The organism is Lacticaseibacillus yichunensis, from assembly GCF_003946405.1.
GTDB classification, from domain to species: domain Bacteria; phylum Bacillota; class Bacilli; order Lactobacillales; family Lactobacillaceae; genus Lacticaseibacillus; species Lacticaseibacillus yichunensis.
This window is the reverse complement of record NZ_RHOG01000005.1, coordinates 1-99,626: the sequence shown is the minus strand read 5'-3', so window position 1 is coordinate 99,626 and position 99,626 is coordinate 1. Positions and strand designations below refer to the sequence as shown.

General features: G+C 55.3%; 72 protein-coding genes, 1 pseudogene, 1 riboswitch and 1 other annotated feature. Of the genes and pseudogenes, 60 read left to right on the top strand and 13 right to left on the bottom strand.

What is annotated here, in order from left to right; genetic code table 11:
• Positions 1-144: 144 nt before the first annotated feature.
• From EKM95_RS02955 to EKM95_RS02945, 3 genes are all read left to right on the top strand, one after another.
• On the top strand, positions 145-2,964 hold the full coding sequence (locus EKM95_RS02955) for a mucin-binding protein (RefSeq protein WP_125696348.1): 2,820 nt from the start codon (positions 145-147) through the stop codon (positions 2,962-2,964).
• Positions 2,965-3,136: 172 nt separating this feature from the next.
• Positions 3,137-4,591 carry a 6-phospho-beta-glucosidase gene (locus EKM95_RS02950; protein ID WP_125696347.1) on the top strand — a complete coding sequence of 485 codons (1,455 nt, stop codon included), beginning with the start codon at positions 3,137-3,139 and terminating at the stop codon, positions 4,589-4,591.
• Between the two features lie 763 nt (positions 4,592-5,354).
• Entirely contained in the window at positions 5,355-5,879 is a 525-nt protein-coding gene (locus tag EKM95_RS02945; RefSeq protein WP_125696346.1) for a ClbS/DfsB family four-helix bundle protein, read from the top strand.
• 69 nt (positions 5,880-5,948) lie between these two features.
• On the opposite strand, the gene EKM95_RS02940 is transcribed toward EKM95_RS02945, so the two are convergent.
• Together EKM95_RS02940 and EKM95_RS02935 are read right to left on the bottom strand one after the other, a co-directional pair.
• Complete coding sequence (locus tag EKM95_RS02940) at positions 5,949-6,530, bottom strand: uracil-DNA glycosylase family protein (protein WP_125696345.1); 582 nt, start codon at positions 6,528-6,530, stop codon at positions 5,949-5,951.
• Positions 6,531-6,620: 90 nt separating this feature from the next.
• Positions 6,621-9,452 (bottom strand): cation-translocating P-type ATPase, encoded by a 2,832-nt coding sequence (locus tag EKM95_RS02935; protein ID WP_125696344.1) that lies wholly within the window; start codon positions 9,450-9,452, stop codon positions 6,621-6,623.
• A gap of 46 nt (positions 9,453-9,498) precedes the next feature.
• Positions 9,499-9,542 (bottom strand) — a sequence feature (sodium ion sensor (DUF1646 type); this cis-regulatory element may regulate processes involved in with the transportation of sodium ions).
• Positions 9,543-9,920: 378 nt separating this feature from the next.
• Between EKM95_RS02935 and pyk the strand changes: the two genes are divergently transcribed.
• From pyk to EKM95_RS02900, 7 genes are all read left to right on the top strand, one after another.
• A complete protein-coding gene (pyk, locus tag EKM95_RS02930) occupies positions 9,921-11,354 on the top strand; it encodes a pyruvate kinase (protein ID WP_125696343.1) in 1,434 nt (477 codons plus the stop codon).
• 5 nt (positions 11,355-11,359) lie between these two features.
• Complete coding sequence (locus tag EKM95_RS02925; protein ID WP_225423146.1) at positions 11,360-11,866, top strand: GNAT family N-acetyltransferase; 507 nt, start codon at positions 11,360-11,362, stop codon at positions 11,864-11,866.
• A 187-nt stretch (positions 11,867-12,053) separates the two neighbouring features.
• Complete coding sequence (locus EKM95_RS02920; RefSeq protein ID WP_125696342.1) at positions 12,054-13,367, top strand: NCS2 family permease; 1,314 nt, start codon at positions 12,054-12,056, stop codon at positions 13,365-13,367.
• A 133-nt stretch (positions 13,368-13,500) separates the two neighbouring features.
• Entirely contained in the window at positions 13,501-14,379 is an 879-nt protein-coding gene (locus EKM95_RS02915; protein ID WP_125696341.1) for a MurR/RpiR family transcriptional regulator, read from the top strand.
• A 279-nt stretch (positions 14,380-14,658) separates the two neighbouring features.
• Positions 14,659-15,708, top strand: a complete 1,050-nt coding sequence (locus EKM95_RS02910; protein WP_125696340.1) for a DUF871 domain-containing protein — start codon at positions 14,659-14,661, stop codon at positions 15,706-15,708.
• A gap of 16 nt (positions 15,709-15,724) precedes the next feature.
• Positions 15,725-16,633 (top strand): N-acetylmuramic acid 6-phosphate etherase, encoded by a 909-nt coding sequence (gene murQ, locus EKM95_RS02905; RefSeq protein ID WP_164510064.1) that lies wholly within the window; start codon positions 15,725-15,727, stop codon positions 16,631-16,633.
• On the top strand, positions 16,633-18,651 hold the full coding sequence (locus EKM95_RS02900) for a glucose PTS transporter subunit IIA (protein ID WP_125696338.1): 2,019 nt from the start codon (positions 16,633-16,635) through the stop codon (positions 18,649-18,651). Before murQ ends, EKM95_RS02900 begins: the two co-directional genes overlap by 1 nt.
• A 541-nt stretch (positions 18,652-19,192) precedes the next feature.
• Here the strand turns inward: EKM95_RS02900 and EKM95_RS02895 are convergent.
• From EKM95_RS02895 to EKM95_RS02880, 4 genes are all read right to left on the bottom strand, one after another.
• Entirely contained in the window at positions 19,193-19,945 is a 753-nt protein-coding gene (locus tag EKM95_RS02895; protein ID WP_125696337.1) for an amino acid ABC transporter ATP-binding protein, read from the bottom strand.
• Positions 19,946-19,958: 13 nt separating this feature from the next.
• Complete coding sequence (locus EKM95_RS02890; RefSeq protein ID WP_125696336.1) at positions 19,959-21,551, bottom strand: ABC transporter permease subunit; 1,593 nt, start codon at positions 21,549-21,551, stop codon at positions 19,959-19,961.
• 118 nt (positions 21,552-21,669) lie between these two features.
• Positions 21,670-21,840, bottom strand: a riboswitch (Lysine riboswitch).
• 111 nt (positions 21,841-21,951) lie between these two features.
• The gene (locus tag EKM95_RS02885; RefSeq protein WP_125696335.1) at positions 21,952-22,815 is read right to left on the bottom strand and encodes a CPBP family intramembrane glutamic endopeptidase; all 864 of its coding nucleotides are present in this window, start codon (positions 22,813-22,815) and stop codon (positions 21,952-21,954) included.
• Between the two features lie 127 nt (positions 22,816-22,942).
• The gene (locus EKM95_RS02880; protein ID WP_125696334.1) at positions 22,943-23,461 is read right to left on the bottom strand and encodes a helix-turn-helix domain-containing protein; all 519 of its coding nucleotides are present in this window, start codon (positions 23,459-23,461) and stop codon (positions 22,943-22,945) included.
• Between the two features lie 454 nt (positions 23,462-23,915).
• Between EKM95_RS02880 and EKM95_RS02875 the strand changes: the two genes are divergently transcribed.
• The 13 genes from EKM95_RS02875 (at position 23,916) to EKM95_RS02815 (ending at position 36,737) form a co-directional block, all read left to right on the top strand.
• Entirely contained in the window at positions 23,916-24,905 is a 990-nt protein-coding gene (locus tag EKM95_RS02875; RefSeq protein WP_125696333.1) for a mannose/fructose/sorbose PTS transporter subunit IIA, read from the top strand.
• 113 nt (positions 24,906-25,018) lie between these two features.
• On the top strand, positions 25,019-25,828 hold the full coding sequence (locus tag EKM95_RS02870; protein WP_125696332.1) for a PTS mannose/fructose/sorbose transporter subunit IIC: 810 nt from the start codon (positions 25,019-25,021) through the stop codon (positions 25,826-25,828).
• Between the two features lie 13 nt (positions 25,829-25,841).
• Positions 25,842-26,774: a PTS system mannose/fructose/sorbose family transporter subunit IID gene (locus EKM95_RS02865; protein WP_125696331.1), complete on the top strand. Its 933-nt coding sequence runs from the start codon at positions 25,842-25,844 to the stop codon at positions 26,772-26,774.
• 74 nt (positions 26,775-26,848) lie between these two features.
• Entirely contained in the window at positions 26,849-27,244 is a 396-nt protein-coding gene (locus EKM95_RS02860; RefSeq protein ID WP_125696330.1) for a DUF956 family protein, read from the top strand.
• Between the two features lie 207 nt (positions 27,245-27,451).
• Positions 27,452-28,135: a response regulator transcription factor gene (locus tag EKM95_RS02855; protein WP_125696329.1), complete on the top strand. Its 684-nt coding sequence runs from the start codon at positions 27,452-27,454 to the stop codon at positions 28,133-28,135.
• Positions 28,132-29,589, top strand: coding sequence for a sensor histidine kinase (locus tag EKM95_RS02850; RefSeq protein ID WP_125696328.1), 1,458 nt, complete (start codon positions 28,132-28,134; stop codon positions 29,587-29,589). Before EKM95_RS02855 ends, EKM95_RS02850 begins: the two co-directional genes overlap by 4 nt.
• 104 nt (positions 29,590-29,693) lie before the next feature.
• The gene (locus EKM95_RS02845; RefSeq protein ID WP_125696327.1) at positions 29,694-30,458 is read left to right on the top strand and encodes a glycosyltransferase; all 765 of its coding nucleotides are present in this window, start codon (positions 29,694-29,696) and stop codon (positions 30,456-30,458) included.
• A gap of 321 nt (positions 30,459-30,779) precedes the next feature.
• On the top strand, positions 30,780-30,929 hold the full coding sequence (locus tag EKM95_RS02840; RefSeq protein WP_125696326.1) for a teichoic acid D-Ala incorporation-associated protein DltX: 150 nt from the start codon (positions 30,780-30,782) through the stop codon (positions 30,927-30,929).
• Between the two features lie 10 nt (positions 30,930-30,939).
• On the top strand, positions 30,940-32,451 hold the full coding sequence (gene dltA / locus EKM95_RS02835) for a D-alanine--poly(phosphoribitol) ligase subunit DltA (RefSeq protein ID WP_125696325.1): 1,512 nt from the start codon (positions 30,940-30,942) through the stop codon (positions 32,449-32,451).
• A complete protein-coding gene (gene dltB / locus EKM95_RS02830; RefSeq protein WP_125696324.1) occupies positions 32,448-33,680 on the top strand; it encodes a D-alanyl-lipoteichoic acid biosynthesis protein DltB in 1,233 nt (410 codons plus the stop codon). Before dltA ends, dltB begins: the two co-directional genes overlap by 4 nt.
• 330 nt (positions 33,681-34,010) lie before the next feature.
• Complete coding sequence (gene dltC, locus EKM95_RS02825) at positions 34,011-34,250, top strand: D-alanine--poly(phosphoribitol) ligase subunit DltC (protein WP_125696323.1); 240 nt, start codon at positions 34,011-34,013, stop codon at positions 34,248-34,250.
• On the top strand, positions 34,247-35,503 hold the full coding sequence (gene dltD / locus EKM95_RS02820) for a D-alanyl-lipoteichoic acid biosynthesis protein DltD (RefSeq protein WP_125696322.1): 1,257 nt from the start codon (positions 34,247-34,249) through the stop codon (positions 35,501-35,503). The genes dltC and dltD overlap by 4 nt, the downstream gene beginning before the upstream one ends.
• Positions 35,504-35,507: 4 nt before the next feature.
• A complete protein-coding gene (locus EKM95_RS02815) occupies positions 35,508-36,737 on the top strand; it encodes a serine hydrolase domain-containing protein (protein ID WP_164510063.1) in 1,230 nt (409 codons plus the stop codon).
• 624 nt (positions 36,738-37,361) lie between these two features.
• Here EKM95_RS02815 and EKM95_RS02810 read toward each other — a convergent pair.
• Positions 37,362-38,033, bottom strand: coding sequence for an alpha/beta fold hydrolase (locus tag EKM95_RS02810; RefSeq protein ID WP_125696320.1), 672 nt, complete (start codon positions 38,031-38,033; stop codon positions 37,362-37,364).
• A 656-nt stretch (positions 38,034-38,689) separates the two neighbouring features.
• Positions 38,690-39,499: a hypothetical protein gene (locus EKM95_RS02805; RefSeq protein WP_125696319.1), complete on the bottom strand. Its 810-nt coding sequence runs from the start codon at positions 39,497-39,499 to the stop codon at positions 38,690-38,692.
• Between the two features lie 306 nt (positions 39,500-39,805).
• Between EKM95_RS02805 and yycF the strand changes: the two genes are divergently transcribed.
• The 20 genes and pseudogenes from yycF (at position 39,806) to EKM95_RS02700 (ending at position 72,745) form a co-directional block, all read left to right on the top strand.
• Positions 39,806-40,516 (top strand): response regulator YycF, encoded by a 711-nt coding sequence (yycF, locus tag EKM95_RS02800; RefSeq protein ID WP_125696318.1) that lies wholly within the window; start codon positions 39,806-39,808, stop codon positions 40,514-40,516.
• 94 nt (positions 40,517-40,610) lie between these two features.
• Positions 40,611-42,515, top strand: coding sequence for a cell wall metabolism sensor histidine kinase WalK (gene walK / locus EKM95_RS02795; protein WP_125696317.1), 1,905 nt, complete (start codon positions 40,611-40,613; stop codon positions 42,513-42,515).
• Complete coding sequence (locus tag EKM95_RS02790) at positions 42,505-43,860, top strand: YycH family regulatory protein (protein ID WP_125696316.1); 1,356 nt, start codon at positions 42,505-42,507, stop codon at positions 43,858-43,860. The genes walK and EKM95_RS02790 overlap by 11 nt, the downstream gene beginning before the upstream one ends.
• A gap of 11 nt (positions 43,861-43,871) precedes the next feature.
• The gene (locus EKM95_RS02785) at positions 43,872-44,678 is read left to right on the top strand and encodes a two-component system regulatory protein YycI (RefSeq protein WP_125696315.1); all 807 of its coding nucleotides are present in this window, start codon (positions 43,872-43,874) and stop codon (positions 44,676-44,678) included.
• A 287-nt stretch (positions 44,679-44,965) separates the two neighbouring features.
• Entirely contained in the window at positions 44,966-45,781 is an 816-nt protein-coding gene (locus EKM95_RS02780) for an MBL fold metallo-hydrolase (protein WP_125696314.1), read from the top strand.
• Positions 45,782-46,838: 1,057 nt separating this feature from the next.
• On the top strand, positions 46,839-48,293 hold the full coding sequence (locus EKM95_RS02770) for a S1C family serine protease (protein ID WP_125696313.1): 1,455 nt from the start codon (positions 46,839-46,841) through the stop codon (positions 48,291-48,293).
• A gap of 673 nt (positions 48,294-48,966) precedes the next feature.
• On the top strand, positions 48,967-49,371 hold the full coding sequence (locus EKM95_RS02760) for an iron-sulfur cluster biosynthesis family protein (protein WP_125696311.1): 405 nt from the start codon (positions 48,967-48,969) through the stop codon (positions 49,369-49,371).
• A gap of 639 nt (positions 49,372-50,010) precedes the next feature.
• Positions 50,011-50,808 carry a S8/S53 family peptidase gene (locus EKM95_RS02755; RefSeq protein ID WP_164510062.1) on the top strand — a complete coding sequence of 266 codons (798 nt, stop codon included), beginning with the start codon at positions 50,011-50,013 and terminating at the stop codon, positions 50,806-50,808.
• A 42-nt stretch (positions 50,809-50,850) separates the two neighbouring features.
• Positions 50,851-51,414 (top strand): annotated as a pseudogene (locus tag EKM95_RS11970) (S8 family serine peptidase); the annotation flags it as partial.
• Positions 51,400-55,854, top strand: coding sequence for an Fn3-like domain-containing protein (locus EKM95_RS02750; RefSeq protein ID WP_379897199.1), 4,455 nt, complete (start codon positions 51,400-51,402; stop codon positions 55,852-55,854). The pseudogene EKM95_RS11970 and the gene EKM95_RS02750, both read left to right, overlap by 15 nt.
• Positions 55,841-61,291 carry a leucine-rich repeat domain-containing protein gene (locus tag EKM95_RS02745; RefSeq protein ID WP_125696308.1) on the top strand — a complete coding sequence of 1,817 codons (5,451 nt, stop codon included), beginning with the start codon at positions 55,841-55,843 and terminating at the stop codon, positions 61,289-61,291. Before EKM95_RS02750 ends, EKM95_RS02745 begins: the two co-directional genes overlap by 14 nt.
• Positions 61,292-61,492: 201 nt before the next feature.
• On the top strand, positions 61,493-61,915 hold the full coding sequence (locus EKM95_RS02740) for an Hsp20 family protein (RefSeq protein ID WP_164510061.1): 423 nt from the start codon (positions 61,493-61,495) through the stop codon (positions 61,913-61,915).
• Positions 61,916-62,047: 132 nt separating this feature from the next.
• Positions 62,048-62,470 carry an Hsp20/alpha crystallin family protein gene (locus tag EKM95_RS02735; RefSeq protein WP_125696306.1) on the top strand — a complete coding sequence of 141 codons (423 nt, stop codon included), beginning with the start codon at positions 62,048-62,050 and terminating at the stop codon, positions 62,468-62,470.
• A gap of 406 nt (positions 62,471-62,876) precedes the next feature.
• A complete protein-coding gene (locus EKM95_RS02730; protein ID WP_125696305.1) occupies positions 62,877-64,520 on the top strand; it encodes a peptide ABC transporter substrate-binding protein in 1,644 nt (547 codons plus the stop codon).
• 71 nt (positions 64,521-64,591) lie between these two features.
• The gene (gene opp3b, locus EKM95_RS02725; RefSeq protein WP_125696304.1) at positions 64,592-65,521 is read left to right on the top strand and encodes an oligopeptide ABC transporter permease; all 930 of its coding nucleotides are present in this window, start codon (positions 64,592-64,594) and stop codon (positions 65,519-65,521) included.
• 34 nt (positions 65,522-65,555) lie between these two features.
• Positions 65,556-66,554: an ABC transporter permease gene (locus tag EKM95_RS02720; RefSeq protein WP_125696350.1), complete on the top strand. Its 999-nt coding sequence runs from the start codon at positions 65,556-65,558 to the stop codon at positions 66,552-66,554.
• 14 nt (positions 66,555-66,568) lie between these two features.
• Positions 66,569-67,621, top strand: coding sequence for an ABC transporter ATP-binding protein (locus EKM95_RS02715; protein ID WP_125696303.1), 1,053 nt, complete (start codon positions 66,569-66,571; stop codon positions 67,619-67,621).
• Complete coding sequence (locus tag EKM95_RS02710) at positions 67,618-68,580, top strand: ABC transporter ATP-binding protein (protein WP_125696302.1); 963 nt, start codon at positions 67,618-67,620, stop codon at positions 68,578-68,580. The genes EKM95_RS02715 and EKM95_RS02710 overlap by 4 nt, the downstream gene beginning before the upstream one ends.
• Positions 68,581-69,246: 666 nt before the next feature.
• Complete coding sequence (locus tag EKM95_RS02705) at positions 69,247-70,449, top strand: DUF998 domain-containing protein (RefSeq protein ID WP_125696301.1); 1,203 nt, start codon at positions 69,247-69,249, stop codon at positions 70,447-70,449.
• A gap of 478 nt (positions 70,450-70,927) precedes the next feature.
• A complete protein-coding gene (locus EKM95_RS02700) occupies positions 70,928-72,745 on the top strand; it encodes a heavy metal translocating P-type ATPase (protein WP_125696300.1) in 1,818 nt (605 codons plus the stop codon).
• 82 nt (positions 72,746-72,827) lie between these two features.
• On the opposite strand, the gene EKM95_RS02695 is transcribed toward EKM95_RS02700, so the two are convergent.
• Entirely contained in the window at positions 72,828-73,109 is a 282-nt protein-coding gene (locus tag EKM95_RS02695) for a type II toxin-antitoxin system Phd/YefM family antitoxin (protein ID WP_125696299.1), read from the bottom strand.
• A 127-nt stretch (positions 73,110-73,236) separates the two neighbouring features.
• Here EKM95_RS02695 and EKM95_RS02690 point away from each other — a divergent pair, with 127 nt between their 5' ends.
• On the top strand, positions 73,237-73,920 hold the full coding sequence (locus EKM95_RS02690) for an SGNH/GDSL hydrolase family protein (RefSeq protein WP_125696298.1): 684 nt from the start codon (positions 73,237-73,239) through the stop codon (positions 73,918-73,920).
• 97 nt (positions 73,921-74,017) lie between these two features.
• On the opposite strand, the gene EKM95_RS02685 is transcribed toward EKM95_RS02690, so the two are convergent.
• Positions 74,018-75,391, bottom strand: a complete 1,374-nt coding sequence (locus tag EKM95_RS02685; RefSeq protein WP_125696297.1) for a glycoside hydrolase family 1 protein — start codon at positions 75,389-75,391, stop codon at positions 74,018-74,020.
• Positions 75,392-75,738: 347 nt separating this feature from the next.
• Between EKM95_RS02685 and EKM95_RS02680 the strand changes: the two genes are divergently transcribed.
• Both EKM95_RS02680 and EKM95_RS02675 read left to right on the top strand, forming a co-directional pair.
• On the top strand, positions 75,739-76,452 hold the full coding sequence (locus tag EKM95_RS02680; RefSeq protein WP_125696296.1) for a GntR family transcriptional regulator: 714 nt from the start codon (positions 75,739-75,741) through the stop codon (positions 76,450-76,452).
• A gap of 21 nt (positions 76,453-76,473) precedes the next feature.
• Positions 76,474-78,225, top strand: coding sequence for a glycoside hydrolase family 2 protein (locus EKM95_RS02675; protein WP_125696295.1), 1,752 nt, complete (start codon positions 76,474-76,476; stop codon positions 78,223-78,225).
• A 1,141-nt stretch (positions 78,226-79,366) separates the two neighbouring features.
• On the opposite strand, the gene EKM95_RS02670 is transcribed toward EKM95_RS02675, so the two are convergent.
• A complete protein-coding gene (locus EKM95_RS02670; RefSeq protein ID WP_125696294.1) occupies positions 79,367-80,074 on the bottom strand; it encodes a GntR family transcriptional regulator in 708 nt (235 codons plus the stop codon).
• A gap of 130 nt (positions 80,075-80,204) precedes the next feature.
• Between EKM95_RS02670 and EKM95_RS02665 the strand changes: the two genes are divergently transcribed.
• The 4 genes from EKM95_RS02665 to EKM95_RS02650 all read left to right on the top strand — a co-directional run bounded on the left by EKM95_RS02665 (position 80,205) and on the right by EKM95_RS02650 (position 83,411).
• A complete protein-coding gene (locus tag EKM95_RS02665; RefSeq protein ID WP_125696293.1) occupies positions 80,205-80,528 on the top strand; it encodes a PTS sugar transporter subunit IIB in 324 nt (107 codons plus the stop codon).
• A 38-nt stretch (positions 80,529-80,566) separates the two neighbouring features.
• Positions 80,567-80,905, top strand: coding sequence for a PTS lactose/cellobiose transporter subunit IIA (locus EKM95_RS02660; RefSeq protein WP_125696292.1), 339 nt, complete (start codon positions 80,567-80,569; stop codon positions 80,903-80,905).
• A gap of 247 nt (positions 80,906-81,152) precedes the next feature.
• Entirely contained in the window at positions 81,153-82,592 is a 1,440-nt protein-coding gene (locus EKM95_RS02655; RefSeq protein WP_125696291.1) for a 6-phospho-beta-glucosidase, read from the top strand.
• Positions 82,593-82,700: 108 nt separating this feature from the next.
• Complete coding sequence (locus EKM95_RS02650) at positions 82,701-83,411, top strand: TIGR00266 family protein (RefSeq protein WP_125696290.1); 711 nt, start codon at positions 82,701-82,703, stop codon at positions 83,409-83,411.
• 71 nt (positions 83,412-83,482) lie between these two features.
• On the opposite strand, the gene EKM95_RS02645 is transcribed toward EKM95_RS02650, so the two are convergent.
• Together EKM95_RS02645 and EKM95_RS02640 are read right to left on the bottom strand one after the other, a co-directional pair.
• A complete protein-coding gene (locus EKM95_RS02645) occupies positions 83,483-84,316 on the bottom strand; it encodes an SDR family NAD(P)-dependent oxidoreductase (protein WP_125696289.1) in 834 nt (277 codons plus the stop codon).
• Positions 84,317-84,381: 65 nt separating this feature from the next.
• Positions 84,382-84,936, bottom strand: coding sequence for a TetR/AcrR family transcriptional regulator (locus EKM95_RS02640; protein ID WP_164510060.1), 555 nt, complete (start codon positions 84,934-84,936; stop codon positions 84,382-84,384).
• Positions 84,937-86,385: 1,449 nt separating this feature from the next.
• Here EKM95_RS02640 and EKM95_RS02635 point away from each other — a divergent pair.
• The 10 genes from EKM95_RS02635 to EKM95_RS02590 all read left to right on the top strand — a co-directional run bounded on the left by EKM95_RS02635 (position 86,386) and on the right by EKM95_RS02590 (position 98,909).
• Positions 86,386-87,789: a sulfatase-like hydrolase/transferase gene (locus tag EKM95_RS02635; protein WP_125696287.1), complete on the top strand. Its 1,404-nt coding sequence runs from the start codon at positions 86,386-86,388 to the stop codon at positions 87,787-87,789.
• Positions 87,789-88,604 carry an endonuclease/exonuclease/phosphatase family protein gene (locus EKM95_RS02630; protein WP_125696286.1) on the top strand — a complete coding sequence of 272 codons (816 nt, stop codon included), beginning with the start codon at positions 87,789-87,791 and terminating at the stop codon, positions 88,602-88,604. Before EKM95_RS02635 ends, EKM95_RS02630 begins: the two co-directional genes overlap by 1 nt.
• A gap of 275 nt (positions 88,605-88,879) precedes the next feature.
• A complete protein-coding gene (locus tag EKM95_RS02625) occupies positions 88,880-90,424 on the top strand; it encodes a sulfatase-like hydrolase/transferase (RefSeq protein WP_125696349.1) in 1,545 nt (514 codons plus the stop codon).
• A gap of 381 nt (positions 90,425-90,805) precedes the next feature.
• On the top strand, positions 90,806-91,933 hold the full coding sequence (locus EKM95_RS02620) for a radical SAM/SPASM domain-containing protein (RefSeq protein WP_125696285.1): 1,128 nt from the start codon (positions 90,806-90,808) through the stop codon (positions 91,931-91,933).
• A 199-nt stretch (positions 91,934-92,132) separates the two neighbouring features.
• On the top strand, positions 92,133-92,570 hold the full coding sequence (locus EKM95_RS02615) for a LytTR family DNA-binding domain-containing protein (protein ID WP_125696284.1): 438 nt from the start codon (positions 92,133-92,135) through the stop codon (positions 92,568-92,570).
• Positions 92,567-93,016 (top strand): DUF3021 domain-containing protein, encoded by a 450-nt coding sequence (locus tag EKM95_RS02610; RefSeq protein ID WP_125696283.1) that lies wholly within the window; start codon positions 92,567-92,569, stop codon positions 93,014-93,016. The genes EKM95_RS02615 and EKM95_RS02610 overlap by 4 nt, the downstream gene beginning before the upstream one ends.
• A gap of 143 nt (positions 93,017-93,159) precedes the next feature.
• Entirely contained in the window at positions 93,160-93,765 is a 606-nt protein-coding gene (locus EKM95_RS02605) for a hypothetical protein (protein WP_164510059.1), read from the top strand.
• 824 nt (positions 93,766-94,589) lie between these two features.
• Positions 94,590-94,868 carry a KxYKxGKxW signal peptide domain-containing protein gene (locus tag EKM95_RS02600; protein ID WP_125696281.1) on the top strand — a complete coding sequence of 93 codons (279 nt, stop codon included), beginning with the start codon at positions 94,590-94,592 and terminating at the stop codon, positions 94,866-94,868.
• A gap of 30 nt (positions 94,869-94,898) precedes the next feature.
• Positions 94,899-96,371: an LPXTG cell wall anchor domain-containing protein gene (locus tag EKM95_RS02595; RefSeq protein WP_164510058.1), complete on the top strand. Its 1,473-nt coding sequence runs from the start codon at positions 94,899-94,901 to the stop codon at positions 96,369-96,371.
• 594 nt (positions 96,372-96,965) lie between these two features.
• The gene (locus tag EKM95_RS02590) at positions 96,966-98,909 is read left to right on the top strand and encodes an LPXTG cell wall anchor domain-containing protein (RefSeq protein ID WP_125696279.1); all 1,944 of its coding nucleotides are present in this window, start codon (positions 96,966-96,968) and stop codon (positions 98,907-98,909) included.
• The last annotated feature ends 717 nt before the right edge of the window (positions 98,910-99,626 follow it).

The following is a 99,626-nucleotide window of genomic DNA, read 5'->3' as shown; positions in this document are numbered from 1 at the left end:
AGCCGGCAAAACATATCAAATTAACTATAAAGTCATCACTGAACGGTCAAAGTCAGCAGCCTAGTTCAGTACTGACTACCTAACGCTGTCGTCAACTATGAAGACAGTTTTTCTGGCGGTATTGCCAGCCTTGGAATTGGTGAAGTGACTCCACCTGTTGTCGAGGACGATACGGCCAACATCATCTTTGTGGATGACGATGACAACGAAAACCAGGTCGGACCCGCAATCCCTGTCACTGGTGTGGTTGGAAAGCCAGCGAATTACGATGTGACGGATCAGATTCCAGCCGACTACGAGGTTGTCAAAGGTGATCCGAAAGGTAACATCACCTTCACACCTGGTGATGATGATGTCCAGATTCACCTGAAGCACAAGCATGAGATCAAAGAAGATGTCCCGGTAGACTTCACGGTGCATTATGAAGGCGCTGGAAAGAATACCCCGAAAGACAATGTTCAGCATGGCACCACGACAAAAGATACGGATCTGGTCAGCAACACGAGCACGTATACGCCAGTTGAGTTCAATGATGTTCCAACGCCGACCGTTCCCGGCTACGAGCCCGACGATGCTGTTGTCGATGGCCCAACAATCACAGATGGTCAGTCTAAAACAGTGACGGTCAACTATACCGCAAGCCAAGACTCGGCTAAGATCACCTTCGTCGATGACGACGCCAATGGCAAACAAGTTGGCAAGGTCACAACTATTGAAGGCCACACTGACGCATCAAAGCCATTTGATGTGACCAAGGATATCCCAGACGGCTACGAATTAGTCCCTGGTAACAAGACCACCGGAACGATCACCTTCACGCCGGGCAACGATGATGTCCAGATTCACCTGAAGCACAAGCATGAGATCAAAGAAGATGTCCCGGTAGACTTCACGGTGCATTATGAAGGCGCTGGAAAGAATACCCCGAAAGACAATGTTCAGCATGGCACCACGACAAAAGATACGGATCTGGTCAGCAACACGAGCACGTATACGCCAGCTGAGTTCAAGGATGTTCCAACGCCGACCGTTCCCGGCTACACCACAAAAACGCCGTCTATCGAGGGGCCTACAATCACAGATGGTAAGTCTCAAAAAGTGACGGTCCACTATACTGCTGAAGAAGACTCGGCAAAAGTTACCTTCGTCGATGACGACGCCAATGGTAAGCAAGTTGGGAAAGAAACAACTATTGAAGGCCACACTGACGAATCCAAGCCCTTTGATGTGACCAAGGATATCCCAGCCGGCTACGAACTCGTCCCTGGTAACAAGACCACCGGAACGATCACCTTCACGCCAGGCAACGATGATGTCCAGATTCACCTGAAGCACAAGCACGTGATCAAAGAAGACATCTCAGTCAACTTCACGGTCCACTACCAGAACGGCGGCAAGAATACCCCGAAGGACAACATCCAACACGGCACCACAACATCGGATACTGACCAGGTCACGCATAAAACGACTTACACACCGGTCGCCTTCAAAGATGTGAAGACCCCCGACGTTCCTGGCTACAACTACGATAAGGCCGCTATTGATGGGCCGACGATCACAGATGGCAAATCGCAAGAAGCAACGGTGACATACACCGCGAAAGACGACCAAGCCACGATCACCTTCATCGATGATGTCACCGGCAAACAGGTCGGCGACGCCACAACGGTCACCGGTAAGACGGATGAAACCAAGTCCTACAATGTGACAAACAAGCTCCCGGCTGGCTACGAACTCGCCCCAGGCAACAAGACAACCGGCGAGATCACCTTCACGCCTGGCAACGATGACGTCCAGATTCACCTGACGCACGGCACCGAAACTGTCACAACAGGCGTCGACGGGCTGACCCGGGATGTCACGCGGACCATCCATTACATCAATGGTCGCGATCAAAGCGCGATGCGGCCAAATGTGACCCAGCGCGTGTCCTTCAAGCGTTCGGCCCTGATCGATAAGGTCACCGGTGAAGTCATCAAATACAACGCTTGGCAGCCAGTTTCCACTGCGCATTTTGCCCAACAGGACAGTCCGCTGATCGCGGGCTACACTGCCGATAAAAAGACGATAGCACAGCAGGCAGCCGATTCGAGCGTCCTTCATGCGGATGTGACGGTCACCTACACCGCCGACGAGCAGGCGGGGACCGTGACCTATATTGATGACACCACGGGCAAAATACTGCGCGTGGATCACCTCAAGGGGCAAACGGATGCGTCTGTGAACTACCCGGCAGCCGCCTTGCTGAAGGGCTATATCAACGCAGGCTACACGATCGCGGCCAGCGATCTGCCGGCGGACGGTGTGATCGTCTTTTCCGCAGCGGGGGCCAATGCGTACACGGTTCATCTGACACATGCGACGAAGCACATCACACCGACTGATCCGGGCAAGCCTGGGACGCCGGTCGACCCGACGAATCCGACTGGTCCGAAGTGGCCGGCCGACTCGAGTAAGGATCAGCTGGTCAAGACGATCACGGAGACCGTGACCTACGTCTATGCCGATGGGCGCGAGGCTGCCAAGCCAAGCCGCGACACGGTGACCTTCACACGTGAAGGCACGGTCGATCTGGTCACGGGTGAGGTCACCTTCACCGCGTGGGTGGCCCAAGACGGCGACGACACGTTTGATGCGAAAAATAGTCCGCAGCTGGCAGGGTATACCGCGTCTCAGAATCGTATCGAGGCGATCGCCCATATGACTGCCGACGCCGCGGATCAAGTCTTTAAGGTCGTCTACACGAAAGATCCTGCACCAAAGAAGGCACCTACGCCGGAAACGCCGCAGAAGCCGCAAACGCCGGCTGCGCCGAAAGCGACGCCACGCCCGGCCCCAAAGGCAGCTAACAACGTCCTGCCAAAGACCGGGGACGAAACGGCCACTGGCATCGGATATGTGGGCCTGTTTTTAGCCTCACTGAGCGCGCTGCTGATGGTCGGCGGCAAGAAACGCCGCGACTGATTCAATTTTTTGCCTCACCACTGCTCCCCCCATGAGCAAAAAGATCACGCCTCGCAAACGTCATGCGGGGCGTGATTTTTTGTGTCTGCGGCCGGGCAGTTGGGCGAGGTGCGACTTTGTTTTCCCATAAGAAAACGGTATCATTAAGACAAACGACAAAGGAGCTGAGAATTTGGCTGGATTACGCAAAGATTTTCTCTGGGGCGGCGCGGTTGCCGCGAACCAACTCGAAGGTGGCTTTCAAGATGGCGGCAAGGGTCTGTCTGTCGCGGATGTGATGGCGGCCGGCGCAAATGGTGTTGAGCGCGAGATCACAGACGGTATCGTGGCTGGCAAAAACTATCCCAACCACGAGGCAATCGATTTTTACCACCGTTATAAGGATGATGTGAAACTGTTCGCGGATCTTGGCCTCAATTGCTTCCGCACCTCGATCGCCTGGACACGTATTTTTCCCAATGGCGACGAGACTGAGCCGAACGAAGCGGGGCTGCAGTTCTACGATGACCTGTTCGACGAGCTCCATAAATACGGTATCGAGCCGGTGATCACGCTGTCTCACTTCGAGATGCCGTACCACCTGGTGAAAACATATGGCGGTTGGCGCAGCCGCAAGCTGATCGATTTTTACGTGCGTTATGCGACCACGGTGTTCAAGCGCTTCAAGGGCAAGGTTCACTACTGGATGACCTTCAACGAGATCAACAATCAGACCGGCTTGAACAAATTCGCGCTGTTCACCAATTCGGGCATTCTTGTGCGGCCTGACGAAGATGCCGCCGAGGTGATGTATCAGGCGGGGCATTATGAAGTCGTCGCGAGTGCGCTGGCGGTTCAGATCGGCCATGAGATCGACCCCACCAACCAGATCGGCTGCATGGTCGCCATGGGCCCAACCTATCCGGCCACGACCGACCCCAAGGATGCGTTGAAGGCGATGCGCGAGATGCAGCGCAACTACTGGTTCGCCGATGTGCAGGTCAAGGGCAAGTACCCGAGCTGGCTGGTCCAGTATCAAAAGGCTCACTTCAACTTGGATATCACGCTGGAAGACCTCGACGTCTTGAAGCAAGGCACCGTCGACTACATCGGTTTTTCCTACTATGCCTCGCACGTGGTCAAGGCCAGCGAAAATGAGCCGGTCAGCTATGTTGATCCGTTGCACACAAAGGGTGTCGCCAACGACAAACTCGAGCGCTCGGATTGGGGCTGGGAGATCGACCCAATCGGCCTGCGCGTGGCGCTCAACTGGTTTGCGGAGCGTTATGACAAGCCGATGTTCATCGTCGAAAACGGGCTGGGTGCGATCGACACGCCAGACGCGGCCGGCCATGTGCACGATCCATACCGCATCGACTATCTGAAAAAGCACATCGAGCAGATGAAACTTGCGGTGGAAGTCGATGGCGTTGATCTGATGGGCTATACGCCTTGGGGCTTCATCGATCTTGTCTCCGCCGGCACCGGCCAGATGGACAAGCGCTACGGCATGATCTACGTCGACAAAAACGACGCCGGAGAAGGCAGCCTTGAGCGCAGCAAGAAGGATTCCTTCTACTGGTATCGCAATGTGATCAAGACCAATGGCGAGGAGCTTGGCGATGTGACGCCAGACTACGAAGCGTAATTGAAGCACGCAGCACAGAGCTGGGGCAAAATTGTCCCAGTTTTTTTTTACGCAAAAAAACGCCAACCGACAAATTTCGTCAGTTGGCGCCTCAGGACACACTAAAGAGGCCTCGAGAGGCCCCATTTTTGAAATTTTCAGTTACGAACGTGCCGCTGTCTGCGCGGGAGTCGGTGCCGCGCCCTATGTACCGTGTGCTACCCGCTGTGATGGCACACGGTGATCCATCCGACCCATTTTGAACACCAGATGAAAATGGCATCCGTTGTTAACGCTTATACCCGAATCGCCGAACACGCGCCAGCGCCGGTGAGACAGGCCCCATGAGACTCAAGGGAAAGCTACGATCGTTCGGCAACCGGACTCGGCCGGCAGGACCACCGAAGGAATTGGACAGGAGAGCAGTGGGTTAGCAAGGCCCACACCTGCAATCGAGTTAACAAGATTAGTATAGTCAGGCACTTACTTTTTGTCAACGATTTTAATTCGCGCGGAATCGCTGTTATGGCGGCGTTGTGAACGCTTACGAAAAACTTAATAATTTCATTTTTCTGTGTGTCTGGGGCCTGATTTTCCGAGACCTGGAATATATTTGCTTCGCCCACACAAAAAATGACATTAACTGGCCGAACCGCCTCTCTCCGTCATGCTTGCGGCAATCTGGGGATGACGCCCCCTTGAAAAGAGTTAAGTCTTGAACGAAAATAGACAGCGGAAGGTGGTTTTAGGTTTCCCAAAAATTCGGATACGGAGGGATGTGAGCATGATGAGACCACAAACAAGACAGGATCTGCTCTACGCGGCACGGACAGAGTATGATCGGTTTGAGGCGTTGCTGGGGGAATTGCCATACGAGGGCAAGCGCACGGTATTGTCCACCGAGGGGCACGGGATGAACATGCGCGACGTGTTGGTGCGGCTGGCTGCTTGGCAAAAGTGCTACCTTGATTGGACCAAAGCGAATTTTGCTGATGAACAGCGAGGCTTTTTCCCGCAACCCTTCAACTGGCAGAGCGTCCCGCGGTTCAATCGGGCCGTCTGGGCGGCCAACCAAAAGACCTCATTTGCGGCGGCGAAGCGGGCATTTGAAACACAGCACGTGATGATCGTTCAGCAAGTCGAAGACATGATCAAAGAGCAATTGTTTGTGCCAGGATTTTACCCATGGACAGGCAAACGGCCGCTGGCGGATTACACCTTCGAGGCGACGATTGCCCGCTACCAGTGGGCCAACCGGCAGCTGGCGAAGTATGAGAAAGCGACCAAGCAGCCTCAGGAATCTCGTTGAGGCGATGCAAGTGATGCAAAGAAACGGAGAGACGTGCACGTTCCATACGACGTGCCGGCTCTCCGTTTTTCAGTCTAGAATCGCCGCGACTTGGGTCTGCAGGGCCGGTACCACGTCGCTTGCAAACCACGGATTAGTCCGCATCCAGCGATAATTCAAGGGCGAAGGATGCACCAGGGGAAAATACTGCGGTAGGTAATCCTGATAATGCCGGACTGTTTCTGTGAGGGTCCGCTGCCGCCGCGCCCCAAGATAATAATTTTGCGCATAGGCGCCGATGAGCAGGGACAGTCGGACTTTTGGCATCAATTCGAGTAACGGCGCATGCCATTTTTCCGCAAAGCCCTTGCGCGGTGGCAGGTCGCCGGATTTGTCTTTTCCCGGGAAATAAAAATCCAGTGGTAGGACGGCCAATTTCCCTGAGTTGTAAAAAGTCTCGCGGGACATGCCCAACCACGTCCGCAAGCGGTCGCCGCTGGGGTCGTTCCAAAAGGTCATGCTGGATTGGGCCAAGCGGCTAGGCGCCTGGCTGATCAGTAGGAGCTCCGCGTCAGGCGAGATTGAAAATAGCGGGCGGTCGCCGCGAGCGGTGAAATCCGCATTGGCGGGGTCGGCCATGATGGCGTCGGTGATCTGTGCGAGTGTGTCCATATTGCACCTCCAGTGACAGGATACCGCCAACTTGGCCAGCAAAAAAGCCCTTCACGTGGAAGGACTTTTGGCAGGCAGATGGTGCAAGACTCAGACCTCTTTTGCCGGCTTGATCTGCGGAACGCTTTGCGGCGCCTTGCTTGGGCGGAGGCGCCAGTACAGTTCCTTGAGCCCGGACAAGACGAAGGTCGGAATGGCGGGCAGGAAGACCACCGCAAGATACAGCGGGGTGGTCAGCGGCGCCGTGCCGATCACGGTGTTGAAAAATGGCATTACGGTGACTAGCAATGAGGCGACTGCGGCAAATGCCACGGCCATCAGCAGGCGCGGGTTCGAAAATGGGTTGCGACGGAACAGGGTCCGCGTCGAGCGCGCATCAAACACATGCCATAGCTGGCCGAACACAAGGGTCAAGAAGCCAAGCGTTTGCGCTTCTGCGACGCTCATGCCGTTGCTGGCGGCCCAGATGAAGGCGACATAGACGAGGCCACCCATCACGATGCCGCGGAGGAAAATGCGGCCCAGCATGCCCGACAGAATCGGTGCCTTTACATTTCGCGGCGGCAGCTTCATCAGGTCGGCTTCTGGAACGTCATAACCCAAGGCAAAACTCGGCAGGGCATCTGACACCATGTTGACCCACAATACCATAAGCGCCGTCAGGGTCGGCGCGGTGGCGGGCACGTTCCCGATCTGATGCGTCATCAGAATCACGCCGAACAGTAGGGCCAGCACTTCAGCAACGTTGGTGGTCAATTCGTGGCGCATGAAGTTCTTGATGTTGCCAAAAATGGTCCGGCCGGCTTTGACGGAGTTTTCGATCGTCGTGAACTTGTCATCCAGCAAAATCAGATCGGCGGCATCCTTAGTGACTTCGGTGCCATTGATGCCCATGGCGATACCGATGTCGGCGGCCCGCAGCGCAGGCGCGTCGTTGATACCATCGCCGGTCATTGCGACGACCTCACCGTGTTTTTGCAGTGCATGGACGATGCGCTGCTTATGCTCCGGCGACACGCGCGCATAGACTCGGACTTGTGGCACGATGTTGAACAGGGCCTGATCGTCCATGCCCTCGAGCGTTTTGCCTTCGACGACCTGAGCGTTCGGGTCCGATACGATACCCAAGCGCAAGGCGATCGCACGGGCTGTTGCCGCGTGGTCGCCAGTGATCATCACGACTTGAACGCCGGCCTGGTGCAGTTCGGCGACACTGGTCTTGACCTCTGGACGCGGTGGATCGATGATGCCCGCGATGCCAAGTAGCGTGAGGTGCTGTTCCAGGTCGGCGGCGGATCCATGTTTGGCCAGTTGTTCGTCGATGTCTCGTAGCGACACGGCGATCGTGCGCAGGGCGTCTTCGGCAAAATTCAACACGACCTCATCGACTTTGGCACGGCCCTCTGCGACCGGCAGGAGTTGATCATGGTCTTGAATCAGATCCGTCTTTTCCAGCAGGACATCCGGCGCGCCTTTGGTCAGGACCTGATAGTGATCCTTGTCCTTGATCACGACGCTCATCATTTTGCGTTCGCTGTCAAACGGCAGGACGCGGACGAGGTCGATATCCAGGGCATTATTTTTATCCAAAACGGTATCGCGGTCGACGCCTGTCTTGTGGCCCATGACGACTAACGCCACATCGGTCGGATTGCCAAAGGGTTGACTGCGGCCATTTTCATCCTGCTCGATCGCGGCCTCGTTGTTGAGAACGCTGGCGAGCATGAAACGGGAAAAACCGGGGGTGTCGGCATCGTCGTCGGCAATGATCTCGCCGACGGGTTCATAGCCATCGCCTTCCACTTGATAGCGGGCGCCATTGGCAAAAAAGCGGGTGACCGTCATCTGATTTTTCGTCAACGTGCCGGTCTTATCCGAGGCGATGTAACTCGTGGCACCCAACGTTTCCACGCTGTTCAATGACTTGATCAAGCCATTATTTTTCGCCAGCATCGTCGCCCCGATCGTGAGCACGATCGACAAGACCGCTGGCAGCGCGTCCGGAATCGCGGCAACGGCAAGTGCGATCGCGGTTGATAGGCTCTCGGCGATCGCCGCAAAGGACAGCGCGCCGGTCGCCTGGTAGGCCTTGAACAGTTCCAGGCCAAGCGTGAAGGCAACGATCGCCATGGCGACAAGCATCAACTTCTTGGTCAACGCGTTGATGGTCAGTTCGATCGGGGTCTTCTTAGTTTTGACCTGGGTGAGCAGAGTAGCAATCTTGCCGAGTTCGGTGTCCATGCCGGTGGCCACCACGAGGCCGAGGCCATTGCCGTGGGTGACCATCGCGCCGGAATAGCCCATATTCGTGCGATCGCCGAGTTGCGCGTCTTCGTCCAGCGCGTGGGTCTGTTTGCGCACGGGTTCCGCTTCGCCGGTGAGATGCGCCTCGTTCACCTGCAGTTCCGCGACATGAAGCCAGCGGACATCCGCCTCGATGAAATCACCCGTCTTGACGGAGACAATGTCACCAGGGACAAGGGACTCCGCCGGGACGGTCTGCCATTCGCCGGCGCGTAGGACATTCGCGTGATGATCGGCCATGGTCTTCAGGGCGGTCAAGGACTTCTCGGATTTTTCCGCCTGCCAAAACGACAGACCGGAGTTGACGCCGATCAGCAGCAAGATCGCAATGCTTTCATAGATCGCGGCGCTGGCGTGGCTGACGTCGCCGATCACGAACACGTCATAGGCAGCACTGGCCCAGGCCAGCAAGACTGCCACAAATAAAATGATGACTAGCGGCTCTTTCAAGGTGTTCAAAAATTGGCGCCAGCGCGGCAGGCGCGGGGCCTCGGCCAACGCATTGGGGCCATATTGGGTGAGGCGGCGCTGGGCCTCATCCGGGGTTAGCCCATGGGTGCGATCGCTTTGCAGCGCGTCGAGCACATCCTGTTTGTGGGCGCGAAAACTGTCTTTCATTGGAAGCCTCCTTATCGGGAACCAAAAAAAGCGTACGTTCAACCGAGTCTTCCTCCCCAGGAAGACAAGTCTTGAAGCGTACGCCCAACCGATGTCTTTAGTGTTTTGTTATTTACATTGTAAATTATCGCTAATATTTGTGTCAAGATTATTCGAATCGCGATCTTGTGCGCGTCTCTGCCGATGTCCTAAAGAAATCCCATTTCAATGGTAGAAAATGGCACCCAAGGGAAAGGCCTGATCTGGAAAATTCAGCGGGTCCGCTGCTCACAATCGACTCGATAGACTATCGGGTGAACGGAAATTCACTGGCAGTGTCGCTCGGGGGACCTGTTTTGTCCCGCCCGGCCGCATTGTGGTGCGTCGATATTGTATTTTCGCCATGATTTCTCTACAATGCTAATTGTGATGGCAATCACGGACAAGCAGGCGACGGCGTCTGCGGACAACATATGGAGGGCAATAATTATGCGCAAAACGAAGATCGTTTCGACGCTGGGTCCAGCTTCGAACAATCTGGAAACGATCACGGCACTGATCAATGCTGGTGCCAACATTTTCCGGTTCAACTTCTCACACGGCGATCATCCTGAACATCTCGGCCGGATCAACTTGGCCAAGCAAGCAATGAAGGATACCGGCAAAAAAGTCGGTCTGATGCTTGATACCAAGGGCGCCGAGATCCGCTCTGGTGAAAACACCGACGACGCTGTTTTCGAATACGAGACCGGCGACAAGATCACCCTGACCATGAACACCGGCCTTGATAACACCAAGGACGTTGTCGATGTCAGCTACGCGAACCTGTACGACGACGTGACGGTTGGCGGCCATGTGCTGTTCGATGATGGGATCTTGGATACCAAGATCATCAGCAAGGACGAAAAGAAGCGCGAATTGACCGTTGAGGTGCAAAACCCAGCCGAACTCGGCTCTAAGAAGGGTGTCAATGCGCCAGGCGTGACCCTGCAGTTGAAGGGTATCACCGAAAAAGACAAGGACGATATCCGTTTTGGGATCAAGCAGGGGATCAACTACATCTCCGCTTCCTTCGTGCGTAAAGTCTCCGATGTCCAGGATCTTCGTCGTCTGCTCAAAGAGGAAGACGCTGAAGATGTCATGATCATCCCAAAGATCGAAAGCCAAGAAGGTATCGACAACGCCAAGGACATCATCGAAGCCGCTGATGGCGTGATGGTTGCTCGTGGCGACATGGGTGTTGAGATTCCTTATGAAGAAGTTGTTGCCGTTGAGCAGGACCTCATTCATTTGGCAAACCTGATGGGCAAGCCGGTCATCACCGCAACCCAGATGCTTGATTCCATGCAGGAGAACCCGCGCCCGACCCGTGCTGAAGTAACTGACGTGGCCTTTGCTGTTTTGCAGGGCACCGATGCGACCATGCTGTCCGGCGAATCCGCCAATGGGGACTACCCGATTCAGTCCGTTCACACGATGGCTGTTATCGACGAACGTGCCGATCGCATGCGCCCGAGTCACTCCCCAGTTCTTGAAGAACTGAAGACCTCTGGCTCGATCACCACAACCACCGCGATCGCCGCTGTTACCGCTGCAGAGCGCGTGAACGCCAAGGCAATCATCACCCTGACCTCAAGTGGTTACACCGCACGTCAGATCAGCCGCTTCAAGCCGCTGGCCCCGATCATCGCGGTGACCTATGACGAACGCACAGCGGAATCTCTGTTCCTGTCCTGGAACGTGACCCCGATCGTGATCGAAAAGAAGGGCGCAACGCTTGAAGCGCTGACCCAAGAAGCTGAAAAGAAGCTCATCGAGAACGGTTCTGCCGCAGAAGGCGATGTTGTCGTTGTTGTCGCTGGCTTGCCGCTTTACGAAGCAGGCAGCACCAACAATGTCATGATTCGTCGTATCGGCGACTAATTTTCATGACGCAAATACGTTTGATGCAGGCCGCAGATGTCGCGGCGATCGATGCGGGCTTTCGGGCCCAAAATTGGCCGCCGCGCACTGCGGTTTTGCAGTCTTATTGGCAGGACCAGCAGGCGGGGCGCCGCCAAGTCTTTGTCGTCGAGCAACACGGGGTCGTTGCAGGCTATCTCACCTTAGTGTCCCTTGCCGCCCATGGGCCATTTGCGGGAAAATTGCCAGAGGTGACCGACTTCAACGTGTTCAGCGCTTTTCGCCAACAGGGCATCGGCACGGCACTGCTCGATGCAGTGGAAAATGCGGCCCGAACTGCTGGCGCCACGGTGATCAGCCTGGGGGTCGGGTTGCATGCAGGGTATGGCCCGGCTCAGCGACTGTACGTCCGGCGCGGCTATGTGCCGGATGGCTCGGGTGTGTGGTACCAGGATCGACCGCTGCCCCAGGACGCGAGCAGCCGAAACGATGATGCGCTGGTACTTTATCTCAGTAAGCCCCTTTTCAGTTGAAGAAATGCCCAGGAACCGGCCGCCGCAGTAGATGTGGTGGCCGGTTCTTTTCGTGATTGCTGAAAAATCGTTCGGATTCTAACGAATATGCGAAAATTATTTGATTTATCTTTCGGAACAGGATAAGATGATTGTCGTTCGTTTCGGCTATCATTCGGAAAACGTTCGGGTTTTGGAGGAAAATCATATGCTGAATAAGATCTCGACTTACTTTGAGCTTGATAAACTGGGCACGACTTGGAAGCGTGAAGTGCTTGCGGGCTTTACCACCTTTATTTCGATGGCTTACATTCTGTTCGTCAATCCGTCTGTGTTGGGCGCGGCGAATATGGATAAGGGTGCGGTGTTCACCGCGACTGCCTTGGCGAGTGCCCTGGGCTGTTTGTTGATGGGTATCCTTGCGAAGTATCCAATCGCGACGGCACCGGCGCTGGGCATCAATGCATTTTTCGCCTATTCCGTTGTGATCGGCATGAAGGTCCCTTGGCAGACGGCCTTGGCCGGGGTGTTCATCGCCTCGTTGATCTTCATCGTCATCACGATCTTCAAACTACGCGAGCTGATCATCGACGCGATTCCTTCTGATCTTAAATACGCGATCTCTGGCGGCATCGGGTTGTTCATTGCCTTCCTGGGCCTGTCTGACGGCGGGTTGATCGTGGCAAACAAGTCCACGATGATTGGACTTGGCTCACTGTCCGAGCCGACCACCTGGCTGACGATCTTTGGGTTGATCGTGACGGCCATCTTGATGGTGCGCAAGGTGCCTGGCGCGATCTTCGTCGGGATGGTTCTGACCACGATCTTGGGGCTTGCGACAAAATTGATCGCGATGCCGACTGCCTTGGTCTCGGCCGCCCCGAGTCTCAAGCCAACATTTTTGGTCGCACTCAAACACGTTGGTGACATCAACACCTTACAGCTGGCAGTGGTGGTGCTGACGTTCCTGCTGGTCACATTTTTCGATACGGCGGGCACATTGGTCGGGTTGGCGAATCAGGCCGGCTTCATGAAAGACAATAAGATGCCACGTGTCGGCAAGGCGCTTGCCTCCGATTCGACAGCGATGCTGGTGGGCTCATTGCTCGGGACATCGCCAGTCGGGGCCTATGTTGAATCTTCCGCCGGAATCGCAGTCGGCGGGCGCTCTGGGTTGACCGCCGTGACGACCGGTGTGCTGTTCCTGTTTGGCCTGTTCTTCTCGCCACTGCTGGCGGTCGTTTCCACGCAAGTCACCGCGCCGGCCTTGATCATTGTCGGGGTGCTGATGGCGCAGTCGCTTCGCCAGATCAATTGGGATCAATTGGAGATCGCGATTCCGTCCTTCCTGATCTTGATCGGGATGCCGCTGACTTACAGTATTTCCGATGGCATCGCGCTGGGCTTCATCGTTTATCCGATCACCATGATCGCCGCCAAGCGCGGTAAGGAAGTCTCGCCGATCATGTACGCGTTGTTCTTTGTCTTTGTTGGGTTCATGTGGATCTTGAACGTCGGCTGACCCGCGTGTCATGAGCGTGAGCGCCGCAATTTTTATTGGGAAACAGGCCAAGGCATGCACGCGGCCTGTTTCTTTTTGCTTCCATTCGCCCCAACGATTATGATAGAAGTTATTAACAGGGAGGCGTGTCAGCGTGACAGTTCAGGGCAATATCGAAAGTGCAAAGGCACATCTTTCAAGCGCCGAGATGCGGGTGGCGGCTTACATTCTCGCGCATCCCGATGACGTGATCTCCATGAGCGTGCATGCGCTGGCTGAGGCGGCGGAAACCAGCCCGGCCACGATCTCGCGGCTGGCTCGCAGTCTTAATTTCCCGGGTTATCGTGAGTTGAAACTGCAATTGTCCTCTGACCAAAGCCGGGCGCTGGCGGCGCAGACCGACGATCAGATCTATCCCAATGAGCCGATCGACTCGATCAAGTTCAAGCTCCTGACCAATGCCAAGAATTCGCTCGAAGAAACGGTCGACCAGATGCAAGAAGCGCCCCTTCAAGACGCAGTCGCTGCGCTGAAAAATGCCTCCCAGGTCGTCTGTTTTGGCGTGGGCGCCTCCTATTTGGCGGCGCTGGATATTTCGCAAAAATGGGCGCGGCTGGGCATTCCGACGCTGGCCAGCAGTGATGTGCATGAACTCTTGCCACTGACCAGCGGCGAAATGGCGACGAAAAAAGTGTTCTGGGTCGTTTCAAATTCGGGAGAGACCCCCGAGGCGGTGCTCGTCGCGTCCCTGGCCAAGGAAAATGGGGCCACCGTGATCACCATGAGCCGAGTTGGCCAAAATTCGCTGACCAAAGCCGGCAGCATCGCACTTCAGACCAGCCAACCCAGGGAAGGGGCGATTCGGTTCGCCGCCACCCAGTCGTTGCATGCCCAATTTATGATGGTCGACATCGTTTATTACAGCTATGTCAGCCAAAACTATGAGCAGGCGAGTCGACTGGTCCGCGATTCTCGAGAGCAGCTGGATGATTACAAGCAGCAGCTTCACCATGTTCTCAAGAAAAATGACTGAGGTTGAGCCGGCCCGGTTATTGAACGCCGCATGACTGGTGTTTCCCTCAACGATATAACCGCAGGACCAAAAGCGGCCACCCGCAAAACACTCGGGTGGCCGCTTTTTGTGTCGATTTTTTCGATGACACACGTTGCCTGTCGTTGTGTACTACAACAGAAATTATATTTCATAAATTATCAATAACCCTTGAAACTTAATTTCTAACGTGCTATTCTAGTGCCGTTGGTGAAAGTGCTTACACCGCCCGACCCAGCGGCGGCGCAAAGGGGGCTTTTGATGATCGGATCTTCCATTTATTTGACCGAACCACTCACTGAACGGGATCACCAGGAACTTAAGCAACTCGCCCAGGCAGGTTTTAGTGGGGTCTTCACCTCGCTGCACATCCCGGAAGATGACGCCGCGGCCTTACTGCCACGGCTTCGTCAACTGGCAACCTGGTGCCAAGAGACCAAGCAGACATTGACCGCCGATATCTCAGCGGATTTTGTCGCCAAGCTTGGCTGGGACCTTGCTCGACCCGAGTCGATCTTGGCCGCTGGCGTCACGGCGTTGCGCTTGGATTTTGGGGTCGATCTGCCGACCATTGCCCGGCTCTCGCAGGCAATGCCGGTGGCGCTGAACGCAAGCACGCTCGATGAACCGGATCTGAACCAGCTGGCCGAGGCCGGCGCGGACTTTTCTCATATTGAAGCATGGCATAATTTTTATCCGCGTCCCGAAACTGGCTTGGCTCGTGATTGGTTTGCGGCGAAAAATCGGCTGTTTCATCGCCACGGCTTGAAGACACAAGCCTTTATCCCGGGCGATGGGGTGTTGCGCGGGCCCCTATTCAAGGGTCTGCCAACGCTAGAAGATCATCGCAACTGGGCGCCACTGGCCGCAATGTTGGACTTGCAGACGCTGGGGACGGATCTCATCTATGTCGGCGATAATGCACTCAGTGAGGCCAGTTTGCGGGCCATCGCCGCAAACCGCCAAGACGGGGCCGTGACCTTGCGTGTTGCAGGACTGCCGGATACGCTAGCGCAGACCTGGCACAACCGGCCCGATGCCGCGCGTGATGTGATTCGAATCGAAGAGAGTCGCTTCGCCTTGCCGCTGGATCGACCGGCGCCAAGCGCCACGCAGACTCGGCCGCTGGGCACCCTGACCGTGGACAACACGGCATATGGGCGGTACGCCGGCGAGGTTCAACTCACGACCCGCGATCTGTCGGCTGATGAGGCGGTCAACGTGCTTGGACGCGTCATCGAACCGGATCGCCCACTGCTTGATTTTATCGGCGGCGGGCAGGCACTGACGCTTGTGCCAGCACCGAAGTAAAAGAGAGGATGTTGTCATTTTGAATCTGTCGGAACTTACAACGGAAACGCGTAATCAAAAAACAATGCACCTGGATACCATGAGTGTCCATGAGTTTGCCACAACCATGAACGCCGAGGACCAAACCGTCGCCGTCAGCGTTGCCAAGGCCTTGCCGCAGATCGAGCAAGCAATCGAAACAATCACTGCGCGGTTCAATCGCGGCGGCCGCCTGTTTTACATGGGCGCTGGCACCAGCGGGCGGCTGGGCGTCTTGGACGCGGCTGAGTGCGTGCCGACCTTTGGCACCGAACCGGAAATGGTGCAGGGGCTCATTGCAGGCGGCATGTCCGCCATGACCGTCGCCGTTGAAGGGGCGGAAGACAATGTGCAACTGGGCGCCGATGATCTGAAAAATGCCAACCTCACCGCCAATGACACCGTGGTCGGCATCGCTGCCAGCGGCCGGACGCCATATGTGGTCGGCGGGCTGGATTACGCCAAAACAGTTGGGGCTGCGACCATCGCTTTGTCCTGCAACAAGGACAGCGTGATCTCGGCGCATGCGGCCCTGGCGATCGAAGTCCCGGTCGGCCCCGAAGTCTTGACGGGGTCCACGCGACTCAAAGCTGGTACAGCTCAAAAAATGGTCTTGAATATGTTGTCCACCGGCGCTATGGTGGGCATTGGTAAGGCTTATGGCAACTTAATGGTCGATGTGCGGCCGACAAATGAAAAATTGGTCGAGCGCAGTAAACGCATCATTCAGGAAGCCACTGACTGTGATGCCGACACCGCGGCAGCGATGTTTGAGGCAGCCGATCACGACGTCAAACTCGCGATCGTCATGACCTTGACGAACCTGCCAAAAGCCGACGCAGAGGCGCGCCTGAAAGCAGGCAACGGCTTTATTGCGAAAGCAATTTCCAAGGAGGGTGAAAAGTAATGGCTGAAGACAAATATCAGGTTCTTGCCAAGGAGATCTATGATCACATTGGCGGCCCTGACAACGTGCAAAAAGTGATTCACTGTATGACCCGCGTGCGGATCACCTTGAAAGATGATTCCAAAGCGGATACCGAGGGTCTGAAAAAGGTACCCGGTGTTCTGGGTGTTGCAAACGAGGATACCTACCAAGTCATCGTCGGCCCTGGCGTTGTGAACAAGGTCGCCGCGGACATGGTCGCCCAAGTTGGCGTAGGCCTCGGCGAGCCGTTCCCAACAGCCGCTGGTGGTGCCATGGCATCAGCTGCCACGGACTATCAGTCAGGCAAGGCGGCCGTTGAAGCAAAGGCCGCTGAGGTTCATGCCGCACATAAGGCTGCCCAAAAGCAGACCTGGTGGCGAGCTGCACTGAAGCATATTTCCGGCATTTTCATTCCACTGATTCCAGCCTTTGTTGGCGCTGGGTTGATCTCTGGTATCGCAGGGATCTTGAGCAACTTGATGACCGTCGGCACGCTCGGCGGCGGTTGGGCGCAATTCATCCTGGTCCTTAAAGTTATCAACGGCGGGCTGTTCACTTATCTGAACATCTACGTCGGCATCAACGCCGCCAAGGAATTCGGCGCAACTGAAGGCCTCGGCGGGATCATGGGTGGCCTTGTACTGTTGCCTGGCGTTGTCGCCGGCACCGCTGCGACCACCATCACCAACATTTTCACCGGCCAGGCACTGACGGCTGGTTCTGGTGGGATCATCGGGGTCCTGTTCTCCGTTTGGATCCTGTCTTATGTTGAAAAATTCTTCCACAAGCACATTCCGGATTCTGTTGACATTATTTTCACGCCATTTTTGACATTGCTCATCATGGGCGTGTTCACCATCTTCCTGGTCATGCCTGCTGCGGGTTGGCTCTCCAACTCCTTGGTCGGCGGCATCAACTGGATCTTGAACGTCGGCGGGGCCTTCTCCGGCTTCATCCTCGGCTTGGTCTTCCTGCCGATGGTGATGTTGGGGCTGCACCAGATTCTGACGCCAATTCATCTGTCTATGATCGCCAAGCTGCACAATACGCCGCTTCTGCCGATCTTGGCCATGGCTGGCGGCGGCCAGGTCGGCGCGGCGATCGCGCTGTGGATCCGTTGCCGCAAGAATAAGCAACTGACAAACATGATCAAAGGGGCGTTGCCTGTCGGTATTCTCGGCGTTGGCGAGCCACTGATCTATGGTGTTTCCCTGCCACTTGGTCGGCCGTTCATCACCGCATGTATCGGTGGTGGGATCGGTGGTGCCGTTATTGGCGGCATCGGGAACATCGGGGCGATCACCATCGGCCCCTCTGGCATCGCGCTTATTCCATTGATCTATCAAAATCGTTGGTTCGGTTATGTTCTTGGCCTGCTGGCAGCTTATGTTGGTGGGTTCATCGCTACTTACTTCTTCGGTGTGCCGAAGTCCGCGATGGTCGCCAAGGATGAAATGGGCAACCTGCTGACCGCAGATGGCGTTGTCGCAGACGCCTCTGTTGCCGCTGACGAACCTGTTGAAGCACCAGTCGTTGCGGGTGCCAGTCAATTTGTTGCAACTGCTGCTGGTCAATTGAAGCACCTCGATCAAGTCAATGACTCTGTTTTTTCCACCAAGATGGTTGGGGATGGGTATGCCATTGATCCAACCATGGAAACAATCGTCGCCCCAGTGACTGGGACGATCGCAAATATCCAAGACACCAAGCACGCCTTCATGATGACGACCGAGACCGGACTTGAAGTGATGGTCCACATGGGTCTTGATACCGTTGAAATGAAGGGTGCCCCCTTCACCATTGAGATGAAGGAAGGCCAGCATGTCACTGCCGGCCAGCAAGTTGCCATGATGGATCTGGCGGCTGTGAAAGCGGCCGGCCATGACACCACGATCATCACTGTGGTCACCAATATGGATCACGTCGATAACATTCAGGACTTCCAGGATGGCAAAGTCGATGTGGGCGATAAAGTCGCCATGATCACAAGCAAGTAACACATTTGGTCCACAGCCTTGTTTGCGGCACACGCAGGCAAAACGCTGTGACTCCCCCCAAATGTGAAAGCGCCGCTCACCTGTTAAAAGACAGGAGGGCGGCGCTTTTTTGCGTCTGATGGGGATTGGAACACATCATCGTCTAGGCCGAGCTACCTGCCCACCCCTAAACGCACGGCTCCGCACCCTTTTCCTAGTAAGGCTCCGCGCGGCAGGTCTGAGGCATCTAACTGGGTCCGGCACTCGGGGCTAGGAGCGGCCCCAAGCACCAGACCCTGTTAGCTGCTCAGACCTGAACGCCGCGCCGCGCACCCTTTTATAGTCGGGCTCCGGTGCGCATGGTCGGGACGTCTAACCGTCTCGTGCACTCGATGGCGAAGTGCGCCATCAAGCACCCGAGCCAAGTTAGCCCCCCCGACCATCCCGCGCACCTCCGCACCCTTTTCCTAGTAAGGCTCCGCACCCTTCAAAAAAACGGCGGCATCGGCGCGCTACTGCTGCGCTTCGGTGTCGCCGTTCGTATTAGGGGGTGTTGCAAAGATCAGGCGCGGGTCAGGTAACGCCGCAGGAACTCCTGGGTGCGCGCTTCTTGCGGATGCTCGAAGATCTGCTCCGCGGTGCCACTTTCGGCAATGACGCCTTCGTCCATGAAGAATACGCGGTCCGACACATCTTGAGCGAACGCCATTTCGTGAGTGACAACGATCATCGTTAGGCCAGTGTGGGCCAAGGCGGTCATCGCGTTGAGGACATCATCGACCATTTCCGGATCCAGGGCAGAAGTTGGCTCATCGAACAGCAAGACTTCCGGATCCATCGCTTCAGCGCGGGCGATCGCCACACGCTGCTGCTGGCCACCGGAAAGCTGGCCCGGCTTCGCGTTGATGAACGGCTCCATGCCGACTTGCTTCAGCAGGTCCAGCGCATGGGCCTTGGCTTCGGCGGCGTCGCGCTTCAACACGGTTTCCTGAGGGACGACGACATTGTCGAGCACGGTCAGGTTATGAAAAAGGTTGAAGCTCTGGAATACCATGCCAACATGGGCGCGGTATTGGCGCAGGTCGAAATTGTCAGCCAAAATACTTTGGCCGTGGAACAGGATGTCGCCATCGGTTGGCTCCTCAAGCAGATTGATGTTGCGCAAAAGCGTCGACTTGCCAGAGCCGGACTTCCCGATCACGGAGATCACTTCGCCGCGATTAACGGAAAAACTGATGTCCTTGAGCACTTCATGGTCGCCAAAAGCTTTTTTGAGGTCCTTGACCTCGAGAATCGTTTCGTTTGAATCAGTCATGTTGTGCTCCTTTCTAGCCGATCTTCGGGGTCTCGACTTGCATCTGATTAGTCATGACGTTGTAGTTCTTTGGCCCATCCATGTGTTTTTCAACAATGCGGAACAGGCGGCTGATGGTGAAGGTCAAGATGAGGTAAATGGCCGAGACCACCAGGTAGGTGTGGAAGAACTGGAAGTTTTGTCCAGCGACAGTCTCCGCGGAGAAGAACAATTCGGAAACGGAGATGACGGACAGAACGGACGTATCCTTGATGTTGACGATAAATTCGTTGGTGACAGCCGGCAAACTGTTGCGAATCGCTTGCGGCAAGATCACCTTGATCATGGTCTGCAGATGGGTCATGCCCAGTGCGTGGGCGGCTTCGAACTGGCCAGGGTCGACCGAGGTGATGCCCCCACGAATGATCTCGGAAATGTAGGCACCGGTGTTGATCGAAACGATCAGCAAGGCGGCGGCCGTCCGGTCCATGTTCAAGTGGAAGGCCTGAGCGGCGCCATAGTACAGCACGGCGGCCTGGACGATCATTGGGGTGCCACGGAAGACTTCAATATAAACGGCGAGCAGCCAGTTGCCAATCGCACGCAGGCCGCGCTTGCCCTTGCTCTTTGGTACTGGGGTGGTGCGGGCGATGCCGACCAGCAAGCCGATCAGGAAGCCGACGACGGTCCCAATCAAGGAGATCAGCAGGGTCATGCCGGTGCCGCGCAGCAACATCGGGCCGTATTGCTTGAGCAAAGCGACCAGCCAGTTGCTGGTGCTATCGCTGGATGGCTGGTTTGCGACCGCTTCGTTCATCAGGCGATCACGCGTCTTTTGTGGGATCTTGGCGAGCTCGGCATTGATCTTGGCCTTATCCGGATCATTTTTCCGCAGGCCGATTGCCAGGTCAACGTCTTCGGGATTGGTCTTGAATCCGTTGGCCTTGTCGAAGCGCAGGTAGGTGAGGTCCGGGTTCGCATCTTCAGCGGTGATGCCTTCTGGAACTTCGGAGACATAGCCGTCGATGGTGCCGGATTCAAGGGCGACACGCATCGCCGGAAAATCGTTCATCGCCGGCTCCTTGATTGCGCCTTTGAGCTGATTGATCGCCTCATAATGGAAGGTGTTCAGCTGGGCTGTGATCTTGGCGCCGTTGAAATCCTTGATACTGGTGGCCTTGGCATACTTACTGTCACGCCGGACCACGACCGTCAACTTGCTGGCGTAATAGGTGCTGGAAAAATCGATCGCCTTGCGCCGTTCAGCAGTCGGAGACATGCCGGCGATGATCGCGTCGATTTTGCCCGAGGTCAAGGCTGGCTGCAGGCCATCCCAAGAGGTCTTCACAACGACGACCTTTTTGCCCAGCGCCTTGGCGACCTTTTTTGCCATCTGCACATCGTAGCCGTTCGCCCATTCAGACGAGCCTTCGATCTTGACCGCTCCGTTGGCACTGGTGCTTTGCGTCCAGTTGAACGGTGCGTAGCCGGCTTCCATGCCGACCTTGAATGTCCCATCATCTGCCGCTTGCGTCGACTGCGGGGCCAAACTGCCTGCCGCCAGCGCAAGTGCTGCCGCAAGCCCGGCCGCTAAGCCAAGCGCGCGTCGCCAAATCCTGTTCTTCATGTAAAAACTCTCCCTTCGTGTGGTGACAAACCAAACCGCCGGGGGAAATAGAGCAAACTTAAAGGGGCTGACCTCTAGATAAATAAAAGGTCAGCCCCTGCTGCTTCTGTCGTTAGACAAGAATCATAGCGCTCCGCATTGCTGCGACAGTCCAAGCGATATTGTCGCTTGGCCCAACCTTGTGTTCCTCTGAGAGAACGCAAGATTTCGGCGGTGGATGCTTACGGCTGATTCAACGTGCTCAGGCACTCCTCAGTGTTCGTCAGGCCCCGCGACCTCTATTTCTTGGTGTTATTCGAATGTCTGAAGCCCACACTAAAGGACTCGGCCGGCCTTGTCAACCCCTCCTAGCCAAAAAAGTGGCGAAAAGATGAATTTTTGGTGAGAGACAAAAGGACGGCTACAGGTTTCGTTTCTTTGCGTGCAGGGGTGCCTCACTTGCCTCGTTCGGGGCGTCGGTTGCATTCGGCCCCGCTACGATCTGTGTCGTCGGCGCGCCTATTGCCCGGGAAATAAGCGCCGAATGCGGCAAGGTTCCCATCAATGCAAGCCCGATCACGAGACAGCCGCCGGTGAGTGCTGCAAAACTCAGCCAGCCCCACCAGCTGCCGCCCATGCTGGACGTGCCATTCAGGTCAAAATAATACGCAATCGTGTCAAATATGGTGTGCGCTAAGATCGGCACCAGTAGATTGTGCGTTATGAGGTACAGTGCGGCCATCGCCAATCCAAAGGCCATCGTATAGAGGACCTGCAGGACGGTTTGCCACAGACTTTGCGAGCCCCCAGCGTTTAACAGGTGCAGCAGCCCGAAAATGACCGCCGACACTACTGCCGCAAACCAGCTGCTAGAAACGGCGCTCGGGGCATGTTTGGCCAGAATAAACAATAGCGGGCCCCGACATAGAATCTCTTCCATTACCCCGGCGGCCAAGCCCAGTAGTAGCGCATCACCAAGGCGCCACCAGGACCAGCCCGGAAAGCGGCCGAGGTCCAAGCAGTTTAATGCGATGATCACGCCGGCCGCGCTCATGGCAGGGACGAGGTGCGCTGGCCTATCAAATAGTGGCAACCGCAACCAGCTCACAGACAGACCCACCATCATCAGGCCAACGATCAATTGGACCAGGGCCACGCGGGCGTTCTCGTCTAACGGCCCGTGGCGAAACAGAAAGGCAAATAAGATCAATGAAAGCAAACTGATGCCAAGAACTGCGAGCGATTTTAATTCGAGGTGCTTGGGTAAAGCAGAAAGATCTGTCATGGTTAGACCACCTTCGTATTTGAGTTGGGGTTATCCCCATCTCAAAGCCTAACCCGGGCAATACCGCCAAACGAGCACCGCCTGGTTGCACCGCCGCCGCAACCGGCAGGCGCGGGCGGGCGCGTCGCTAGTGGCGCCCCAGCCCGACCAAGAAGCCGCCCAGGCCGTTGATCAAGATTGGGAGCCAACACAGGGCGAGGGCCACCCATAGCGACCATTTCAGTCCGCGTGCCAGTTGAGACCACAGCGGCTGGCGCTGGAGGCGGCTCATTGCCCACAGAAAAAGGGCCGCACCGGCAAGCGCCAACAGGTCCGGTAGCCAGCTGGTGCCTGCGGTATTCGTCAGAACTAGCGGCAAGGTCAGCAGCAAGGCGGCCAGGGGTAGCCCGAGCCAAAATACGCGCCGTTCTTTTTGCTGGTCCTGCTGGCGCAGGGCTGCAAGCAGCGTTAAGTCCGCCCGCAACAAGTCATCCAGGCTGATGCCGAACTGATCACTGAGACTGACAATATTGTCAAAACTGGGCTGGGCACTGCCCGTTTCCCACTTGGACACGGATTGACGGGAAATATGCAGCTGGTCGGCAAGGGCCTGCTGCGATAAATGATGCTCGAGTCGGATGCTTCGAATCTGATCGCCGATCGCCATTTTGGGGCCTCCTTCATCATGCTTTCCTATTGATGATGCGCCTCTTTTGATGTGACTGGCGCGCAGGGTGCAGATCTGCACTACCCGTGATCGGCTTGCAACAAAAAAATGAGCGCTTTCAGAAATTGTCAATCAGAATACATAAATATAGTTTGTAAATAATTGAACTTACTTCGTGCAACCGGTTTCGGTTTCTGAAATTAGTTATCAAAATTGGGCTGGTGGCCGTGTGCGGCGGCTCATGGGGGTCATCGGGGTCAAAAATGGGAGCGGTTCCGCGAAAAAAAGTTGCCACGAGAATGTTATCAACGCAACTCTTTCATGAAAACGCCTTATTTTTCGAGCCGTTTTGATTGCATTCAATGAAAGCAATGTTTAGACTGTTTTCTGGAGCTGATGGGCGCCTATTTTGCCATGGGCTGGTCCATCTTATCTTTTACTAGGAGGCGACATTATGGTCGGTATCATTCTTGCCAGTCACGGCGAATTCGCGGCTGGCATCAAACAATCCGGGCAGATGATCTTCGGCGAGCAAGAAGACGTCGAAGTCGTGACCTTCATGCCCAATGAAGGTCCGGACGATCTGCACCAACACCTGGAAGACGCGATCGCCAAACTCTCCGACCAGGAACAAGTGCTGTTCCTGATCGATCTGTGGAGCGGCTCACCGTTCAACCAGGCCAATCTCATCTTGGCGGATCACGAAGACAAATGGGCGATGGTCACAGGGCTCAATTTGCCGATGCTGATCGAAGCCTATGGATCACGGCTGTCGATGGATTCGGCGCAGGACATTGCGGCGCATATCGTCGAAGCCGGACGTGACGGGGTCAAAGTCAAGCCGGAAAGTCTGGAACCACAAGCAGCCGAAGCACCTGCCGCAGCGGCTGCGCCGGCGCAGGCCGCTGGCGCATTGCCAGAAGGAACGGTGCTGGGCGATGGCAAGATCAAGATCGGGCTCGCTCGTATCGATTCGCGTCTGCTTCATGGTCAGGTCGCAACGGCTTGGACCAAATCCGTACAGCCGACGCGCATCATCGTCGTGTCCGACAATGTCGCACATGACAACCTGCGCAAGACCTTGATCACTGAGGCCGCGCCGCCTGGTGTCAAAGCCAACGTGATTCCGATTCAGAAAATGATCGACATTTTCAAGGACCCACGCTTTGGCACGACCAAGGCACTGCTACTCTTTGAAAATCCGGAAGACGTTGTGCGCGTGGTGGATGGCGGGGTCGAACTGCCAGAAGTCAACGTTGGCTCGATGGCCCATTCGGAAGGCAAAGTGATGATCAACAACGTGCTGTCCGTCAATCAGGAAGACGTTGATGCCTTCAAGCACCTCGAATCAAAAGGGGTCAAGTTCAACGTGCAAAAGGTTCCAACGGATAGCAAAGCCAATTTGGACGACCTGCTGAAAAAGTCGGGTCTCAAGGGCGTTTGATCAGGGAATAGACAAGTGGCGCTTTGATGCGGTGTTTTTCGCGGTCATTTCGCGTGGCACGCAAACGCACCGCTGCCTCGCTACTTGTCTCACTACATATTAGGAGGAGAACAATGTCTGCAATTACCATTATTCTCGTACTCATCGTTGCGTTTTTTGCCGGGATGGAAGGCATTCTTGATGAGTTCGAATTCCATCAGCCGATCATCGCCTGTGCGTTGATCGGGCTGGTGACCGGGCATCCAGTTGAAGGGCTACTGCTCGGCGGCCAGCTGCAACTGATCGCCCTTGGCTGGATGAACGTCGGCGCTGCGGTTGCACCGGATGCCGCCTTGGCTTCTGTTGCGGCCGCGATCTTGGTCACCATGAAGGGTAGCGACGTGGATACCGCCGTTGCTTTGGCAATGCCGCTGGCTGTTGCCGGTCTGGTGCTGACCATTTTCGTTCGTTCCATCACCGTTGGGTTGGCGCATGGCGCTGACAACCAGGCGAAAAAAGGCTCGTTCCGCGGCGTCGAAGCGTATCATTTAACGGCGCTGATGCTGCAGGGCCTGCGTATCGTCATTCCTGCCGCGCTGGTCATCGCCATTCCGGCGGAGACCGTGCAAGGCGTTCTGAACGCGATTCCGGAAGTGATCAAGTTCGGGCTGCAGGCTGGCGGTGGCATGATCGTCGCCGTTGGTTACGCGATGGTCATCAACATGATGGCCACGCCTGCTTTGTGGCCGTGGTTCTTCATCGGTTTTGCCATGTCCGCCGTTTCCGAGATCTCGCTGATCGGGATGGGGATCATCGGCGTCTGCCTGGCACTTGTCTACCTGCAGCTGTCGCCTAAATTCAATGGCGGCGGTGGCAACAGTGGTGGCAATGCTGGCGGTGCCGGGGGCGACCCACTCGACGACATCTTGAACGATTACGAGTAAGGAGGAATCGACAATGGCTGATGAACAAATTCAATTGACCAAAAAGGACCGCCTGCATGTTTGGTGGCGCAGTCAGTTTCTCCAAGCGTCCTGGAACTACGAACGGATGCAAAACGTTGGCTGGGCATATTCCATGATTCCGGCCCTGAAGAAACTGTACAAGACCGAAGACGACCGGGCGGCTGCTCTCAAGCGCCACCTGGAATTCTTCAACACACACCCATACCTGGCATCACCGGTCCTTGGGGTCGAAATGTCCCTTGAGGAAAAACGCGCAAACGGCGCCGCAATCGACGACAAAGCGATTCAGGGGGTCAAAATTGGGATGATGGGCCCGCTGGCTGGTGTCGGCGACCCGATCTTCTGGGGGACCATGCGTCCTGTTATCGGGGCGTTTGCGGCTTCCCTTGCACTGAAGTCCAGCTGGCTTGGCCCGATCTTCTTCTTCGTTGTGTGGAACGTGATGCGGATGGCCTTCCTGTGGTACACCCAGGAACTCGGGTATCGCCAAGGCGAAAACATTACGCAGGATCTGTCCGGCGGCTTCATGCAGAAGCTGACCACAGGCGCGTCGATCTTAGGGATGTTCATCATGGGCGTCCTGGTGCCACGATGGACCACGATGAAGTTCCCGATGATCACCAGTACGATTGCCAACGACAAGAAGAGTTTGGTCGATTTCTCCGCGATCAACGGGACTGGCGCACACAAGGCCGAGGATTGGCGGAACGTGATCGACCAGATCCGCAACGGCAGCAACGTTGACGTCAACAAGGTCACGACCTTGCAGGCAACGTTTGACCAGTTGATCTACGGCTTGATGCCACTTCTCTTAACGCTGGTCTGCGTCTGGCTCTTACGCAAAAAAGTCAGTCCAATCATCATCATCTTCGCGCTGTTTGGCCTGGGGATTCTGGGCTACTGGAGCGGCGTGCTCGGTGCCTAAAGATAAGCCAAAAGACGGGGTCAACGCCTCGTCTTTTTTGTTAAAATAAGGTATTCAGAAAGGCGGCGACAGGCATGGTCGAATCACTCAATCACGAGGTCGAATACGCGATCAAGGTCAACGCGATGCTCAATCCTAATTCCCCGCGGCCCGGCGTGATGGCGTTTGGCGACAAGGGAATGGAATACCGGGCCAACAGCGGCGCGGGCTTCGTTCAGATTCCATGGGAAAATGTGGCGCTGATTCGAGCTCAAGTCGTCGGCAAAAAACACATCCGGGGCATTTACATCGACCTCGATGACGGCCGCACGATGAACTTCGTCGTTTCAGATGCCATTCCGGCGCTGCGCGTGGCCCGCAAATATCTGGGTTCGGAAAAATTGGTCCGGGCCAAGACGATGAGCGGTCAAGTGAAGAAATGGTTCCGCAAGCATTTTGGCAAAAAGACAGGCGATCGCGCAGCGAAATAGCGGTGTGTCAGTCATATGAATCGTACTTCTGACAAGGCGCAGGGCATCTTTCCTGGCGCCTTGTTTGTTTGCCGAAAATTTTTCCTTCTATTATATTGTGCAACCGGTTTCGCCGGCTAAGATGACAAAACTGTTACCGCTAGTCGCTCAGTTGACGTGGTACGCTGTGCACATAACATGGCGGATGGTCCGGAAAGGCGGCAGCTGATGAACGAAACGATACTTTTGGTCGAGGATGAGGATGGCTTGGTGACATACCTGCGCTCGGAGCTAGGCTTTGAGGGGTATCGGGTGGTGGTGGCGCAAGATGGCCAGACTGCCTGGGAGACCTATCAGGCGCAGGCAGAGCATATCGATCTCATTTTGCTGGACTGGATGTTGCCGCGGCTGGACGGCCTGGAAGTGATGCGCCGCATTCGAAAATTGTCCCAGGTGCCGATCATCATGATGACCGCCCGCGATTACGTGGGGGACAAGGTGGCGGGCCTGGATAATGGGGCCGACGATTACATTACCAAGCCCTTTGAGATCGAGGAACTGCTCGCCCGTATCCGGGTCAATCTGCGGCATCACGATGCGCCCACGAAAAAACAGCTCAGCTGTGGCGACACGATTCTGGACACAAAAGCCCATCAGGTGACCCGCAATGGCGAGATCACCCAGCTGACACAACGCGAATTTGACCTGCTTCAAACGCTGATGCAACACGCCGGCCAGCCCATGACCCGCGATGAATTGCTGGATCAGGTCTGGGGGCCGGAATTTGACGGCCAGGTCAACATTGTGGATGTGTACATTCGCTACCTGCGCAATAAGATCGAGCGCCCAAGCCTCCCACCGCTCATCCAGACGGTGCGCGGCGTTGGGTATGAGATCGGAGGCAAGGCATGAGCCAAGCACCAGAGAAGCGAGCTGCCGAGGCCACCGCATCGCCCCACAAGCCGCGCCGCAAGCGGCAACGCACCAGCGCCAGTCGCATGACCTGGACGTATATTTGGTTATTAGCCGTGATCATGGTGGTCACCAGCTTTGCGACGATCGGCCTCGTCGGGTATCACCTGATTCGCAGCAAGCGCGATGACAGCATTTTGATGATGAGCACGCTGAAAAGCGCGACCTCAACCAACGAACCGGATTGGCAGAAGTGGCATAACAGCACGCCGGCCAATACCCGCCGTGCCTTTGTCAAAGTCACGATGACGGATGATGCCGGCGAGGAGACCTATTTTTCCCGTGGCACGCAGCATTTTTTGAAAAATGATCTGGATGAGTGGCCACTGTCGTCGCATGTCCAATATGAACCGGACCAGGGACTGTACTATCACAGCGAAGCCACCGAGCGGCGCGGCACCGTCACCATTCACTATCAGATCTGGCAGTCGCTTAATCCGATGGTCAATCTTCTGCGCCTGCTGGTCACCACGATTTTAGGCATCACATTGATCGGGTTGGTGCTGGGTATCTGGCTGATTGGGCTGCTCGCGCGGCGTCTCAACCAGCCACTGGTTCAGCTCACCGAGGCGGCCAACAGCATTGATTCTGCCAAGGATGTCACGTACCACGAAACGCTGCCGGTGCCCGATAACCCCGTGGAAGTCCACGCACTGAGCATCGAGTTCAACCGCCTGCTGAATTCGCTCAATCGCCAGGTGATCCGCGACCATCAATTCGTGTCGGATGCCAGCCACGAGTTGCGCACGCCGCTCACGGCGATCAGGGGGCATCTGTCCTTAATTCGGCGCCACGGTGAGGCCCATCCGGAGTTGGTGCCACAATCGCTTGAAGTGATCGACACTGAGTCGCTGCGCATGCAGCACCTGATCGAGAGCTTGCTCCAGCTGTCGCGCATGGATCACGCCACCCTCACGCTCGCCTTATTTGATGTCACCCGCTTGATGCAGGGGCTGGTCGTCGCCCAGCCACCTGCTGGTCAGCGCGTGACCTTCCAGGGAGATCCAGGCGTGATCGCGTATGCCAACGCGGACACGGTTGAGCAGATTGTGTCGGCGCTGATCTCGAACGCCCGCAAGTATTCACCGGAAGACAGCACGATCGAGGTGTTGTTGCAGGAATCCGGCCAGCACGTGTTCATCACCGTGACGGATACCGGCGAAGGTGTTCCCGAAGCGGAGAAAAAACGGATCTTCGACCGTTTTTACCGCGTGGACGCGGCCCGCTCCAAGGAAGTGGCTGGCACCGGGCTTGGCCTGGCGATCGCCAACCGGATGACCGCCCTTAATCACGGTCAGTTGACGGTCTCGGATAACCAACCCCGCGGTAGCCGGTTCACCCTGACGTTGCCGGCAGGGAAGCCGCTTTCTGAGAAAAACTCAGATAATATATAGAAAATATAAGGGGAAGCCACCGTTATATTTTCCTACACTAGACACCGTTGAGTCAGAATGAAAAATTCTGACGACGGTGTTTTTTTGTGCGAGGGGGAATCGATATGCCGACAGCGGCGTTGATCATGCCAAGCTGGCAACAGACAGCCATCACGGAAACAGTGATCCGCTTTCGGGCGGCACTAGATGAAAGCGCACGGCTTTGGCCGGGGCTTGTTGTTGATTATTGGTTGATCGACGACGGCGCCAATAACGAGGTCTTGACGAGCATTGAGACGCTTCGCGCAAAAGACCCAGCACACATCCATTACATCAGTTTATCTCGTCACTTTGGTTTTGACGCCGCGGTGCAGGCGGGGTTGGCCAACATTACGGCGGATCTTTACTTGATCGCCGATCTGGATCAGCCGCATGAAGATCTACTGCCGCAACTTTTGTCCAACCATTTCGATGCGGGGGCGGAAGTGGTCGGGGTGACGATGCCGGGGCAGGACCACGCCCTGCGGCTGAGTCCGCCGGTGCATTGGTATCATTACGCCTTGCTGACAGCGGCCGCCCGAAGCGCCTTGCTGAAAGTGGCCACCAAAGAGGGCTTTTCCCTTGAGCTGATCGACTGGATCGGGTTTCGTCAGCGGTACCTCGTCTGGCCGGCCACGCCTACTGCGGGGATGCCGGTCCCATGGCGGCACTGGTTGCGCATCGGCGCATTGACCCTTGCCATTTTCGGCATCGTCGCGCTGGCGATGGGCCAGCTGGTGCTTGGCCTGCTGCTATTGAACCTCGCGCAACTGCTCGTATGGCTGAGCGGCGTCCACAGAAGAGGCCGCCCGCGCCCCGTCATGTACGTCGTGAGGGGAATATTTAGATAGGATGCGCAGCCGCGCGGGAGGGGGGAACGACTAACTTGGCGGGAGTGCTTGGCGGCAAGACCGCCGAGCGCGAGGGTCAGTTAGACGTTTCACCCCTGCACGGCGGAGCTCAACTACAGGATGCGCAGGCCTGCGGGATGGTGGGACAGCTAGGTCGGCTCAAGCGCTTGAGGGCGCTCTTACCCTCGAGTGCTTGAGTTGCCTAGATGTTCCCACCATGCGGGCCGGAGCTCAACTACAGGATGTGCAGCCGTGCGGGAGGGGTGGGCGGCCAACTTGGCTGTTCCAACCCCCGCACAGCAACTCAAGGAGGTAAACGCAATGACAGCGCGTTTTTTGACCTGGTGGCATAAGCCGGTCGTTCAATTCATCGGCCGCACGCTGCTTTACGCGATCATCATCATGATCTTGGTTTATTTATACAGTTATCGCGGCGTGACGAATAGCCGCTTCATCTACAACGAATTCTAGGAGGTCCATTATGATCAAAAACATCATTGACACCATTGACTCGATCGCTCAGGCCGATCCGGACCGACCTGCTTATAACGTGCTCGGCGAGATCAACACGTATGGGGAATTGAAACAGGCATCCGATGGCGTGGCGGCCACGTTGGCAGAGAAAAACATTCCAGCTGGCCCAATCATGATCTACTGCGATCAAAGTTTTGCGACGATCGCCGCGATGCTGGGCGCCGTCAAAAGTGGCCACGCCTACATTCCCGTTGACACCCATTCGCCTAACGATCGGCTCGCAATGATCGAAGAGATCGCCCAGCCCGTTTATGTCCTTGCGCTTGCGGATCTGCCGATCGCGATGCACACGCCGGTCATGACGCCGGCTGAAGTGACGACGGCAATCGCTAGTGGCAAGCAAGCGGCAGGCCTGCAGCCTGTGCAGGGGGATGAGAATTTCTACATTCTTTTCACCTCGGGCACAACTGGTCAGCCAAAAGGGGTTCAGATCTCCCATCGCAATTTGGTCAGCTTCGTCAACTGGATGCACACCTTCGCCTTGCCGATGCATCCGAAAATGCTGAGTCAGGCGCCATATTCCTTTGATCTGTCTGTGATGGACCTGTATGTCGGCTTGGCGGCTGGTGGGTGCATCGAGGTGATGCCAAAATCCGTCACCGACAATCTGATGCAACTGTTTGCGACCCTGCCTCGGCTGGACCTTCAGGTGTGGGTCTCCACCCCATCATTTTTAGACATCGCCTTGCTGGAGCCGACCTTCGATGCGGCGCATTATCCGGACCTTGAGATGATTCTGCTGTGCGGTGAGGAATTGACCCATGCCACGGCGGCCAAAGTGCTCGAGCGTTTTCCACAGATTCGACTGTACAACACGTATGGGCCGACTGAGACGACCGTCGCCGTTTCCGCCGTTCAAATCACGCAGCAGGTCCTGGCTGATCATGCCCGCCTGCCGATCGGGATCATGCAGCCGGAAGACACGGTCAGCTTGAAGGACGCGCGCGAACAAGACGGCCATCAAGTCGGCGAGCTTGTGATCAGCGGCGAAAGCGTCTCGAAAGGTTACATCAATCGACCGGAAAAAACGGCGGCGGTCTTCAGCACGGCTGCCGATGGGACGCAAAGCTATGCAACCGGCGACCTTGGGTACATCGATGATGACGGCATGATCTTTTATCTCGGCCGGACCGATTTTCAGATCAAGCTCAATGGGTTCCGCATCGAGCTTGAAGAGGTCAACCATTTTCTCAGTGATGCACCGATGATCCGGCAAGGGGTCGCGGTGCCAAAATACAACGCGGACCATAAAGTCGCCCAGCTTCTCGCCTTCGTGGTGCCGGAAGCCAATGACTATGAAAGCAACCTGGCGCTGACCAAGGCCATCAAGAGCTACCTGGGCGGCGTAATGATGCCGTACATGATTCCGCAGCGCTTCATCTATCGCGACAGCTTGCCGCAGACGCAAAATAACAAGGTCGCGATCAAGGCCTTGATCGCGGAGGTCAACGATCAATGATCAATTTGCAGCCATACGCCAACCCGATGTATTTTGTCTATCTGCTCATCGCCTTGGTCCCGCTCATGATCGGTCTCACATTTGGCCGGCGGTTCAAGATCTATGAAACGATCGTCTCGTTTCTGTTCTTGTTTCTGATCTTTGATGCTGACAAGTGGCAACAAGGCGTCGCGCTGATCGGTTATGTGGTGTTTGAAGCCGCGCTGGTGTGGGGGTATCACCGCTATCGCAGTCGGCAAAATCAGACCTGGATGTTTGTGCTCGCCGTGATTGCCAGCATTATGCCACTGGTGGTCGTGAAAATGACCCCGGTCTTCTCGCCGCATCCCTCGCTGATCGGGTTCTTAGGCATTTCCTACCTGACGTTTAAATCGGTTCAGATGATCATGGAAATGCGCGACGGCACGATAAAGAACTTCTCGCTGTGGGCATTCATTCGCTTCCTGCTTTTCTTCCCGACGATCTCCAGCGGCCCGATCGACCGTTTTCGCCGGTTCGAGCAGGATTATGAAAAAATTCCTGACCGGGATGCTTATATCGACATGGTCGGCAAAGGCGTCCATTACATCTTCATCGGCTTTCTGTATAAATATATTCTCGGCTATCTGTTTGGCACCGTTGCACTGCCCCAGGTGGCGCGCGGGGCGATGGGGATGCGCGATGCATTCTTCGGCACCGGCCTGTCGCTGGAGCTGGTCAAGTACATGTACACGTACTCGATGTATCTGTTCTTCGACTTCGCAGGCTATTCGCTGTTTGCCGTTGGGGTGTCTTACCTGATGGGCATCGCCACTCCGATGAATTTCAACAAGCCATTCATCGCCGGCAATATCAAGGATTTTTGGCAACGTTGGCACATGACCCTGTCGTTTTGGTTCCGCGATTTCATCTTCATGCGCGTCACGTTTTTCATCATGAAGCACAAGCTGGTGAAAAATCGCATCCGCGTGTCCCAGGTCGCGTACCTGATCAACTTCCTGGTGATGGGCTTCTGGCACGGCGTCACCTGGTACTACATCGTCTACGGGCTGTTCCATGCCGCGGCGATCATCATCAATGACATCTGGCTTCGGTTTAAGAAAAAACATCGCAAGTCACTGCCGCACAACAAGTGGACCCAGGCCTTGGCGATCTTCATCACCTTCAACGTGGTCTGCTTCTCATTCCTGATCTTCTCGGGCTTCCTGAACCAACTCTGGTTCGCACCAATGCCACATATCTCGCGGTAGGGTGCGGAGGCCCGCGGGATGGCGGAACAGCTAGGCCGGCTCAGGTGCTTGGTGGCGCACCTTGCCACCGAGTGCATGAGACGCCTAGAGGTCTCCGCCATGCGGGCCGAAGCCCAACTGGAAAGGGTGCGAAGCCGAGCGTTCAGGGGTGAGCAGCTAACTTGGGCCTGGCGCTTGGGGCGCTCTTAGCCCCGAGTGACGGGACCAGTTAGATGCCTCACCCCTGCCCCGCGAAGCCCAACTGGAAAGGGTGCGAAGCCGAGCGTTTAAGTCTGAGCAGCTAACTTCACCCACAATCAATTCTATCAACAATCAAAAGGAGAAATTATCATGGCTGAAAACATCAAAGAAACGGTATTGAACATTTTGCAGGACCTGACTGGCGAAGACCTGGCCAACAATTTGGATGATAACTTGTTTGACAACGCCCTGCTGGATTCGATGGACACCGTTCAGTTGTTGCTTGAACTGCAGGACCAGCTCGGCGTGACCGTTCCTGTTTCTGAGTTCGACCGCAGCCAGTGGGATACGGCTGCGAAGATCATCAAAAAGGTGGCAGACGCCCAATGAAAAAGAAGCTCTGGCAGATCTTCGGACCGATTGCGGTCGCCTTTGCGCTAGTCGCGGTGATCTTGGTCGCGCCGCTTCCGCTGGGGAATCTGAACCGTGGCACGATCGAACGCGCTGCGGTCTCCTTGTCACCAGACGTGCTTGCGGGTCAGCGCATCAAGCATCAGGCGGTCCAAGACGGCTACGTGCCGTTTTTCGGCTCAAGTGAATTGTCCCGGATGGACGCGTTTCATCCCTCTGTTTTGGCGGCCAAATACGATCGCAATTACCGCCCGCTGCTCCTCGGTGCGCCGGGGACCCAGTCGCTGACGCATTTCATCGCCGATCAGACGATGATTCAGCAGTTGGCCGGGAAAAAGGCGGTCGTTATCTTATCCCTGCAGTGGTTCACCAAAATGGGCCAGATGCCGGATGCCTTCGCCTATTATTTTTCGCCAATGCAGACGATCGAATGGCTGCGCTCGGCGGAGCCAAAACGTGCGGCCGATGTCTATGCGGCGCACCGTTTGCTGAAAATGCCGGTGATCCGTGACAACGCGACGCTTTATGACGCCACCAAGGACATCGCCGCCGGACAACCGATCTCCAGTGCCACGATGTCGCTGCTGGATCTTCGCGCGCGGCTGTTGAACAACGAAGACGCCCTGTTTTCCCGCTATGGGTTCAAGGCCAATAACTTGCCGAAGATCGAGAAGGCGGAAAAGCAGTTGCCGGCCGCCGCGACTTATCCGGAGCTGAACGCGCTGGCCGACAAGATCGCGGCCAAGGCGACGTCGAACAATGACCTGGGCATCGACAATCATTTCTATTCGACCCGACTTGCTGGCGGGAAGATCGATGGGCTGAAAAATAGTCAGGTGCGCTTCGATTATTGCCGCTCGCCCGAATACGGCGACTTGGAGCTACTGCTGGAGCAATTCGCGCGCTACCATGTCGACGTCCAGTTCGTCATTCCGCCGATCAACCAAAAATGGGCCGCCTACACCGGGCTGTCGCAGTCGATGATCAAAACGGCTGCCAGCAAGGTGAAGCACCAATTGACCAGCCAAGGCTTTGACCGCGTTCAGGATCTCACCCAGGACGGCAAAGAGAAGTACTTTATGCAAGACACCATTCACCTGGGTTGGCGCGGCTGGGTGAAGGTCGATGAGACTGTCGCCCCGTTCCTGGAAGAGAAGCAGGAAAAGCCAGTTTACCACATCAACCACCATTACTATTCCGCCGCGTGGGCCAACGCGACAAGCTGGAAGTGAGTCCATGCAAACACGCAAACAGCGGCGTGAGCAGTCCGCCCACGCCAAACGACCAGCGCATGTGCTCGCGGCCATTCTCGCCCTTGCAATGGTGGCGCTGGCCGCGATGGGCGGCGCCTATGTTTGGCACCGCCACCAAGCCAACGCGGTGGCCCAAAAGGCGAAGTCGAGTCTCGTCACGATGACACGGACGGTCTCTGAGCCCACCGTTACCAGTTCTAGCAGTGTCTCGAAGACGCCCTCGACGGTGGACCCGACCATCCAGGCTGTTTTGCAGGGTCGCCTTGCCCCGCTTCACTTCAACGGGACGGCAATCATCGTGCGGGGCGGGAAACTGGTCGCCAGTTACGCTAGCGGTATCGCAAACGCCGGCACGGGCCAGAAAAATAGTTTGGGGACGCTGTACGAGATCAACTCGATTCAAAAAAGCCTGACTGCTGCATTGATCATGAAGCAGATCTCGGCGGGTAAGCTCGCGATGACGACCAAACTGAGCCAATTTTTCCCACAGTTTCCGGCGGCCAGCCAGGTCACGGTTCAGGAATTGTTGACCATGACCTCGGGGTATCGCCCTGGCCAAGGATATGGGCCACGCCCGTACGTCAACGACCAGCAAGCCGTCGCGAACATGGCGACCATGGTGCAGTTTGACCCGGCGCAGCACCGCAGTTTCTTCTACGCCGGGCTGAACTACAACATTCTCTGCGGCATCTTGGCGAAGGTCAGCGGTAAACAGTATCCGCAAAACTTGCACGAGCTGATCCTCGATCCCCTCAAGTTGAACGCGGCGACATTTGCCTATGACCCGCTCCCACAAACGGCCGCCCTGGGATACCGCTGGCCGCCGAAAGCCGCGCTCGCGGATTTCAGTGCCGCCTATACCACCAGCGCAACGCAGGCTCATTTCGAGCTGGGCACCGGGCAGCTCTACATGAACTGCATGGAACTGTATCACGCGGAAAAAGCGTTGCAGGATGGCACGATTTTGACGCCGGCGGAGAAAAAGACGTTGTACACCCGGTTAGCTGGCACGAATAGCAGTTACGCCGGGGGCCTGTATCAATCGGTGGCGACCCAGCGTCGCGCGCAAGGCTACGGCTACGGCTTCACCGGGTTCATGCGCATCAGTCGAGACGGTCAAAACGCCGTGATCTTCTTGACCAACACAACCAAGGCGCCGGACAAGTATCCGTTCCTGAAGATCGCCGACGCGCTGGCCAAACAATATATTTGATCGATCAGTCGAGCCTTGCAAAATGGGCTCGGCTTTTTTCGCGTGCGTAAACCAAACATTAAGTTTTTCGTAAGCGCTCACAACACCGCTGTAACAGCGATTCCACGCAGATTGAAAACGTTGACAAAAAGTAAGCACCCGACTATACTGATTTCGTTAACTCGATTGCAGGTGTGAGCCTTGCAAACTCACTGAACTCCTGTCCAATTCCTTCGGTGGTCCTGCCGGCCGAGTCCGGTTGCCGAACGATCGTAGCTTTCCCTTGAGTCTCATGGGGCCTGTCTCACCGGCGCTGGCGCGTGTTCGGCGATTCGGGTATAAGCGTTAACAACGGATGCCATTTTCATCTGGTGTTCAAAATGGGTCGGATGGATCACCGTGTGCCATCACAGCGGGTAGCACACGGTACATAGGGCGCGGCACCGACTCCCGCGCAGACAGCGGCACGTTCGTAACTGAAAATTTCAAAAATGGGGCCTCTCGAGGCCTCTTTAGTGTGTCCTGAGGCGCCAACTGACGAAATTTGTCGGTTGGCGTTTTTTTGCGCAAAAAAAGCGCGCGACGTTTTGTCGCAGCGCTTGATTGGACTTCACTTTCAATTAGCCTTGTCAGGCGAGCGACGAATCATGCTTCTGGCGTCGGACTGACAAACGCGCGAATCAGCGGGTAAAATCGGCCGGCGTCTTTGACATAATCGCTGTGCTCGGCGTTTGGGACGATCTGCAAGATACTGCCCGGAATACCGCTGGCGATCGCGATACTCTCTTTGCGGGTGATGACATCTTTCGCCCCAGTCAACACAAGTGTCTGGGCCGTGATCGCCCGCAACTGTTTTTGACTGATGTGCGGGCCGTGCAGCATCAGACCCAACAGCGGATCGCGGTGCTTGAGATAGGCAAGTCGCACCCCGGTTCGTGCCGCCCACCGCACGCCGCGTGGGGTGAGATTACCACCGGCTAGCACTAATTTATGAATCCGCCTTGGCGAGGCACTGGCGACCAGCATCGCGGTGATCGCGCCGTCTGAGAACCCGATCAGCGTTACCTTCATCAGATTCAGCTCACGCAAAAAGGCACGCACGTCCTCTGCCATCAGTTCATACGTCAACGCGACGCCGCGCTCGCTTTGGCCGTGGTCTCGGCTGTCCAAGGCATAAACGGTGTGCGTCTTTGCCAAAAGTGGCGTCAGATCGTCGAAAAGGTGCAGATCTTCCCCGTTGCCGTGAAGCAGTAAAAGGGGGGCGCCGCTTCCGTGCTTTTCATAATTGATGCGAATGTGATTGACCGTGATCTCCATGTGATCACCTCCACGCTCAGTTTACCTGACCGAGGCAGGGAGGGAAAGCGGCGGATGGCATGCAGGTCGAAGTTCAATGCCATTAGATGGTCGTATCGCAATTGATCAACTCTATTTGGATTGTTGACCTGGATTGTTAGGACACGTGACGGCGGAGGGTTGCTACAAAGCATCGATTACTTACTAGTCGAAAAGGTGTGATAGAGTGTAGCGACTGCGTGGCCGCTCTTTTCTGGATAGATATTAAGTGTGACCCTGTGTAGGCCTGGGCGCGCTAGCCGAGCAGTTGAGTCTGAAGGGTCGTCTGCAAGCGTGATCGTTGTGGTGTCGGGTCCAGCAATGCCAATGTCGACGCCATCTAAGAGAATCTGTCCAGTGTAGCTTTTTGGAAAATCGCTAATGATAATGCTCAGCTCTGATCCAGATTGTCGTGTCAATGTTGCCCCTGCCTGAACAATGTGTGCACCATATTTGATCTGTAAGGATGGCTCCTGATAGAGTCTGGCAGATTTTGATACAGTCGTTTGATGCGCGGCCAAAGAGGAGGTACTGGAAGGAGAATGAGACGCTACTGAGCAGCCAGCTAGTAATGTGCATATGGCAATTGCTTCGAGAAGTATGGGCCGCATGTAAAATCCTCTTTTCACTTTTGAACGTTATCCGCCGATAGAATGAACCAAATCAGCAGGGTTGGGCATATTACCAAAATCAACTGCTTGGACTTCAAATGATTCGGATATTGTTGAGCTATCAACATGGCTTAGGTCAAATTGAGTGTTTGCTCCCACTACTGATAATGGGGCGTTAGAAGCCGCATAGAATTGAATCTGTTCAGTTGGTGCGGATAGACTATAGTTCGTGCCACTCTTTGGGTTTGTAACGGATTTTCCGTCTGTGTATTCCCCCGCGAACATCATACGTGAGCCGTCTTCATTATATCCATTTCCATCTTGACCTAAAATCATATACATGGTACGGCAGAGCATACGGCTATCATGGCTCTCATACTTACTCGTCATCCCACTAATTTTAGCACATGTTATGCCTTCGAAAATACGTTCATCGTAGCGTACGGTTGTTGAACCTGTAATCGACATCGATTGGTCCTCACCTGTTCTGGTCAGCGTGCCAACGGTTAAGACGGCTCGTGGCGAAGCGAATAAAGTCGCCGCTCGTACTTCTGGCCCTGCTGGCATATCAACAGAAAACTGACTAAGTGTGTAGTCGCCAAGATGCTTCGTCTGAACTGAAACGCGGTATCCCGGCCAGGTGACCTTTCCGTTGAGGTTGAATTCATCGATAGCTTGCTGAGCTCGGTTTTCGATCTGTGTGTTGCTTAATTCTAAGAGTAGATTGGAATTGTTGGCTGAGGATGTTGAGGTAGGAGAGCTTGCTGAGACGGGATGAATAGTAGTGAAGAGGACGCTAGCAACAAGGCTAATGAGAGAGATACAAGTTTTTTTCATGGCGTATCACCCCTTTCTTTTTTTGATACCATAATTGTAGCTGGGGGGTTAGTGAAACACAACCATAAACACTTGAGGGTGTTAACTTTCTTCTGACGTCCTAGGAACAGCAAATATTGAGTGTCACAAGGTTGTCTGAGCCTGGGGCGATCGGTTATCGTCGTACATGGCTGCTGGCATCTGAGGGTAAACATTGGTAGAGCAGTCAATACAGACAGTCCCCAGGAATTCAGCGCACCCTGAATTTTTGCCCCTGTTGTGACAAACCGTTATAATGGAGGCAGAACACACCAAGGAGGGCCGACTATGGCGAAGAAGATCTTGGTCGTTGATGACGAGAAACCGATCTCGGACATCGTGAAATTTAACCTGACAAAAGAAGGCTACGACGTTGTCACCGCATTTGATGGTGAAGAAGCGTTGGCCAAAGTGAACGAAGAAGATCCTGATCTGATCTTACTTGATCTGATGTTACCGAAGATCGATGGGCTCGAAGTGGCACGCCAGGTGCGCAAAGACCACGATACCCCAATTATTATGCTGACGGCAAAGGACTCGGAGATCGATAAGGTCCTGGGGCTGGAGCTCGGCGCGGATGATTATGTCACCAAACCATTTTCCAATCGGGAACTGGTGGCGCGGGTCAAGGCAAACCTGCGCCGCAGTGGGACGCAAAGCGCGCAGCCCGAAGCGGAAGATGAGAACAAGGAGCTGAGCATCGGCGATTTGACCATTCATCCGGATGCCTACACGGTGACCAAGCGCGGCGAGAAGATCGAGCTGACGCACCGTGAATTTGAGTTGCTGCATTATTTGGCGCGGCATATCGGCCAGGTGATGACGCGAGAGCATTTGCTTCAAACGGTCTGGGGCTACGACTACTTCGGGGATGTGCGCACCGTCGATGTGACGATGCGGCGCCTACGTGAAAAAGTCGAGGATAATCCGTCGCATCCGGATTGGCTGATCACCCGTCGCGGCGTGGGCTACTACCTGCGCAACCCGGAAGCTGAGTAAGTCGGCTTTCTGACCTGATCATCTCTAAGGACGGCGTTTTTCGGCCTGCCCGAATCACGCCGTTGCCACCTATCTCCATGGAGCGACGGCTGTTATGAATAAGAAGATTCGCTTTTTCCAATCGATTCATTTCAAGATCGCGCTAGTGTTTATCCTGTTACTGCTGGTAACTGTGGAAATCATTGGCGCGTATTTTGTGCGCTCGCTTGAAAGCCAGAACATCGAGACATTCAAGACGGCGGTCAATATCGATCCGTACATTCAAGATAAACTCGCCACGGATCTGTTGCGCAAGGATACCGGCGACGCCAACAAGGACATGAAGACGACCATCAGCCAGGCGGAGATCGCCAATTCCGCTGAGATTCAGGTTGTCGATGCCAAGGGGACCGTGCGCGCGAATTCTAACATCAACGCGCAAAGCGCCATCGGGCAAAAAAGCGCGGCGAGCAATGTGAAATCCGTGCTCTATAACGGCCAGATCTTTGAGGGCTTCGAGTACGAAAATGGCAGCGGCGCCAGTTATACCAAGATCATTCCGGTGAAAAATCCCAACGCGACCGGCGACACCAACACCGTTGTCGGCGCCATTGCCATCACCGCGAGCATGGAATCTGTATATGGCAATATCAACAAGATCGTCCGTATTTTCCTCATCGCATCGCTGGTCGCAGGCCTCTTGGGCATCGCGATCTCCATTGTCATCTCCCGGGCCATCACGCGGCCAATCGACGAGATGAAAAAACAGGCGATTCGAATGGCGCGCGGGGATTACTCCGGGCAAGTCCGCATCTACGGTCAAGATGAGTTGGGCCAGCTGGCGGTTGCGGTCAATAACCTGTCTGTCCGCGTCGAAGAGGCCCAGGAAGCCAGTGAGGCGGAGCGGCGGCGGCTGGATTCGGTACTGGCCCACATGACCGATGGGGTGATCGCCACCGATCGCCGGGGCAATGTGATCATCATCAATCAGACGGCGCTGGATTTTCTCGAGACGAAAAACGAAGACGTGATCGGCGTGTCGATCTTGCGCCTGCTCAACATCGAAAAGGACTACACACTGCGCGACCTGCTGGAAAATCAAAAGGAGTTGCTGCTGGACTTCACGGAACAGCTCAACCGCGAGCTGATCTTGCGCGTGGACTTTAGCCTGATCCAGCGGGAGACCGGCTTCATCTCCGGCCTGGTTGCTGTGTTGCATGACGTCACTGAGCAACAAAAAAGCGATCGTGAACGGCGGGAATTCGTGTCGAATGTCTCACACGAATTGCGGACGCCGCTCACGTCTATGCGCAGCTACATCGAGGCGCTGAACGAAGGGGCCTGGCAGGATCCGAAGATCGCACCGCAATTTCTCAAGGTGACGCAGGAAGAGACCGACCGGATGATCCGGATGATCAATGACCTGCTCAGTTTGTCGCGGCTTGATTCGGGCACCAGCAAGATCGAGCTTGAGACCATCAACCTCAACGAATTTTTCAACTACATCCTCGATCGCTTCGACATGATGCTCAAGACGCAAAATGAGCATGCGTCCAGCGACAACAACCAGCACATCGAAGTTGCGACCACGAAAAAGACGTACACGATTCGCCGTGAGATCACCAAGCGCGATCTGTGGGTCGAGATCGACCAGGATAAGTTCATGCAGGTGATCGACAACATCATGAACAATGCGATCAAATACAGTCCGGATGGCGGCGTGATCACCGCGCGGCTGCTTGAGACGCACAACCATGTGATTCTGTCGATCTCCGACCAAGGCCTGGGCATTCCGCGCCAGGACCTCGGCAAAGTCTTTGACCGCTTCTATCGCGTGGACAAGGCCCGCTCCCGCAAACAAGGCGGCACCGGGCTTGGCCTGGCGATCTCCAAGGAAGTGGTGGAGGCGCTGAACGGCCGTATCTGGGTCGATTCCGAGGAAGGTAAGGGCTCCACATTCTATATTTCGCTGCCGTATCAGCCGATCGAAGACGAAGGAGGCGATTGGGATGAAGCTTAGTGGCTGGATCTTACGCGTCAGCCTCATCGCGATGATCGCGCTGAGTCTTGTTTTCACCTGGTTGATCTGGCAGAATCCGTCACGCTTGGGCCGCGAAGAAACCACCGCGGTCGTGCAGACGAAAAAAGATCCCAATATCGCCAAACTCAAGTCCACCGTCATGGCGCCGACTGCGGTCTATTACCAGCAGAACGGGCAAAAGTGGCAGCTGTTTGAGGCGGACAATGATGCCGCACAAACGGTCCGCCTGGCGATGGCCAAGTGGCGCCTGGGCACGGTCGGCACCGCGGTCCGGCTCAGCGCGGATGACTTCACGAAGCTCTTGGCCAGCCAGGACACCGTGCAACTGCATTACAGCGGGATGATCACCTATCGCACATTCAACAGCGGCTTTTTCAATAAAAAAGCGACCGCGACCAACGGCGATTTTCAGTTTGATCGACTGCTGTTTGATTTTGCCCATCCGGACCGGCTGGCCTTCATCAACGACGAGACGCGCCAGGTGCGCTATGGCAATTTGACCAACGCGAAGACGGCGGCGCTGCGCCAGACGGTGGATGACACGTTGCCAAATGCCTTCGCAATCAGCGAGATGCGCCTCGGCACGCGGCAGGTGGCGGTGTATCGCGACCAGATTCAGGTGCAGCCGTATGCCTATCTGCTCGATCAGCAAAGCGCCAACCATTACGTGGCACTTCTGATGCCGGCCCAGCAAGCCAGCGCAATCGACTCGCGGGAGATTGGGGCGGAGACGGTCTACACGGTCGGCACGAATTATCGCCTGACCCTCACGCCATCCAGCGGCTTGATGGAATTTGAAAATGCCGCGTCCGCCAACCGCAAAAAGGATCTCCAGACCGCCTTGACCAAGGCGTACAGTGGATTGGGGAACCTCAATCTGTTGGGCCTCAATGCGGTGCGCTATTTTTCCTATGACCGCACCAGCCAGGAGACCACCTTCCGCGCATTTGCCCAGGGCCTGCCGATCTTTAACGGCGAGGACAACGGCAAGGTCACGGTGGCGAGCACGAGCTCGGGCCTGCAGATCGATTTTTCCACCAATAATCTGATCGTGCCGATTCCCACGCAGCAGGCGAAAACAACGCTGCCGACCACGGCGACGGTGCTGGCTCAGCTGAAAAAAGATGGCTACGCGACAACGGGCATTCAGGATATCGTCCTCGGTTATTATTGGCATACGCAGGCGGCAGACAGCCAGGTCGTGGCACTCACGCCGACGTATTTTGTCGAGATCAATGGCGAATACCGGCGCTACACGCAATGGCTCGCCAGCGGCATGCTCGATGACGACAGCAACGCCAACCCGGCACAACCGCTTGAATAGGAGGTGAGCACATGGATTTTCGGCGGATCGAATGGATCTTCTTGATGGTCTTCATCGGCCTGAATATCTTCCTGGGCATCAGTTTTTTCCAGTCACAGCAAGTTGACCTTGCGACCAGCACCACGGACACCGCGGATCTGCTCGCCGACATGGGGCGTGACGGCATCAAGCTGCCGAAACTGGCGACCACCACGCCGACTGGGGGGTATCTGGCCAGCCAGCCGAACACGGCGCTCAGCCAGCGCAAGGACCAGCTGATCGGCCAGTATACCACCGTCAGCGGCACGGCGCCTGAGACGCTGCACAGCACGCTGCGCGGCGACGTCGTGATCAAGGAGAAGGACGCGGCCACCCAGCTGAAGAAATGGCTCGCCAGCGGGGAAAATGCGATCGATGGCGACGAGTATGTGTACGCGGAAGGCCTGTCGAGCAAGGACACTTACATTTTTGTCCAAAAACGCGACGGGGATGAACTCTACGATCGGCGCGCGGAGATCGTTTGCACGGTCAAAAATGAGCGGCTCATCAGTTACACACAGACGTACATCGACAAGCTGACCGTCCTGCGCAGTGATGTGGCCCTGGCCTCGGCACAAGATGCCGTGATCACCCTGTATCGCGACAATGAGCTGGCCAACAACGCGACTGTCACCTGGACGAAGCTCGCGTACACCTACATGCTCGACGCAAAGGGCAGCACGGTCTTCGTGCCGGCCTGGTTCGTCGGTGTCGAGACCCAAGGCGCCAAGTCGCTCACGGTGAAAAAAGTCAACGCGATCTCCAAGACGGTGATCACGACCCGGACTGAGGAACAATAGGCAACAGTAGGGGGCGGCGATCTGCTAAATAGGGTCGCCGCCCCCGTTTTGGTTGTCGCATGGGGGCGCGCGCTGTGAGGTGGGCGGCGCCGCTCCGGTGAGGGTGACCGCCGTCTTATGGGCTGGCTGCTGTGGCATGGGGAGGCCAGCTGTCATGTGGGCCGTTCACTGGCTGTTTGGGGGCCAGGTCCAGCGCCGGGTCTGGGCCGGCCGCCAATTGTTTTCCCGATGCGAACAGGGTACAATTGGGCGTGCACTATACAAAAGGAAGAAAGTAGCGATCTAAAATGAGCGAGGATTTTGGCATGCGCGTTTCGGTGCTCGCCAGCAGCAGCTCCGGCAACGCGACTTATATTGAGACACCCGAACATAAGGTGCTGGTCGACGCCGGTTTTTCCGGGAAGCGGCTGGCGGCGATGATGGCCAGCATTGGCCGCGATCTCAGCGACGTGGACAGTCTTTTCATCACCCACGAACATAGCGACCACTGCCGCGGCGTGGGCGTGCTCGCGAGGCGCTACCCGAAGCTGGCAGTCTACGCCAATGCCCCGACACTTGCGGCCCTGCCAACGAGCCTGGGAAAACTGCCAGCGGACCAACTCCATGTTTTTGACCGTGGGGCGACCTTGAGCCTGGGCGATCTGGATGTCGAGAGCTTTGGCGTCTCCCACGACTCGGCGGCGGCTCAATTTTACCAGTTTCATCACGATGACCATGCGTTTGCGATCGTCACCGATACCGGCTATGTCTCGGACACGGTGGCGGGCACGATTCGCGACGCGGACGCGTATGTGATGGAATGCAACCATGATATCGACATGTTGCGGCAAGGACCGTATCCGTGGCCACTTCAGCAGCGAATCTTATCCGACACGGGCCATTTGTCGAATGAGGATGGGGCAGATGCAATCATGGATGTGATCGGGTTGCGCACCAAGCGCGTTTACTTGGGGCATTTGTCGCCGCACAACAACTTCAAGTCGCTGGCCCATGCGACTGTGGCCGATCTGTTGATGCAGCAGGGCCTCGGTGTGGGCCACGATTTTGAGCTGTACGATACCGATCCGGAAGTGCCGGATCCGCTGTTCACCGTTGGGGCGTAGACGTCGCGGGCAGCGGTTAATGATGTGTGAGGGTGTTCAGCCTGGGACGTTGGTGCGTCCTGGGCTTTTTATTAGGAGGGAAAATTCATGCAGAATAAAGTTCTACTTTTCCGGTCATCTTTCAGGAAAATAATGATGACGGCCATTATATTACCGTGACCAGCCCCAATATCCCGGGGATGGTCACGCAAGGGGATGACCACGTGCACGCCGCGATCGAGGCCGCGGACGCCATCGCGAGGACTATCCTGCTGTCCAAGACCACTCAAAATGGCATCTTGAAGCGAATGAGACCGTTGCATACATCGCTGTGACTATGACCGGGCGGTATCGCGAAAAGGCCAAGAAGGATAGCTGACCTAGGCACTCGGGGCGAAGTGCGCCCCAAGCACCTAGGCCAAGCTAACTGCCCACCCCTAAACGCGAGCCTCCGCACCCTTTTCAGTCGGGCTCCGCGCGGCAGGTCTGAGGCATCTAACTGTCCCCGTCACTCGGGGCTAAGAGCGGCCCAAGCACCTAGGCCAAGCTAACTGCCCACCCCTAAACGCGAGCCTCCGCACCCTTTTTCAGTCGGGCTCCGGCTCGCAGGGGTGGGACATTTAGCTGACCTAGGCACTCGGGGCTAAGAGCGGCCCCAAGCACCTAGGCCAAGCTAACTGCCCACCCCTAAACGCGAGCCTCCGCACCCTTTTTCAGTCGGGCTCCGCGCGGCAGGTCTGAGGCATCTAACTGTCCCCGTCACTCGGGGCGAAGTGCGCCCCAAGCGCCAGGGCCAAGTTAGCTGCTCAGACCTAAACGCCGCGCTGCGCACCCTTTTTGTAGTCGGGCTCCGGTGCGCATGGTGGGGTCATCTAATTGTCTCGAGCACTCGATAGCCAAGTGCGCTATCAAGCGCTCAAGCCAAATTAGTTGCCCCACCATCCCGCGCACCTGCGCACCCTTTTTCAAATGTCACACAATTGAAAGAAAGTGCAATCCTTCTTCATAAATTCATCACAGACACCCGTTAATATATGTCTTGTAGAAACGGAGCAGATCACCGAGGAGGGACTTCGTAATGGATAATCAAAATAACGATCAAGAAAAGAAATTCGATCCAATCACAGGCGCACCATTGTCACAGTCGCGTCAAGCACTCAATGCGGCGGCACCGCAGCCGAAGAAACGGCGCAGCGGGCTCAAGTCGACCGCGCTCGTTGCCGTTGTTGCCGCGCTGATCGGCGGTGGCGTCGGCGGTGGGGCTGCGTACTACGGCTTCACCAAGACCGCTCAAGGCCAAGACCTGGGCGTCACCTCGACCACGCAAAAGGCGGGCACGACACAAGTCTCCAATGTGTCGGTCAATGAAAGCTCGGCTTCGCAAACGGCTTTTGCAAAAGTTGAAAAAGCGGTCGTTTCCGTCGTCAACATGCAAAAGGCCCAAAGCACGAGCAGCGGCCTCGATTCATTTGGCGATATCTTCGGCAACGGCTGGGGTTCCAGTAGCGATGGCTCAGGCTCCAGCGACAGTTACGGCTCGGGCTCTTCCGACGATTCTGATAGCAACTCTTCCAGCTCCGATTCTGGATCGCTTGAGGAATACGGCGAAGGCTCTGGCGTCATTTATGAAAAGAAAGACGGTAAGGCCTACATCGTCACCAACTACCACGTGGTCGAAGGCAGCGACGCCCTTGAAGTCATCATGAGCGACGGTAGCAAAGTGACCGCCAAGCTCGTCGGCACCGATGAAGACACCGATCTTGCAGTGCTCAGCATCGACGGTAGCAAAGTCACCACCGTTGCAAGCTTTGGCGACTCCAGCAAGATCGCCGCTGGGCAGACTGTGCTCGCAATCGGCTCGCCGCTGGGCTCTCAGTACGCGACGTCCGTGACCCAGGGCATCATTTCGGCTACCAGCCGGACCGTTGACACCACCGATGAGACCACCGGCCAGACAACCGGCCAAGCGACCGTCATCCAGACCGATGCCGCGATCAACTCCGGTAATTCTGGCGGCCCACTGATCAATTTGTCGGGCCAGGTCATCGGAATCAACTCGATGAAGCTGTCTGGTACCAGCAATTCCAACGCCACGATCGAAGGGATGGGCTTTGCCATTCCGTCTAACGAAGTCGTTTCGATCATCAATCAGCTTGTCGCAAACGGCAAGGTCGTTCGCCCGGCGCTTGGCGTTACGGTCCGCGATCTGTCCAGTGTGACCTCTGATCAGCAGGAGAGCCTGCTCAAGTTGCCAAGCAGCATCACGGCTGGCGTGGTGGTCGCCGGGTTCACCGACACCTCGATCGCAAAGAAGGCTGGCCTGCAGCAATATGACGTGATCACGGCCATCGACGGCACCGCGGTTTCGTCCGTCGCGGAGCTGCACACCGCCCTGTACAAGCACAGCGTTGGCGACACCGTGAAGATCACGTATTATCACCAAAGCACCAAGAAGACGATCAGCCTCAAGCTGACTCAGACCACTGAGCAGCTGAGCACCTCGTCCACGGATAGTCAGAGCTCAAGCAACTGATCATCCCGTCAATAGGCCACCAGGTTGGGGAAAATTCCTAACCGGTGGCCTATTTGTGTGCGTTTTGCAGGCCGGCCAGCGGAAAATTCGGAACAGACGAATTTTATTGGCCAATACCTGATGAAGTTGGACAACCGCTGGCCAATTATGGATGTTCTGAGACGATCTCGAAAAATCGTTCAGTTTTCAGTTGTCAAGTGTGAATTCGCCCCGGGGATAACCACAAGGCCGACCTGTGGATAACTCTGTGGATACTGTTCATAACTCAGTTTAGCGGGTGTGAATAGATTTTCCCACAACATGTGCACAACCTGTGGACAAAAAAAGTTTGCACGGCAATGAACAAGCGTTCGGCCAGTTTTATCAACGGGTTCACCGTTTTCACAAAAGTAAATCGAACGATCAGACGGTGTGGATAAGTGTTGATTATAAAAAAAAAACTTGATTTTTTCCGGCGCAAAAAGTGGTGTCAAAAGATCAGCTGACCACCAGTGATAGCGTCTCGGGTTTTGCACATGTGGATAAATGCTGGGGACAATCCGTGCATCATGTGGATGAAGTCGGTTATACTGAATTTAAGTAAGTTGTTGTTGACCGCGGACGCAGATCGGGTATAATAGAAACTGTAAAAAGGTTGTGCACAATCTAAAGCCCCGACGAAAGGATGATCATCATGCAAATCAATATCAAACCAGCAGCAATGGAGTACTTACAAGATAAAGTCGCCAAGGACCAGCATTTGTTCCTTGCGCTTGATGATGGTAGTAGCAAGTTCTCGAAACTCGGTGGCTCCTGTGCGATCGGCAACAAGTTCCAGCTGGTCCGCAGCGCTCACGCCGACAGCGATTACGATGTTGTGATCGACAACAATGCGGGGCTCAACTTGACCACCGCGATGCCTGAAACGATGTACCTCGGCCACGGCCTTGCGCTGGATCACAAGCTCGGCGCGCTGGTCCTTAGCGATGACAGCGGCATGCTCGACGGCGCGGTCACACTTGAAGACGCACCAGAGGCCCCGCAAGACGATGATGCGAAACGCAAGGAAATGGAGACCCTCGGCGGCAAGATCTGCTAAGGTCTCAGCCATCACGAATTGAATAGCATGACAAAACCAGGACAAGCTGAAAAAAGTTTGCCCTGGTTTTTTTGTTGCGAAAAAATTTGACGTTATTTTTTGGCTGAGCATCCGGTTTCGAACCGGCCGTAACATTAGAGATAAATTAGAAACTCCACGATTTTTACACAAATGTATGAGGCGGGCAAAACCTGGTTCGTAAAATTCACATTCCCATTCGATTATTCATTTACTTCGTGTTATTTACCAACATTGCGGTTGCCAAAGCAAGGCGTCGAAAATCCGCGTTAAAATGCGTCGTTTAGTAGTGTAATGGTTATGTTTCGCAAAAACTTGAACACCAGGTTAATTAATATTAATAAATATTTAATTCAGTCGTTGATTCGAGCCTTTGCTGAGGATATACTTTGCAAACATCAGATAAAATTAATGTAAATCTAATTTTCTCGTTGGTTTGCACTCATTTATTGTAGACATCAAATAGCCGGCGTTTCGTTATCTGGGCAGAAACACCGACCGTGGCGGGCCGTCATCGCAGCAGTGTGGGGCAGATGACGACCGCATGGACAAAGGGTTTTTGCGGAATCAGGGATGGTCAGCGAAAATGCGGCGGTTTGCTGTTGGAGGGGGTTCGTTTTGATGAAGAAACACCGGTCATCACATTTTAATCGGCGCGCGGGGCTGATCCTGCTGTCCACCATCGTGTTGGGCACAGCCACCACCATCGCGACCGATGTTCAAGCGGTCCAGGCGGCAGTCGCCTCGACCGTGAGCTTCACGCCGGCGAAAACGGCGGAGGGGACAGGACAGACTGCCGAGGAAAAGGCCGCGGCACTTGTCCGCAGTACTGACAGCAGCACCCAAAAGACGCTGCAGTCGACCTACCTCAAGGGGGTCAAGGCCCAGCTCGAAGCAAAAGGACTGAATACGAAGGACCTCACCTTGGAAAAAGCCTCCGAGGAGACCGTTCGTGTCATCGTAATGGTCAACGGCGAATCCGCATTGGCCAAAAACGATGACCAGCGCCAAAGCACAGCGGCCGCAAACGCTGCGGAAGACAAGGTGCTGGACAAACAGGAGACTGTGCAGGATAAGGTCGAAAAACTGACAGGCAATAAGGTCGCCGAAGAATTTGGCTACTTGCTGAATGGTTTTTCCATCGATGCACAAGTCGGACAGCTGGCGGATATCGAGGCAATCAAGGGCGTCAAGTCCGTTGAAGTCGCCGATGTCACGCAGAAACAGGATGTGTTCGCGGACACTTCAGTCCAAGGACAGGCGGCCTGGGAGAAATATTCTCTGACTGGCCAAGGCATGGTCATCGCGATCATCGATAGTGGGATCGATCCGACCCATAAGGATCTTCGGTTGACGGATCCATCGACCGCGAAGATCACCAAGTCCGCGGCAGAATCTAAGATCAAAGAACTTGGCTAAGGGGTCTATTCCAGCGCCAAGGTACCTTTTGCCCATAACTACGGCGAAGGGAGCGACACGCAGATCTATGATTCCTCAGAAGATATGCATGGGATGCACGTTGCTGGGATCGCGGCCGCTAATGGCGAAAATCCAGACAACACGGATTCTGTTGTCGGGGTCGCACCAGAGGCCCAGCTGCTGGATATGAAGGTCTTTCCAAACACCAACACGGTCGGCCCGCTGTCTGATGTGATCATCGAAGCAATCGAAGACTCGGTCAAGCTCGATGCCGATGTCATCAACATGTCCCTTGGCTCGATCAGTACTGGGGCCTCAAGTATTTCGGCGGAAGTTGAAGCGTTGGACCGCGCGGCTGAAGCAGGCGTCATTCCTGTTGTCGCAGCGGGCAATGATGGGAATGCCGGCTGGATGATGAATGGCGGCACCGAAAACACCACCATCAATGACTGGACGGATGATTCGACTCTTGCATCACCGGCGATCGCCAAAAATGCGATCACCGTTGCATCCTCCGAAAATGAAAAGCTGGATCGCTCGGCGATCACGTTCTCCCGCGATGGCGAAGAGCTGTTTGGCGGGCCGCTGAAGATGCAGATGAGTACCTATACCTCCACGTTGAAGGATCTTCAGTTCCCAACGAACAAGCAGATCGTGGTCGTACCGGACAAAACAACGAAACTGACGGGTGGGGATCCGATCGCAAAAGTTGCGGATGGGGATGCCGGCCGTGGGTTCCTGTCAGATTACGACGGCCTTGCCGTGACCGGCCGCATTGCGGTGGTTTCTCGTGGCGATAATTCGTTTGCCGATAAGGAGAAAAATGCGCTGAGCGCCGGGGCTGCTGGGCTGATCATTATCAACAACGCCACAGACGGGGATGCCGATTATGAGGCTAACTTGGATGATGATGGTGCAAATATCCCGACAATTTATATCACCCACGAAAACGGTGTGAAGTTGCTGGCGGAGGTTCGCGCACATACCAGCACGAAATATCAGCTTTCCCCAGTCAAATATGTTGTCGACGACAATGCGGATTATGGCAAGATGTCGAGTTACAGCACTTGGGGCCCGAGCTCTGACCTGAGCGCCAAGCCTGATATCACCGCACCTGGTGGTCATCTGTGGTCGCTGGCGAACAACAACAAATATCAGGATATGAGTGGAACCTCGATGGCATCACCGGTGGTTGCAGGGGCGGAAACGTTGATCGCGCAACACCTGAAGGCCACCACCTCACTGAGTGGCCTTGATCTGGTCAACACGGCCAAGCTGATGTCACAAAATACGGCGACCCCGCTGACCGATCCAGATCACGATAACGCACCTTATTCGCCGCGCTTGCAAGGCGCTGGGAATATTCAGATCGCAAATGCTGTTGCAAACAACGTGGCACTCAGCTACGAAGATGGCACCGGGGCGGCGGCCCTTGGTGAGCTGAATGGCCGCAGTCAGACCTTTACCGTGACCTTGACCAACAACGGGAGCACGACTGCCAATTATAAATACAACGATTTTGGTGGTGTTTACACCAAGGCGATCGATGACACGAAAGTCACCTATGATACCAAGATCGCAGGCGCAACCATGACCGCGGATCAGCAGACGATTTCAATCGCGGCTGGCAAGACCGCCACTGTCAAAGTGACATTGACGTTGCCGAGCACCTTTAAAAATGATCAGTGGGCAGAAGGCTTCATCGGTTTCACCAGTCAAGATGGTCAGCCAGATCTGTCGATGCCTGTGACCTCATTCTTTGGTGATTGGGACAATCTTCAGAGCCAGACACTTTTTGATGGTGTCGCAGGCCATGATGATTCGACCTATAACCTGAATTTCTTACAGGACAGCTACGGCGATATTTTGGGTCTTGATTTTGACTACTCGACCTATCAAAACATGGCCGCGGATGGTTCCTTCGGTGATGCACTGGCGGACTATCCAGCCTATGTTAACGAAGATAAAGTGGCAATCTCACCAAACGGGGATGAGTACCGCGATGTTGCCTCACCGTATCTGATGACAAATCGGAACGTCAAGAAATTGACCGAGTACATCACAGACGAGAGTGGCAAGACGGTGCGGACGCTGAATACCGAAAACAACACCACTCGCCATTATGTGACCAACCGCGGCGAAGAAGTGACGATCAATAATTCGATCTCCTTCAGCGCTGGGACATTTGACGGCAGCAAGTACGACACCAAGACCGGCGTGATGGCCCAACTTCCGGAAGGCCAGTATTACTACAACGTCACAGCGACACCGGATACCAAAGACCCGCAGCCTGAAACAATCAAGATGCCCGTCAAAATCGATGTGACAAATCCGGTCTTCAAGAATGTGCAATTGGTCAAAAAGGCGGATGGCTATCATGTCACCGGGACGGTCACCGATAATCTGAGTGGACTCAACAACTACTCAGCGATTGGTATCAGCGTCAATGGGGCCAGCGATTCGGCGGCTTACCATCTCGATAACAGCGCTTCGCTTGCGGATTACATCAACCAGGATCCAAAGGCGGATCAACTGCTGACGAGCAAAAAGTTTGACCTGACCCTGCACAGCAGTCTGAATAAGTACCTTGAAACAGGGAAAAACGAGATCATCCTCAGCATCCAGGACAACGCGGATAATCTGACGCAGAGCAAGTTTGCCCTGAGTGCAGATACCAACCAGTCTGGTAGCCAACTGATCTTGTATAACGTTTATGATGGCGAAAATGAAAGTGCCAACAGTTCCTCCTACTATGATGCGAAGACTGGGACCTATACACTTTATGGCTACTTCACCCGCGATTTTTACATCAATGGGCAGCTTGTGACCATCAATGATGACGGGACTTTCACAGCCCACATCAAGCTGGAACCAAGCACCAAGGAACTGGTCTTCTCGCTTGATAACAAGCAGGTGCGCGTGATCAAAAAGATCGCGTTCAACTGGGCTGTATTGCCGTCTGTAACCCTGGAAAAATCCGGCGCAACGCGGACCTATTACAACGGCCAGTACATCCAAATGTACACCAACAGCGCCCCTTACTTTGTGGTCAATGGCTCAGTTGATGACCAGGCAGGGACGACCTTTGATGGCGTCGGCGGTGTGTTTGACGCTGAGATCTTTGCCAATTATCAGGCGTCGCCACAGAATTTTGAATTCAACTTGGATAAGGACACGAATAAGTTCAACGCGACCTTCAAGATGGTTGGGACCGATCCTTCCACAAGCGGCCTTTCCGCTGAGGAATTGTTGAGTAGTTACGACACGGGGTACCCTGGCGATAACATCATCTCGGCATATGCCTACAGTGGCGAGTTCGGGAGCGATGAAGAGCTCGATGGGCTTTCCGATTCAATTCTGGTCCGGCAGACCGGTACCACCGATTCTGTGAAGTTCAACAACATTACCGACGCTGGGATGGTGCAATATACCGGCAAGAATGCCGCTGCCAATGGCTATGATGCGGATAAGGGCGTCTTTGTGGTCAAAGGTGTTGTGAACACCGATGCGCTGAAAGATTTTGTCATTCTCGGCCATTCAAACGATCCAGATGATCCTCTGAATAAACCGACCCTTACCACAGACCAAGCCGGTAACACGACCTTCACCTACGATCTGAAGATGGGTGCCACGGAAGATCGTTTTGTGACGTATGAATATACGAGCAAGGCGACTGGTGAGATCGCTGAAGGGAACTTCGGGGTCGCGCTGGATACGGTCTTCCCACAGCTCTACACCGATGATGGCGACACCTGGCAAGTTTCGACCAAAAAGGGTGTCGATTACGAGATCTGGACCAACAAGGACACCTATACACTGTCCGGTTGGGGAAATGACGACCTCTCTGGTTATACGCTGTACATCAACGGCGACGAAGAGTACCACGATCCGACTGATGGTGCGTTGATCGCGAAGTTCAGTGGTCATGACAAGTACAACTTCAGTAAGACCCTGCCGCTGACGGATTTTGACGGGGATCATTACTTCCAGCTCGCGCTTTATGACTCCTATCAAAACATGACCGCGGCGACGCTGTTGGTTCACCATTCCACAGCCAAGCCAGCGGCACCAAAAGTCAAAGCGTCGACAACGAAGATCACGAACAAGCCAGTTTTGCTGAGCGCGACTCAGGCGCAAAAGGCGCAGATCCAGTTCAGTCTCGATAATGGCAAGACTTGGAGTGATTACAGCAATGGCGTCATCAAAGGCTTGAACGGCGATGTTCAGTTCAAGGCGACTGACAAGTACGGCAATGAATCCGATGTTGTGACCTATCACGTGACGAATGTCTTCCCGCTGATCGCCGCGACGCCAACCGCCTCGCTGAGTGATCTAGCGCAGGATTCGGCGACCGTGACCCTCGGCTATGACAAGACGATGACCGAAACGGCTGCGGCGATGACACATCTGCAGTATAGCCTGGATGGCGGCCAGACCTGGTTGACTTACAGCGAGCCATTCAAGGTCACGGAAACCACAGATATCAAAGCGCGGACGATCGATGATGCGGGTAACGTCAGCAAGGTCAAGAACGTCCACGTGGCATTGCCAACTGCAACTCAGACAGTAGCAGCACCGGTTCAACCGGCGACTGAAGCGTCAGCAACAACGAAAGCCAAGACTGCGCCAACGGAAGCGACGATTGCGAAAAAGACGACTGCGGCACCACTCACTGTTGCACAACCAGCGGCGACTGCGGGTACGGCCAGTGCACGGTCCACGACGTCCGCTTCATTGATGCCTGCCGGAATGGATATTATGGCAATCGTTGGCCATGCGACAGGCAGTCTGACGACAGGCGCTGCGAACGTTGCGGCTGCAACAGCTGCACGTGCTGCACAAAAGGCTTCGACGACAAAGACATCAAAGGCAAAAGCGACTGCTGCGAAAACAGCATCTGCAACAAAGGCCGATACGGGGTTGCTGACCGAAAAGGCTGATCAGGTCGCAGTTGCGGCAATTGGCCTTGGTGCGGCAATCGTCGGCGGCGCAGCCGTCATGATGATGCGGCTGAAGAGGAAGGATGAAACGAATGAAAAGGACTAAAACCAATACCTTGCTATATAGCGCCATGGTCCTTGGGATGTTGGGGATGAGTGCTGGGAGTGCCACCGTTGTTTTGACGGCGGCAACGCCGGTGACGGTGCGTGCGGCTGCTACGGAAACCGCGGGCACACCGCCAACGAGCGCATATGACACGTCGAACGATGGCGGTGTCGATATCTGGAAGTTTGGGACCAGTTTTGCTGCAAATGCAGATACACCGCAAGCCACTGAGGCGGTGCCGATCAACGAGACGACCTTCCCAGACGACGGCCTGCGCCAACTGGTCCAGGAAATGGCCAAATCAATGGCATCCGAACCGGACATCGTGTCGGATGAAGAGCTCGAATCGTGGGATGGCGAGAGCCTTTTGCCATCCATGTTGAACTACCCAACTTCACTGGATCTCTCGATTCCTTCTAATCATGCCTCGATTTCGAATCTGCACGGACTGGAAGTCTTTCCGAATCTTCAGCAACTTGGGCTGGAACACACTGGTGTGAAGGACCTTACCCCGCTGAACAAAGTGCCCGCGCTTAAAGAGATCACGATGAACTTTACGCCTGCGACTGATCTTGCGACACTGACCAATCCTTCGATTCAGCGAATTGCGTTGTATGATACCTCATCAGTGACCGGTGAGTATGAAAGTGGTGTGGACAGCATCGATTTTAGCCACTTGGCAGGGCTCAAAATGGTCCAGATGGATGGCTCGACCCTTAGCAGCATCAAGTTCTCGCCAGATCAGAAGCTCCAATTATTTTCCACGCGTGATACGCCTAATCTGACGAATGTTGATTTGGGTGACACCTCCGAGCTGTTAGAGTTTGACGTGAAGCAGTCACCGAAATTCTTCAAGGACAACTCACTCGATTTGACAACGATGCCAAACCTGATGCGGGTACAGGCAAACGAAGATGGTTTGACCGATGTCAATTACGGGCAGTCCGATAAGTTGCGTGAGCTTCAGATGTACTCCAACAACCTGACCAAGCTGGATCTGTCTGGTTTTCCTAATTTGACCAACTTGTTTGTGGATGGCAACGACCTCAAGACGCTTGATCTGTCGAACAATCCATACTTGGTCTATCTGTCAGCGTCAAGCGATAACTTGTCGAAGTTGGATCTGACTGGCCTGCATGAACTACAGACCCTCCATGCAGGGGCAAATCAGATCTCGGATATTACGTTTGATAACCCGAAGATCTCTCAGATTCAATTGGGTAGCAACAAGCTTTCTGGAGAACTCGACCTGTCAAACTATCCGGAGCTTCGGAACTTGACGATCACCGATAATCAGCTGACCTCTTTGAAGCTGAACAATGATCCGCGACTGAATGCCTTGTATGTGGACAACAATGAGCTGACGAATCTTGATATGACAGGGTCGAAGGCGTTCGGGTCGATCTCTGCCACCAATAATCACTTGGCCTTTGTTGCTTTGGACACGTCATACCTTTATTCACAGAGTTTGTCCGCAAATGCCCCTCATTTTACAGGGAGCGGCCAGACGACCGATATGGGGATGTACGAAGTTGACAATACCTGGTTCGTCGACCTGGGGAAGGCGATCGGGTTGGACAATATAGATTGGGTGCGCCTGATCGGTGATGACTGGCAACTCGATGATCGAAGCGGCATCGCCCGGTATCTTGGCAACGGGACACCAACGGAGCTGCAATACAATGTCAACGCGATCCATATTTCGAATTTGAACCCGCTTGGCAGTTTTGTGCCTGATACGATCGTGACGGCTGCGCTGACTGAAGTACCGGCTCAGAAACTGGGACTGACGATCACGACCGCACCTGATAGCGATGAGGACGCGGCCTTCCACGGCAAAGTGGCTGGCACGGACGATCCACAGGCAGGCGTGTTGGTTCAAGTCGATGCCGGGGCGTTGCTGACCGAAGATGACCTTCCAGCCTTGGAGCCAGACGAGGGCCACAAGTTCGACCACTGGGAGACTAGCATGGGGGACACTGTCGATCTGACGAACTACAAGCCAGTTGGCGATGAGACGCTTTACGCTGTGTTCAGCCAATTGACTGAAGCAGAACTTCAGGCGCAGCAGGCCTATAAGTTTGGCTATCAGGACGGCTACAGCAATAGCCTGCGCGATACGACTCTGTCATATCAGTCGGATAGTTATGTTGCGTCGTACGGGGATGGTTATGAAGCCGGGAGCGCAGCACGCACCCAAGAGATCAATGCTGGCAAGCTCGCAGGGCAAAATGCCACCGAGCTTGAAACAACGGTCTTCACCGACCCGACGCTGACGGAGACATATAAAGACGCTTACCGCGACGCCTTTCTTGCGGCGCACATCACGGATCCGGTCTTCATGCCGACCGCGATGTTGCTGGCGAAGATCGATGGCGCGATGGGTTGGGAAAAGGCGGACCTGTCAAGTATCGACGGGGCCCAGGCCGCATATGACCAGGTCTATGATGGGGCCGCGGCCGATCGCACGGCGGGCCTGGCAGCCGGTCAGGCAGACGCGACGGCCGCCAAAGACCCAGCGGATACGAGCGCGGAATCGCTTGGCTACCAGCTGGGCTACACGGACGGTTATGCAAGCGTCAGTGAGACTAGCGCCGGGACAGTCGCTGGGAAAACGGATGCCGATGCCGGTCTGGCGAAAGCCGATCTGAATGGCCAATCTGAGGCTTATACGGCAGCTTATCAGGCGGCTTATCAAGCAGAGGTCGATTCAGGCGTATTTGCCAAGGCAAAGGCGGAAAATAATGCAACGACCCTAGGCACGCTGGAAGGGGAGCAGGATGGCGAGCTCGGCTTGGCCAAGCGGGATACCAGCAACAAGGACGCCGCTTACCGAACCGCCTATGATGCGGCCTATGAAGCCGCTAAAGCCGAATATGATGCCGATTATGCGCAGGGTCAAGCCGCTGGTGCGGATGACTTTGAGGCAGGCAACCCTGAAGCTGATTTGAGTAGCTCGGATGAAATGACGGGCTACCAAGATGGGTATGCAGCTGGCTATGAGGCTGCTGCGGCCGGCGATGGGACTGCGAGCGCCGCTGCAGATACAGCCGCGGGCACTGAAGCCGGCACGGCCGATGGGGCTGCAGGCAAGGATGCAGCCGATGTGTCGGATCAATCTCAGGCCTATCAGACCGCTTATCAGCAGGCCTACTCGGATGCGCTTGGCCAATACAATGACGATCTCTCCGATGGGATGGGCGATGGGTTCAATGATGGCATCAACGGCGCAACGCCGGCGGATGTCTCGGCGCAGTCGATCGGCTATCAGGCAGGGTATCAAAGCGGGTTTGCGCAGGGTGAAGCATTAGCTGGAACCAGTGCGCTCGACCCCGAGGATGGCGAGGACCCAGATACTGACGCTGAGCCAACAGATGAGGCTACCGCCGACGCTGCTGCTGGCACCGAAGCCGGGACGGCCGATGGGGCAGCCGGCAAAACAGCCGCAGACCTGACCGCGCAATCCGACGCCTATGCCGATGCCTACACCGCGGCTTATAACACCGCCAAGGCCGCCTATGACGCTGATGAAGCGCAAGGCGAAAAGGCTGGGGCTGCGGATTACGCGACTGGCCAGGCTGCCGCTGACAACAGTGAACAGTCGGCCGGTTATCAGGCGGGCTACACCAAGGGGTTTGCGGATGCGCAAAAGGCTGACGAAGATGCCCAGGCGCAGGCCGATGCTGAAACTGCAGCGGATGCCGCCGCTGGCAAAGCAGCTGGGACGGCCGATGGGGCAGCTGGTAAAACAGCGGCTGAGCTGACTGGCAAGTCTGATGCGTATCAGGCTGCTTACAATGAGGCATACAACACGGCTAAGGCCGCCTATGCCGCCGATGAAGCACAAGGCGAAAAGGCTGGGGCTGCTGATTTTGCGGCTGGTAAGCCGGCAGCTGAAAATAGTGCCCAGTCCGCTGGCTATCAGGCGGGCTACACCAAGGCCTATACTGCAGCCCAACAAGCCGCGGCGACCACGGCGGCAGAACAGGCAGCAGCCGATACCGCTGCTGGCAAAGCGGCTGGGACGATCGATGGGACAGCAGGCAAGCCGGCCGCAGATGTGACCAGCCAATCCGATGCCTATCAAGATGCCTACACCGCCGCGTACAACACAGCCAAGGCCGCTTACGACGCCGATGAAGCGCAAGGCGAAAAGGCCGGTGCCGCTGATTTTGCAGCTGGGAAGACGGATGCTGATAACAGCGCGAAGTCAGCCGGCTACCAGGCCGGTTACGCGAAAGGCCTGGCGGATGCCAAAGAAGCAGCCGCTGCGGCCCAGGCGCAGGATGAGGCGACGAAAGCGGCCGATACCGCCGCTGGCAAGGCGGACGGGACGGCTGATGGTGCAGCTGGCAACAAGCAAGCTGATCTGACCGGCCAATCCGATGCCTATCAAGATGCCTACACCGCCGCGTACAACACGGCCAAGGCCGCTTACGACGCCGATGAAGCGCAAGGCGAAAAGGCCGGTGCTGCCGATTTTGCGGCTGGCAAGCCGGCAGCTGAAAATAGTGCCCAGTCGGCCGGCTATCAGGCTGGCTACACCGCGGCTTACGCCAAGGCGAAGGCAGCCGCTGAAGCTGCGGATCTGAAGCAAGTTGCGGCAGACACCAAGGCTGGCACAGACGCAGGCAAGGCGGATGGCCAAGAAGGCAAGGACGCCGCTGACAACAGCGCGCAGTCCGCTGCCTTCCAGAAGGCCTACGACGATGCCTACACACTTGCCAAGCAAAGCTATGACGCCAAAGTGGCTGCGGCGGATGCAACGGCGGGCGCGAAGGCTGGCAAGGCAGATGGCCAAGCCGGTAAAGACGCCGCCACGCTGGATGACAAGTCGGATGCATACAAAAATGCGTACAAGGCGGCCTACACCCCAGCCAAGCAGCTTTTCGACGCAAAGCAGGCCACGGCGGGCACGAAGGCTGGCAAAACAGCTGGCGTGGCTGATGCCAAGGCAGGCAAGGCGCAAGCTGATCTGACTGGCAAGTCCACTGCCTACAAGAATGCCTACCTCGCCGCCTACAAAGCGACGAAGGCCAAGCAGGATGCCAAGAGCAAGGTGCAAGGCAAGGCCGCAACCAGTGACCCAACCGACAACACCGCAACGGGCACCAATGACGACCAGTCGACTGGTACCGCGACCGGCACAACCGGAAACGGCGCAAGCACGACCGGCACAGGCGCGGCCACCACAACCGGCGGCGCCACCCGCGCTGCCGCGACTGGTACCACGACTGGCGATGCGACGAGCACAACCGACGCCACAACCAATGCCACGACCGGCGCCGCTGCGACCACAACGGGCAGCGAGGCGACCTATCCGGCAACGGGTGAGGCGGCTGGCACGCGCACCACGCTGCTGGGCGCGATCGTCGCTGGGTTCTCGGCCCTGCTCGCGTTGGTTGGCCTCGGCCGCAACAAGAAGCACGAAGCCTAACAGCTGCCGGCACCTCCTTTTTTGAAAATGCTGACTGAACCCCTCAGACAGCAGAAAACATGGCGATCAATTGCGACCGCCATGTTTTTTTGCCAAACATTAGCACTCTGTTGACAAGACTGCTAAATCCGACTATCATAGATTATGTGAATAAGAGAAACGCAAACGTGCGCTTCTCGTGGTGAAAGGAAGTTTTCGATGATGGCAAATGAGTTGACAAATTCAGGTCGTTGGCTGGCGGATCCGATGTTTGATGAGCTGAGCCGCCGCTTCTTTGATCGCTTTGCGCCGGCAGTTGATGATGACCGCTTGCTTAGAACTGATATCCGTGAAACGGCGCAGGCCTATGTGGCGGCGGTCGATGTGCCGGGCGTCAAAAAGGACGCGATCGATCTGCGCTATCAAGACGAGATCCTGACGGTCACCGTGCATGAGGATGCGGCAGACGAAAGCCAAGACAGTGGGGTGCTTCTCAGCGAGCGCCTGCACACGCAGGCCCAGCGCCAGTTCAAGCTGCCGGATGTGGACCCGGCGAAGATCAGCGCGACGACCCAGGATGGGGTGCTGACGATCACCTTGCCCAAGGCGGCTGAGGTCCACACGCATGACATCCCGATCGACTAACACAATAGGTGCGTCATTCGTTGCGTACTTAATAGAAGAAAAACGAAAATCTGCAAGCTAAATACTCGCATTACTGGCTGTCATGTCAGTATCATCAATGTGTACCACAAATAATGAAGGGAGACTTGTTTTATGGCTAATGAAATGATGCGTCGCAATGACTGGCTTGACCCGTTCTTTGATGATTTTGGGCGCCACTTTTTCGGCAATATGCAGCCCACTGACCAGGTCCTGAAGACCGATATCAAGGAGACGGAAAAGAATTATGTCGCCAATGTCGATGTTCCGGGCATCGCCAAGGACGATATCAAGTTGAACTACCAGGATGGGATCTTGAACATCAGTGTGAAAAAGACTGACTTCAATGATCACGAGGACAAGGATGGTAATGTCCTGATGAGTGAGCGGCACTATGGCGCGATGAGTCGCAGCTATCGGTTGCCGAATGTGAAGGAGCAGGACATCAAGGCTCATTATGAAGATGGTGTCTTGACCATCACCTTGCCGAAGCTGACTGCGGATGAAAAGAGCCCGCATCAGATCGGAATCGAGTAAAAATAAAATAACTTTCTGACAAACGGCGGACAGCATTTGTAAACAGCTGTCTGTCATCAGTAGAAGCCACCGGCCCGCGCCGGTGGCTTTTTCTTTTCCCCCAAAAAGCATCCGCGCATGAACGAAGAAGATGCTTGAAAATGAGTGTTTGTCCATTTTGTGGTGAAAATGAGAATAAGCAGTGACCGGCCAGAAGTGAACAAAATACTTATTTAAAGAATCTGCGCCGCGCCGATACCATAAGCGGAAAGATCACCGACGTTTTTTTAAAATATAACGAATGTGTGAAAACGGTGGGCACTTTATGAGAATGAATTGAAAAAAGTGCTTGAATTTAATCTGTTTCCAATGTACGCTAGTCGCAATCACAAATAAGTTGTCGGCATTTCTTGAGGGGGAACCAAGTATGAAAGTCAAAAAGAGTCTTAAGGCAGGCGCCATGCTCCTGACACTCGCAACGGTCTTGGCCGCTTGCGGTGGTAATAGTAGCAAAGCGACCACCAAGTCCGCGAGCGATTCCACATGGACCACGATGGTCGGAGATGTCATTTCCACCATGGATCCATCCATGAGCACGGATATCATTTCCGGGCAGGCATTGAGCAACACGACAGAAGGTCTGCTTCGTTATAGCGGCGCGGATCTTCAGCCAGCGCTGGCGACCTCCGTTCCGGAAGCGACCAACAATGGCCTGACTTACACGTATCATCTGCGCAAGTCGACCTGGTCGAACGGCACCGCCGTCACCGCGAAAGATTTCGTTTATAGCTGGCAGCGCACCGTTGATCCGGCCACGAAGTCTCAGTACGCCTACCTGTTCTCAGGCATCAAGAATGCCGATGCGATCATGGCCGGCAAAGCCAAGGCCAGCACGCTGGGCGTGAAGGCAGAAGGCGATGACACCTTGGTCGTCACCCTTGAACGCGCAATGCCTTACTTCAACACGATGCTCGCCAGCCCGACCTTTGCGCCGCAGAGCCAAGCCTTTGTTGAAAAAGCGGGCAGCAAGTATGGCCACAGCAGCAAGTACATTCTTTCCAACGGCCCTTACATCCTGAAGGACTGGAACGGGACCAGCGATTCCTGGACCTCGGTCAAGAACCCGAAGTATTGGAATGCGAAGAATGTCCACATCAAGACCCTGCAAACGAAAGTCGTTAAGGATAGCGCAACGGCTTTGAATCTTTACAACACCGGCAAGCTCGACGATGCCTCACTGTCTGGTCAGCAGGCGGCTCAGGCCAAGTCGAACAAGGATTACAGCGCCCTGAAGCAATCCGCTGTGTTCTATCTTGAAATGAACGAAAAGAAGGACAGCTTCTTCAAGAACACCAAGATCCGCCAGGCGATCTCCATGATTCTCAATCGTCAGCAGTACATCTCCAAAGTCTTGAACGATGGCTCCATTCCAGCCACCGGGGTCACCCCTGAAGGCCTCGCCGGCGATCCGGATGATACCACGAAGGATTTTGCCAACGAAGCGGCCGAATCCACGAAGCAATACACCACGTACAACAAGAAGGAAGCAGAGAAGCTTTTTGCCGAAGGGCTGAAAGAAACTGGTAACTCCTCGATCTCTGTTTCCCTGCTGTCTGATGATACCAGCGCTGCCAAGTCCACCTCGCAGTACCTGCAAAGTGCATTGCAGACCCTGGATGGGCTGAAGGTCTCCATCACCACCGTGCCATTCAAGACCCGGTTGACCCGGAGCCAAAATGGCCAGTTCGACATGGTCGTTTCCGGCTGGTCCGCGGACTTCCCAGACCCGATCACCTTCCTGGATCTGTTCACCTCTGGCAATGCTTATAACGATGGTAAGTGGAGCAACGCGCAATACGACAAGCTGATCCAAGAAAGCAAGACCACGTATGCCACGGATGCCACCAAGCGTTGGGCGACCTTGCTCAAGGCACAAGAGCTGCTTACGTCTGAAGCCGGTGTGATCCCAGTTTACCAGCAAGTGGCTTCTCACCTGGTCAACTCCAAGATCAAGGACCTCAAGTTTGGCCCGAACGGCTTTTATAACTACGTCGGCGCCAGCATCAAGTAAGGCGCGGCAGCGGGCAATGCCGTCATCGGTACAAGGGTGGCGGCATTGTTTGAGTTCAAAGGAGACCTCATATGATCAAATACATTCTCAAGCGGATCGGGTACCTGATCTTGACGCTGTTTCTCGTGGCGAGCATCACCTTCTTTCTGATGAAGCTCCTGCCAGGGACGCCGTTCAATAATCCGAAGCTCACGCATGACCAGATCGCGTTGTTGAACAAGCAATACGGGCTGGATAAGCCGCTGTGGGTCCAATTCTTCCAGTACATCGTCGGCATCGCGCATGGTGATTTTGGCCAGTCCTATCAGTATGTCGGCGAGCCTGTGTCGACGCTGATCGCCACCCGGGTCGGCCCGTCGCTGCAACTCGGCGCCCAGGCCATGGTCGTTGGTACCATTCTCGGCATCCTGCTGGGTGCGATCGCGGCGATCCGGAAAAATACGTGGGTCGATTCCGTGGCGACAATTTTCGCCATTCTCGGCCGCTCGATTCCAAGTTTCGTGTTTGCCGCCTTGCTCCAGTTCTTCGTCGCCTACAAATGGGGCCTGTTCCCCGTTGCGCTGTGGGAAAATGGCTTTTCCTCAAGCGTTTTGCCGACGATCGCGCTGGCCATGGCGCCCTTGGCCAATACCGCGCGCTTCATGCGAACGGAAATGGTCGACGTCTTGAACAGTGATTACATCGAGCTCGCCCGGTCCAAAGGCGATGCGAAGTGGCAGGCGGTGGCCTGGCACGCGCTGCGCAACTCGATGATTCCAATCGTCACCATCATCGGGCCAATGGCGGTCGATCTGATGTCCGGCTCCATGGTCGTGGAAAATATTTTCGCGATTCCCGGCATCGGCGAGCAGTTCGTTAAGTCGATCACGACCAACGACTATCCCGTCATTATGGGCCTGACCATCATGTACTGCTTCATGTTGACGGTGGTCATTCTCATTGTTGACATCCTATATGGCTTCATTGATCCACGAATTCGACTGACAGGGGAGGCAAACTAAAATGGCAGATGCGAAAAATCAATCAGCGACCGCCATGGCTTCGCTGCCAAAAGACGCGTTTGAACCCGCCCAAGTCGACAAGACTGAAAAAGAACGTATCGCGGCGCCGGCTTTGACCTTTACCCAAGACGCGATGCGCCGGCTGCGCCAAAACAAGGCTGCAATCATCTCATTTTGGATCTTGGTCGTGATCGCGGTGCTGGCATTCGGCTCGTTTTTCTGGTCCCCAGCGGATCCTAATCACCAGAACCTGACTTATTCTTACCTGCCGCCAAAATGGGGCAACCTGAATATTCCGGGGCTCAACGGCTGGAACAACGGCGTGGATGTTTACAAGGCAAATGGCATTAAGGATGGCGTCTATTTTCTGCTCGGCACCGATGGCTTTGGCCGCGACATGCTGAGCCGGCTGCTGGCAGGGACGCGGGTGTCCTTGATCATCGCGATCGTCGCGACCTTCTTTGACCTGTCGATCGGCGTCGTGTACGGCATCATCTCAGGCTGGCGCGGCGGCCGCACCGATATCGTGATGCAGCGTGTGATCGAGATCATCTCCTCCGTGCCAAACCTGGTCGTCGTAATCTTGATGCTGCTGGTCTTCAAGCCCGGCCTCACCTCGATCATTTTGGCCATCGCGCTGTCCGGCTGGGTCACCATGGCCCGCCTGGTGCGCGCCCAAACCTTGCAGCTCAAGGACCAGGAATATGTGCTGGCCGCCCGCACGCTTGGGGAAAGTTCGGTGAAGATCGCGCTGAAGCATCTGGTGCCGAACCTGAGCTCCACCATCATCATTCAGACGATGTTCACCATTCCGTCGGCGATCTTCTTTGAAGCCTTCCTGTCTTACATCGGCATCGGGATTCCGTCGCCGCAAGCCAGTCTGGGGACGCTGCTTTCCGACGCCCAGCAGAACCTGCAGACGCAGCCGTACATGCTGGTGTTCCCGGCGATCGTCATCGTGCTGTTGATGCTGGCGTTCAACCTGCTCGGCGATGGCCTGCGCGACGCGTTTGATCCGCGGTCATCTCATTAGAAAGGGGCGGCATAATGGAAAAAATTCTTGAGGTCAATCATTTGACCATCGATTTTAACACCTTCGCCGGCCCGGTCCATGCCATTCGCGACGTCTCGTTTCACCTGAACAAAGGCGAGACGCTGGCCATCGTCGGAGAATCCGGCTCCGGCAAATCCGTCACCATGCGCACGGTGATGGGCTTGCTGGCGACCAACGCCAAGATTGAAGCTGGCGAGGTCAAGCTCGAAGGCAAGGACATTTTGAAAAAGTCGGAAAAAGAGCTCAACGCCATGCGCGGCAATGACGTCGCGATGATCTTCCAGGATCCGATGACGTCCCTTGATCCGACCATGACCATTGGCAAACAGGTCGCAGAACCACTGCGCCTGCACACCAAGATCTCGCAAAAAGCCGCGCTGAAAGAGGCGGTCCGGGTCCTTGAACTTGTCGGGATTCATGATGCCGCGCGCCGGCTGAAGGATTACCCGCATCAATTTTCTGGCGGGCAACGCCAGCGCATCGTTATCGCTATTGCAATCATCAACCATCCCAAGGTCCTGATTGCCGACGAACCGACCACCGCGCTGGATGTGACCATCCAGGCCCAGATCATTCACCTGCTCCAAGAGATCCAACATAAGATCGACACGGCGATCATTTTCATCACCCATGACCTGGGCGTGGTGGCTGGCATCGCGGATCGCGTCGCCGTCATGTACGCCGGCAAGATCATCGAGTCCGGCGATGTCGATGAAGTCTTTTATAACCCGCAGCATCCCTATACCTGGGGCCTGCTGGAGGCGATGCCGACGCTTGAGACCAAGCGCGACCGCCTCTACGCCATTCCGGGCACGCCGCCGGATCTGCTCGACCCGCCCAAGGGAGACGCGTTTGCGCCCCGCAATCGCTATGCGATGAAGATCGACACCGAACAGGAGCCACCATTTTTCCAGGTGTCTCAGACGCATTATGCAGCGACATGGCTGCTGGCGCCCGGTGCGCCGACCGTTGAACTGCCGCCGGAGATCGTGCGCCGGCGCAAGATATGGGCGCAGAAACACCCAAGTCAGGAGGCCGCCAAATGAGCGAAGACACGCGTGAAAAATTAGTCGAAGTCCGCGATCTCGTGCAGACCTTCAACGCCGGGAAAAAAGATGAGGTCCGCGCCATTCAAGACATCTCCTTTGACATTTATCGCGGCGAGACATTGGGGCTGGTGGGCGAATCCGGGTCGGGGAAAACGACGACCGGCCGCTCGATCATTCGCCTGTATGACCCGACTTCTGGCACCGTCAAGTTCGAAGGCCAAGACATCGCCAAGTTGAAAAATGGCAGCAAGGCCATGCATCAATTCCGGCGCCAAATGCAGATGATCTTCCAGGATCCGTATGCGAGCTTGAACCCCCGCATGAAGGTCAAGGACATCATCGCAGAGGGCCTGGACATTCACCATTTGGTCAAGTCCGAAAAAGAGCGCGATGACCGTGTCGCCGCGTTGCTGGAAGAAGTTGGGTTAAACCCCGATCACGCCACGCGCTACCCGCATGAATTTTCCGGGGGCCAGCGTCAGCGAATCGGCATCGCCCGCGCCCTGGCCGTGGAGCCGGAATTCATCATCGCCGACGAGCCAATCTCGGCGCTGGATGTGTCCATTCAGGCCCAAGTGGTCAACTTGATGAAGGATATTCAGGATAAAAATGGCCTGACGTATCTGTTCATTGCGCATGACTTGTCGATGGTCAAATATATTTCCGACCGGATCGCCGTCATGCACAATGGCCGGCTGGTGGAGCTTGCGTCTTCCGATGAGGTGTACACGCACCCGCTTCACCCGTACACGCAGAGTCTGCTTTCCGCGATTCCGGAGCCGGATCCGGACACGGAGCGCCGGCGCGTGCTGGTGCCGTATGATGCCAGCCAAGCTGAGGGCGATGACAAGGCCCGAAGCATGACCGAGGTCTTCCCCGGGCACTTCATCTACGCCGCCACCGACGAGGTCGCCGGCTACCAGCATGCTGCCCAAGCGGCGCACGCAAACGACTAAACTGCTATTGTTCTGTGGCGTCCACCGCTTCTTGGTGGACGTCTTTTTTTGTTGTGTTGGCCCCCGGGTGGGCGCCGGCCAGAAATCGGCTGGAACGCTCCCAAGTGACTTTGAGCCCGCGGAGAGCGCGGTCTCAAAGCTCACTTTCGGTGTAAGCGGCAGAGCCGCCAACACCGACGAGGGGGCTGAGCCGTTTCTGGCCGGCGCCCACCCTTAGATCCAGGAATCAAGCTGTTTGCCGGAAGCGGTGACTGTTAGTGAGGGATAGCGGTTTAGTCGAATGCGGCTGGTCGCTGTTTGAGTGGTGCAGAGTAGCGGGCGACCTTGTCCGTGGATGCTCGCTGATGCTGTGACGCGGCTTGACGGTTTGATCCTCGATTCGGCCTTGGATGTGCCTGTGTCTTCGCCTGGCCATGTGCATCGAGTAGGCCAGTTGTGTTTGTGGCCTGCTATTTATATAGAAGGAAAAATTTCGATTACTCGGATGTCCGCCCTTCGCATGGCCGGTCCGACGCCCTTGTTGCCTCTTTTTTGTGGTTGGATGAGACCGACCAGCCAAGTTTATTGGGCGGTGTGGCCCGGTTCTTGTGACTATTTTTCCCGTGTCGCGGGTTTTCGCCGGCGAGATTGCTATAATAGTTGAGAGTTTAGCAGAGGAGAAGTGGGATGGCACAGAGTAGTTCACATAAGAAGATCATGGTGGAGGTGCCGGATGCGGTGGCGAGTCAGCTTGCGATTCATCCGGGGGACGAGTTGCAGCTGAAGGTGCGGGGCAACACGCTGAGTTACACGAGTGGGGTGGTGTCGCCACTTCGGCAGCGGTATTTGATCATTTGGCCGCTGGCGGTTGCGCTTGTGATGGGAATTGTGGCGATGGTGTATGCGTCGGTGCAACATCTCGGGTTGATGCCGCTGGCCGGTGATAACTCGGTGGCCTCGCTGACCATTATTTTGGGGTTGATCTCTGGGTCGCTTTTATTTATTGGCTTTTTCATCAAGTCGCGCAATGATAATGCGAACCGATTCTCTAGCAAAATATATTGGCGAAATTTTCCCACGATCACGTTGTCACTGGTGCTGATCTTGGGGCTCGCGTTGATCGGGATTTTCTGGGTGCTCGGGGAGCTTTTTCCCACGGCGGCGTTTGACCGGTTCACGTCGATGTTGATCTTGGTGATCTTCGATTTTTTCGTCAATGCGTTTATGGTTGCGGCGGCTTTTCGCATCAATGGACGAATTCTCACGACGCTTTTGACCACGGTCATCATCGGCGGGGTCGTGATCTCGATGGCCTCCAATGGGCAGCGTCACTGGTGGCAGCGGAACCTCAGTTTTCTGGGGTCGCCGGAAGCGGCCAACAGTTGGCAATTTAATTTCACGCTGATCTTGTCGGCGCTGATCATGGTTGCCTTGATCGATTATCTGTTTGTGTCGCTACAAGAAGTGATGGCGCGGACGTGGCAGTTGAGTCTGCTGCGGGTGATGCTGACGCTGACGGCGGTGGATCTCGGCGCGGTCGGGGCGTTCCCGAACTTCACGGATACGCCGTGGCTTCACTGGCTGCATGATTCCGTGTCGGGGATGCTGGTGTTTCTGATCGTCTTTTTGATCATCGGGTTGCGCTGGCTGTTGCCTGGGGTGACAAAAGAGTTCCTGTGGTTATCATACGGGGCAGGGATCTTCCTGCTGATTCTCAATTTCGGCTTTCGGCTGGTTGGGTATCCCTCGCTGACGGCGTTTGAGGTGCAGGCCTTTGCAATCGCGTTCGGTTGGCTCTTGATGTTGTTTGGCCGCCTGCAGACGTTGGTGGAAGAAGGCCCAACTCCGCAAGTCGTCAAGGCAGAAGCGCGGACCCGACACCATAATTAAAGGGTGCGGAGGTGCGCGGGATGGTCGAGCAGCTAGGCTAGCCTGGCGCTTGGGGCGCACTAAGCCCCGAGTGACTGGCGTACCTAGCTGCCTCGAGCATGCGCACCGAAGCCCAACTGGGAAAGGGTGCGGAGCGGGCTGGGAGGCCTGAGCAGATAGTTCGGCCTGGGCGGTTGATGGCGCACTTGGCCATCGGGCGACCGGGTTGACTATCTGTCTCAGACCTGGCCCGTGGAGCCCAACTGGGAAAGGGTGCGGAGCGGGCTGGGAGGCCTGAGCAGATAGTTCGGCCTGGCCCACTGTCCTCTATAGAGCGATTTAAGGACACGCAGCCGCGTGTCCTTTTTGCTACAATTTTGACAAAAAAGCGCGCTATATCCGGCGGTTTCACGTGAAGCGACGAACTTGTCCTAGACTTTTCAGATTGGAATGGTTATAATTAATTAGAAGTTACAAAGTACATAAGGGGGACATGAACATGCGTGAGTATCGACGGCTTTGGGCAGTGTTGGCAGTAGGGGTAGTGGCCCTGATCTGTGAGTTTGGATTGGGGCAGGCGCTTTGGGCACAGGGCGTCATCACCATTTTAGGCTCGCTCATCGCGCTTTTGATGCTGATCGACATGATCAAAACGCTTCGCAGTGGCTCGTTTGGCGTGGACCTGCTGGCGATCACGGCGGTCGTGGCCACGCTGGCCGTGGGCGAATACTGGGCATCGATGATCGTCCTGTTGATGCTCACCGGTGGGGATGCGCTGGAGGACTTTGCGGCGCGCAAGGCGAACTCTGATCTGAAGAGTTTGTTGGACAACACGCCGACGACGGCCAATCGCTTGGTCGATGGGCGCGTTGAAGAGGTCGATGTCGACGTGGTCCAAGTCGGGGAGGCAATCGTGGTCAAGCCGGGCGAGCTCGTGCCAGTCGATGGGGTGATCACGGATGGCGACAGCATGGTCGATGAGGCCAGCCTGACGGGCGAATCGCGGCCGGTGGCGAAAACAGTTGGCGATGACCTGATGTCGGGGACGGTCAATGGCGACGCGGCGCTGACCGTGCAAGTCACGAAGCGTGCGGCGGATAGTCAGTATCAGGGGATCGTCAAGTTGGTCCAGGAAAGTGAAGCCAAGCCTGCCCATTTTGTCCGGATGGCGGACCGCTATGCGCTGCCTTTCACGATCGTCGCCTATATTATCGCTGGGGTGGCCTGGGCGTTGGCCGGTGATCCCGTTCGCTTTGCGGAAGTGCTGGTCGTGGCGTCGCCGTGCCCACTGATCTTGGCGGCGCCGGTGGCCATGGTGTCGGGGATGAGCCGCACCAGTCGCGACGGGATCATTGTGAAATCCGGCACGGCGCTGGAGAAATTAGCCATCGCCAAAACGGTTGCGTTTGATAAAACAGGCACGATCACGCAAGGCGTTTTGGACGTGGCACGGATCGAGCCCACTGCCGATTTTTCCAAGGAAGAATTGATGACGCTGACGGCCAGCGCCGAGCAGCAAAGCACCCACATTCTGGCGCGTTCGCTGGTTTCGCATCTTGGAGCGACCAAGCTGCGGCCGGCCAGCGATGTGGAAGAGGTGACTGGCAGTGGCGTGCGGGCCGTGGTGGATGGGCATCAGCTCGTTGTCGGCAAGCGCGCGTTCGCCGGGGCGACGGAGGACGCGAATGATACCGCCGTTTACGTTGGCGTCGATGGCCAATATGCCGGGTATATCACATTCACCGACATTGTGCGGCCCGAAGCAAAGGAAACGATCGCCGCGCTACACCAGCTGGGCGTGGCCGACACAATGATGATCTCCGGCGACAGCCAGGCAATCGCCGATGAGGTGGCGGCGCAGGTGGGGCTGGACACGGTTTACGCCGAGCAGTTGCCCGCGGATAAGATCGCGGTTTTGGAAAAAATCGATCGTCATGGCCGGCCGGCGGTGATGGTCGGCGACGGGGTGAATGATGCGCCATCCCTGGCCATTTCCGATGTCGGCATCGCGATGGGCGCGCATGGGGCCACGGCCGCCAGCGAAAGCGCCGATGCGGTGGTGCTACGCGACGACTTGACCAAGGTCGCATCTGCCATGATCATTGCGCAGGACACGATGCGCATCGCCCGAGAAGCTGTTTTGATCGGCATCGCAATCTGCACGGGGCTGATGCTGATCGCCAGCTCCGGTATCATTCCGGCCATGATCGGCGCGCTGTTGCAGGAAGTCGTCGATACCGTGACGATTCTTTACGCGCTGCGGGCCCGGACTGGGCGGCGCGACGCGGATCAGGTCACGGCAAGCGTCAAGGCGTAGGGTCACATGGAATCAAAAAACAGCAGTGCGCCCTGGGTGGGGTGCGCTGCTGTTTTTGAATCCGCCGTTTTGACGTGCCTGATCAATAGAACTGCTTCCAATAGGCATCATCGGCTTCAACGATCGGCTCAGTATCGGCCAATACCTCGCGGCGATTTAACTGATCCAATGCGACGGCATATTCGAGCGACTCAGGGCGGGCGCAAAGGGCGGTTTCAAGCCATACTAACTTCTCCAGCGAAAGAATCGCCACGGCTCGTTGATTTGGCCGGACAATAGTGAGCGTTTCATCTTGGTTGTTCACGCGGTTGAGGGCAGTGTTGAAATGCTTGCGAAATTTAGCTTGAGACATCGTGATCGGCATTCTCATCATCCCTTATAGACTCTATTTTCCAGACTGATCCGCTTTCCGTCAAGCGCCTAATTTTCCTCCTCGCTCACCCGCATTCGTGGTACGATGACCCAAAGCAAACTGTTTTGGAGGCATCCTCATGAATCTGACTGGCAAAATTCTGTATAGCTTTGGCGACTCCCTGATCGCCGGGCACGAACTGAACTATGGGCTACTCGATGATCTGGCCGCCCGGCATCAGCTGGCCTGGCAAAATTTTGCGCAAAATGGGGCGACCGTGGTGCCGACCAAGCCGACCGATCACACCTGGCCAAGTGACAATCAGGTGCCAGACATCGCAGCGCAGGTCCAGGGCGCGCCGAGCGAACAGCCAGATCTGATCATTTTCGATGGCCTGGTCAATGATTGCATGAGTTACATCGGTCAGTTGCGCGCGATCGGGACGCCGGCGCTGGGTTATGCGGACGCCGATTTTGACCGGAACACCTTCGCCGGGGCGTTTGAGCATGCCTGCTGGACCATGCGGCAAAAATATCCGGCGGTGCCCATTTTGTACGTGAGCGTCCATCACATGCCGAACATCCCGCAGCCACTGCAAGATCAGGCCCATGCGCTGGCGGCCTTACTGTGCGCTAAGTGGGCATTTCCGGTGGTCGACGTGTATCGCGCCGGCACGATCAACACCTGTCTGCCGGCGATGGCGGCTGAATTTTCTTACAACGGGCGGCCGGTCTTTCATGGCGGGGACGGCACGCACCTGAACAAGCTCGGCTACCAGCGCTATTACACACCGATGCTCGAGGCGGCGCTGGCGGCGGTCTGAGGAAAAATCGGTGGCGGACGGCGGCCACTGCCGGCAACCAGAAGCCAACCAAAAAGCGCTGAGCCTAGGCCCAACGCTTTTTTTGTCCATTTCAAAATTAATCCAGATCCGCGCCGTTGCTCTCAATGACGTGTTTGAACCAGCCGTACGACTTCTTCGGCACGCGCTTCATGTCCAGCAGGTCGTGGTTGGTGCGGTTCACGTAGACCATGCCGTAGCGTTTGTCGAAGTTGCCACCGGAGCTTGGAATGTCGATGAGGCCCCAGCCGAGATACCCGAGCACCTTGACGCCATCCTGCTGAACCGCGTCGCGCAGTGCTTCAAGATGGACGCGATGGTACTGAATGCGATAGTCGTCCTGAATCTCTTTGCCCTGATAGTTTTCGCGGACGCCGATGCCGTTTTCGATTGGGAACATCGGAATGCCGTATTCGTTGTAGACCTTGCTCAGGATGTCGCGGAAGCCCAGTGGATCGACGTTCCAGCCCCATTCGTTATAGCGCGTGTACTTGTTCGGCACGCCACCATAATCAAGGTAGCGCGTCGGCACCGTGCCCACCGGGACCTTCGTCGAGTCGATGGAATCGCTGCGGTAATAGGAAAACGCGATGAAGTCTGTTTTCACCTGGTCGAATTGCGCTTGGTCGGCGGCCGTGAAGTCCATGTCGATGTCGTGGTTCTTGATGAAGGTCAACACTTCATTGGAGTAGCGGCCATGGGCATAGACATCCAGTAGGTTGCGATTGAAGAATTCGTTGATCTGGCGCGCGAACAAAATATCTTCCGGATTGTTTGTCGCCGGGTAGCATTCCTCATACGCGAGCATCCCGCCGATCTGGGCCGTGGAATGCGCATGCAGGTAGTTGGCGATCTCGACATGCGCGATCATCACGTGATGGGCGATGGTGAAGATCTCCTGATCCGTGTCGCCGCCTTCCAGCACGCCAGCGTAATGCTTGGCGTAGGTCGTTGAATAGAGGTTTTGCTCGTTGAAAACGATCCAGTAGGGCACCTTATCGGCAAAGCGGTCAATCATTTCCTTGCCAAAGCGAATGAAGGCGTTGGTCACATGCCGACTCAAAAAGCCGTTCTCTTTTTCCGCCAGCGCCAGCGGCATATCGAAATGATACAGGCAGATCATCGGGGTGATGTGGCGCGCGATGAGGCCATCGATCAAGCGGTCGTAAAACGCGATGCCTTCCTCATTGAAATCCCCGTCGCCGGTCGGGCAGACGCGACTCCAGGAGATCTGGAACCGATAGCAAGTCATGCCCGCGGCCGCCATCAGATCGAAGTCTTCATCGAAATCGTGGTATTCATCGATCGCGACCTTCCAATCGCTCGAATTTTCCGTGGCTGGGCGCACGTCATAGACTGACTTGCCCTTGCCGCCTTCGTTCCAGCCGCCTTCTGTCTGCATGCTGGAGGTCGAATTCCCCCAGAGAAACCCTTTTGGCAATGCTTGTCCCATTTGTTGGACTCCCTTCAATTGTGTGCTGTCCTCATTATAACGGCCTCCCGCGACCGCTGTAAACACGCTTTCAAATAAATGTATATACTATTTTGTGGCGAAATGCAAAGCGAAGGCATAGACTATGACTGACGGATACTCGCCAGCATTCGCTCAAGCCCATAGATGACGAGTGGAAAATCGGGCGCCACCGCCATTCATGGCGCATAAAAAGGGTGCGGAAGCTCGCCGGATGCTGGAACAGTTAGGTCGGCTCAGAGACTTGGTGGCGGTCCTGGCCACCGAGCCCCTGAGCCGCCTAGATGTTTCCACCATGCGAGCTGTAGCCTGACTAGAAGGAGACACACATGTATAAATATCAAGAGATCGCAGAAAAACTGCAGGCGCTTTTCACCGACGGCACCTATGCCCCAGGCGCCCAGTTACCGGATCAAGAAACACTGGCCAAGCAATTCGACACGACCCGCATCACCATTCGCAAGGCGATTCAAAGCCTGATCATCGAAGGGGTCGTTTACACAAAACGCGGCGCCGGCACATTTTTACGCAAGGACTACAACCCCAACGCCGCGCGCCAAGCCGCCAGCATCGAAGCGCCGCTGGGGACCACTTTTACCTACCAGGACCGCCAAGTCTCAAGCCTTGTGCTTGGGCTGGAGGCGCGGCTACCTGCGCCGGATGAGGAGGAAAATCTCCTGATCGACAGCGGCACGCCGGTCTACGACATTCGCCGCGTGCGCTATCTGGATAAAAAGGTATACGCCTATGAACATACGATCATGCCGACCAAGATCGCGACCCTGACGGAGCAGGTGCTGCTGGGCTCGCTGTACAGCTATCTGCGCGATGTGGCGGAGATCGAGATCGCCGGGGCCCATCGTCAGGTGTTTGCGATCGAAGCGGGGATGCCCGATGTCACGGCCGGCGTGGCCAAGCGCATCGGCGAACCGGTGCTCGTGATCAAGCAAGTGGCGTATACCGACAGCGGCGAGCCCTTCGAGTATTCTGAGAGCCATTTTCCATTTAAGACCAGTCGCATCGTGGCCGATGTAACGCTGTGACGCAAACCTGGAGGCGGGGACATGGAAAACAAAATTCATAATGAAAAAACCTTGCCGCTGGATGATTACCCGCGGCCCCAGCTTCAGCGGCCGACCTGGCAGAATCTCAACGGTTGGTGGCAATACGCGATCACCGAGATGGCGCAGGAACCGACGCAATACGACGGCCTGATCCTGGTGCCGTATTCGCCGGAGACCAAGGCCTCAGGGGTGCAGCGGCCGGTTTCGCCGACTCAGACCCTGTGGTACAAGCGAACGGTGACGGTGCCGGCGGTTGAAGCCGGGGCGCATGTGCTGCTACATTTCGGGGCGGTGGATCAATTCTGCCGGGTCTTTGTGGATCGGCAGTTGCGGGTGACGCACCGAGGCGGGTACTGGCCGTTCACAGTGGAAATTACAGGCGGGGCCGCGCCGCGGGACGTCGAGTTGATCGTCGCCGTGCAGGATCACAGCGACCAAGGCCTGGAAGCATACGGCAAGCAAAAATTGGCGCATGGCGGCATGTGGTATACGCCGCAAAGTGGAATCTGGCAGACGGTCTGGCTGGAAGTGGTGCCTGCGACCTATTTGACCGACCTGACGATCACGCCGGATGTGGCCGCCGGAGCGGTGACTGTTGCGCTGACGACAAATCGGCCGGCGTCTGCGCTGACCGTGCAGGTGCTGGCCGATGGGGAACCGGTTGCCGGCGCGCCGATCGACCCGGCAAGCGGCTACGTGACCGTGTCGCTCCCTCGGCCGCATCTATGGACCCCGGCCGACCCATTTTTGTACGATGTGGTGATCACGGCCGATGACGATCAGGCGCAAAGCTATTTTGGCCTGCGCAGTTTTGCCCGCGGCCTGGATGCGGCGGGGCGGCCGGCGTTTTTGCTGAACGGGCAGCCATTTTTCCAATCCGGTCTGCTCGACCAGGGCTACTGGGCAGCCGGCCTTTACACCCCGCCGTCCGACGCCGCGGTGGTCCGCGAACTCACTGCGATCAAGGAAATGGGCTTCAACATGCTGCGCAAACACATCAAGATCGAGCCGCTACGCTGGTATTACCACTGCGACCGGTTGGGCATCTTGGTCTGGCAGGATTTTGTTTCCGGCGGCGGGCCATATAATGATTGGCTGATTCGTATTTTGCCATTCGTCGGCGCCCATTTTTCCGACCAGGATCCGGCGCTGCTGGGCCGCGGGGAGGCGCGCAGCCGGGCGGTCTACTTGCGCGACGCCCAGCGCACACTCGATCTGTTGAAAAATACCGTCAGCATTTGCACCTGGGTCCCGTTCAATGAGGGTTGGGGGCAATTTTCCGCCAATGAGATCGCGGCAGAGGTGGCATGGCGCGATCCGACGCGTTTGGTGGATCAAGCCTCGGGTTGGTACGATCAAGGCAGCGGCGATTTTCGCAGCCATCATAGTTACTACAAGCCGTTTCGCCTGGTGAAAAACGCGGGTGCGCGCATTCAGGCCCTCACCGAATTTGGCGGGTACGCGCTGGCGGTGCCAAACCACATTCAGGTCGACCGGGCATTTGGGTACAAGTCCCTTGCAGATCCAGCGGCATTGCTTTCGGCCTTGACCAAGCTTTATCACAGTCACGTGCGCGCGAATATTCCGCGAGGCCTGGCCGTCGCGATCTACACCCAGGTCAGCGATGTCGAGGATGAGATCAACGGCCTGTGGACCTTCGATCGCGCCGTCTGCAAAATTGATCCAGCCGCGCTTGCCGCTTTGAATGCAGACCTCCAAACGACGTTCGAAGCTGCACAAAGTGGGGTCTAACTGGCTGCGGCTTGCTGGCAAAACGGGACCTGATAAAACGCCAATGAGCCGCGTTACTGTGGCGTTTTTCACAACCGGACGTGCACAAAATAATTGTTGAAAAATAGTTGACAGTAAGCGCTTTCGGGTTTATACTTTTTGCATCTTAAGAATGGGTGCTGCAAGGTGGCCGGAAAATGGCGCAGTTTGTTGCAAGACCCCGTGTCTTGGACGAGACGACGCGCGGTGATTCTTCCGGAGCCCACCGCGGCACCAAAAAATCGGACTCGCAGCAAGACGGCGACCGTCACTGGGAAGGCCAACCTGCCTAGTCACCCTGGGTACACCAGGCAAATGAACAAGTACTTCCGGAAAAGCCCGGTACCACTGCGGGCTGGGACGCCGATCACGTCCCCCTAACGAGTTGGAAAACAACGATTTGGGAGATCTAAAAAAATCCCTTCATCAAGGCCGTATTAAGTGCGGTCAAACGGCCAGGACCAATCTGACAAACGAGGGCCGCTGAACAGACGCCCTGACCCGAACCAAAGATCGACCCAAGCGGCGTGACGCCCGCCTGGGGATGTTGCATCGGTAACAGGAACAAAATAGACCGATCCAGTCGAGTGAGACGGCTGGATCGGCCTTTTTTTGTGCAGTCGACGGGGACTTGCCGCATGCGAAAGCGGCGAGGAAAGGCGTGGCAGAGGACTTGAGCGGGTATCGCGCTGCAAGTCATTATAATTTCACATGCTGAGTTTACCTGAACTAAAAAGCGGGCTACGCAATGGCGCTGGGTCAGCATTCGCACTTTCCCGAAGATGCCAGTTTGTTTAGAATCAATTCAAAGTTGGATATGAGGGTGGGCTCCGGCCAGAAACGGCTCGTTTCGCATGTCTTGGCGTAAGGCATAAATGCCTAACGCCAAGAGCAAGCCCCCTCGTCGGTGTTAGCGGCTGTGCCGCTTACACCGAAAGTGAGCTTTGAGACCGCGCTTTCCAGCGGGCTCAAAGTTGCTTGCCGCTCTACTACGGTCGCCAGCCGATTTCTGGCCGGAGTCCACCCGGGCGATACCTCAAACGGTTTTCGAATCCCAAACCGCACAAACATGCCCATCGTTGCAGGCAAAGCCCACAACCTGAGATGATAGAAGCGAAGCCCGCTAGTTCGACGCGAGGTGGGCCGAGTGGAAGTAGAAGTTCAGCCCCGGGTAGTCATAGATCGTCCGCGAGAAATTAAACGGCACATTGTTTTTCGAGTAGCTGACCTGCTCGAGCATCATCTTTAGCGTCCCGACCGGCGCGTGAAGCAGTTCGGCCTGATCCGGCTCAAGCGAGACCTGGGAAATGAAGTTCTCGCTCGACGAGATCTCGATATCATAAGTATCGCGCACGAAATCCAAGATCGAGGAGTTGATGCTGTCAGTGGAAAGAAACGGGATGACGTCCCGCATGTAATACGCCTGTTCGTAGCAGTAAAGCTGCGCGTTCAGGTAGCGAAGCCGGAAGATTCGGTATAGATCGAGGTCCGCATCGATGCGCAGTCGGCTGGCCAGGTCGATCTCGCCGGCCTTGACGCGGTCGAAGGTGACGACTTTGCTGGTCAAAATACCGCCTGCCAGCAATTTTTTCCCCACGCCGAAGGACAAGTTGAGCGTGGCCTTATTTTCCAATTGGGTTTGGTTGATGAAATAGCCTGATCCCTGTACCCGGCGAAGAAGGCCACGTTGGTAGACGACGTCGATCGCGCGCCTGATCGTGTTGCGGCTGACGGCGTATTGTTTCATCAGTTGCTGTTCGGTCGGTAATTTGTCGTGAAAATTGCCAGCCTCGATGGCGCGAATCAGATCTTCTGCGATTTCGTGATACATGACAGGCCTCCAAAAAATTAAATGGTAAGTACTTGTAAAATTTGTTCCCACGTATTATTATAGCATTGTGTTGAAAGCGGTTTAAGTAATACCGCAAAAATTTACGCTTAAATCAAGGGAGAGATACGTTATGGCTGACAAGACCATTATGTTGGTATGCAGTGCCGGGATGTCCACTTCACTGCTCGTTGCGAAGATGCAAAAGGCAGCTCAGGCTGAAGGTGTTGATGCAGATATTTTTGCAACCGCTTCATCCGATGCCCCTCACATGCTCAAGGAAAAGAACCCAGACATCTTAATGCTTGGACCCCAGGTTCGTTACATGCTGAACCAGTTCAAAGCTCAGGTTTCTGATATTCCTGTCGAAGTCATCAACATGCAGGACTACGGCATGATGAACGGCGAAAAGGTGCTCAAGGAAGCCCTCACGTCGATCGACAGTTTCCAAAAGTAATCGCATCGTCATTTTAAACGCAGTGAATGGAGAGAACAATGGCTGAAGAAGAACAAGACCAAAACATGGAAGCAATCATGGGCCTCATCATCAATGGTGGCAACGCGAAGAGTTCCGCATTCGAAGCGATCGCAGCTGCTAAAACTGGTGATTTTGACCTGGCAGACAGCAAGCTCAAGGAAGCAGACAGTTTCTTAGTTGACGCGCATAACTCGCAGACCAAGATGCTGACCGCCGAAGCAAACGGCGAGCATGCCACTGTCACCTTGCTCACGGTACACTCCCAGGACCACTTGATGACCAGCATCACCTTCCGCGATCTGGCGGGTGAAATCGTTGATCTCTACAAGCGCCTGGCAAAAGACGAAGCCAAGTAAACTTCGCTTTGACAGCGCAAATAACGAGTTGTTCTGTGATGGTCTCGCAAACAGCTCGGTAGCGATGAAGCTGGGGCAAAATTGCCCTGGCTTTTTTAATATTCTCGAGCGGATGCCGGCTGGGGCAAGGGCTGGCCGCGTGCGACGCGAAAAGAAGGCGCTATCTGAGACCGCTTCCTTGTATGTCGGACCGGTTATGGTGTATATTGGCTTTATTATAGAAGATAATTAAAGGAGCGTTAAGCAGATGACACAAGGCTATCAAATGCCAGACGATTTTCTCTGGGGCGGCGCTGTGGCCGCGCACCAAGTTGAAGGTGGCTGGGACAAAGGCGGCAAGGGCCTGAGCATTGCGGATGTGATGCGGGCCGGCGACAAGAACACCGCGCGGATCGAGGATGACGAGGTCTTGGCGGACCAGGTCTACCCAAACCACTGGGGCGTTCATTTCTACGACCATTATAAGGAAGATATCAAATTATTTGCCGAAATGGGCATGAAGGCATTCCGGACCAGCATCGCCTGGACCCGTATTTTCCCGAACGGCGACGAAGATGTGCCTAACGAAGAGGGCCTGCAGTTCTACGATGACCTCTTTGATGAGTTGCACAAGTACAACATCGAACCCGTTGTGACCCTGGCGCATTTTGAGATGCCGCTGCATTTGGTCAAGGCCTATGGTGGCTTTTCCAATCGCAAGGTGATCGACTTCTTCACCAAGTTTGCGGAAGTCTGCTTCCGTCGTTATCACAACAAGGTCAAGTACTGGATGACCTTCAACGAGATCAACAACCAGACCAACTATCAGGATCCGCACCCGTTGCTTCAAAACTCCGGCTTGATCTTGAGCGACACGGATAACTGGGAAGAGGCCATGTTCCAGGCGGCGCATTTCGAATTCGTTGCCAGCGCCCAGGCCGTTCAAATCGCGCATGCCATCGATCCGCGTCTGCAAGTCGGCGACATGATCGCGTTCAACCCAATCTACCCACTGACCGCGCGGCCGGAAGACGTCCTGTATTGCCAGCGCGCGATGAATTATCGCTACTACTTCGGCGATGTCCAGGCGCTCGGCGAATATCCGGCCTGGCTCAAGAAGTATTGGGCACGCAAGAACTTCAACCTCGACATCACGCCTGAAGACCTGGCGATCATCAAGGCCGGCGCCGTGGATTACATCGGTTTTTCCTATTACAACTCCTCTGCGGTCAAGTACACCGAAGACAACCCGGAGCTGGACTTCAACGAAGGCGCCAACGACGTCAAGAACCCATACGTGCCGCGCTCTGATTGGGGCTGGCAGATCGACCCCGTCGGCCTGCGCTATTCCATGAACTGGATGACCGCGCGGTGGGGCAAGCCGATGTTCATCGTTGAAAATGGCTTCGGCGCCTATGACAAGATGGAAGAAGACGGCAGCGTCCACGATGACTACCGCATCAAGTTCCTGGCCGACCATCTCCTGCAGGCGGAAAAAGCCGTGGCGGAAGATGGCTGCGAACTACTTGGCTATTGCCCATGGAGCGCGATCGACATCGTGTCGGCTTCCACTGGCGAAATGAAGAAGCGGTATGGCTTCATCTACGTCAACGCCGACGACAATGGCGAAGGCGACTTCAAGCGGTCGAAAAAAGACAGCTTCAACTGGTACAAACAGGTCATCGCGTCAAACGGCGCAGATCTGTAATTTCTAGGTCACAAAAATGCGGCGCCCTGGCCAACGGGACGCCGCATTTTTGTTCCTTTTGTTTTTGCCCCATTTACGGTAAACTGACCGCAAATGGAGGTGTCAAAAATGAATTACGAATTGCAAGGCGACAATCCGTTTCCGATCGCGCTGCTTCACCTGAACGCGGGCGAAAGCGTCCAGCTGGAATCCGGCGCGATGATCTATCACAACGACCGCATCGATCTTGCCGGCCACATGAATAGTAATGGGAAAAAAGGGTTCGGCGGCCTGTTATCGGCGATCGGGCGCGCGGCCACGTCTGGCGAATCCTTCTTCATCACCACCGCAACGGCGACGGCAGATGGAGCGGACCTCGCCATCGCGCCAGGCAACCCCGGTGAGATCACCGAGCTGCCGGTCGACGCAGAGCATCAATGGCGCCTGAACACGGGCGCGTTTTTGGCCGCGGACAGCACCGCCAGTTATTCGATGGTGCGCCAAAAGGCTAGTGGCGCGCTGTTCGGCGGCACCGGCGGATTTTTCATTATGGAAAGCAGCGGCACGGGGACCATGTTGGTGTCGGCATACGGGGCGCTGTTGCCGATCGACCTGGACGGCACCAATGATTATGTGATCGACAACAACCACGTCGTCGCCTGGGCCAGCACGCTGGATTACAACATCGTCGCGGCCGGCGGGGCGCTCGGCTTCAAAACAGGCGAGGGGTTGGCCAACCATTTCCACGGTCGCGGCCGGGTGTACGTTCAGACGCGCAACATCGAGAGCCTGGCGGACATGATCCAGCCGTTCTTGCCAACAAATTCCAGCTCGGACTAAGCGACGTTGTATCTTTGAGCAAAAAAAACAGAAGTGACCCGGCGGCCACTTCTGTTTTTTTGGCATCCTGATCAATTGCCGGCTTCCTTGCTAAAGCCTTTCATCAACTGATCAGCGATGCGCATGTACAGACGCGGATGGACGCGGGCGGTGCGCGCCATCAGTCGGTCTGACCACGTGTTGAAGTAGGCATACTTCGGCGTTTCATCCGTGGCGGCGCGATAGAACAGGCGGGCGAGGTCGGCGGACGTTGCGGCGCTGGCTGGCAGGCCGGATAATTGCGTCTCGACCGCCTCTACCAGCGGCCGGTAGACGGAATTTGGCTTCAGATTTTTCTTCGCGTTGGCCATGGCAATCTCCGCCCAAGACGACTGAGTGCCGCCGGGCTGGACGATGACCGACCGAATGCCGAAACCCTTGACCTCCTGATCCAGCACGTTGCTCCAGCGGCGCAGCGCGGCCTTGGTCGCATGATACGCGCCGCCAAGTGGGGTGAAGACGTCCTCGCCGATCGAGGAGATATTGACGATGCGCCCGCTGTGTTGCGCGCGCATGGTTGGCAGGACCAGCTGGGTCAATGCGGCTGCGCCAAAAAAGTTAACGTCGAACTGCGCCTTGAGATTTTCCAGCGGCAACTCTTCAAGTGGCCCATATTCACCGTAGCCCGCATTGTTGATCAACACATCAATGCGGTGCTGGTCGGTGAGGATGGTCTGGATGAAGGCCTTTCGGGAAGCGTCATCGGTGACGTCGAGTTTGAGCGCATGGATGCCATTTGTGGTTGGAATTTTTTCCACACGCCGCGCGCCGCCATACACGATCCAGCCGCGCTGGGCAAACAGCTTGGCAGCCTCCAGCCCCATCCCATTTGACGCACCAGTGATCGCAACAACTTTTTCTGACATAAGTAAGACTCCTTTTGATTTGTGAATGAACGTTCGTTTCTATCAACGGAAAAGCAAGCGGCGCCTCAGCGTTTCAGCGCCGCGATGATGGTATCGATGGCCGCGTTCAGCTGCGCGTCGGTCGCCTGACTTTTCAGCATCTGAAGCGGCACGGAAAATAGGGTGGTGCCGAGCAACGCATCGATTGGGCGATAGGCCGGCGCCGCCTGGACCTGCGCGAACAGATCGGTCAGCGGTTGCGCCTGGTCATCCGCAAAGGCTTTGGCCTTCGCATCGATTGCCTGCTCATTGGCCAAAACAGCGTCGACGAACCGCGCCTGTTCCGGGTATTGGCGGAACTGGGTGATGTAATGCCACTCCGCCGCGCGGATCTTGGCGTCAAGATCCGGGGCGGCATCGATCGCGGCGTGCAGGCCGGCATCGAAAAGCGTTTTGACCTGCTCGTAAATGCGGCTGAGCATGTCTTCCTTGTCGTTGTAGTAAATGTAGATGGTGGCCGGGCTGACGCCAGCGGTTTTCGCGACTTTGCTCATCGCAAGGCCAGTCAATCCTTCTGTTGCCGTGAGAGAAAAGACGGCCTGCTGGATGCGCGCGCGTTTGTCTTCATCAATTGTTCGCATGACGCTATAATAAACGTTCATTCACTATTCGTCAACTACCAGACTTGATTTTTTTGAGGGGGTCAACCCAGGATCGGATGGCTGAGTCGCTTATTGGGAGTGTGGTGAATTCAGCATCGCGAGCTTTATGTGAGGGTGAGCACTGCTGCTGTCACTTCCCTGGTGACAATCCAGGTCGTCCATGTTACTCTGATTATAGAGATGATGGCCATGCGACAAGAGACAAAAAGAGCGCGGATGCAACCGCGCCTCCGAGAGCAAGCTCTGTCACAGTATGGTGATCCCGCTAGTTAATTCAACAAAAAGCCGCTAACTTTTGGGATTGGGAGCGGCTTTTTGTGTATGTCGAGTTATTTGACTCGCAATACTCTCGCAAGAGCGCGCCATGCCTGAATGCAAGCGGCCAATAAAACCACCACCACTAGGCATTCTCCTAGCAACTGCCGAAGCAGGTAGATTATGAGATGAAGAGACAGATTGTGTCGACAGATTGGTGACAATCCCGGTCGTCCATGTTACTCTAATTATAGAGATGATGGCCATGCGACAAGAGACAAAAAGAGCGCGGATGCAACCGCGCCTCCGAGAGCAAGCTCTCTCACAGTATGGTGATCCCATTAGATGTGACGACAAAAAGCCGCTACCCTTTGGAAAGATGAGCGGCTTTTTGTGTACAACGAGTTATTTGACTCGCAATACTCTCGCAAGAGCGCGCCATGCCTGAATGCAGGCGGCCAATAAAACCACCACCCCTAGGCATTCTCGTAGCAACTGCCGAAGCAGGTACGTCAGAATAAGCGCGAATGCGAGAGTCTCTATGACCGAATGGGCCACAGGGACAAAGATCCTCCTTTCTCAAAGACTTCAGCGCGTGCAGAATGATTCACTGCATTGGCATCATCTCCTTCTGAGGGATCACCGCTATACTGTGTAGACTCAGTATATCAGAAAATCCAAGGTTAAAAGAACGTCTGATTAAAAATATTTCCTTGTATAAAAACAATTCCAGACGATATAAATAACTTTCATCACTACCTCCGACAACCTCCCGTGCATCACCTACTGTCATCCCGAGTCGAAATATTTGACGATTCCGCGTCGATGCGGCACCCTTATGGCGAATAGATCGAGTCGCACGACACTGCAATTGCCAAATCACGCGAAGCGCTAACCCCGTAGAATCGCCGACTCGCGGAACGGCCCCTGCGAACATATCGGTTCCCGCCCCCGCCCGCAACCGGCCCAACTGCCTGCCCCAACCGCGCCCCACCGCCCGTTCTTTTCCCCGCATCTTGCGTATCTATTAAGTAGACCCCGGCGCCATTTGTCATATCGCGGGATACCAACTTTCCCCGAGAAACCGTTTCCACTTGGCGGCCGGCCGGTCATACTAGACAGGAAAGCAATCACAGTCAGCCCCGCGCAGGCGGGCATGGAGGAGTGATCTTTTTGGCAGAGAAAAAGAAGAATGTGTTGCTGCTGATCGCGGATGATCAGCGGTTTGATACCATTGCGGCGTTGGGCAACCCGCAGATCAAGACCCCGAACCTCGATCGGCTGGTGAAAATGGGCTCGAGCTTCACCGAGGCCTTCATTCCAGGCGGCACCAGTGGCGCAGTGTGCATGCCATCGCGCGCGATGATCAACACCAGCCGCTACCTGACCAGCTGGGAGAATTTTGGCGAAAGCATTCCCGACGACCAGGCACTGCTGGGCGAACAGCTCAAGGACGCCGGTTATAACACGTTTGGCATCGGCAAGTGGCACAACGGCACGCGCAGCTTCGCCCGCAGTTTCACGGACGGCGACGATATTTTCTTCGGCGGCATGTGGGACCACTGGAATGTCCCGGTCAACAGCTATGACCCGAGCGGAAAATACGACCATCTGCGCCACTTCACCCAGGATCCATTTTCCAGCAACCGGACGATCGAGCTGCCAGCGGAAAAAATCAATGTGGGCGTGCATTCCACGGACCTGTTCGCCGACAAAGTGATCGAGACGATCGAGCATCTCGACACCGAGGAGAAGCCGTTCTTTATTTACGGGGCGTTTCTGGCGCCGCATGACCCGCGGACGATGCCGGAGAAGTTCAAGCACATGTATAACCCGGAAAATATCGACCTGCCGCCGAATTTCATGCCGCTGCACCCGTTCCGCTACGACATCCGCGGCGAGCGCGACGAGCAGCTCGTGGCCTATCCGCGCGACCCGCAAGTCGTCAAGCAGCAGATTGCCGATTATTACGCGATGATCTCCCACATCGACAGCCGTGTGGGGGACATTCTCGATACGCTGGAAAAAGAGGGCCGGCTGGAAGATACCTTGATCATCTTCACCGGCGACAACGGCCTTTCGCTTGGCCAACACGGGCTGATGGGCAAACAGAACCTCTACGACGCGTCGATCAGGGTGCCGCTGATCATGGCGGGCCCCGGCATTCCAAAGGATCACCGAGTCGCAGGCAAGGCGCTGTTGCTGGACATCATGCCGACGATTCTGGATTACACCGGCGCAGCGGTGCCAGCTGGCATTGTTGGCCATTCGCTACTGCCGCAGATCAACGGCCAAGATGACGGCCGCGACACGCTATTTTTGCAATTCACCAGCAAGATTCGCGGCGTCGTGAATAAGGATTATAAATTGATCGAATACCGGACCGCGGACGGCTCGCACACGCAGCTGTTTGACCGCCACAAGGATCCGTACGAGATCACCAACCTGGCCTTTGCGCCGGAATATCGCGAGACGCTGGACGACCTGCGCCACCAGATGCGCGACCTTGCTGCCCAGCTCGGCGATCTTGATTTCTCACAGGGCAAGCTCTTCTGGAGCCGAGAGGAGAAGATCTGATGCGCGCACTTCAATTCAACATCCGCTACGACAACATGGCTGATGCCCCGCGCACCTGGGACGTCCGCCGCGCCGACGTCATCCACACCATCGCCAACTGGAAGCCCGACATCTTCACCATCGAAGAGGCCCTGCCGCACCAGTTCGTTGATCTGCAGGACGCCTTTGAGGATTACGACGGCTTCGGCGTGCCGCGCGACAACGGCATCGATGAGGGCGAAGCCACCATCGTCTTTTTCAAAAAGGATCAGTTCACGCCACTTCTTGAGGGGCATAAATGGCTATCCAGCACGCCTGACCTGCCAAGCAAGTATCCAGGGGCCGGCTCGATTCGCGAGTTCCAGTGGGTCAAGCTGCAGCACAATGTGACCGGCCAGCAATTTCTGGTTGTCGCCACGCACCTCGATGACCAAAGCGGCGCCGCCCGGTTATTCGGCGTGCAAGAGATCTTGGCCTTCTTGAAAAATAATTTCCTGGACGTCTTTTCCGAGGAGCTGCCCCTGATCTTGACGGGCGACTTCAACACCACGGAAAACGACCCGGCGTATCTGGAAATGGCGCAGACGCTGGACGACGCGCGGCTTTTGGCGCCGATTCACAAGGATGAGTTCGGCGGCACTTGGCAGGATAATGTCGAGGACCCGTTCGTGGTGCATGCCGATCAGCAGGTCCTTCAGCTGGACTTTTTCTTCGTGAAGGCCCTGAGCGTCACCCGCTACATCGTCGAGACCACGCCGATCAACGGCGCCTGGCCATCTGACCACTTCCCGATTCTGATCGACTTCTCGCTGCGCCCGATTCCAAAGCTGGATTAAGGTGGCGCGAGGCGAGGCGGGCTGTCCCGGGTTGCGGGGCGAGGTGGGCTTTCCCGGGTTTGCGGGGCAGGGCGAGCCGCGCCCGCCCACTCACCCGTTCAGACGGATCACTGTTTCACCGGTTCGGCACAAGACAGTGCTGACCGTCACTGCGGACTTTTTCCGCGGCCGGACCGCATCTGAGAAGATCGCCGCATCCTCCAAACAATGGTGGCGATTGGATCATAATGCGGTGCGGCCGCGGCGAAAGTCCGTTTATTATTTAGGAGGGCATGATGGCAAAACAGCCGAATATTTTGTTTATTTTGACCGACCAGCAGCGTAAAGATACGCTGGCGGCTTATGACCCGGCCCATGTCTGCATGACGCCGAACATCGACGCGTTGATGGCGCAGTCCGTGACATTTGAAAATGCCTACACGACTTGCCCCATCTGCGCGCCGGCGCGGGCGACCCTGCAGACCGGGCTATATCCGATGCATCATGGCATGCTGACGAACTCATATAATTATGGCAATATGGTCCAGGAATTACCGAACACCCCGGACCTCTTGCCGCATCAGTTGGCGGGTCAGGGCTATCTGACCGGCTACACCGGCAAGTGGCATCTAGGCTCCGGTGTTTATGCCGTGCAGCATGATGAATATCTCAAACATTATATGGGCAACATTCATTTCGCCGAGTTCGACAAGAATTTTGATTCCGTGCCGACCACGATTGGTTATACCGGGGATGATTTTCCGGGCCACGGCTTTGGCGGCTTCGGCTTTCCGGAATATAAGCAGTGGCTGGCAGACCAGGGCAAGTCGGTGAAAATTGAGCGCATTTTGCGCGGCTACTACGAAGGCCATCAAGCCGGCCAGATCACCAGCGGCGTCGACACCTCTGTGGATCAGTTCTTGATCGACCGCACCGAGCATTACCTCAAGAATTTCCAGGACGAAGGCAAGCCGTGGTATTTCCAGCTGAATTTCTGGGGACCGCATGAGCCTTATTTCGTGCCGAGCGAATTTCTCCATCAATATGATGATATCGATATTCCCGAGTGGCCGAATTGGCAGGATACGCCGGGCACCCAAAAGCCGCGCATCCATGACCTCAAGCGCGGCAACATCGACACCTGGGAGGACCTGGTGCCGATCATCAAGCATTACTACGCCGAGATCACGCACATCGACTATCAGATCGGCCGGCTGATCACCTGGCTCAAACAAAACAATTTATACGATGATACCCTGATCGTTTTTTCTAGCGACCATGGCGAGAGCCTCGGCATTCACGGCGGGCTCTTCGACAAGGCCATCTTCATGTACGAAGAGACCTGCTCGATTCCGCTGAGTTACAAGTTGCCTCAGCAGACCACGGCCAGCCGGCGTCCGCAATTGGTGACCAACGCGGACCTATTTTCCACGATTCTGGACTACGCCGGGGCCCCGGCGGCCAACCGCGATCGCGACGGCCAGTCCATGCGCCCGCTGATCGAGGACAAGCCGGTCGCCTGGCCGGACACCGCGGTCGTCGAATGCTCCGGCATCGGCTCCGAGCTGTTCTCCCAACGGATGCTGCGGAAGGGCCACATGAAGTACGTCTTCAACTCAGGCGACATCGACGAGCTGTACGATCTGAAAAATGATCCGCACGAGCGCACCAACCTGATCGACGCCCCAGGCTACCAGACCGCCCTACACAGCCTGCGCCTGGCCATGCAGCAATGGATGATCGACCACGCCGACAACCTCGTCTACGAATTCAACCACCTCCGCCTCCCACTAGCCGAGCGAAGACTCTCGAACCCGGGCAAGCCGTTCTCGTGGGAATAACGGGGATGCGGGAGAGTGGAAAATTCGGCTGAGGCTGAGTTGGACGCTAGAGGGCAGAGACTGCGGAAGTGGTAAAGATGCGGACCTCCTTTGCAGGGCGATGTCGCTAATTCTCCGCGTACGCTACTATTGGCGTTCTTTTACAAAGTACCAAAAGTGCTGGATGTGAGGGTGGGCTCCGGCCAGAAACGGCTCAGCCCCCTCGTCGGTGTTAGCGGCTGTGCCGCTTACACCGAAGGCAAGCTTTGAGACCGCGCTTCTCGCGGGCTCAAAGTTGCCTGGGAGCGTTCCAGCCGATTTCTGGCCGGAGTCCACCCGGGCTCTTGAACAATCCAAATGCATTATAATAGAAGAAACACACACCAAAAAAAGGAAGCAGCCATGAAAAAGCACATCTCCATCCTCATCAAACCCGCGTCCGCGCTCTGCAATCTGCGGTGCAAATACTGCTTCTACGCAAACATCTCGTCCATCCGCGAAGTGCGCTCGTACGGAAAAATGAAAGACGCGGTCGTCGAGGAAATGATCCCCAACATCTACGCCGACCTCGAAGACGGCGACGAGCTGGCGATCGCATTTCAAGGCGGCGAACCAACATACGCAGGCCTGACCTATTTTGAGAAATTCATCGCCGTCATCAACCGCCAGGAAAAGCGCGTCCACGTCACCTATGCCATGCAGACCAACGGCACCATCATCAATGAACGCTGGATTCCGCTGCTGCGCGACAACCATTTTCTCGTGGGCCTCTCCATCGACGGCGGCCCGCTCTACCACGACGCCAACCGCGTGGACACCCACGGCGGCGGGACATTCCGGCGCGTCATGCAGACCAAGGAGCTGTTCGACCGCTACGGCATCGAATACAACATCCTCTGCGTCCTCACCAACGAACTCGCCAAGCACCCGCAGAAAGTCTACAAGTTCCTCGTCGATAACCACGTGCGCTTCACCCAGTTCATCCCGTGCCTCGACGACCTTGATGCCGAGGAAAAAAGTGACTTCGCACTGACACCGGAGCGCTTCGCCAGCTTTTACCAGCAACTCTTTCCCTTGTGGCTGGGTGAATTGAAAAGGGGGCGCTACCGCTCGATCAAGCTGTTTGACGACATCATCAACCTGTTCGTCGGCGGCCGGGTGACGGCTTGCGGCCTCGCCGGTCAGTGCCAGATCCAGTATGTCATCGAGGCAGACGGGTCCGTTTACCCCTGCGATTTTTACGCGCTGGACAAATACCGGCTGGGCTATATCACCGAGGAGACCCTCAAGGAACTCTTCAGCAAGCCCATGTCCTTTGCCTGGCTCCACGACAAACGCAAGCTGCCGGCTTATTGCGCCACCTGTCCCTTCAAGCAGTACTGTTGCGGCGGCTGCAAGCGCATGAAGGACGCGATGTACGTGGCGCCAAGCGGCCGGATGTGCGGCTACCAGACGGTGCTCCAGACGATCTTGCCACATGCCCAGGAGATCGCGACCTTGGCCACTGCGGCTGGGGAAGTCACCGCATAATCGAAACGAAGGCGCGCCTGCCGATCCGAGCGCGCCTTTTTTGTCGACAAAACTGAGCCCGCCGTGCGCACCCACAGCTCCCGCCCGTCCTGACCGCCGCCGCGCGACCACTTACCGGCCCAATCGCACCGTTTACCGATATTGACGTGTATCGCGGCGAAATCGCGGTACAGTAAAGTCGCAAGCGAGGAGGCAGAAAATGAAGATCGAATTGCATATTGACCCGAACGTGGCGCCGGAGCACGCGGACGTTTATGTGCAGGCCTTGACCCCGCCGCTTCAGACGGCGCTGGATCAGCTGGGCCAAGTTGACCAGCAGTGGTGGGGCTATCAGGACAAACAAATCATTCCGCTGGACTTGCGGCACCTGTCGTTGATCCGGGCCAGCGATGACACGGTGACGGCTTACCGCGTGGGCGGCGGGCCGGTGCAGTTGCGCGAGCGCCTCTATCAACTGGAGGCGGCGCTGCCCAGCAATTTTATCCGCGTGTCCAAGGGCGAGATCGTCAATGGCGACTCGATCGACCATTTGAGCGTGGGGCTGAACGGCCTGATCAACATCGCCATGCAGGACGGCCAGGTCGCGATGGTGTCAAGGCGTTACATGAGGTCACTGAAAGAGAGGTTAGGCTTATGATGAAGAAAATTGGCCAGGCGATCGGCCTCGGCATTCCGATTGGCGTCACGTGTGGGCTGGTAATGTCATTGCTGTTTTCCTATATGTATGCGAATATGTATTACCCATCGTCGCCGCGCTTCACGGCGCAATTCCAGCGCCCGCTTGACGCCATCAGCGTGTCGATCCTCCTGTGGGCGCTGATGGGCATCGTCTTTGCCCTCAGCAGCCTCATCTTCGACATCGAACGCTGGTCCATGGCGCGCCGCACCGCCGTTCACTTCCTGGCGAGCTACATCCCGTTCACGATTTTGGCGCTCTTGGCAAAATGGTTCCCAGCTGGCTGGGGGTTCCTGGCCAGCTACACCTTGATCTACCTGGGTATCTACGTGGCGATGTGGCTCAGCTTCTACCTCGCCGCCCGGCATTACGTCGCGGCCGTCAATAAAAAATTGGCCGCACGCTAAGACACCGCGCCTCTCCGACTTTTCGGGGATGCGCGTTTTTTTGGTCCGGCACGTGTCTTCACGGGGCGACTGGATTATAGTATATTTAACTTTGATAAATAGTTTTCTAAAGCTGGGGCAAGTTGGGTTGGGGACCACTTGCGATGGGGGAAAATCGATTGATGACGCTGATCACATCCAAACTTTTTCGCGAAATATTACTGGGCATCCTATTTCTCTTAGTGATCGTCATCTATTATTTCCGCTATGTCCACATCGCCAAACATACCCGTGGCCGTGCCCAACGCCGGAAGCTGGCAGGCGCGATCGGCTCCACGCGCGTCTGGATGATCCTGATCGTGCTCGCATTCGCCGGGGTCATGGTCTATGACCGCGTGTGGGAACCGGCCCATGCGGAGAACCGCAGCGCGGCCGTTTCCTCGAGTAAGGCCAACTCATCGAAGAAGGCTGCGGCCAAGTCATCCAGTGAATCCAGTAGTGCCTCCTCGTCATCAACCAGTAGCGCGACCATCCCATCCGTGAAGCTGACCGCGGCCGGCTCCAAGGCGATCACGATCGTCTCTGGGTATGTCGGCAGTGCGATCGATGATCAGCCGGTCACCTTCCATTTTCTCGGCCAGACCACGGGCAATGCTGGCCTGCCGGTGCAGCGCGTCGGGGCCTTCGCTAAGGACAATACGCAGCTCGCCGAATACTGGGTCTACCCAAGCGGCCAGTTTGACGACAAAGCCGATGTCGCAGGACAATAAATAGATAGTGTGAGAGGTGCCAACCACTGGATACGGTGGTTGGCTTTTTATTTACGCGTGGAAAGATTGGTTGTGTGCGTTGATCGCGGAGACGTAAAAACCAAAAATGATGAACAAAACGGGACAAAAAAGCGTTTTGCACGCACATCCGTGTTTTATTACAATACATTTACAAGATGAAACTAAAATGGAAAGAATTTTTTCTCAAAAAACTCAGATATGAAAAATGCCGTCAATACAGGTTTCATAACGGATGATGAAAATGCAATGAGACAACTTTGGACTAATTTGTGTGGGTATCAAGTAACGGTTGGCTTGACTAAGGATTAATCATATTTGCAAGAAATTTTGCTGGGTATATGATCTGAAAAAATTATCAATTCTGATGGTGATCGAATTTATCGAGGCAAACGGATGCCATTTCTTGGAAATTAAGTAAAAGATAGAAAATTAGTGAAAGCGTTCAACCTCTTTGTTGCCGGTTATGTATTTTCAAAATATAACGGTCGGTTTGTAAAATATTTGCTAGTATATAAAGCTCGTATACGTGATGAACAAAAATTCTATACATATGGACCATTCCTGATAACCGCTAATTTGCTGAGGGTCGTCTGCATATTTAACAACAAAAGTTCATCAATGAACGTAAACTATTTCGTATTCATAAATAACCTTTGACTTTATATAATTGCGTTAATATACTTCAGGATAGGGATTGGTACAGTGCGGCATAGACGTCGTCGCTCTGACTAGATCGCCGGCATTATTGCGGGAATAAAAGTCATTTTTTTTAGGAGGAGATCCAGATATGTTGAAAGATCGTTTTGGCGCAAAAAAAAATGTATAAAGCGCATAAACTGTGGGTAACTGTTGGACTGGCTGCGGCAACTCTTCTTAGTGTGCAGGCTTTTTCTTCTCAACCAGAGCCAGTTCAAGCTGCTACTGAGCCTGACTGGACTTCAATTGATGGTAGCAACTCTGATAACTATCTTGATCAGTTCGGCCTACGTTATTCAAACGGGCTTGAAGGCCTCTTTTCCAAGGCTATCTCGAACAACGATTTAACTGGTGCAAAAAACATTGTTACTGAAATAAAGTCCTGAGTCGACGGCAGCACCGTACTGACAGACCTCTTGAACCAGTATGAGAGTCAGCTAGCATCATCAGATGATGGTTCTGCCCAATCTGCTGTAGATATTCTTAATGGCGGTGACGGTCAGCCTTCAACGGATGCAACAACTAGCGCTAAGCAAAAGCTCCAAGATTTCACTGATGGCCTGAAACAAGCTATTGCTGACTCCAATGCAAAGCAGGCACAGTCTAATCAAGATTTCCAGGCTAATCTGGATAAGCTTCAGAATGCCCTTGATCAAATTGCCAAGACCGAAGAAAATAATAAGGCCCAACAGAAGCTCCAAGATTTCGCTGATGGCTTAAAACAGGCTATTGATGACTCCAATGCAAAGCAGGCACAGTCTAATCAAGATTTCCAGGCTAATTTGGAAAAGCTTCAGAATGCGCTTGATCAGATTTCAAAGACCGAGGAAAGTAATGAGGCCCAACAGAAGCTCCAAGATTTTGCTGATGGTTTAAAACAGGCTATTGCTGATTCCAACGCGAAACAGGCGCAGTCGGATCAGGATTTTCAAAATAATCTAGACAAACTTAGACAGGCGCTTTCTCAGATCAAACAGCCAACAACCCAAGACCAAATCCATGATATTGCAACAAATGGGGGGACTACAGGCGAAACGAGTTCAGTACCAAATGGTGGCGATTCCACTACACCCACAAAGCCTGCAGATACTGATCCAGCAGATTTGACGGATGGTCAGATTGCAAACCTTGATGAGAATACTCTTGAGAAGGATTACATTGAGGCCAAGCAAAACGGTGATGACACCACTGCCGACCGGCTTGCCCAAGAAATTGAAAAGCGCGGCAATTCTTTGCCGGACGTACCGAACTCCGATACTGGGTCTGACAATAATACAGATACAAATAATGACACGTCCAAGGCTCAACTGCCTTTGACTGATGATCAGGCCGCTCAACTTAAGCAGGCAATTGATGACGCTGTGGCCGCCGCAAAGAACCGCGAAGAGCAAAACCAGGTCGCTCAGACGGGTTTCTCCGACAATAAGTCTACTGAGGCTTCAAACAACGCTGCGCGTGATGCGTACGTAAATGGCGAAAACGGTAAGAGTGCTGCTGAGGCAGAAGCTCAAAAGAATGCTCCTTCCGCAGGCGCAATCGACTATGTAGCAGGTGAAGAGCACAAGAGCGACGCTGAAGCAGAGGCACAGAAGAATGCCCCTTCGACTGATACGATTGATGCATACGCTAAGAAAGCGCAGACGGACGACACGACAACTCCAGCAACGACCGATCCTGATGCTAAGGGCACCAAGCTCGCCGCTACTGAGACGCCAGCTCCTAAGGCTGTTGCTCAGACCCCAGCTGATACTCCTAAGGCTGCCGCAACGAGTGCTGCTAGCTTGCCACAAGCTGGTGACGCTAACAACGCCTCACTTGCAGGCCTTGGCGTTGTCGCAGTAGTAGGTGCGCTGTTTGGCCTCGCTGGCGATCATCGCAAGCGTGCATAATTAGTACCAACGTTAGATTTGATTATAAATCTAATAATAAAAGCTCCTCGTCGGATGACGGGGAACTTTTTGTATACAACGAAAGGACAGAATTCTGAGGAGATGATCGAAGGACACGCAAATTTTCTCAATTGGGCTGTTGTTAGCCTATCTTGAAAATCGGCAGTTTCACTTGTTATTTTTAGGGCTTTAATGATTAACTCTGTTGTCTAGCGAAAGCGCTGTTTGCGATTAAACCATCAATTTGGAACGGCAAAATAAATTACGTTTCGCGAGCATGAAACGCTGTCCATCAAACATAGAACATGCGCTATACTATAACGATAATGGTTTACTCCATATATTCAATCCGTTCTTCAAACGTACGCAACCCCGTATATACCGGTGTTGAACACAACACACGGCGTTTCGTTCGCAATTCTAAATAATACCCGCAAGTGAATGGAAAAATAAATATCTTTTGACATTAAATATCACAGTGAATATACTAACAACGTGGAGCCAGATTCTCGTGTCTGTGGTTGGACGAGTTAACGAGTTTGACTTCTACAAAAATGACGTCGTTATTATAGAAGTTCGGGAGGAGATCCGTTTATGTTGAAAGATCGTAGTGGGGCAAAGAAGTTATACAAAGCACATAAGACCTGGCTTGCGGCCGGTGTCGTTGCTGCAAGCCTGCTGAGCGTTTCTGCGCTTGGCGGTCAGCAAGTTTCCGCCGCAACCGGCGATGCACAGACGGCTGTCACTGAGACAGCTGCGACTGTGAAGGACGCAACGCTGAAGAATGATCAGGCACAAGCTGCCAACGACATTGCTCAGTCGAACAAAAAGGTAGCTGACAAGAAGGAAGCTGACACCAAGGCTGCTTCTGAACAGGCTAACCTGGCCGCTGATATTGCTGCAGGCCACAACGACTCCGCAGCAAAGACCCTCGCTGATGCAACGACTGCATCTGAGAAGGCCAACTTGGCTGCCGATATTGCTGCAGGCCACAATGATTCCGCTGCAAAGGCTGCTAAAGATGCTGCCCTTGCCAAGGACCAGGCTGACGCGACTGCATTTATCAGTCAGAGCGACGCAACCGCCGCTGCTGGCAAGGCAACGCAGGCACAAAAGGCTGCTGACGATGCTGCTGCCGCAAAGACCACTGCTGCACAGCAGGCTGGTACTGCGGACCAGGCTTTGGCAGAACGCAAAGCGGACACCGCTGCTAAACTTGCGGCTAAGAATGCTGCGGACGCTAACGTTGCGACTGCTAAGCAAGTAATGAATGATCATCCGAATGCAACGACCGCCGCAGCATATGCTGCCAGCCAAGAGATTGCACAGGCAGCTAATACTGCTTTGAACAATGCTCAGGCCGCTCAGATTCCTGCACAGCTTGTTGCTGATGCGAAGGATGCTGCACTTGCTGTTGCAACCACCAAGGCAAGCGATGCTGCTGGCCAAGCAACAATCGCACAAAACCTTGCTGATCAGAAGCAGGCGCAAGCCGATATCGATCAGTACAAGGCAAATGTTGCTGACAAGAAGGCTGCTGACACGGCGACTGCCGCTGCTGCAGCCAAGACTGCCCTTGAGAACGCCAACCTTCAAAAGGACATTGCACAGGGTCACGTTGATTCCGCGACCAAGGCAGCAAATGACGCCAAGACTGCCCTCGAGAACGCCAACCTTCAAAAGGACATCGCACAGGGCCATTACGACTCTGCAAAGCTTGCTGCTGAAAAGGCAAACCTTGCCGCTGACGAAGCTCAAGGCCATGCGGATTCCGCACAGCGCGCTTTGGATAATGCCAAGGCTGCTCATGGCGAAGCCGTTCTGGATGCCAACAAGAAGGGTGACGACTTCAAGGACCATCAGAAGGCTGAAGCCGACGCTGCTGCTGCAAAAGCTGCTCAGCGTAAAGCTGGCTACGAAGCTGGTCTGAAAGACGGCAAGCTTGGTGCAGAGTCCCGCGCAGACGATCCTGCGATCAGCAAGCAAGTTGCTGAATACCAGGAAGGCTACGCAAATGGCTTTGACGAAGGTCACGCTGCATGGCAGAAGGCGCTTGATGACAAGGCTGCTGCTAAGGAAGCGCTGCACAAGGCAGGCTACGAAGCTGGTCTGAAAGGTGGCAAGCTTGGCGCCAACTCTCGTGCAAACGATCCTGCGATCAGCAAGCAAGTTGCTGAATTCCGTGATGGCTACGACGAAGGCTACGCTGAAGGTCATGCTGCATGGCTTGCCGGCCTGAAGAAGGACGACACCAACCCAACCACTCCTAACAAGGACAATGGTAAGGGCGACACCAACACCGACAGCAACAAGGGTGGCAACACCACTGATACTGGCGATAAGGGTAGCAAGACCGTTGCGACTGCCAAGACCCCGGCTGCAAAGGCTGCTAAGCAGACCCCTGCTGCACCGAAGGCCAAGGCCGCAACGCTCCCAACGACCGGCGATGACAACAATGTTGCTCTCGCAGGCGTTGGCGTGGTTGCTGTAATCGGCGCACTGTTCGGTCTTGCTGGCGATCGCCGCAAGCGTGCGTAATCCATAACCGTAACTCTCTCTAATGAAAAAGCGTTCCGTGCACAATTGACGGAACGCTTTTTTGCGTCTTATGAGAAGCCCTAGCTTCCAGTGAATCTGGGAACCCGTATAAATAAAAGAGATACAAAAGAATAATGGGTACCTGAAGGCGGGGAAGAGATGAATAAGAAGCTCGCGACGGGAGAGGTATATACATCTGGATGAGGTTTTCTAGCCATCAAACGTAATGAGAGTCGTCTAGACGCTAGCAATCGATGTTTTGCAAAACTGCCCGATCAGCGCAAAATGTTGTTCGATTGATCGAGCACTTAAAAACCTGACAGTAAGCTGTTCTCTCACTGAATTGCGCACGAAAATGGTAAATCGTGTTAAAAGTTGAGACTGTGAATTAATAGACAAAAATCTAAAAATAAATTGTTAATTTAAATATTCTGTTTTGTTCCTTGCTAACGTATAGTGCTCAATTCATTCATTTTCGTAACCAACTATATTGGATATTCAGGATTTTCTAAGCGTTCACATTTTGCGCTTTCCTTTTTTGCAAAATCTAAAATCGTCACTTTTCTAAAAAGTAAAATGATTTATTGCATTTATGCAAGTTTGTCGATATTTTGCCTACATTATTTGACGGTGATATATTAGTCAGTACTGAACTAGGCTGCTGACTTTGACCGTTCAGTGATGACTTTATAGTTAATTTGATATGTTTTGCCGGCT

Coding starts and splice junctions, on each gene's coding strand:
- EKM95_RS02925 (WP_225423146.1), top strand. CDS start 11,360: ATGACGCAAATACGTTTGATGCAGGCCGCAGATGTCGCGGCGATCGAT.
- EKM95_RS02675 (WP_125696295.1), top strand. CDS start 76,474: ATGGAAAACAAAATTCATAATGAAAAAACCTTGCCGCTGGATGATTAC.
- dltA (WP_125696325.1), top strand. CDS start 30,940: ATGATCAAAAACATCATTGACACCATTGACTCGATCGCTCAGGCCGAT.
- EKM95_RS02780 (WP_125696314.1), top strand. CDS start 44,966: ATGAGCGAGGATTTTGGCATGCGCGTTTCGGTGCTCGCCAGCAGCAGC.
- EKM95_RS02735 (WP_125696306.1), top strand. CDS start 62,048: ATGGCTAATGAAATGATGCGTCGCAATGACTGGCTTGACCCGTTCTTT.
- EKM95_RS02900 (WP_125696338.1), top strand. CDS start 16,633: ATGGCTGAAGACAAATATCAGGTTCTTGCCAAGGAGATCTATGATCAC.
- EKM95_RS02685 (WP_125696297.1), bottom strand. CDS start 75,391: ATGGGACAAGCATTGCCAAAAGGGTTTCTCTGGGGGAATTCGACCTCC.
- EKM95_RS02745 (WP_125696308.1), top strand. CDS start 55,841: ATGAAAAGGACTAAAACCAATACCTTGCTATATAGCGCCATGGTCCTT.
- EKM95_RS02705 (WP_125696301.1), top strand. CDS start 69,247: ATGGCACAGAGTAGTTCACATAAGAAGATCATGGTGGAGGTGCCGGAT.
- EKM95_RS02890 (WP_125696336.1), bottom strand. CDS start 21,551: ATGAAGAACAGGATTTGGCGACGCGCGCTTGGCTTAGCGGCCGGGCTT.
- EKM95_RS02680 (WP_125696296.1), top strand. CDS start 75,739: ATGTATAAATATCAAGAGATCGCAGAAAAACTGCAGGCGCTTTTCACC.
- EKM95_RS02590 (WP_125696279.1), top strand. CDS start 96,966: ATGTTGAAAGATCGTAGTGGGGCAAAGAAGTTATACAAAGCACATAAG.
- EKM95_RS02805 (WP_125696319.1), bottom strand. CDS start 39,499: ATGAAAAAAACTTGTATCTCTCTCATTAGCCTTGTTGCTAGCGTCCTC.
- EKM95_RS02755 (WP_164510062.1), top strand. CDS start 50,011: ATGAAGAAACACCGGTCATCACATTTTAATCGGCGCGCGGGGCTGATC.
- EKM95_RS02740 (WP_164510061.1), top strand. CDS start 61,493: ATGGCAAATGAGTTGACAAATTCAGGTCGTTGGCTGGCGGATCCGATG.
- yycF (WP_125696318.1), top strand. CDS start 39,806: ATGGCGAAGAAGATCTTGGTCGTTGATGACGAGAAACCGATCTCGGAC.
- EKM95_RS02760 (WP_125696311.1), top strand. CDS start 48,967: ATGCAAATCAATATCAAACCAGCAGCAATGGAGTACTTACAAGATAAA.
- EKM95_RS02620 (WP_125696285.1), top strand. CDS start 90,806: ATGAAAAAGCACATCTCCATCCTCATCAAACCCGCGTCCGCGCTCTGC.
- EKM95_RS02920 (WP_125696342.1), top strand. CDS start 12,054: ATGCTGAATAAGATCTCGACTTACTTTGAGCTTGATAAACTGGGCACG.
- EKM95_RS02715 (WP_125696303.1), top strand. CDS start 66,569: ATGGAAAAAATTCTTGAGGTCAATCATTTGACCATCGATTTTAACACC.
- EKM95_RS02945 (WP_125696346.1), top strand. CDS start 5,355: ATGATGAGACCACAAACAAGACAGGATCTGCTCTACGCGGCACGGACA.
- EKM95_RS02655 (WP_125696291.1), top strand. CDS start 81,153: ATGACACAAGGCTATCAAATGCCAGACGATTTTCTCTGGGGCGGCGCT.
- EKM95_RS02845 (WP_125696327.1), top strand. CDS start 29,694: ATGCCGACAGCGGCGTTGATCATGCCAAGCTGGCAACAGACAGCCATC.
- EKM95_RS02855 (WP_125696329.1), top strand. CDS start 27,452: ATGAACGAAACGATACTTTTGGTCGAGGATGAGGATGGCTTGGTGACA.
- EKM95_RS02860 (WP_125696330.1), top strand. CDS start 26,849: ATGGTCGAATCACTCAATCACGAGGTCGAATACGCGATCAAGGTCAAC.
- dltC (WP_125696323.1), top strand. CDS start 34,011: ATGGCTGAAAACATCAAAGAAACGGTATTGAACATTTTGCAGGACCTG.
- EKM95_RS02910 (WP_125696340.1), top strand. CDS start 14,659: ATGATCGGATCTTCCATTTATTTGACCGAACCACTCACTGAACGGGAT.
- EKM95_RS02840 (WP_125696326.1), top strand. CDS start 30,780: ATGACAGCGCGTTTTTTGACCTGGTGGCATAAGCCGGTCGTTCAATTC.
- EKM95_RS02790 (WP_125696316.1), top strand. CDS start 42,505: ATGAAGCTTAGTGGCTGGATCTTACGCGTCAGCCTCATCGCGATGATC.
- EKM95_RS02700 (WP_125696300.1), top strand. CDS start 70,928: ATGCGTGAGTATCGACGGCTTTGGGCAGTGTTGGCAGTAGGGGTAGTG.
- EKM95_RS02670 (WP_125696294.1), bottom strand. CDS start 80,074: ATGTATCACGAAATCGCAGAAGATCTGATTCGCGCCATCGAGGCTGGC.
- pyk (WP_125696343.1), top strand. CDS start 9,921: ATGCGCAAAACGAAGATCGTTTCGACGCTGGGTCCAGCTTCGAACAAT.
- EKM95_RS02940 (WP_125696345.1), bottom strand. CDS start 6,530: ATGGACACACTCGCACAGATCACCGACGCCATCATGGCCGACCCCGCC.
- EKM95_RS02690 (WP_125696298.1), top strand. CDS start 73,237: ATGAATCTGACTGGCAAAATTCTGTATAGCTTTGGCGACTCCCTGATC.
- EKM95_RS02850 (WP_125696328.1), top strand. CDS start 28,132: ATGAGCCAAGCACCAGAGAAGCGAGCTGCCGAGGCCACCGCATCGCCC.
- EKM95_RS02640 (WP_164510060.1), bottom strand. CDS start 84,936: ATGCGAACAATTGATGAAGACAAACGCGCGCGCATCCAGCAGGCCGTC.
- EKM95_RS02720 (WP_125696350.1), top strand. CDS start 65,556: ATGGCTTCGCTGCCAAAAGACGCGTTTGAACCCGCCCAAGTCGACAAG.
- EKM95_RS02665 (WP_125696293.1), top strand. CDS start 80,205: ATGGCTGACAAGACCATTATGTTGGTATGCAGTGCCGGGATGTCCACT.
- EKM95_RS02880 (WP_125696334.1), bottom strand. CDS start 23,461: ATGGCGATCGGCGATCAGATTCGAAGCATCCGACTCGAGCATCATTTA.
- EKM95_RS02895 (WP_125696337.1), bottom strand. CDS start 19,945: ATGACTGATTCAAACGAAACGATTCTCGAGGTCAAGGACCTCAAAAAA.
- EKM95_RS02660 (WP_125696292.1), top strand. CDS start 80,567: ATGGCTGAAGAAGAACAAGACCAAAACATGGAAGCAATCATGGGCCTC.
- EKM95_RS02770 (WP_125696313.1), top strand. CDS start 46,839: ATGGATAATCAAAATAACGATCAAGAAAAGAAATTCGATCCAATCACA.
- EKM95_RS02695 (WP_125696299.1), bottom strand. CDS start 73,109: ATGCCGATCACGATGTCTCAAGCTAAATTTCGCAAGCATTTCAACACT.
- EKM95_RS02605 (WP_164510059.1), top strand. CDS start 93,160: ATGGGGGAAAATCGATTGATGACGCTGATCACATCCAAACTTTTTCGC.
- EKM95_RS02750 (WP_379897199.1), top strand. CDS start 51,400: ATGCAGATGAGTACCTATACCTCCACGTTGAAGGATCTTCAGTTCCCA.
- EKM95_RS02875 (WP_125696333.1), top strand. CDS start 23,916: ATGGTCGGTATCATTCTTGCCAGTCACGGCGAATTCGCGGCTGGCATC.
- EKM95_RS02935 (WP_125696344.1), bottom strand. CDS start 9,452: ATGAAAGACAGTTTTCGCGCCCACAAACAGGATGTGCTCGACGCGCTG.
- EKM95_RS02645 (WP_125696289.1), bottom strand. CDS start 84,316: ATGTCAGAAAAAGTTGTTGCGATCACTGGTGCGTCAAATGGGATGGGG.
- EKM95_RS02710 (WP_125696302.1), top strand. CDS start 67,618: ATGAGCGAAGACACGCGTGAAAAATTAGTCGAAGTCCGCGATCTCGTG.
- EKM95_RS02885 (WP_125696335.1), bottom strand. CDS start 22,815: ATGACAGATCTTTCTGCTTTACCCAAGCACCTCGAATTAAAATCGCTC.
- EKM95_RS02730 (WP_125696305.1), top strand. CDS start 62,877: ATGAAAGTCAAAAAGAGTCTTAAGGCAGGCGCCATGCTCCTGACACTC.
- EKM95_RS02815 (WP_164510063.1), top strand. CDS start 35,508: ATGCAAACACGCAAACAGCGGCGTGAGCAGTCCGCCCACGCCAAACGA.
- EKM95_RS02810 (WP_125696320.1), bottom strand. CDS start 38,033: ATGGAGATCACGGTCAATCACATTCGCATCAATTATGAAAAGCACGGA.
- EKM95_RS02615 (WP_125696284.1), top strand. CDS start 92,133: ATGAAGATCGAATTGCATATTGACCCGAACGTGGCGCCGGAGCACGCG.
- EKM95_RS02625 (WP_125696349.1), top strand. CDS start 88,880: ATGGCAAAACAGCCGAATATTTTGTTTATTTTGACCGACCAGCAGCGT.
- EKM95_RS02870 (WP_125696332.1), top strand. CDS start 25,019: ATGTCTGCAATTACCATTATTCTCGTACTCATCGTTGCGTTTTTTGCC.
- opp3b (WP_125696304.1), top strand. CDS start 64,592: ATGATCAAATACATTCTCAAGCGGATCGGGTACCTGATCTTGACGCTG.
- EKM95_RS02630 (WP_125696286.1), top strand. CDS start 87,789: ATGCGCGCACTTCAATTCAACATCCGCTACGACAACATGGCTGATGCC.
- EKM95_RS02610 (WP_125696283.1), top strand. CDS start 92,567: ATGATGAAGAAAATTGGCCAGGCGATCGGCCTCGGCATTCCGATTGGC.
- EKM95_RS02865 (WP_125696331.1), top strand. CDS start 25,842: ATGGCTGATGAACAAATTCAATTGACCAAAAAGGACCGCCTGCATGTT.
- EKM95_RS02650 (WP_125696290.1), top strand. CDS start 82,701: ATGAATTACGAATTGCAAGGCGACAATCCGTTTCCGATCGCGCTGCTT.
- EKM95_RS02785 (WP_125696315.1), top strand. CDS start 43,872: ATGGATTTTCGGCGGATCGAATGGATCTTCTTGATGGTCTTCATCGGC.
- dltD (WP_125696322.1), top strand. CDS start 34,247: ATGAAAAAGAAGCTCTGGCAGATCTTCGGACCGATTGCGGTCGCCTTT.
- dltB (WP_125696324.1), top strand. CDS start 32,448: ATGATCAATTTGCAGCCATACGCCAACCCGATGTATTTTGTCTATCTG.
- walK (WP_125696317.1), top strand. CDS start 40,611: ATGAATAAGAAGATTCGCTTTTTCCAATCGATTCATTTCAAGATCGCG.